We start from the raw sequence: 115,343 nt of genomic DNA, 5'->3' as shown, positions 1-115,343 counted from the left end.
CGCGCGCCACACTCCGTGCGCGCGATGCGTTCGCGATCACCATCGGAATCGTCGTCGGTGCCGGCATTTTCCGGACCCCGTCGTTGATTGCCGGTGCCTCCGGCAGCGAATTCGTGATGCTCGCGGCCTGGGTCGTCGGCGGCCTCCTGTCGATCGTCGGTGCGCTCTGCTACGCCGAACTCGCGACCACCTATCCGCAGGCCGGCGGCGACTACACCTATCTGCGCCGTGCCTACGGACCACGTCTCGCATTCCTGTTCGCCTGGGCGCGCGTGTCGGTGATCCAGACCGGCTCGATCGCGCTGCTGTGCTTCATCGTCGGCGATTACATGGGCCAGCTGTTCGATCTCGGGCCGTGGTCGTCAGCGCTCTATGCCGGTGCGGCGGTCGTGCTGCTGACCCTCGTCAACTGGATCGGCACGCGCCAGGGCGCGGCGGTGCAGACCTGGCTGACGATCGCCGAGATCATCGGCGTGCTGGTCATCGTCGTGGCCGGTCTGATGTTCGCGCCGACCGACATCGCGCCGGTTCCCGGCAGCGGCGGCGACAGCGCGATCGGTCTGATTCTGGTGTTCGTGCTGCTGACCTATGGCGGCTGGAACGAAGCCGTCTACGTGACCTCCGAAGTGCGCGACGCGAAGAAGTGGATGCCGCGCGTGCTGATCCTGAGTCTGATCGCCGTCGCGTCGCTGTACGTGCTGGTGAATCTCGCCTACCTGAAAGTGCTGGGCCTCGGCGGCATGGCCGAGCACAACGCCGTTGCCGCAGAGGTGATGGGGCGCGTGTTCGGACCGACCGGTGCGGTGCTGATGAGCGTGATCGTCGTGGCCGCGGCGCTGACGTCGGCGAACGCGACGCTGATCACCGGCGCGCGCAGCGTCTATGCGGTCGGGCGCGATTTTCCGGCGCTCGGATTCATCGGTCGCTGGGATGCGCGCAGCGGTACGCCACGCGCCGCGATCGTGACCCAGGGCGTGCTCGCACTCGCACTGGTCGGTCTCGGCGCGTTCGCGCGCGACGGCTTCGAGGTCGCGGTGGAATACACCGCGCCGGTGTTCTGGCTGTTCTTCCTGCTCGTCGGCGTTGCGCTGTTCGTGTTGCGCCGGCGCGATCCCGATCTGCCGCGTCCGTTCCGCGTGCCGCTGTATCCGGTGCTGCCGCTGCTGTTCTGCGCGACCAGCGCCTACCTGCTGTATTCCAGCCTGGCCTACACCGGACGCGGGGCGCTCGTCGGCGTCGTCGTCCTCGCGGTCGGCGGCCTGCTGCTGTTGCTGTTCAAACCGACCCCGCATCCCGAGGAGACGCCGCCATGAAGTCGAAGAAGACCCTGATCGCACTCGCCATCTGCACGCCCTTCCTGCTGGCCTGTGCCGACAAGGCGGTCAACGCCTACGAGCCGGCGAACGGTGCTGCGACCAGCGCGGTGACCGGCGAAGACCCCGCGATGCACACCACGGACGCCGTGACCGCCGAGATCGGTCCCGACTCGCCGCACGCCGAGGGCGCGCCGCCGCCGTCGCGCGAACCGGATGTCATCTACGTGCCGACGCCCGAGCCGGTGGTCGACGCGATGCTCAACCTGGCCGGCGTCAAGGCGGGCGATGTGCTCTACGACCTGGGTTCGGGTGACGGCCGCATCCCGATCGCCGCCGCGCAGCGCTTCGGCGTGCGCGGCGTCGGCATCGACATCAATCCCGTGCGCGTGCGCGAAGCGAATGCGAACGCTCAGACGGCCGGCGTGACCGATCTGGTGACGTTCAAGGAAGCCGACCTGTTCGAGGAAGACATCAGCGAGGCCAGCGTGGTCACGCTGTATCTGCTGCAGAGCCTCAACGTGAAGCTGCGGCCCAAGCTGCTGGCCGAACTCAAGCCCGGCACGCGCATCGTCAGCCATGCATTCGACATGGCCGACCAGTGGGAACCCGAGCAGACCCAGGAGGTCGACGGCACGCGCATCTATCTGTGGACCGTGCCCGAGCGCTGAGACGTGTCTCACCGCGTCGAACAGGTTTCGAGCACGCGCGCCGCCGGTCGTCCGCCGACGGCGCGATGGCATCATCGTCGCCCCGCAAGAGAACACCCCGCCATGACCCGCATCGCTCCGCTCGTCCTGTCGCTCGCCGCACTTTCGGCTGCCTCCGTGTCCGCGTCGCCGTATGGCGGTGAACTGCAGGGCTTCGACTATCCGCATCCGCGGCAGGCGTACGCGCTCGCGTCGCAGGGGCAGTCGCTGTCGATGGCCTACATGGACGTGCGCCCCGAAGGCGCGGGCAACGGTCGCACGGCGGTGCTGCTGCACGGCAAGAATTTCTGCGGGCCGACCTGGGACGACACGATCACCGTGCTGGTCGATGCCGGCTGGCGGGTGATCGCGCCGGACCAGATCGGCTTCTGCGGATCGACCAAGCCGCGCGGCTACCAGTTCTCGTTCGCGCAGCTCGCGGTGAATACGCATGGCCTGCTCGACTCACTGGGCGTCGAGCGCGCCGTGCTGATCGGGCATTCGATGGGCGGCATGCTGGCCACGCGCTACGCGCTGCAGTATCCCGACGCGGTCGAGCAGCTGGTGCTGGTCAACCCGATCGGACTCGAGGACTGGCAGGCCGAAGGCGTGCCGTACGCGAGCATCGACACGATGGCCGAGGGCGAGCGCAAGACCACCTTCGACAGCATCAAGGCGTACCAGCTGAAGTTCTATTACGACGGCCAGTGGGCGCCGCGCTACGACCGCTGGGTCGACATGCTGGCCGGCATGTACGCCGGGCCCGATCGCGAGATCGTCGCCTGGAACCAGGCCCAGACCTCGGAGATGGTGTTCACCCAGCCGGTGGTCCACGAGTTTCCGAAGCTGCGCGTGCCCACGTTGCTGATGATCGGCGGCAAGGACCGCACCGCGCCGGGCGCGAACCGCGCGCCGGCGGACGTCGCGGCGCGGCTGGGCGACTACCCGGCGCTGGGCCGTCGGGCCGCCGAAGCGATTCCCGACGCGCAACTGGTCGAGTTTCCCGCGCTCGGCCATTCGCCGCAGGTCGAGGCGCCGGACGAATTCCACGCTGCGCTGCTGCGCGGGCTGGCGCCGCGCTGACGCGCCGCGCAGGTCGACGAAGCAGGACGTGGCGGTCGCCGTGATGCGGCCCACATTCATTCCGCATTCGTCCGGCGCGGGGCGCACCCCCTAGACTGTCGGGCATCGTCGCGCCCCGCGCGTGCCCGCCCACAGGACCTGTCTTCCGATGTCGATCCGGCGCCTGCCACTGCCGCTGTTGTTGACCGCCTGCATCGCACTGGCGGCCTGTCAGCGCAGTGCGGAGGACACCGCGCCGCCGGTCGAAACGGTCGAGGTCGCGAGCCCGGAAGAAGGGGGCGCGGTCAGCAGCGCGCCGGTCGATGTCGACGCGGTGCCGGCCGTGCTGGTGGCCGAGCCCGACACCGGCGGCGTGGACTGGTCGCCGATGACGCTGCCCGCGGGCACGGCCTCGATCAGCTGCGAGCTCGACTACGCCAACGCCGGCGACGGCACGCCGTTGACCGCATTCGACCACGACGCGCTGCGCGAGGCGATGGCGGACTGCGCCGAGCGCGGCGTGTTCCGGCTGCGCTTCAAGGGCCGGGTGACCGAAGACTTCACCCGTCTGATGAAGCGGCTGGCGGTGGTGGCCGACGAACTGTCGATCAACAAGCGCGTGCTCGACATCGACTCCAGCGGCGGCATGGTCGAAGAGGCCATCCGCGCCGGCGACGTGATCGCCGAGACGCGTTGGACGATCTGGGTGCGCGAGGGCGCGGTCTGCCACAGCTCCTGCGTGTTCCTGCTCGCCGGCGGCGACACCCGCCTGATCGGCGGACGCGTCGGCATCCACCGCATCATCCGCATGAGCTCCACGGCCTCCACCCGCGCCGAGCTCAATCGCGAACTGCGCGCGGTCTACGGCCGCGTGCGCGACTACCTCGAGCGCAACGGCGCCGCGGTCGCGGTGGCCGACCTGATGATGGCCGTACCCAACCGCAGCTTGCGCATCCTCACCCCGGATGAACTCAAGCTCTACGGCCTCGACGGCGTGAACCCGGCCCAGGACGATCTCGATCGCCTGCGCCTGATGCGCAAGTGCGGTCAGGATTTCGTCGCCCGCCGTGACGCATATGCACGCGCGTTCGACACCACCTGCAACGCGCCGGATCGCGATGTCGAGCAGATGGCGAACTGCGGCCTCGAACTGCGCGGCAAGTTCGGTTTCCCGGACGAGCAGTGCCCGACCGAGAGCCCGTTGTCGGAATTCGATCTGGTCGGCGCGCTGACCGCCGCGGCCGGCAATGCCAGTCGTTTGCGCATCCTCGGCGTGCCGGTCGGCGAGCCGCGACCCGCTGCACGTCCCACGACGCCGGCGCGTGCGACACCGGCGCCTGCACCCGCGGCCGTCTCTGCCGAATCGCGCGCTGCGAGCGAGCCTGCGGACGAGGGCGATGCGGCGGCGGATGAAGAGGCGGAAGCGCCGGTTCCGTAATCGGCTCAGGGGTTTTGCGCTGAGCAGTCGTTGCTGTGGCGCCAAGCATCAGGACCGGCATCCGGCCACCAGGAATTGCTCGAAGCCTGCAAGTTCAAGGGCTGACCGCCCGCCATGAACCGAGCACCTCTCCCTTTGGGAGAGGTCGACGTGCGCAGCGCGTCGGGTGAGGGCAGGGCTCCCAAGCTATTTCTGAAAACCGGTGTTTATTCTCGAGCGCCGTAGATTTGCGACCCTTCGCCCTCACCCCAACCCCCGCTCCGCGCCCCGGCCCTCGCGTTGCCGCGATGGCATTCGTCGGCACGCGAGCCAGCGGCTCGCAAGCGTGCCATCTCACCCCAGAGGGAGAGGGGCTCTAGTTCAAGACTCGGATCCTGTACTCGGAACCGTTCGCGCTGTATGCCGACAAGCGCAGTCGCGACGCTTCACCCCTCCGCCAAGAAGCCACCCGACTGCCGCTTCCACAGCTGCGCATACACGCCATCGCCAGCGACCAGCACCTCGTGCGTGCCCTGTTCGACGATGCGGCCGCGGTCCATGACGATCAGGCGGTCCATGGCCGCGATCGTCGACAGGCGATGCGCGATCGCGATGACCGTCTTGCCCTGCATCAGGCGGTAGAGGTTTTCCTGGATCGCGGCTTCGGCCTCCGAATCCAGCGCCGATGTGGCTTCGTCGAGCACGAGGATCGGCGCGTTCTTCAGCAGCACGCGGGCGATGGCGATGCGCTGGCGCTGGCCGCCGGAGAGTTTGACGCCGCGCTCGCCTACGTGCGCGTCGTAGCCGGTGCGGCCCTTGGCGTCGCTCAGCGTCAGGATGAAGTCGTGCGCCTCGGCCCGCTTGGCGGCTTCGATCATCTCGGCTTCGCTCGCATCCGGGCGGCCGTAGAGGATGTTCTCGCGGACCGAGCGGTGCAGCAGCGAGGTGTCCTGGGTGACCATGCCGATCTGCGCGCGCAGCGAATCCTGTTCGATCGTCGCGATGTCGGTGCCGTCGATGCGGATCGTGCCGGCCTCGCGGTCGTAAAAGCGCAGCAGCAGGTTGACCAGCGTCGACTTGCCGGCGCCGGAACGGCCGACCAGGCCGATCTTCTCGCCGGGCCGCACGTGCAGGTCCAGACCTTCGATGACGCTGCGGTCGTTCTGGCCGTAGTGGAAATCCACGTGCTCGAAGCGGATGTCGCCGGCGATCTTCGCCAGCGGCTTGGCGTCGTCGGCGTCCTCGACGGTCGGCGCCAGCGAGATCGAGTTGATGCCGTCGCGCACGGTGCCGATGTTCTCGAACAGCGCCGACAGTTCCCACATGATCCACTGCGACATGCCCAGCATGCGCAGCGCCAGCGCGATGGCGACGGCGATCGCGCCGGTGCTGATCGCGCCCTGCTGCCAGAGCCACAGGCCGAGCCCGGTGACCGATCCGACCAGCAGCATGTTGAGCATGTAGTTCGCGGCGTTGACGATCGTCACCAGCCGCATCTGCCCGTGCACGGTATGCAGGAAGCCGTCCATCGCTTCGCGCGCGTACGCCTGTTCGCGCTGCGAATGCGAGAAGAGTTTGACCGTCGCGATGTTGGTGTAGCTGTCGACGATGCGACCGGTCATCACCGAGCGCGCGTCGGCCTGGCGTTCCGAGATCCGGCTCAGCCGCGGCACGAAGCGCCACATCAGCGCGGCGTAGAGCAGCAGCCAGCCGACGAAGGGCAGCATCATCCGCCAGTCGGCCGCGGCGGCGACGATGATCGCGCCGGTGAAATAGACGATCACGTAGTTTCCGACATCGAGCAGCTTGATCACCGTCTCGCGCACGGCCAGCGAGGTCTGCATCAGCTTGGTGGCGATGCGGCCGGCGAACTCTTCTTGGAAGTAGCTCATCGACTGCCGCAGCAGGTAACGGTGCACGTTCCAGCGGATCCGCATCGGGAAATTCCCGAGCAGGGTCTGGTGGATGACCATCGCGTTGAACCAGGTCAGCAGCGGCAGGCCGATCAGCACCAGCACCGCCATCAACGCCAGACGCCCGCCCTCGGCCGCCATGAACGTGGCGGGCGTGTGCGAGGTCAACCGGTCGACCAGCGAGCCGACGTAGGCATAGAGCACGACCTCGGCCACCGCGATCAGCGCGGTGAACGCCGCCATCAACAGCAGCCAGCGGCCGCTGCCGCGCACGTAGTGCATGCAGAACGCGAACAGAGTGGTCGGCGGCTGCGTCGGGATCGACGGCGGGAAGGGATCGATGCGGTTTTCGAACCAGCGGAGCATGGGCAATCCAGGGGCGGCGCGACGTGCGCGCGGGACAGGCGGTCTATTGTCGGCGATGGCGGTCGCCGATGGCGCGACGCGAGGCGAACGCTGCGTGTGGTCAGGGCACGTCGAGCACGATGCGGCCCAGATGATGACGTCCGATCGCGTGCGCGGCCGCAGCGGCATCGGCCAGCGGGAAGCGTGCGTCGATGTGCAGATGGAACGGTCCGCGCGCCGCGGCGCGGCAGGCCGCGTGCACCTGGCGCGCACCGGCGCCGGCACCGAACGTCGAGGCAGCGATGTCGTCGCGCACGGGGGGCGCCGTGACGCCGCGCGGCCAGGCGATACGCCCGCCGGAGCGAAGCGCATCGACGATCACGCCCGCATCGGGCGTCTGCGCGGTCAGCAGCGCGGCATCCAGGCCGTCCGGCGCGAAGATCCGCAGAGCCGGTGCCAGCGCGTGGCGTCGACCGTCGATGGCCATGTCGGCGCCGAGGCGTTCGGCCAGCGCCACACCGTCGGCGCCGGATGCGACCGCCAGCACGCGCGCGCCGCGCTGACGTGCGAACTGCAGTGCCATGTGACCGATGCCGCCGCTGGCGCCGAACACCAGTGCGGTATCGCCGGGGCCGAGTGCCAGCGCCACCGCGACCGCGTGCATCGCCAGGCCGCCATCCACCGGCAGCGCGGCCGCCTGCGGCAGGGTCAGCCGCGGCGGCACCGGCCACAGATGGTCCACATCGACGACGACGAACTGCGCGTGGAAGCCGTGCTTGGGACTGCGCAGCGGCAGCAGGCCGCAGACCCGGTCGCCCTCGCGCAGCCGCTGCACGCCGCCGCCGACGTCCACCACCGTGCCCGCACCCTCCGCGCCGGGCACGTACGGAAACACCGGCGCGCCGGCAGCGAACGGCGCCAGCGCGCCTTCGCGCTCCAGCACGTCCCAGGGGCCGAAGCCCGCAGACAGCACGCGCACCAGGGCCTGGCCGGGGCCGGGCAGGGGAATCGGACGTTCGACTAGCGACAGCACCTCGGGCCCGCCGAAGCGTTCGAACGCGAGGGCGAGCATGGTCTCGTCGTCGATCCCGTCTGGAATGCCGGCATCGTCGGAACCGGGCATGGGAAGCGGCATGCAATCGTCGAAGGTCATCGGGCGGCCGTGGACAGCAGGAGGAATGGCGCGCAGGCTATGACCTCAACCAATGTTGAGGTCAAGTGATGGAGACACGTGCACGGCGTGCGGATGAGGTGCTCTCGGTCGGCGAACTGGCCGCGCGCAGCGGCGTGGCGGTCTCGGCGCTGCATTTCTACGAACGGCAGGGCCTGATCCACGGCGGCCGCAACGCCGGCAACCAGCGACGCTATGGCCGCGAGGTACTGCGGCGCGTGGCGATCATCAAGGTCGCGCAGCGTGCCGGCATTCCACTCGCGTCGATCCGCGAAGCCCTGGACACCTTGCCCGACGGGCGCACGCCGACCACCGCCGACTGGACGCGGCTGTCGCGCCGCTGGCGCGCGGAACTCGATGCGCGCATCGACCAGCTCACGCGTCTGCGCGACCAGCTCGACGGCTGCATCGGCTGCGGCTGTCTGTCGTTGAAGGCCTGCCCGCTGCGCAACCCCGAGGATGTCGCCGGCGCACGCGGGCCGGGCGCGCGCTATCTGGAAGGCTGAGGCGGCTCGGCCGGCGGAGGCGCGGCTGCGGCTTTCTTCTTCTTCGGAGTGGTCACCGCCGCGATCCGCGCAGCGAGGCTGTCGCCCATCGAGCGGCTGAAGCGCGCCAGATCGGTCACCGCGAGGCCGCGATACCAGGCGATCCCGGCGACCGCTTCGATCGCCCGGTCGTCGCCGACCGTCGCGGCGAACGCTTTCGTCCACGCATCTTCGACATCGAGCGCCACCGCGTACGGCAGCAGCCGCACGTAGCGCGCGGCATCGAGCGTGGGCCCCGTGTGCGCATCGCCGTGCCGGCGTCCCGCCTTCACCGCGCCGGCCAGATGACGGCGCAGACCTTCAGCCTCCGCGAGCAGCTGCCGCCCTTCGCGCGTAGGCGCACGCACCAGCAGTGCGAACGCCAGCAGCATCGGCGCCATCAGTACAACCACCAGCACCGTCGACGGCAGCGAAGGCGCGTGCCAGGCCAGCCACAGCGCCGGTACAGCGGCTGCGAGCGCGATCGCCAGCGCACCGAGGATGCTGCCGCCGTGGGCGCGGAACAGTGCGGGCACGAAGCGTTTGCGCAGGGCGAGTTCATGCGCCTTGCAGGCCTGCGCGACCCGCGCCTGCTCGCGGCTGCGCAGGTCCACCGCGTCATCGGGCGCCGGCAGCAACGCGGTGAGCTGCGCGCGCTGTTCCATCGTCGGCAGGGTGTGCGCGCCCTCGCGCGTGCGTTCGATCCGCCAGCCGGTACGCGCGCCCTGTGGTGTGCGATGGAGGCATAGGTGCGCGTCGACCGCACTGGCCAGCAGGTCGGACGCGAAGCTGCGCGCGTCGTAGCGCATGCGGCGCAGGTAACGCAGGCCCGCGGGCGAAAAACCCGCGGGTGGTTCGAGGCGCTCGGGCACGGCGCCCAGCGCCTGCGGATGGCGGACACGGCGCCAGCGCAACACGCAGTACGCCGCAAGCACCAGCAGTCCGGCCAGCGCGACCAGCAGTCCGGCGTTGTCCTGCAGCCACCACAGGGCGCGCTGGCGCGGCGCCGGCGCCGCGATCACGTCCTTGGGGAATGACAGCCGCACGTGCAGGCCCGTGTGCGGCGGCAGCGCCTGCGTCAGCGTCCAGCGTGCGGTGCCCGCGGCAGACAGCGCCACGTGGAAATCGCGACCGGCCGTACCGGTGATGCCCTCGGCGCGCAGCGTGTCGACCGCGACTGGCCGCGGCAGAGTCACCATGACCGAGCCCTGTTCGACCGGCACGGACTGGTCACTGCCGATCGCCTCGAGCGACAGCGCATCACGCGTGTCGCCGAACAACGGTTGTCGCGTGGTGCGGTAGTGCAGCGTGTACACCGGCTGCGACGGCACTTTCAGATGCCCGGCATCGCCGGTGCGCAGGCGCAGGACGCGGCCGACCCGTTCGATCCGCCACGGCTCGGCGCGACCGTCGCGCAGCACGTCCCGCATCTCCAGATCGGTCACCACGACGTCGCCATGCGGATCGCGATCACGCACCGGGAAATCGCGGACGAGGCCGTGACGGAACGCGCGGCCTTCCGCGCGCAGTTCGATCCGTTCGGTGACGTCGAGGCGGCCGTCAGCGAGTACGCGCACGTCGACGTCGTGACGCAGGATCCGCTCCTGCGCCCACGCCGGCAGCGCGGCGAGGCAGGCGAGCAGCAGCAGCGCGCACCGCATCAGCGCGCCAGCTCCACGGGCACCGGCTGCCGGCTGCCGTCGTCGGCCTGGAAGAAACCGGCCGCGCCGATGCCCGTCAACCGCGCGACGACGGTGTCGGGTAGGCGCTGGACCGCATCGTTGAGATCGCGCACGGCGCCGTTGTAGAAGCGTCGCGCGTACTGCAGCTGCGCTTCGACGTCGACGAGGTCGGCCTGCAGCTGCGCGAAACCGTCGCTGGCGGCGAGCGCCGGATAGGCCTCCTGCAACGCGATCAGGCGCTGGATGCCGGCGCCGAGGGACTGCTCGAGATCCGACAGCGTCGCGGCATCGGACGTGTCCATCGCCCGCGTGCGCAACGCGGTCACCGCATCGAGCGTGGCGCGTTCGTGATCCGCATAGGCCTGTACCGCGCTGACGAGCTGCGGCACCAGGTCGTGACGGCGCATCAGCTGCACGTCGATGTCGGCCCACGCGGTCCGCACCTGGTTGCGCAACCGCACCAGCCGGTTGAACACCACGACCGCCCACGCCAGCAGCGCCGCGATCAGCAACGCGCCGATGACGGTGGCCGTCATCGACGATCGCCTGCGATGTCCGGAGCTCGATCCATGGATCACACGGCAGCAGAGAAGCGGCTGAGCATACCTGCTGCACGTGACCCGTCGACCCCGGGAGAACCCTGCGTGCGGGACGCTTGCCGGCCGCGATGCAATGCGTACACTCGGTCCACTTCAAGCAGTTCTGCGAGGAACGTCACGATTATGAACACCCTACGCCTGTCGCTGTCGGCTGCCCTGCTGGTCGCCTTTGCCTCCGCTGCACACGCACAACAGCCTGCCGCCCAGCCCGCAGCGCAGCCCGGCGCCGCCGCGCAGCAGCAGCTCACGCCCGAGCAGCAGGCGCAGGTCGCGCGCCAGGATGCCGAGATGGGCGCTGCCGCGGTGCAGGTCATGCAGATGATCGACGGCAACCGCGCCGGCGAAGTCTGGGACGGCGCCTCGGCGACGATGAAGCGCGCGGTGACCCGCGACGAATTCGTGCGTCAGCTCAACATCGACCGCAACCGCCTCGGCGCGCCGACCAAGCGCGACCAGCCCGTCGTCAGCCGTTCGCAGTTCCGCGCCGGCGAAGCGGTGCCGGAAGGCATCTACATCAACGTCGCGTCGCCGACCACGTTCGCCAGCCAGCCGCAGGCCGTGCGCGAACTGGTGTCGTTCCGTCTCGACGAGGACCGTACCTGGCGCGTGTCGGGCTACAGCGTCCGCTGAGCCGACAGTCGGTGATGTGTTGCCGAACGGCGCCTGCGGGCGCCGTTCGTGTATCCGCGCCTCAGTGCGCGGCGACGACGCGGATCACCTGGCCGTCGAGTTCGACGGTCTGGTCCGCGCGGATCTTGCAGGTCTTGCGCAGTTCGACCACGCCATCGACGAACACCGCGCCGCTGGCCACGATGGCCTTGCCGGCCCCGCCGCTGTCGCACAGGCCTGCAAGCTTGAGCAGCTGGTTGAGTTCGACGTGGTCGCGTTCCAGCGGAAATTCGATTGGCGCGGGCATGGTCGATCTCGTAATGCGGGCCGGCATTATCGGTGATCGCGAGATCGAAACGTCCGGTGTGCGCCGTGTCACATGGATCGCACCGTACGCGGTCACAGGCTGGGCGCAGTCAGCATGTGTGCGTTACCGTACACGCTGACCATTCAGGATCACTGCAATGGCTGCAAGCCGATCACACCTTCCAGGTGTCTGCCGTCCATGATGCGTGCACCGCTGCCGTCCGACGAAGTCGCGCGCCAGGCCACGCTGGACGCTTACCGCATCCTCGACACGCCGCGCGAGGCCGCCTATGACGATCTCGTCGCGATCGCCGCGGTGATCTGCGATGTGCCCATGGCAGTCATCACCTTGATCGACCACGACCGGCAATGGTTCAAGTCGGCGCACGGTGTCGAAGGGGACGGCACGTCGCGCGAGATCGCGTTCTGTGCGCATGCGATTCTCGATCCGTCGGAGACGATGATCGTCACCGATGCCCGCAAGGACCCGCGCTTCAGCGGCAATCCGATGGTCACCGGCGGGCCGCACGTCCGCTTCTATGCGGGTGCCCCGATGCGCGCCGCCGATGGCCAGCCGATGGGCACGTTCTGCGTCATCGACGACAAGCCGCGCGAACTCGAACCCGAACAGCGCAGCGCGCTGGAAGCCTTGTCGCGGCAGGCCTCGCGGCTCATGGAGCTGCATCGCATCAGCCAGGAGCTGCGCCTGCAGCTCGAAGAGCGCGGCTGGTACGAGCAGCAGCTGCTGCATTACCAGCAGGAGCTCGAGAACCAGAATGCGGATCTGGAGGAGCAGTCGTCGACCGATCCGCTGACAGGTCTTGCGAACCGTCGCGCGTTCTCGCGCACGCTGGACCAGGCGATCACCCAGGCGCATGCGCTCGGCACGCCGCTGTCGGTGGCGATCGTCGACATCGACCACTTCAAGTCGATCAACGATCTGCACGGCCATGCGGAAGGCGACCGCGTGCTGCAGACGCTGGGCGCGATGCTGTTGTCGACCGAGGCCGCACGCGGGCGCGTGGCGCGATTCGGCGGCGAGGAATTCGTGCGGTTGTTGCCGGATCGCGCCCTGGCCGATGCCGCGCGCGAATCGGAATATTTGCGCGAAGCGGTCTCCGCGATGCCGACCGGATTGCCGGTGACGATCAGTATCGGTGTGGCGGCGTTGCAGCCTGAAGAGGATGCGTCCTCGTTGCTCGCCCGCGCTGACCAGGCGCTGTACAAGGCGAAGCACGAAGGGCGCGACCGCGTCTGCGCTTTGGCCTGAAGCCGCGCAACCCGACCAAACCCGCCCGTGGGCTGGTGGACCGCAGCGAACCGGATTTCAGTCCGCGATCTGCTTCGCTTCGCCGGCGGCGAGATTCTCCGGATGCACGATGCGCCGTGGACGCGACAGCAGCGGATACGCCAGCACCGCGGCCAGGATGATCGCCACGCCCGCATAGAAGCGCGGCGTCAGCTCGTGCTGTTCGCCGAGCAGCACGACGGCGAGCGCGATCGCATAGACCGGTTCCAGATTGACCGCGAGCTGCGCGGCGAACGCGCTCATGTGCCGCAGCGCGACCAGCGACAGCGCGAACGGCAGCAGCGTGCAGGCGAAGGCGAGCAGCAGCAGATAGGCGCCGTCGTGCAGGCTCGGCAGGGTCAGCAGGCTGCCGGCGAAGGCCGGGAACAGCAGCGGCATCAGCGGCGCGAGCAGGGTCAGGGTCAGCGTGCCGGCGCCGAGCTCGAGCGCGGTCACCGTGAGCGGATCGGCGCGTTCGACGAGGCGCTTGTTCAAGGATCCGAAGCAGGCGACGAACAGCGCCGACAGCGCACCGACCGCGACGCCGACGCGCATGCCGTCGGGAATGCCGCCGACCACCAGCGCCACGCCCGGCAGCACCGCGATGCCCAGCGCGAGTTCGCGCCACGAGAAGCGGCTGCGCGCGACCAGCGGTTCGATCAGCGCGATGAACACCGTCGCCAGCGCCATGCAGGTCGCCGCGACCGAGGCGTTGGCGAGCTTCACCGCGCCGTAGAAGGTCAGCCAGTGCAGCGCGACCAGTGCGCCGACGCCGGCGTAGGCCAGCAGCAGTCGCGGCGGCAACGCGCGCACGCCGCGCCAGACCCGCGGCAGCAGCATCAGCGTGCCGGCGACCAGCAACATCCGCCACCACACCAGCGGCAACGCGGGCAGGGTGATCAGCTTGCCGAGGATGGCGGTAAAGCCCCACAGCAGGACGCAGAAGTGGATCTGCCAGTGGGCTTTCGTCGTGGGCTGCATCGGGAGGGCGCCGGCAAGGGCGCGCATTATCCATCGCCGATGTCCGCCGCGGGTGGGCGCCGGTCAACGCGGGGCGGCGTCCCGGTTCGAGTGCAGGGATTCCGCATCGGCCTGCCGCTGTTGCGCCCGACCCAGCCAGATGCCCAGCGCCGCCCAGACCAGCGCCAAAGGCACGACCACACTCACCAGCCCGCCGAGCGCCAGGCCCAGACGTCCTAGCACGCCCTCGGTCTGCGCACCGACCACATCGCCCACGCGGTAGACGAAGGTGTCGATGAAGGCCTTGGCCTTGTATTTGTCCTCGCGGCCGACAACGGTGAACAGCGTCTCGCGCGCGGGGCGGGTCAGGCCACGCTGGATCGCGCGGTTGGTGGCTTCAAGCAGGATCAGCACCAGGAACGAGCCGTAGATCGCCAGACCGATGAAGCCGACCGCCATCGCGATCGGCAGCAGCGCCAGCGCGAAGGCCAGTCCGAGTCGGCGGATGATGTGACCGGTCAGCGTGACCTGCAGCACCAGCACCGCGACCTGGGTCCACATGTCGATATTGCCGAGCAGCCCGGTACGCGCATCGAGATCGGTTTCGGCTGCGGCCACCATCTGCAAACGGGTGAAGTAGATGAAGGTTGCGACGATGGTCATGATCACCACGTAGCCAGCGATGCCCATCAGATAGCGTGACGCGAACACCGCGCGGATGCCGGCCAGTGCGCTGCCACCGATGCGGACCGCCTCCGGGTCCTGCATCGGCGCATCGCGTGGCCCGTCGGACCGCAGCCGCACCAGCCACCAGGCCAGCCCGATCGAGGCCGCGAGGAATCCTGCGGCGACCAGCAGCAGCGCCGGCGTGCCCAGCGGTTCGGCCAGTCGCGCGGCGAGCCAGGGGCCGAAGATCGCGCCGAGCGTGCCGCCGACCGCGATCAGCGCGAACAGCCGCTTGCCCTGATCGCTGCTGAAGCGATCGGCCAGCAGCGCCCAGAAGACCATCGTCACGAACAGGTTGAAGACACTGAACCAGACGTAGAACACCTGCCCGCTGCGCGCGCCGACGGCGCCCGGTGCGAACACGAGCAACGCCCAGAACCCGACCAGGCTCAGGGCGAAGAACGCATACGTCGCCGAGATGAAATGCAGCCGCCGCAGGCGCGCGACCAGCCAGCCGAACACCGGATTGACCAGCAGCGTCACGACCGCGGTGCCGATGAACAGCCAGCGCACGCTGTCGAGTCCGCGCTCCATGCCCAGCGCGTCGCGCGCCGGTCGCAACATCATCAATGCAGTCAGGATGCAGAAGAAGAACAGCCCCGCGACCAGCACCGGCGCGGCCTCGCCGCGTCGGAGATTGAACAGGTCGGCGATCCTGCCTTCGGACATCGCGGGCCGTGCCTCAGGCGAACTGCGCGACGAGTTCGGCCTGCTGCGCCGCGCTCAGCAAAGGCCCGGTGCCGGCGCGCAGCTGGTCGGCCTGGCGGTCGGGCCGACCCGTCGCCGGGATCACCGCGGTCACCGCCGGGTGGCTGATCGCGAATTTCAGGAACAGCTGCGACCAGGACGTCACGCCGACGTCGTCCGCCCAGCCCGGCAGCGTCAGATCCTGCACCCGCGCAAACAGCTTGCCGTCGTCGAAGGCGCGGTTGATCAGCACGGCGATACCCAGTTCCTGCGCGACCGGGAGCACGGTCTGCGCGGCCTGCGGTGCATTGACCGAGTAGTTGACCTGCACGAAATCCGGGCGGCGCGCACGCATCGCCGCGACCAGCGGGGCATGGCCGCTTTCGAGATAGTGGGTCAGGCCGATGTAGCGCGTCGCGCCGGAAGCTTTCAGCTGCTGCGCGTAGGGCCAGGCGACGTCGAGCGCGCGCAGGTTGTGGACCTGCAGCAGCTCGACGCGATCGGTCTGCAGGCGGCGCTGGCTTTCGGCCCATTGCCGTTCCATCGCGGCGCGGTCGTCGGCGGCGATCTTGGTCGCCAGGAAGCAGCGGTCACGCCAGCCACCGGCGGCCAGCAGAGCGCCAAGTACCGCGTCCGCGTTGCTGTAATTGGGTGACGTGTCGAACAGCGTGGCGCCGCCGTCGAAGAAGACGCGGACGGTGTCCTGCAGGCGCGCGAAGTCAGGTGAGTCCAGCGCGATCTCGTAGCTGCCGGACGTGCCCGCGCCGATGGCAGGCACGGTTTCGCCGGTGGATGGAATCGTGCGGCTGATCAGCGGGCCAGGGTGGGCGGCGTGCGGCGGCGCGGCGCCCGCACCTGCAGACGGCGCGGCGGACTCGCGGCTGCAGGCCGCGATCGGAGCCAGTGCCAGGCCGGCGGCGGCAAGCGAGGCTGCACTGAGGAAACGGCGACGGGACGGCATGGCGAACGCTCCTGCATCGGGTCGGCTCCCGATCATAGGCGGTTCGACACCACGAAGTCGGTCGCCCGATGTGCGTTTGACGTTTCCGGTCTGCATCGCGGAATCCGCCGGCCACCACGCGGCATCGACGGCCGCAGACTGTAGGCTGTGCATCCGGCCGGACCTGACCCGTCGCGCCGGTTCGCCGTTTCGCGCGTTGCCGCCCCAGGCGCGACCGGAAGGGTGAAGCCGAGGGGGTGGCCGGGTCGATGGCCGGGAGGGCCGACGCAATAATGACGCTGGACGAACGCAGGCTCGCGGTGCGCGAGCTGAAGGTGGGCATGTATGTCTGCCGCCTGGACCGGCCGTGGGAAGGCACGCCGTTCCTGCTGCAGGGTGTGTTGATCGAGTCTGAGGACGACATCCGGACGCTGGATGGTCTGTGCGCGCATGTCTTCGTCGATGTCGAACGCGGCCTTGCGCCGGTCGGCCCGGCGCTGCAAGTGCTGGATGCTGCACCGCCAAAGACCGCCGCGCCGCCGAAACCGCGCTGGCGCGCCTACGGCAACGACGAGATCTCGGCCCTGCAGGGCGCGGCGACCTATCCCGAACAGATCGAGTTCGAGCAGGAACTGCCGCAGGCGCGCGAAGCGCATGCGCAGGCCGCGGCATTCGCCGAACGCGTGCTCGACGACGTGCGCGAGGGCCGCGCGATCGCGGTCGAGGAGGTGCGCGGTGCGGTCGAGCCGATGGTCCGCAGCCTGGTGCGCAACGCCGACGCCTTTCTGTGGCTCGACGCGCTGCGCGCGCGCGGTGCCTACGAATACCGGCACGCGCTGTCGTGCAGCGCGCTGGCCGCGGCATTCGGTCGCCACGTCGGCCTGCCGCAGGAACTGCTGATCGACATGGCCAGCGGCGCGCTGCTGCTCGATGTCGGCAAGTTGCGGCTCGATCCCGATCTGCTCGGCAGCAACACCGCGTACGACGACGATGCGCGCCTGCGGATGCAGGCGCACGTCGAACAGGGCCTGGCGATCGTCGATGCCGGCGGCGCGGTGCCCGAACACGTTCGCGACATGATCCGCACCCACCACGAATGGATCGACGGCAGCGGGTATCCGCGCCGGCTCGAGGGCGACGCGATTCCGCTGCTGGGCCGGGTCGCCGCGGTCGTCGACGCCTACGACGCGATGACCAGCGAACGTCCGCATCAGCCGGCAGCTGCGCAGCACGTCGCGTTGCAGGCGTTGTACCGCGGCCGTGGCAGCCAGTTCGCAGCCGAGATCGTCGAGCAGTTCATGCAGTGCATGAGCGTCTATCCGATCGGCGCACTGGTGGAGCTGAGCAGCGGCGAAGTCGCGATCGTCACCGCCCAGAACGCGGCGCGACGCCTGCAGCCGCGGGTGATGGTGCTGACCGATCCGGACAAACAGGTGCTGTCGCAGTTCCACTCGCTCGATCTCATGGTGCGCGCCAACAGCGACGACCCCGTGCGGATCGCGAGCGCGCTCGCGCCGGGCGCCTACGGCCTCGATCCGGTCGATCTGTTCCTGTGACGCGGATGGGGCCCGTTCCGTGCTGAACCACACCGCAGCATTGGCCGACGTGGCCGAATGCCTGCAGACGGCCCGGGCCGATGCGCCACTGGGCGTGGTCGTGCTGCGCGCGCAGCGCGTGCGCGAGATCGAGCTCGCACTGGGCTACGCGGCGGGCGAAGCGCTGGGCCATGCGATGCAGACCGCACTGGAGGCCGCGGTGCGGCCCGGCGATCGCGTGCTGCGGATCGGCGAGCACGATTTCCTGGTGCTGTTGCCTGCGTTGCGCGGCCGCGCGCACGCTGCACTCGGCGCGGCCAAGTTCGTGCGCGCCCTGCAGCAACCGCTCGACTTCGGCGGCCAGCGGGCGCAGGCCACAGTTGTGGCGGGCATCGCGATCGCGCCGGAGGACGGCGACGACGCGGAACTGCTGTGCCGGCGCGCCGATCGTGCCTGCGACGATGCCGTGGACGGCGTGGAGCGGCACGCGTTCTGGAAGGCGCCGCCGATTCCACTCGATACCCTGCACGACGATCTGCGCGCGGCGATCGCCGACAATCAGCTGGTCGTGCATCTGCAGCCGATCGCGGGACTGCCCGATCGCCGCATCCGGAGCTACGAAGCGCTGTCGCGCTGGACGCATCCGCAGCTCGGCAATATTCCGCCCGACGTCTTCATCGACGTCGCCGAACGCGGCGGCATGATCGGCGAGCTCACGCGCTGGAACGTCAATGTCGCGCTGCGTCACCTGGCGACATTGCGCAGGGCGGGGCAGGCCACGCGGATTGCGGTGAATCTGTCGGTGGATGCCTTGCAACTGCCGGGATTCGTCGACCAGGTCCTCGATCTGTTGCGGCTGTGGGACGTGCCCGGCGAGTCGCTGGTGTTCGAGATCACCGAAAGCGCGTTGATGCGCGACATCGTGCGCTGCAGTCATCTGCTGGGCCAGCTGCGCGCGGGCGGCATCCGCATCGCGATCGACGATTTCGGCACCGGCTATTCGTCACTGGCGTATCTGCGCCGGTTGCCGATCGACGCGCTCAAGATCGATCGCAGCTTCGTCCGCGACATGGTCGAGGATGTGCGGGCACGCCGGATCGTCGGGACGATGATCGAGCTGGCGCACGATCTCGATCTGACCGTCGTGGCCGAAGGCATCGAAGACGAGGCCACGCTCGCGCTGCTGCACGACGCGCATTGCGACTTTGTGCAGGGCTATCTGATCGGGCGACCTGCGCCCGCCGATGCGGTGGTGGGCGACGCTCTGGCTCCGTCAGCGGCACCGGTCGCGTCGTTGTAGAGCGCGTCGCCTTGGACACGCAGCGTCAACGCAGACGCGCGGCCACCGCGTCCCAGTTCACCAGCTGCCAGAACGCATCGAGATACTTCTGCCGGTTGTCGCGGTAGTCCAGATACCAGGCGTGTTCCCATAGCGAGATCGCGAGCAGCGGCGTGTCCTGCCCGGTGATCGGCGTGGCCGCGTTCGCGGTCGCCGCCAGCGCGAGGCGGCCGTCGGGCCGCTGCAGCAGCCAGACCCAGCCTGCGCCGAACGTCGCCAGGGCCAGTGCGTCGAAACGCGAACGGAAGCCGGCGAAGTCGCCGAACTGGCGCGCGATCGCCTCGGCGAGACGGCTCTTGGGCTCGCCCCCGCCACCAGCGGCGGCAGGCTTGAGCGAGTGCCAGTAGAAGCTGTTGTTCCAGATCTGCGCCGCATGATCGAAGGCCGCGCCCTGTGCCTTGCGCACGATGGTCTCCAGCGGCGCATCGGCGAGTTCGTCACCTGCGAGCAGGGCGTTGAGCCGCTCGATATGCCCACGTTGCAGATGTCCGTGATGCTGGTCGAGCGTGTCGCCCGACAGATGCGGCTCCAGCGCGGTGCGGTCGTAGGGCAGGGCGGCGAGTTCGAGGGGCATGGACGGCGGTCCGTTGGTCGATGGCGGCGACGCGATAGAATGCACCAATTCCAAAACCCGATCCCCGCCGGCGCCGCGCCCGCGGTGTGGTCCACAGGGAGCGTCACCGTGTCGATCCTCGAACACATCCAGGCCGAAATCGACGGCCATGCCATCGTGTTGTTCATGAAGGGCACACCGCGTTTTCCGATGTGCGGATTTTCCAGTCGCACCGTGGCCGCGCTGCACGAAGCCGGCGCGAAGGACTACCGCACGATCAACGTCCTCGAGGCGCCCGAGATCCGCGCCAACTTGCCGCGGTTCTCGAACTGGCCGACATTCCCGCAGCTCTTCATCCACGGAGAGCTGATCGGCGGCTGCGACATCACCCTCGAACTGCACGAGTCCGGCGAGCTGTCGCGCATGGTGGCCGAGGTGCTGGCGGCGTGAGCACGGCCGCTTCCGACGTCCTGCCGGGCGCCCTGGCCGGACGCGTCGTGCTGGTCGTCGGCGCTGCCGGCGGCCTCGGTGAAGCGGCCTCGCTGGCGTGCGCCGAGGCCGGTGCGTCGCTGGTGCTGCTCGGTCGACGCGTGCCCAAGCTCAATCGTCTGCACGATCGCCTGCAAAAGGCAGGCGCGGCGCCCGCGCTGTATCCGCTCGATCTCGAAGGCGCCAGCCCGGACGATCATGCCGAACTCGCCGCGCGGATCGAAGCGGAATTCGGCCGGCTCGACGGCATCCTGCATGTCGCCGCGTCCTTCGATGGATTGACCCCGCTCGAACTGACCGATCCGGCGGCGTTCGCGCGTGCGCTGCACGTCAACCTCACCGCACGCTGGTGGCTGACCCAGGCCTGCCTGCCTGTGTTGCGCCGCGCCGGTGACGCCTCGGTCGTCTTCGCGATCGACGATCCCGCGCGTACGAGCGCTGCCTACTGGGGCGGCTACGGATTGGCACAAGCCGGGCTGTCGGCGCTGGTCGGCATGCTGCAGGCTGAACTCGGCGATGCACCCGTGCGCGTCAGTGGTCTGCTGCCGCCGCCGATGCGCACGCCGTTGCGGGCCAGGGCCCACGTCGAGGCGGAGGACCTCATCGCCCGGTCGCCGGCCGAAGTCGCGGCCCATTGCGTCGCGTTGCTGTCGCCCGCGGGCGCGTCGCATCGCGGGCAGCTTTGGTCCCCTGATTCGGCGCGCTTCGCATGACCATCGCCTCGGCCGCGCTGCTGCTGTTCCTGATCCTGGATCCGCTGGGCAACATCCCGGTGTTCCTGAGCATGCTGCGGCGGCTCACCCCGCAGCGCCAGCGCATCGTGCTGGCCCGGGAACTGCTGATCGCATTGATCGTGCTGATGGCGTTCCTGTGGGCGGGCAAGTACGCGCTGGAAGTCATGCACCTGCGGCAGGAGTCGGTGGCGATCGCCGGCGGCATCGTGCTGTTCCTGATCGGCATCCGCATGATCTTCCCGCCGCCGGAAGGATTGATGGGCGAGATTCCGGACGGCGAGCCTTTCATCGTGCCGATGGCGATCCCGCTGGTCGCCGGCCCGTCCGGCATGGCCGCCGTGATGCTGATGGGCAGCAACGAGCCCGACCGGCTCGGCGAATGGAGCCTCGCGCTGCTGATCGCGTGGGGTGCGACGGCCGCGATCCTGTTCTCGGCCACCTATCTCTACAAGCTGCTCGGTGCGCGGGCGCTGACCGCGATCGAGCGGCTGATGGGCATGCTGCTCGTCGCGATCTCGGTGCAGATGCTGCTCGACGGTCTCGTCAGCTACCTCCGGGCCGGCCTCGCGCCCATGTGAGTGCGGCGTGACCACACTGCGACAAGGACTTACGCGTCTTTGTTCCAGCTGGTCATAAAAGTCAATGCGGTCAGTGGTTTGCGCCTGTCCGCTGCTGTCATGGCACTGTCACTTCGTTTGTTTACCGTGTTAACCTGTTGTTAACCGCGGCGCTTCGCCCGCACGCCGTGGTGGGGCCCCCATTCTTGTTTCAAGACCTGACCGTCGCTCGCCATCCGGCTTGCGCCGCAATCCACGCATCGAGGCTATACAACCCATGAACCACTCGCATCGCGCCCGACTCTCCAAGCTGTCGCTCGGCCTGATCGTCGCCCTTGCAGCCGCTCCCGCGTTCGCGCAGAGCACCTCCGCCGGTGTCGGCGGCCAGGTGACCGGCGCTGGCGGCGCCCCGGTGACCGGCGCAGACGTGACCATCGTGCACACCGAGTCCGGCACCGTCAGCCGCGCCACGACCGATGCGAGCGGCCGCTACAACGCCCGCGGCCTGCGCGTCGGCGGCCCGTACACGATCACCGTGACCAAGCCGGGCGAGGGAACGCGGACCGAAGACAACGTCTATCTGACGCTGAACCAGATCAGCACCGTCAATGCCGCGCTCACCGGCGACATGACCACGCTGGCCACGGTGACCGCGACGGCAGTCGGCGGCTCCGAGGTGTTCAGCACGACCAAGATGGGTTCGGGTACCGCGGTCAACCAGCGCACGATCGAATCGCTGCCGTCGATGGGCGGCAACATCCAGGACTACATGCGCCTCGACCCGCGCGTGGCCTTCACCGATCGCGCCTCGGGCAGCATCAGCGCCGGCGGCCAGAATCCGCGCTTCAACAAGATCACCATCGACGGCGTGTCGGCCAGCGACACCTTCGGTCTGGAAGGCAACAACATGCCGACCCAGCGCCAGCCGGTTTCGATGGAAGCCATCGAAGCGCTCGACATCGACCTGTCCAGCTATGACGTGACCATCGCCGGCGCCGCCGGTGCCAACATCAACGCCGTGACCAAGTCGGGTACCAACGAAGTTCACGGCTCGGTCTACGGCTACATGCGTGACGGCGACTGGTTCGGTTCGCACCCGCTGACCCGCGCCCCGTTCTCCGAGTACGACAAGGAAGAGACCTACGGCTTCACCGTCGGCGGCCCGATCATCAAGGATCGCCTGTTCTTCTTCGCGAACTACGAGAAGTTCGAGCGTTCCAAGCCGGGTCCGGACCTGAGCAGCACGCCGCTGTTCAACTCGACGGCCGACTTCAACGCCGCCGACCTGCAGCGCGTCGTCGATCTTGCCCGCAACAATCTCGGTTTCGATCCGGGCTGGTACGAGGGTGCGACCGGCAATACCGATCTCGAGGAATACGCGGTCAAGATCGACTGGAACATCAACGACAACCACCGCGCCAACATCCGCTACAGCAAGCTCGAGCAGAACCGCCTGCGCGCGGATGGCAACAGCGCGTCCGCGCTGGTGCTGAGCTCGTCCTGGTTCAACCACGCCAAGACCGTCGAGAGCTACGTCGGTCAGGTCTTCAGCGACTGGTCGGACAACTTCTCCACCGAGTTCAAGGTCTCCTACCGCGACTATTCGGCCATCCGCCAGACCCCGACCAACGCGCCGCTGGTCACCGTCTACTTCGACGACGGCATCGCCGGCAACCAGATCACCTCGGGCGACTACATCCGCTTCGGCACCGAGCGCAGCTCGATGGGCAACGTGCTGACGACCGAGACCTGGAACTACTTCGGTTCGGCCACCTGGACCGTCGGCGACCACGACATCAAGTTCGGCTTCGAATACGCCGACAACGACATCTACAACCAGTTCCTGCAGGACGCGTGGGGCAACTACAGCTTCTACGTGCCCGGCACTGGCGCTGCGAAGGACTTCGGCAACATTGAGCGTCGCCAGTACTTCGATTACGACCTCAACACGAACGTTGCCAACCCGAACGCGATCCCGGCGATCTTCAGCAACAAGAACCTGGGCTTCTTCGTCCAGGACACCTGGTATGCCACCCCGAACCTGACGCTGACGCTCGGCGTGCGCGGCGATCGCCCGAGCACCGGCAACGATCCGCAGTTCAACGCGTGCTTCGCGGCGGCCCCGGGTGCGGCCAACGTCGCCCAGTGCGGCGCCGGCCACACCGGCGGCTTCGGTCTGGACAACAGCTTCACCTTCAACAACAAGTTCATCATCCAGCCGCGCTTCGGCTTCAACTACACCTTCGACACCGACCTGCAGACGCAGCTGCGCGGTGGCGTGGGCATGTTCCAGGGTGATGCGCCGACCGTCTGGGTGAGCAACGCCTACCAGAGCACCGGCCTGAACTACACCTCGTACCAGAACCTGACCGATTGGCAGGGCGTGCCCTACAGTGCGGACGGCTTCAACCAGAACGTGCCCAACACCCCGGGCGCCGCGGTGCGCAACGTCAACGTCATCGACAAGGACTTCGAACTCCCGTCGGTGTGGAAGGCGAACATCGCGTTCGACAAGGAGACGCCGTGGTGGGGCGTCGTCGCGTCGGCGGAACTGCTGGTCACCGAGACCCGTAACGGCCTGTTCTACAACAGCCTCAACATCGGTCCCGGCTTCGAGGGCTACGACGGCCGTCGCCTGTTCTGGAATCCGAGCGTCTACAACTTCAGCAACACCAACAACGGTCGTTTCGGTCGCAACGCCTACTTCGGTGACGTCTTCCTGCTGCGCAACACCGACAAGGGCCGCAGCCGCCAGATGACCCTGTCGCTGGCCAAGCCGTGGACGCCGGACAGCGACTGGTCCTGGAGCGTGGGCTACACCTACACCGACACCAAGGAAGTGGGCGCGCTGACCAGCTCGACCGCCGGCTCGGGCTTCGGCAGCCAGTACAACTTCACCACCAACGAAGAAGCGCTGCACCGCGCGCGTTACGAGATCCGTGACCGGTTCTCGGGTGCGATCAACTGGGAGCACGCGTTCTTTGGTGACTACAAGACCCAGGTCGGCCTGTTCTACGAAGGCCGCAGCGGCCGTCCGTACAGCTACATCTTCGCCGGCGACGCCAACGGCGACGGCCGTACCTTCAACGACCTGTTCTACGTGCCCTCGGGCCCGGGCGACGTGCTGTTCGGTACCGTCAACAACGCGGGCGTGTTCACCGCCAACCCGGCGATGGAGCGCGCGTTCTTCGACTGGCTCGCCACGCAGGAAGATCTGTCGAAGTTCAAGGGCACCTACGCGCCGGAGAACGAGTTCCGCGCCGGTTGGGTCAACACCTTCGACGTGCGTATCAGCCAGGAACTGCCGGGCTTCATGAAGGGTCACAAGTCGAAGGTCTGGATCGACATCCAGAACGTCGGCAACCTGATCAACAACGACTGGGGCCACGTCCTCGACTGGGGCTTCAACGCCAACCAGGCGGCCGCCACGCTGGTCGGTATCGACCGTGCGACCGGCAAGTACGTCTACGGCTACCGCAGCGGCACCTCGTTCGGTCAGCCGGGCAACCTCGCCGTCCCGACCGACGCCGACAGCAACACCAACGGCATCTCGCAGTGGTCGGTGCAGGTGGGTCTGCGTTACGACTTCTGATCGTGATCTGATGTCGTGAAATCGAAAACGGCCGAGGAAACCCGGCCGTTTTCTTATGTGTGGGGTCCTGCGCTACAGTGCCGCACCCCTAAGAGAAGCGAAGCACGAATGAGCAACGAGATTGGGGCGGCGACGGCGCTGCCCACGGTGAATGCCTACGTCTACCCCCGCGGCGGCCTGGACGTCTTGTCCCGCGACGAGGTGGCCCGTCTGAAGGATGCTTCAACCGGCGGCATGCACGACCTGCTGCGCCGCTGTGCGCTCGCAGTGCTGACCAGCGGCAGCGCGTCCGACGATCCGCGCGCTGCGCAGGAGCTGTATCCCGATTTCGACATCCAGGTGCTGCAGCAGGATCGCGGCATCCGCATCGAGCTGGCGAACGCACCGGCAATGGCCTTCGTCGACGGCCAAATCATCCGCGGTGTCGCGGAGCTGCTGTTCGCAGTCGTGCGCGACCTCGCCTACACCGCGATCGAGCTGGGCCCCGAATACGCCACCGACCTGGAATCCTCGGCCGGCATCACGAACGCCGTCTTCGGCCTGCTGCGCAATGCGCGCCTGCTGCAGCCGGGCGATCCGAACATGGTGGTCTGCTGGGGCGGCCACTCGATCAACCGCGTCGAATACGACTACACCAAGCTCGTCGGCTACGAGCTGGGCCTGCGCGGCATGGACATCTGCACCGGCTGCGGCCCGGGTGCGATGAAGGGGCCGATGAAAGGCGCCAACGTGGCCCATGCCAAGCAGCGCCAGTACCCGGCGCGCTACATCGGCATCACCGAGCCGGGCATCATCGCCGCCGAATCGCCGAACCCGATCGTCAACCAGCTGGTGATCATGCCGGACATCGAGAAACGTCTCGAATCGTTCGTGCGTCTCGGTCACGGCATCATCGTGTTCCCCGGCGGCGTCGGCACGGCGGAAGAGATCCTCTATCTGCTGGGTTTGCTGCTGCAGGAGGAGAACCGCGACATCCCGTTCCCCTTCATCCTGACCGGCCCGACCGCGTCGGCGCCGTACTTCGAGCAGATCGACCAGTTCATCCGCCTGACGCTCGGCGACGAGGCCGCCTCGCGCTACGAGATCATCGTCGCCGATCCCGAACAGGTCGCCCGCCGCATGTCGGCCGGCATCCGCAAGGTCAAGGAGTACCGGGTCGGCCACAAGGATTCGTTCTACTTCAACTGGTCGCTGTCGATCCCGCTGGACCTGCAGCAGCCCTTCGTGCCGACCCACGAAGCCATGGCCGCCCTCGACCTGCACCACGGCCGCCGCCCCCACGAACTCGCCGCCGACCTGCGCCGCGCGTTCTCCGGCATCGTCGCCGGCAACGTCAAGGAAGACGGCCTGCGCCGCGTCGAGGAATTCGGCCCGTTCCGGATCAACGGCGACCGCGACATCATGCAGTCGCTCGACGCCCTGCTGCGCGCGTTCGTGGAACAACGACGGATGAAGATCGCCGGGGAGTACATGCCCTGCTACGAGGTCGTCGCCTGAATTTCGCCGACGGTGCACCGCCTCTGTCGGAAACGCGTGTCGAATCAACCATGTACCCCTTCGAGGTGAAATAGTCGCGGGTCGCTGACCGCTTGTCAGATTGCCGGAGCCGCCCGTCTCTTTCGGGTTGCGTCCTGCTTTGGCGTACCTAGACTTGCTAAGCGCCAAAGTGGCTGACGCTTCAGGGGAATGGCATGCGACACACGCGTGCAAACGGTTTTTCGATGGTCGAGTTGATGGTTGTAATCGCGATCGTCGCGGTTCTTCTGACCATCGGACTGCCTGGATTTCAGGACACGCTGCAGCGCAACCGCGTGGCGACGATGACCAATGAGGTGATCGGTGCGCTGTCTCTCGCCCGCAGCGAGGCGATTCGTACGACGCGGGGCGGGGGAATGTGTGCCAGCAGCGATGGCGCGACTTGTGGAGGTACTTGGGATCAGGGCTGGGTGGTGTGGGCTAACCAGGGTGAGGTGAACACCACACTGGATGCCGGAGATTTGCTGATCCGGCGAGTCGATCCGCATCCCAATATGACGATCAGCGTCAGCGCAACCGCTGGCGGAGCTGCCGCTTCGAGAGTGGCGTTTGATGCACGCGGACGTGTGACCACGCCTTCTTCGATCACCCTCTCTCCTGCCTCCTGTCCGCGAGGGCGGGCCTTGGTGCGCACGATGCGCATCAATGCTTCTGGACAGGTGACAACTGCTCCAGGGAACTGTCCATGAACTCTAGACGACAGGACATGATCGCCGTGCGATCCGCGCTTCATTCGACAGGTTTCTCGTTGATAGAGGTCCTGATCGCGCTCGTTGTGCTTGCGGTGGGGCTGCTGGGCCTCGGGCTGCTGCAGACGATGAACTTGAAGTACACCCAGAGCGCCAATCAGCGCACGGTCGCTACGACGCTCGCGGGTGAATTGCTGGACACCATCCGAACCAATCGCTCGCTGGCATCTGCGTATGCGATGACTGCTTCGGACTTCACATCCACCCCAGAGAGAGGTACAGGCTGCGGTTCGATAACCAATCTGACAGCGGCTGCGAATGCTGAAAGATGGCGCTGTGAGCTGAGGGAGAAACTTGGTGATAGTGCGTCCGCCGTCGTTGATACGGGCGGATTGCCCAGGATCGTAGTAACCGTCAGTTGGGACGATTTGCCTGGAAACAATTCGAGCCCGGATCGGGCCTCGGTAGAACTGGTGACGACGCTATGAATAGGAGCGGTGTTCGCGGCGTCTCTTTGATCGAGCTGATGGTTGCGCTCGCAATCGGCATGCTGCTCATCATGGGGCTGGTGCAGGTCTTCGGCGCCTCGAGAACTGCGTACCAGCTTTCGAGTGGTCTCAGCCGTGTGCAGGAAAACGGGAGATTCGCACTGGATATTCTGCAGCGTGACATCCGAATGGCCGGACACATGGGATGCGTGAACGACCAAGCCCGGTTTTTGCCGGCGAACATTACCGCATCACGTCCCGCTTTAATCTCCACATTCCTGACGGCTGACCAGCAATTCGGGACAGCGGCTGCGCCTACTTCCGATTATTCTGCGGCTCCATTTCCGTTGCGTTTCAATCGTTCCATTCAAGGCTACAATGCGGCAGGCACGGCGTCCGGCGACACACTGACGCTGCCGTCGGCACCTGTCGTCGCCACCTCCAATACATGGCAGCCGCAGATTGAATCCGGATTGTTTTCGACTCTGACATCAGGTGCGGCTGCAGGACGGCTCGTGGAAGGCAGCGATGTTCTGGTGTTGCGCTACTTCGCGCCCACTGGTGCTCAGGTTTCGTCGTTCGTGCCTGGAAATCCTTCGACAATTACAGTTCCTGTCGGCCAAGTCGCACTGTTGCAGGACGGTGGAGATGGGCGATTGTTCGGCATCGCAGATTGCATGCAGGCAGGCGTGTTCGCGGCCAACGTCGCACCGTCTACCGGCACCCTGTCGGTCGCGACGACTGCGCTCAACAAAACAACATTCGATACTACGCCCCAGTTCACCATCGGGCAGGCCATGGTTTACCGCGCGGAAAGCGTCGCGTACTACGTGGGATTGAACGCCGCAGGGAATCCGGCGCTCTATCGCTTGCGCTACAACGCGAATGCAGCTTTGAACGCCGTGGTCAGCAATGCACCTGAGGAGCTCGTCGAAGGCATCGAATCCATGCAGTTCCAGTTTGGGCAGGACAGTCAGACCAATCCCGCGGCGCGTCCAACAGGAAACATCGGGCAGTCGGTGCTGCCAGCCGCGCTGCAGCCTTCCGGTAATCTCGATCATGCGTGGCGCACCGTCGGTCTGGTGCAGGTAGGGCTGTTGGCGCGAAGCCCGGAATCCGCGGCCGCCGAGCAGCGGATAACCTCGGACAACGTCACGCGATTGTCGGCATTGGGTGTCGTCATGGCCCCGGCAAATGATCGTCGCTATCGCACTGTCTACGAGGATTCCATCGCTCTGCGTAATCGGCTGTTCGGAAACTGAACATGCACAAGTACATGCCTATGTCTTCACACGGAAATTTTCGACGCGCTCAGTCTGGTGCGGTGCTTTATGTGGCACTTGTGATCCTGATTCTGATGGCGCTGCTGGGGATTGTGGCTCTGCAGGTCGCCAGCCTGCAGGAGAGGATGTCCGCAAACTACACCGCCACAAACGTCGCTTTCCAGCTAGCCGAGTCGAAGGCACGACTCATGGAGATACAGCTCAAGAGCGACGTCTTGGCGGGCGTTACGCCGGCGACGAATCTTTCTCCCAATGATTGCTCGCCGTCTGCGACGCCTGGAACTTGGACTCAGAGTGCGCAGCACGTGCGACGTCTTGATCTTTGCTTCGCGTGGGGCGCGCTTGACGTGCCCGCAGACGAAGCGGAGCGCACAGATCAGATCTACCAAATCACTGCGTATTCCAAAGACCGCCCTGTCCTGCCGACATCCGAGTCGACGGTGGACACGGTGTTCATTCCCTGATCGAGGCGGGACAGCCAGATGAAGTCAGACACGCTCCTTCGATATGGGACAGCCGGCCTGCTGCTGTTGGGCGTCGGCCTATTCAGCCTTTCGCTCAGGTCCGATCCGGCGTTTTTCGCCGGGGCGCCGCCGCCGATCGCGCAGTCGCCGCTCTACATGCGCGATGCGGTGCCGCCCCTGAACATGCTGGTGATGGGCAAGGATCACAAGATCTATTACGAGGCCTACAACGATGCATCGGACCTCGACGGCGATGGAGTCATCGATGTCGGATACAAGGGGTGGGAACGCAAGCAGCCCGCGCCGACTGAGGATGGCATTTCGCGGTTCAAAATCGACTATTACGGTTACTTCAACTCCTACGCCTGTTACACGTGGCAGTCGACCCGTTTCGTTGCCGTCGCCGCGGCGGCCGACAAAACCTGCAACGGGCAGCAGTGGAGTGGCGATTTCCTCAACTATCTTTCCACCTCCCGCATGGACGCGCTGCGCCGCGTGCTGTACGGCGGTTTCCGTCAGGTAGACGATAACGAAACCGTCTTGCAGGGCGCGTTCTTTCCGCAGGATGCGCACAGCTGGGGCAAGGAATACCAGAGCCTCGAGCGTGACGGCTACAACATCGCGAACTACGCGCCGTTGAGTGCGCCGCCGGCCGGTCGATATCATCTGTTCGCCGTCACGACCCTGACCGATAGCGCCTCGCCATTTCCGGCGTACCAGGCGCCGATGCTGCGTGTACTGAAGAACTCGCCATTCCGTGTCTGGAACTGGTTGTCGATCGAGGGTCCTGTCGCGGGCAACCGGTGTTTCACCGAGAGCAATCAGCGCGTCGACTGTGTCGGCGCCGGTGGCAGCACGGCGGGTCATCCCGGGCATCCCGCGAATCGCAGCCAGTTCGACGCCATGGAAACGTCTCGCGCGGTGCCCGCGAATCTTCTGGGCAGCGGCAGCGTCAATCAGATCGACTGCAACGGCAACAACTGCAATCCGTATGGCAGTCAGGACAACTTCCTGACCATTTTCACGGGTGTCCTGCGAACGGTCGGCGGTGGCGGAATGGCAGCCGCTTACCAGTTCAAGGTCGATGGTGACGACGCGATCGATTTCGCTCTCTACAGCCCGAACGGCAATCTGGTGCCGGGAAGCCAGATCGGTTGTTACAACGGCCGCGGGTTCGGCGCTGCATGTGCGGGCACGCAGATCAGCCCGAACATCATTCTGTCCTCGAATACGGAATACACGTTCAAGTTCCGGCACGAGGAAGCGAACGGTAGCGAGGGCTACCAGTTGCAGGTGCGCGACTGCACGCTGCTGATCGTCTGTGGCGCGTGGCGCACGATCAGCACCAGCAATGTCAGCAATATGCGCCTTCAGGATGTCACGAGAACGGTCTACAACCTGGCGCAATCCGTCGGCGGGGCCACCCGCGACGACTACTACGTTCGTGTTCTGGCGTGTCCGCCCGACCGCCCCCAGCTTCAGGATACGAGCTGCAAGGTGTATCCCGATGGCAGTGTCAAGCCGACGGGCATCCTGCATGACTACGGCGAGTCGAACAAGATGTACTTCGGGCTGATCACCGGCTCGCAACGAAACAATCTTGAAGGCGGTCTTTTACGCCGGAACATTTCCAGCTTTGCTGATGAGGTCGATCCTCGCTCTGGTCGCTTCCGGTCTGTGAACGGGCAGCCCGGCATTGCGCGAAGCATCGATCGGTTGCGCATGATCGGCGGTGGATACGACAGCAGTGTCCAGGACAATTCGGGTGGTGATTCGAACTGGAACTGGGCCAACCGGTCATGGATCGGAACCAACATCGGGCAGAACTGTCCCTCGCAAGGCGATCGCGATCTGGCAAACGGCGAATGCCGTATGTGGGGTAATCCGATCGGTGAAATGCTGTTCGAAAGCATGCGTTACTTCGCCGGCGCAAATGAAGGCACCGCGCGATTCACCGCGCGCGGCAATACGAACGGCAATGCCGAGGACGAGTTCCTGGGCTTGCCCGAACCCCAGTGGCGCGATCCTTACTCGACGTCCCAGTCGCGCGGGCTCGGGTATCCGGCGTGCTCACGTCCGTACCAGACCGTCATCAGCGACATCAACCCGAGCTACGACGGCCAGATGCCGGGCAGCGCATTCGGCACCTTCCCGGCAGATGCCGCGGTGCCCGGTTTCAGTGCATCAGCCGAGGGGCAGACGATCTGGAACGCGGAGTACGGCGGTCAGCGCGATGTCTTCATCGGGCAGGTAGGAACCGCTGTAGTTGACGGCGCGCCGACCGCAAAGTCGGTGTCGAGCATGGGGAACATCCGCGGCCTTTCGCCGGAAGAGCCGAGCAAGGGCGGCACTTACTACTCCGCCAGCGTCGCGCGCTTCGGTCGCAACAACTCGCTCAACGCAGCAGCCGATCCGGACGTGCGCTTGAGTACTTACTCGATCGCGCTGGCGTCTCCGCTGCCACGCATCGAGTTCCCGGTCGGCGGTCGGACGGTCACGCTGCTGCCTTTCGCAAAAACCGCGAGCGGCACGTTTGGTGGTGGCGCGCGTAAGCCGACCAACACGATCGTGGATTTCTACGTCGAGACGATCGAGAACTTCCCCGGTACCCCGGTCAACACCACGGTGAACGGCGGGCGGCCCTATGCCGTATTCCGTATCAACTACGAGGACGTCGAGCAGGGCAATGACCACGACATGGACGCGATCGTCCGGTACGAGGTCGCCGCGAACGCCAACAACACGATATCGGTCAATCTGACATCCGAGTACGCCGCAGGCAGCGCGGACCAGAACATGGGGTACGTGCTCTCCGGCACGACGCAGGATGGCATCTATCTGGTGGTGCGTGACTCGGACTCGACGGCCGGCTCGTTCCGGCCGTACGACCTCAACACGCCGCCCGGTGTCGCTCCTGGCGGTTGCCGGGGCGTGTCGACTGGTGCCTGTAACCAGCAGCTGCCGCTTCGTTCCGAACGCACGTTCACACCCTCTTCTTCCGGCGCGAGCGCAATCCAGCTGCGCGATCCGCTCTGGTATGCCGCAAAGTACGGCGCGCCCGATCCGGCCAACTGGGACACCAGCGCACCCGGCACACCGGGTGCGGGCAATCCGGACAATTACTTCCTGGTCACCAACCCGCTGAATCTGCGCAACCAGTTGGCCAAGGCGTTCGACGACATCGCGAGCCGAGGACTCGACGCGGGTAGCCGCACGATTGTCGGCGCGCGCATCGGTGCGGAGTCTTTCACGCTGCAGCCGACTTTCCAGCGCGACCGCAATGGCAAGGATTGGACCGGCAATCTGACTGCAATCGCGTTGCGTGCGGACGGGACGCTTGGCAGCTCGCTGTGGAACGCACGCGCACAATTGCCGGCAGCTGCTTCGCGCAATGTGCGCACGATCACCAACGTGCGTGACGGCACCAGTACGGCAAGTACTGGTGTGACGAAGGCGGAATTCCAGGCAGCGAACCTGGGCACCACGAATGCCGACCAGCTTGGCAAGCTGGGCATCACCGCTGCGCGTCTTTCCAATGGCGACTACGGCAGCGGCGCTTACACGGCAGACGATTTCGTTGCCTACCTGCGTGGTGATCAGAGTCGTGAACTGGGGCGTGGTACAGGCGCTACGCTGCGTGCCCGCAGCTCTGTGATCGGGAGCATCGTCAACTCAGAGCCGGTGGTTGCAGCCCCGCGCTCCGATCTCGGTTATGGAAACGTCTTCCGTCAGACCTCGGACGCGATGTTTGCCGGCTATGCAAGCAATACGGATGGCACCGGGTATCTGGACATAAAGCGGACTCGCCCGGCGGTTGCCTATGTCGGCGCGAATGACGGCATGCTGCATGCGTTCAATGCTGCGACGACGCCGTGCGCGCTCGACCCGACCCAGACCTGTGCGGGTGCGAATGCAGGGCGCGAGGCTTTCGCCTTCATCCCGAACGCCGTACTGGGCAATCTCGGGCAGATTCCCGTGCAGGATGCGCGTTACGAACACCGTTATTTTGTCGATGGGCAGATCAGCATCGGTGACGTCAAGAGCGGCAGCGGTGCAGCGGGTTCGGCGTGGAAAACCGTACTCGTGGGGTCGACCGGCGGCGGTGCGCGCTCGATCTTCGCGCTGGATATCTCGTCGTTCTCCACCGATCCCACGTCTGCGACACGCTTTTCGGACGCGAACGTCCTGTGGGAGCGGAACGACAGTGTCGATGGCGACCTCGGCCACATCTATGGCAAGCCACTGATCGTGCCCCTGGAAAACGGGCAGTGGGGCGTGATCTTCGGCAACGGATATGGTGGGCGTCGCAGTGATCCCTCGCTGTACGTGCTCAACGCTATGACCGGCGCCGTCATCGCCAAGCTCACCGCCGACGACGGGCAGCCGGCACGCCAAGGCGGCCTGCTGAGCGGATTGGTGTGCGGCTTGCGCGACCTGCTCAACCTGGGGACGTGCAACGCGCTCGGGACTTCGCCTTACAACGGTCTGGGCCAGGTGACCGCGATCGACAGGTCGGGCAACGGCAAGGTCGATACGATCTATGGCGGCGATCTGCAGGGCAACCTCTGGAAGTTCGACCTCAGCAGTGGTGACGCATCTGCGTGGAACGTCTCGAACAGCGGGCGTCCGCTGTTCACAGCCGAGTTGCCGAGCGGCGAGCGCCAGCCGATCACCGGCGGCATGCGCATCACTGCGGGGCCGGGCACGGGCGTGATGGTCTACTTCGGCACGGGCCGTTATCTGTTCGGTGGTCCGTCCGGCGACAACAACGTGCCTGCGAATCCGACTGTGCAGTCGCTCTACGCCGTGTTCGACAACGGAACGCGGGTTGCGAACGGACGCAGCGATCTCCAGGTGCAGACCATCACCGGAACGACCGATTCGGGGGGGAATACGACGCGCAGCATCAGCCGGACCCGTGTGATCTATAACGGTACGGGCGCAAAACGCGGCTGGTATCTCGACCTGCAGGTCAACACGGCGCAGGCCGGCCAGCCGGCCAGCTACTCCGCGGTCGGCGAGCGGTTCATCGCGACGCCGCGCATCCAGAGCGGGCGCGTCTTCTTCACGACGTTCACGCCGTCGGAAGACAGTTGTAATCCCGGTGGTGACAACTTCGTGTATGCGCTTGACCTCCTGTCGGGCTCGGGTGCGCTCTCGAATGTGCAAGTCCTGCCGTCGCAGACACCGGCGTGCACGGGTGCCGATTGCGGTGCAATCCGCATCAACCAGGGCGGCGCTCCGGTCACGAGCAACTCGGTGGCCGCGATCAATCCGGTCGTTCCGATCACAACGCCGACGCCGGGATCCTGCACGCCAGGCGTCGACTGCCCCACATTCGAGCAGTGCCAAGTCGTCGTGTATCCGGGCGCGTTCGTCCTTCCCCGTCCTTGCGGACGTCAATCCTGGCGGCAGATCCGATGAAGAATACCCATTCCTCGCCACAACCCATTGGACGGGTGACACCCCCTCCGGCCAGCGGATTCACGCTCATCGAATTGATGATCGTCGTGGCGGTGATTGCGATTCTGGCCGCAATTGCGATGCCGGCTTACCAAGATGCGATTCGCAAGGGTCATCGTGGGCAGGCGAAGGCGGACCTTCTCGATATTGCGCAGAGGGCCGAACGCTTCAGGACGATCAATGGCTCATATCAGGACTTCACATTGAGTTCTTTAGATGAGAAATCTCCAAGGCAAGGTGTGGCTAGGTATGAGATCGGGTTGGTCACAGATTCGACTTCGTTCACGTTGAAAGCGGTGCCCACGGGTGCTCAGACTAAAGACACTCGTTGCAAGACGCTGGTGCTCAACCATGCGGGCACCAAATCTATCGAAGGATCTCCCGCGCCCACTGGTACCGCGGCAGATTGCTGGTAAAGACTCGGCGAGACATCTTCATGTCTAGCGGCATCGAGTGACCGAACACGAGCGCTTGACCATCGTCGCGAACCGTTTAGAATACGGCTCCCCGCCCGAATAGCTCAGCCGGTTAGAGCACTTGACTGTTAATCAGGGGGTCGTTGGTTCGAGTCCAACTTCGGGCGCCAAACATCAGAAGGTCCGCAGAAATGCGGGCCTTTTTTGTTGCGGCTCTCATGTGGGTGTTTCGACCAGCGTGTCCGCAGCAGATCGGGCTCTGCATCATCTGATCGGGCACGGTTGCTGGCGCGCAGGCCGCGCGCTCCGCACGCGCCCGAGATTGTTGACCACCACCTGCCCGCCCAGCGCGTCACCGCGGCAGACGTTGACGGTCATGTTGGTGCCTGCGCTGCGCCCGTCGCGCTGATAGCGGACGAAGGCTCTGGTCGATGCGAGGCGGATGCTCTGCGGCGCGCCGGATGGCGCGTTGGCGACCCGGATGAGGTCGTCGTCCGTGTCGGGCTGACGGTTGCCGTCGGGATCGGTGAAGACGATCCAGCCATGGCTCCAGTCGGCGTCCGAGCGGCAGCCGAGCAGGGCATCGCCGGGGCAGGCGACGACCTGGTTCCGGCGCATGATCGCCGTGCCGCGCGCCATTGCGAGGTCCGCGCTGATCAGGTGCAGAGTGGTCTGGACCCGCTGCCGGGCCAGTGTCTCGGCAAATGCCGAGAGTCCGAACGTGCCGAGCAGCGCGAGGATGACGAGCGTGGTCATCAGCTCGATGAGGGTGAGTCCATGTTGCTGCCGCATGCGGACATCCTTGTCCTGTCGCTGGGCGGGGCCGTCGGCGTGCGGCTGCGAGCGTCCCATCATGTCCGTTCGCTGTGCCCGTCTCAGGTCCTGCACCGGGTACCTGCGATCCTGCAGGTCGTTCAGAGTCCGCCTGTTCCTGCGGCGATGCAGCCGGCCGGTGTCCCGCTTGGCGGTCGGAAACCGCCCACTGCTACGGTGAGCGATGGCATCGCGAGGATGTCCGGGCCCTGACCGCAACTGGCTGGTGGCATCGGGCCTACGTTGTCGCCATCCACTTTCGTCCCCATGTCCCGTGCTTCCCCGGATCGTCCCTCGCCATGAACGAAGTCATCCATCCCGCCGCGTTCCAGCTCGTCTCGCCCTACCAGCCGGCGGGTGATCAGCCGCAGGCGATCGAAAAGCTGGTCGAGGGGTTCGAGGCCGGGCTGGCGCACCAGACGCTGCTCGGTGTCACGGGGTCCGGCAAGACTTACACGATCGCGAACGTGATCCAGCAGGTGCAGAAGCCGACGCTGGTGATGGCGCCGAACAAGACGCTGGCGGCGCAGCTCTACGGCGAGTTCAAGTCGTTCTTTCCGCACAACGCGGTCGAGTACTTCGTCAGCTACTACGACTACTACCAGCCCGAGGCCTACGTGCCGTCGTCGGACACGTACATCGAGAAGGACAGTTCGGTGAACGAGCACATCGAGCAGATGCGGCTGTCGGCGACGAAGGCCTTGCTCGAGCGACGCGATGCGATCGTGGTGTGCTCGGTGTCGGCGATCTACGGCCTCGGCGATCCGAACGAGTATTTCCGGATGGTGCTGCACATGGTGCGCGGCGAGCGCATCGACCAGCGCGAGCTCATCCGGCGCCTGACCGAGATGCAGTACAGCCGCAACGATACCGAGCTGCGGCGCGGTACCTACAGGGTGCGCGGCGAGATCATCGACATCCATCCGGCGGAGTCCGAGATGGACGCCCTGCGCATCGAGCTGTTCGATGGCGAGATCGAGCGCATCACCCAGTTCGACCCGCTGACCGGCGAGACCAAGCGCACGCTTCCTCGCTACACGATCTACCCGAAGTCGCATTACGTCACCACGCGCCGCACGACGCTCGAAGCGGTGGAGGCGATCAAGGCCGAACTGCCGCCACGTCTGGAGCAGTTCTATGCCGAGAACAAGCTGGTCGAGGCGCAGCGGCTGCAGCAGCGCACCCAGTTCGATCTGGAAATGATGGCCGAGGTCGGCTACTGCAACGGCGTGGAGAACTATTCGCGGCACCTGACCGGGCGCATGCCCGGCGAAGCGCCGCCGTGCCTGTTCGATTACCTGCCGCCTGATGCGTTGCTGGTGATCGACGAGTCGCACGTGACCGTTCCGCAGATCGGCGCGATGTACAAGGGCGACCGCTCGCGTAAGGAAACGCTGGTGAACTTCGGCTTCCGCCTGCCGTCGGCGATGGACAACCGGCCGCTGAAGTTCGAAGAGTGGGAAGGGCGCGCGCCGCGCGCGATCTTCGTGTCGGCGACGCCCGGCAAGTACGAGCTGGATAAATCGGAAGGGCAGATCACCGAACTGGTGGTGCGACCGACCGGCCTGATCGATCCGCAGGTCGAGATCCGCCCGGTCGCCAGCCAGGTCGACGATGTGCTCGGCGAGATCCGCGAGCGGGTCGAGATGGGCGACCGCGTGCTGATCACCGTGCTGACCAAGCGCATGGCCGAGAACCTCACCGAATATCTCGGCGAGCACGACATCAAGGTGCGTTACCTGCACTCGGACATCGACACCGTCGAGCGCGTGGAGATCATCCGTGACCTGCGTCTGGGCAAGTTCGACGTGCTGGTGGGCATCAACCTGCTGCGCGAAGGTCTGGACATGCCCGAGGTGTCGCTGGTTGCGATTCTCGATGCGGACAAGGAAGGCTTCCTGCGTTCGGGTGGCTCGCTGATCCAGACCATCGGCCGCGCGGCGCGCAACCTGCGCGGCAAGGCGATCCTCTACGCCGACCGCGTCACCAACTCGATGCAGATGGCGCTCGACGAGACCGACCGTCGCCGGGCCAAGCAGGTCGAGTACAACGCCGAGCACGGCATCACGCCGACGTCGGTGGCGCGTGCGATCGACGACATCATGGAAGGCGCCCGCGCCGAGCCCGAGACGGAGAAGAAGGGGCGTGGCAAGAGCCGCAAGGTCGCCGAGCCGGCCGAGGATTACAGCGCGCTGTCGCCGGAGAAGCTGGCCGCGCGCCTGAAGACGCTGGAGCAGCAGATGTACCAGCACGCGCGCGATCTGGAGTTCGAGGCCGCCGGCCGCATCCGCGACCAGATCCGCCAGATCAAGGACGCCAGCCTGGTCCGATAAAAATTTGCGCGCGGGTATTCGACAATGCGCGAATCCGGTGTATGATTCGCACCCTTCGGGCGGTTAGCTCAGCGGTAGAGCACTACCTTGACATGGTAGGGGTCACAGGTTCGAACCCTGTACCGCCCACCACCTTGAACCCTGGATGCAACGGGTGAGGTGGAACGAAGTTCCGGCGTGGATGGAGATCGTCTCCGCGCCGATGTGACGCAGTGTTGGCCGAGCGCCCCGTCACGCCGGATCCGTTTCGAATCCAGAAGACCGATGCTTCGGTCGCATTCGCGTGTCTGGCGATCCGGCGGACCCATCGCCCGAGGTCCTTCCATTCGCGCCGCAGCGCCTGATCGTCGGCCTTCCATGCACCTGTCTTCATCACGCCGCCGCGGGCGGTCGAGGCGCAGCCTAGCGGCAAGCAGGCCGCCGGCTTGACAGGATCCTCCATGCACCCTGTTTCGAGGATGTCCCGCCGCTGGGCGCGTCTGCGCCGTCGGTTCGGACTGTTGTCGCACCCGGTCACGTCTGCTGACCTCGCATCCGAAGCGCCGATCCGCGCCCAGCTCTTCAGCGCCGAGCAGATGGAACTGCACGGCAAGGCGCTCGCGCTGACGCATCGCATCCATACCGGCCGCGTGCCGGACCGCCTGCTCGCACGACTCAGCGACAACGCCGCGCTGCTCGAAGACGCGCGCACGTTCCTGTCGCTGATGGTGCGCGACGACATCCGGATCACCCCGGCCGGCGAGTGGCTGCTCGACAACTATCACCTGATCGAAGAGCAGGTGCGTCTGGCGCGGCGCCATCTGCCCAAGGGCTACAGCCGCGAGCTGCCGGCGTTGTCGAAAGGCGCATCGGCGGGTCTGCCGCGCGTCTATGACCTCGCGATGGAAGCGGTCGCGCACGGCGACGGCCAGGTGGACGCCGTCACGCTGAGCCGCTTCGTCGCGGCCTACCAGTCGGTGACGCCACTGACGCTCGGCGAGCTGTGGGCGATTCCGATCATGCTGCGCCTCGCGGTGCTGGAGAACCTGCGGCGCATGGCGGCGGGCGTGATCCGCGACGGGCGCGACCATCGTCGCGCGCGCCGATGGGCGGAGCGTCTGAATGCCACGGCTGCCGAATCGCCGAAGGACGTCGTGCTCGTCGTCGCCGACATGGCGCGCAGCCAGCCGCCGGCCACCGGTGCGTTCGTCGCCGAACTGACGCGTGGCCTGCATGGTCGCGGCGCACTGCTGACGATGCCGCTGACGTGGATCGAGCAGTGGCTGACCGACAGCGGCCTGCGCATCGAGGCGCTGGTCCATGCCGAAAGCCAGCAGCAGGCCGCCGACCAGGTGTCGATCGGCAACAGCATCGGCAGCCTGCGCTTCCTCGCGAACATGGACTGGCGCGAATATGTCGAGACCATGAGCCTGGTCGATGCGGCGTTGCGCGAAGACCCGGGCGCGACCTACGGCCTGATGGATTTCGCCACCCGCGATCATTACCGCCATGCGGTCGAGACGCTCGCCAGGCGCTCCGGCGCCAGCGAAGTGCAGGTCGCGCAGACCACGGTGCAACTGGCGCAGGCGCATCCGGTCGACAGCATCGAAGCGCACGTCGGCTACTACCTCGTCGACGACGGCATCGACCGCACGGTCGAAACGCTCGCATCCGCGCACGGCCACCGCAAGGCGCACGTGGCACCGCGCACGGTGCCGTTGCCCGTCTATCTGACGATGATCGCGGTCGTCGTTGCCCTGGCGACGACCGGCCTCGTCGGGCAGTCGGGTGCGCATCTGGTGCCCTGGGCGCCGACGTGGGTGCTGGTCCTGCTGGGCCTGCTGGTGTTCAGCGAACTCGGGATCGCCCTGACCAACTGGCTGGCCACGGTCATCGTGGCGCCGAAGCCGCTGCCGCGACTGGATTTCTCGCTCGGCCTGCCGGCGACCGAGCGCACGCTGGTCGTCGTGCCGTGCATGTTCGGCGACATCGCCACGGTCGATGCGCTGGTCGAAGGGCTGGAGGTGCGATTCCTCGCCAATCGCGATCCGCATCTGCACTTCGCGCTGCTGAGCGACGATCTCGATGCCGATCAGCAGACATTGCCCGGCGATGCGGCGGTGCTGGCGCATGCGTCGGCGCTGATCGCCGGCCTCAACCAGCGCTATCTGGCCGACAGTCCCGCGCCCGGCGGCGACCGGTTCTTCCTGTTCCATCGACCGCGCAGCTGGAATGCGGGCGAGGGGCGCTGGATCGGCGAGGAGCGCAAGCGCGGCAAGCTGGCCGCGTTGAACGGCTTCCTGCGCGGCGCCGGCACGGGTGCATTCCAGCAGATCGTCGGCCGCACGGACGTGCTGGCCAACGTGCGCTACGTGATCACCCTCGACACCGACACGCGACTGCCGCGCGATGCCGCACGGGCCTTCGTCGGCACGCTGGCGCATCCGCTCAATCGCGCGGTGTTCGATCCCAGGCGCAATCGCGTGACCCGCGGCTACGGCATCCTGCAGCCGAGCGTCGGCAGCAGTTTCAGTGGCCGCCGCATCAGCCGCTATGCGCGCATGTACGGCAGCGAGCCGGGCATCGATCCGTACACCCGCACCGTCTCGGACGTGTACCAGGATCTGTTCGGCGAAGGCTCCTTCGTCGGCAAGGGCATCTACGACGTCGACGCGTTCGAGCGCGCGCTGCACGGACGCTTCCCCGACAACCGCATCCTCAGCCACGACCTGCTCGAAGGCTGTCATGCGCGCGCCGGTCTGGTCAGCGACGTGCGTCTGTACGAGGACTATCCAGCGCGCTACGCCGCCGACGTCAAGCGTCGTCATCGCTGGATCCGCGGCGACTGGCAGCTGCTGCCGTGGGTGATGCCCTGGGTGCCGACCGCGCGCGACGGCACCGTGCGCAATCCCCTGTCGTGGCTGTCGCGCGGCAAGCTGCTCGACAACCTGCGGCGCAGTCTGGTGCCCGCCGCGGCCCTTGTACTTCTGGTCTTCGGCTGGGCCACGCTCGCCGCGCCGCTGGCATGGACGTTCTGGCTGCTGACGGTGTTCTTCGCGCCGGTGCTGATTCCGGCCCTGCGCGATCTGCTGTCGAAGCCGGCGGACATGCGCCTGGACACGCATCTGCTGCAGGTCGGCGATGCGACCGGTCGCGGCCTCGTGCGCGCGGCGGTCAACTTCGCGTGTCTGCCGTACGAGGCGATGTTCAGCCTGTCGGCGATCGCGCTGACCCTGTGGCGCACGCTGGTGACGCGCCGACATCTGCTGCAGTGGAATCCGTCGAGCGAGGTCGAGCGTTCGCTCGGCAGCGGCATGGCCGCGGAACTGCGCGGCATGTGGGGCGCACCGGTGCTCTCGCTGCTGATCGCGCTGCTGGTCCTGCGCACGAATCCCGCAGCGCTGTGGGTCGCCGGTCCGCTGCTGGCGCTGTGGGCCGTCTCGCCGCTGCTGATGGCGTGGCTGGGTCGCGCGCCGCCGCAGCGCAGCGCGCAACTGTCGACGCTGCAGCTGGATTTCCTCGGCCGCCTGGCGCGGCGCACCTGGGCATTCTTCGAGGTCAACATCCGCGAAGAAGATCACTGGCTGCCGCCGGACAACATCCAGGAGCATCCGTCGCTGGTGGTCGCACGCCGCACGTCGCCGACCAACATCGGCCTGTCGCTGCTGGCGAATCTGGGTGCCTGGGATTTCGGTTATCTGCAGACTGCCGCCGTGGTCCAGTGCACGCAGCGCGTGTTCGCCACGCTCGATCGCATGGAGCGCCACCGCGGGCACTTCTACAACTGGTACGACACCGAGACGCTGGCACCGTTGCCGCCGCGCTACATCTCCACCGTCGACAGCGGCAATCTCGCCGGGCATCTGCTGACCCTGCGGCAGGGCCTGCTCGGCCTGATCGACGCACCGGTGCTCGCGCCGCAGACCTTTGCGGGTCTGGCGCACACGCTGGGCGTGCTGCGTGGACTGCACGACGTGCAGGACCATCCGGATCGCGCCTGGCAGGTCGCGATCGATGCCTTCGAGTCGCGGCTCGCGGTCGCGCTGGCCACGCCGCCGGACACCGTGCGCGATGCGCTGGCGACGGTAGACGCCCTGGCGGCGCTCGCATTGCCGCTGGCTGCGCTGTCGCCACCGGTCGACACTTACGATCCGCTTGAGGATGCACCGGCGCACTGGTCGGCGCGCCTGATCGAGGCCTGCGAGCATGCGCGGCAGGCGCTGGCAGCCTGTCTGCCGGCACCGACCGCGCCATCCGGCAGCCTGACCGCGGAGGACGGCGTGCCGTCCCTGCGGGCGCTGTGCGCGCCCGGCATCGCAGCGGACGTGCGCGCCCGGGCCTGCGCGCAGGTCCACGAGCTTGAACGTCTGGCGCACGTCGCAGGCCAGTTCTCGCTGATGGAGTACGGGTTCCTCTACGACCGTGCGCGGCATCTGCTGTCGATCGGTTACGACGTCGACAACCGCCGCCTCGATCAGGGCCACTACGATCTGCTCGCCTCCGAAGCCCGTCTGTGCAGCTTCGTCGCGGTCGCGCAGGGCCAGCTGCCGCAGGACACCTGGTTCGCACTCGGCCGCCTGCTGACCGAGGTCGACGGCGACGCGACACTGCTGTCGTGGAGCGGCTCGATGTTCGAGTACCTGATGCCGCAGCTGGTGATGCCCAGCTATCCGGACACGCTGCTCGACCAGACCGCGCGTCACGCGGTGCAGGCGCAGATCGCCTACGGCCGTCAGCACGATGTGCCGTGGGGCATTTCGGAATCCGGCTACAACACCGTCGACACGCGCATGAACTACCAGTACCGCGCGTTCGGCGTGCCGGGGCTCGGGCTCAAGCGTGGACTCGGCGAGGATCTGGTGATCGCGCCCTACGCGACGATGATGGCGCTGATGGTCGCGCCGGAAGCGGCGACGCAGAACCTGCAGCGGCTCGATGCGGCCGGTTTCTCCGGGCGTTTCGGCCTGTTCGAGGCGATCGATTTCACGCCCTCGCGCCTGCCGCGCGGACAGACCCATGCGGTGGTGCGCTCGTTCATGGCGCATCACCAGGGCATGGGGTTCCTCGCGCTCGATCACCTGCTGCGCGAGCAGCCGATGCAGAAGCGCTTCGTCGCCGACGCCGAGTTCCAGGCCACGTTGCTGCTGCTGCAGGAACGTGTGCCGCGTACCGGCGTGTTCCGGCCGCACGAGGTCGAATCGGTCGGCGTGCGCACCAGCAGCGCCGGCGATGAGACCCAGTTGCGCGTATTCCGCACGCCCGACACCACGCGGCCTGCCGTGCAGATGCTGTCGAACGGGCGCATGCATGCGCTGCTCACCAGTGCCGGCGGCGGCTATCTGCGCCAGCACGACATGGCCGTGGTCCGCTGGCGCGAGGACGGCACGCGCGATCACTGGGGCAGCTTCTGCTATCTGCAGGATGTCGAGAACGGCGACGTGTGGTCGGCCGCGCACCAGCCGACCTGCGTGCCGGTCGAGCATTACGAGGCGATCTTCTCCGACGCCAAGGCCGAGTTCCGCGGTCGCCGGCGCGGCATCGAGACGCATCTGGAAATCGCGATCTCGGCCGAGGACGACATCGAGCTGCGGCGTCTGCGCCTGAGCAACCGCTCGCGCCGCCCGCGCACGATCGAGATCACGACCTATGCCGAAGTGGTGCTGGCGCCGGCCATCGCCGACGAGCTGCACCCGGCCTTCAGCAACCTGTTCGTGCAGACCGAGATCGTGCGCGACAAGCAGGCGCTGCTGTGCACGCGGCGCCCGCGTGCGCACGACGAAATCCCGCCGTGGATGTTCCATCTCGTCGCCGCGCACAATGCGGACATCGAGGCGATTTCCTACGAGACCGACCGCGCGCGCTTCGTCGGCCGCGGCCGCACGCCACGCGATCCGCTGGCGATGCGCCGGAACGGGCCGCTGTCCGATACCGCGGGCTCGGTGCTCGACCCGGTGGTCGCGATCCGCGTGCGGATCACCCTGGCGCCGGAGCAGACCGCGGTTCTCGATCTCGTCACCGGCGCCGGCGGCGATCGTGATGCATGCGCGTCGCTGCTCGACAAGTATCGCGACCGGCGTCTCGCCGATCGTGTGTTCGATCTGGCCTGGACCCACAGCCAGGTCGTGCGCCGCCAGATCAATGCCACCCAGGGCGACGCGCAGCTGTACGAGCGCATCGCCGGGCTGCTGACGTTCTCGCATGCCTTCCTGCGCGCCGACAGCGCCGTGCTGCTGCAGAACCGTCGCGGACAATCGGGGCTGTGGGGCCATTCGATCTCGGGCGATCTGCCGATCGTGCTGGTGCAGATCGCCGCCGCGGAAAACATCGAGCTTGTGCGGCAGATGGTGCAGGCGCACGCGTACTGGCGCCTCAAGGGCCTGCAGGTCGATCTGGTGATCTGGAACGAGGACCAGGTCGGCTACCGGCAGGAACTGCAGGAACAGATTCTCGGCCTCGTCTCGGCGGGCCCCGAGGGCAATGTGCTCGACCGTCCCGGCGGCATTTTCGTGCGGCCGGCGCAGCAGATCTCGCAGGAAGACCGCATCCTGATCCAGTCGGTGGCGCGGGTGATCGTGGGCGACCAGTACGGCACGCTGGCCGCGCAGGTCGCGCGTCACGTGACGCCAGCGCGCAGTACGCCGTTGCTGGTCGCGAGCACGCCGCCCGTGGACGAGGGCGAGGGCGGTCCCGTCGCGCCGGTTGCCGGGTTCCATGGCCTGCCGCCGTCCCGCGACGCCGACGCGCACGACGAGGACCCGTGGCCGTTCGAAGCGGTTGCCGACGCGGTGCTGTTCGACAACGGCCTCGGCGCATTCGCCGCCGACGGCCGCGAGTACGTGATCGTGCTCGACGACGACGCGACCACGCCCGCGCCGTGGTCGAACGTCATGGCGAACGCCAAGCTCGGCAGCGTGGTCAGCGAGAGCGGGCCGGGCTACACCTGGTTCGAGAACGCGCACGAGTTCCGCCTGACGCCGTGGCACAACGATCCGGTATCCGACACCGGCGGCGAGGCGTTCTACCTGCGCGACGAGGAGAGCGGTCATGTGTGGTCGCCGATGCCGCTGCCGATGCGCGGCCGCGGTGCGTATCGCACGCGCCACGGTTTCGGCTACAGCGTCTACGAGCATGTCGAGGACGGCATCGCCAGCGAGCTGTGGATCTACGTCGGCCTGCGCGATGCGGTGAAGTTCTCGGTGCTGAAGCTGCGCAACCTGTCCGGACGTGCGCGCCGGCTGTCGGCAACCGGCTACGTGGAGTGGGTGCTCGGCGATATCCGGGTGAAATCGCAGATGCACGTGGTCACCGAGCAGGATGCCGCGACCGGCATGCTGACCGCCCGCAATCCCTACAACACCGAGTTCGGCGGACGGGTCGCGTTCTTCGATGTCGATGGCGACCGCCGCACGTTCACCGCCGACCGCGGCGAATTCCTCGGCCGCAACGGCAGCCTGCGTGATCCCGATGCGCTGCGTCGCGAGCGCCTGTCGGGCCGTCTCGGCGCGGGGCTGGACCCGTGCACCGCGATCCAGGTGCTGGTGGATCTCGCGCCCGAGCAGGCGACCGAAACCGTGTTCCGGCTCGGCATCGGCGACGACATGCACGCCGCGCTGCAACTGGCGGCTTCGCTGCGCGGCTCGATGCCGGCGCACGATGCGCTCGACGGCGTGCGTCTGCACTGGCTGCAGACGCTCGGCGCGGTGCGGGTGGAAACCCCCGAGCCGGCGACCGATTTGCTGGTCAACGGCTGGCTGCTGTACCAGACGCTGGCCTGCCGCTACGTCGCGCGCAGCGGTTACTACCAGTCCGGCGGCGCGTTCGGGTTCCGCGACCAGTTGCAGGACACGATGGCGACCGTGTATGCGATGCCGGCGCTGACCCGCGCGCATCTGCTGCTCAGCGCCGAGCACCAGTTCCCGCAGGGCGACGTGCTGCACTGGTGGCATCCGCCGGCCGATCGCGGCGTGCGCACGCGCTGCTCCGACGACTACCTGTGGCTGCCGCTCGCGGCCTGCCGCTATCTGGAAGTCACCGGCGACGCCAGCGTGCTCGACGAGCGCGTCGGTTTCATCGAGGGCCGCCTGGTCAATGCCGACGAGGAGTCGTACTACGATCTGCCGGTGACGTCGGGTCGCGTGCAGTCGTTCTACGACCACTGCGTGCTCGCGCTGGAGCGCGGCATGGCGCTGGTCGGCGAACGCGGCCTGCCGCTGATCGGCACTGGCGACTGGAACGACGGCATGAACCGGGTGGGCGAGGGCGGCCGCGGCGAAAGCGTGTGGCTGGGCTTCTTCCTCTACGACGTGCTGCAGCGCTTCATTCCGGTGGCGACGGGGCGCGGCGATGCCACGTTCGCGGCGACGTGCGTCGCGGCGGGGGAGCGCCTGCGGGCCAATCTCGAAGCCGAAGCCTGGGACGGCGGCTGGTACCGGCGCGCCTGGTTCGACGACGGCACGCCGATCGGCTCGCAGTCCAGCGACGAGTGCCGGATCGACTCGATCTCGCAGAGTTGGTCCGTGCTGTCGGGCGCTGCCGAACCGGCACGCGCGCGTCAGGCGATGACCGCGCTCGACACGCATCTGGTCAAGCGCGAGGCCGGCCTGATCCAGCTGCTCGATCCGCCGTTCGACAAGACCGCGCACGATCCGGGCTACATCCGCGGCTACGTGCCCGGTGTGCGCGAGAACGGCGGCCAGTACACGCACGCAGCGGTGTGGACGGCGATGGCGTTCGCCGCGCTCGACGATCGCGAGCGCGCCTGGGAACTGGCGCGCATGATCAATCCGGTGCACCACGCCGAAGACGCCGCCGGCACGGCGGTCTACAAGGTCGAGCCTTACGTCATGGCGGCCGATGTCTACGGCGTCGCGCCGCATGTCGGGCGTGGCGGCTGGACCTGGTACACCGGTTCGGCGGGCTGGATGTATCGGCTGCTCAGTGAATCGCTGCTGGGTCTGCAGCGTCGCGGTGACACGTTGCGGATCGAGCCGTGCGTTCCCGACGACTGGCCCGGCTACCGGATGCAGTTGCGCCACGGCGCGGCGGTGTATCGCATCGAAGTCACGCGCACGGATGCGTCGCCGAAGCTCACGCTCGACGGTCAGGCGCAGGCCGATCTGCAGATCGCGCTACACACCGACGATGCGGTGCACGAGGTCGTGCTGCACTGGCCGCGTCGACCCGCCGGCGGAGCGGACTGATGGGACTGCGCATCGAACTCGAGAGCGCACTCGATGCCCTGGCCGGCATGATCCCGGTCTGGCGCGAGAAGCTGCGCGAGCCGGACGCGTTCTGGAAGCAGTTCGACGCACTGTCGGCGAAGATCCTCGTGCGGGCTCGCGACGACGGCGAACGCGCCGCGGTGCAGGCGCGTCTGCAGGCGATGCTCGCCAACGCGGGCTGCGTACGACCCGGCGGTCGTTGAACGAAATAGGGGCGGCTTTCGGGCCGCCCCTTCTTCAATCCCGGTGTCGCGCACTCAGAACTTGTAGTTCACACCCACCAGATACGTGCGACCCCATTCGAGATTCTCGAGCGGCCGGTCGCGCGTGCCGGCGTAGGTGCGGTAGGCCTCGTTGGTCAGGTTGTTGGCCTGCAGCAGCAGGGTCAGGCCGTCGAACGACGAGCCCTCGCCGAAGCTGTAGCTGATCTGCGCATCGGTGATGTTCTCGCCGACCACGTAGCGCAGCGTCCGCGCACCGTCGAAGTTGCCGATCTCGCCGATGAAATCCGAACGCCGGCGCTGGCTCACGCGTGCCTCGAACCCGTCGCGTTCGTAATACGCCGTCAGGTTGTAGACGCGCTTGGACAGACCCGGCAGGTCGATCGGTCCGCTGCCGACGCTGTTGGCGCTTTCGGGATCGAAGATCTGGATGCTGCTGTCGTTGAAGCTCGCGCTGGCGACGATGCCGAAACCGCGCAGCGATTCGGTCCACAGATCGAACGGCAGCGAGGCCGTCAGCTCCAGGCCGCGCAACGTGCCGCCTTCGCCGTTCTGCGGCGCGGTGAAATTGCCGATGGTCTGCACCGGCGGCGAGTTCGGCGGCGGCACGTAGCTGGCGACGAACGCGGAGAAGTCGTAGTCGTCGCGCGTCTGGGTGTAGATGTAGGTGCGCAGGTCCTTGTAGAAGAACGCCGCGGCCACGTAGGCACGGTTGCCGAAGTACTTCTCCCAGGACACGTCGAACGCATAGGCGCGCCACGGATCGAGCAGCGGATTGCCGCCGCTGCCGCCGGGCCGGCCGGTCGCGGTGTCGACACCGAACTCCAGCGAGGAGCGCAGCTGGTCGACGCGCGGACGCGCCACCTGTTCCGCCAGACCCACGCGCAGCGTGTGCTCGTTCGGCAGCTGGAACGCGAGGTTCATGCTCGGCAGCACGTCGGTGTAGGTCTTGCCCGCTTCGAAGGGGCGCACGTTGCTGCCGGCCGGCTGCGTCGAATCGAAGTAGCGCGACGCCGACGACTGGTCGACGCGCTGGATCTGCACACCGACGTTGCCGGTGACCGTGGTCGCGCCCCAGTCGGTGCTGAGGTTGGCGCGGGCGAAGGCGCTGGTGATCTTCTCGCTGACCGTCCACGCCTTGGGAATCAGGTAGTTCAGGTCTTCGGTCGGCTCGAACACCATGTAGCGCGCAACCGCAGCGGGCACGTTCCAGGCCGGGATATAGCCGACACCGGCGAAGCCCAGGTCGACCAGCCCGTACTGCAGATCGCTGGCGATCGCGGTATCGCCCTGCGGCCCGAGGAGGATATTGCCCTCGGGCTGGCGCTTGGATTTCTCGCGGTCGGTGTGATTGAGGCCGAAGTCGAAATCGGCCAGCCAGGCGATCGACTCCGGCGCCGGCACGGTCAGGCCGATGCGCGCGGCCTTGAGTTCGTCCTCGACCTGCGGAGTCTTGCCGTAACCCGAGCCGTAGATCGTGTTGGTCAGGAACAGCTGCTCGGGATTCGAGTAGTCGAGGCCCGGCGCGAGCTGGGTGAAGTCGTCGCGGCGGATGTCGAGTTCGATCGTGTCGAAGGACGGATTCGGCAGACGCTGCGCGTTGTTCTCCAGGCTGATCTCCGAGCGCTTGGCCTTCGACCAGCTGACGTCGGTGAACAGGCGTGCGCGTTCGAAGTTGAACTCGTTGCTCCAGCCCACGGCCGAGATGCGGTCTTCGCGATGGTTGTACATGCCGCGCACCAGCGGATACACGCCGCTCAGCGTGCCGCCTGCGAAGCTGCCGTTCTCGCTGGTGCGCACGTTGCTGTAGACGCATGCCGGGTTGCACGGGAACGAGCCGTTGAACTGCGTGTTGACCTCGAACTGGTTCGCGGTGTCTTCCTGCTCGGCGCGCGAATGGAACATGTCCAGCGTGCTGGTCCACGCGTTCGACGGCCGGAACTGCAGCGTCGCCATCACGCCGTCGCGCTTGGTGTAGCCGGTGCGGCGCAGGGCCTTCATGCCGTCGGTGGCCCAAGTGCCGGGGGCCAGGCCGGGTCGCGCATCGGTCTTCCACGGTTCGTACAGACCGACCTGGTTCTCCTGGATCGGCGTGTCGCTGTGCGAGTAGCCGATCGAGAAGCCGAAGCGACGGTCCGCGGACTGGCCGATCCAGCTGCCGCTGATGCGGTTGCCATAGGGGTCGGTCTTCGCCGCTTCGCCCAGCGAGTTGCGCTGGTAGCGACCGTTGAGGGTGATGACCGACTCGTTGAAGTTCAGCGGCCGCACCGTCTGCATGTCCAGCGTGCCCGACAGGCCCTGCCCGAACAGGCCGGCGTCGGGCGTCTTGTACACGGTGACGCCGCTGACGAGTTCCGACGGGTACTGGTCGAACTCCACACTGCGGTTGTCGCCGGTGCTGACCATCTCGCGGCCGTTGAGCAGCGTGGTCGCGAAGTCGGGCGACAGGCCGCGCACGCTGATCACCTGCGCGCGGCCGGCGACGCGCTGCGCCGACAGGCCGGGCAGGCGCGCGATCGATTCGGCGATGCTGACGTCCGGCAGCTTGCCGATGTCTTCGGCCGATACCGCTTCGACGATCGAGGTCGCATCGCGCTTGATCGAGATCGCGCTCTCGATACCGCGGCGGATGCCGGTGACCTTGACCGCATCGAGTTCGGTGGCCTCGTCCGCGGCGGCGGTGTTCGAGGAATTCGTGGTGGTCTGTGCGTGCGCGCCAGCGGCGAGCATCAGCAGTGCCGACGACAGCGCGGCACTGAGCAGGTTGCGATCGAGCTTCGACATCTCCCCTCCCAAGGGTGTCCAGCGGACAGCAGTGTGTCTTCGTTTGTGCCGTCGACGACCGCCGTGGGGCAGGGCGTGGATCGGTTCGCAGCCATGGTAGTCGCGCGTTTGCCGGCCGGACGCGCGCTGCATACGTATTCATTGCCTCGCGCGCGCCGCACTGTCATCGCGGGTGGCGCGGGCCTGCGTCGCGTGTCGTGTCGGTGTCCATGGAAACCGTTTGCGTCGTGCGCCGCTGCCGCGCGATTGCAGCGATCGCGCATCGCCGAAGACCGGTCCGTCGCAGCGCGTCGGCTAGCATCGCGGCATGTCTTCGCCCCTGACCGCACCACTCGCCGCCGCATTGCGCCGCTGGGTGCTGGGCGTGTTTCCGCGCGGACAGAGCGGCATCGATTACGACGCGCCGGCCGGCGACCCCGGCCTGTTCGGGCCGAACAGCGCGACCTGGCGCGTGCATGCGGATTTCCCGGGCATGCTCGCCGGCGGCCTGTGCGCGCTGATGCTGCAGGCGCTGCATCCGCAGGTACTCGCGGGCGTCTGGGACCATTCGGATTTCCGCGATGATCTCGTCGGCCGGCTGCGTCGCACGACCGGCTTCGTCGCCGGCACCTCGTTCGCAGGCACCGAGCAGGCCCAGCGGCTGATCGCGCGGGTGCGCGCGATCCACATGCACGTGCGTGGGACCACCGCCGACGGCGTGCCGTACTCGGCTGACGATCCCGCGCTGCTGTCGTGGGTGCATGCCAGCGAGGCCTACGCATTCCTGCAGGGATTCCGCATGTACGCCGGCGTCGACATGCCGGCGTGGGCGCAGGACCGCTACTACGCCGAGGGTCATCGCGTGGCGGCTGCGTTGGGCGCGATCGAGATTCCGGCGAGCCGCGCGGCGATGGCGGCGTACTTCGACGCGGTGCGCCCGCAGCTGCGTTACGACGATCGCGCGCGCGAAGTGCTGCAGGTGCTGTCGCGCATCCGTCTGCCGGTGCCGGGTGCGGCGATCTCGCGCGGTCTGTTTCTCGGTGCGGGGGCGGCGCTATTGCCGCCGTGGGCGGAGCGGATGCTGGGCATCACCACGCTGCAGCGTGCGCGGCATCGCGCCTGCGCACGTGCCCTGCGCGGCCTGGCGCCGCTGTTCCACATCGCGTTGCCCGATGGTGCGGGGACGCGCGCGTGCAGGCGGGTGGGCGTGTCGCCGTCGATCCTGCGCACGTGGCCGGACAGCGCGGCGCGCGACGGTTGATGTCGCTCAGCTGGCAGCGTCCAGCGTTGCGACGCAGATGCCGTGCGCAGGCAGCTGCAGCGTGCCGTCGTGCAGTTCGCCCATCGGCAGACCATGCCCGTCCAGCGGATGCGCGGCCTGTGTCGTACGCCATTCGACAGGCGATGCAGACAGATTGAACACGACGAGCACGCGCGCCGTGTCCTGCTCGCGTACGAAGGCCAGCACCGGTTCCGGCGCGTCGAGGAACGTGATGCTGCCGGTACGCAGCGCGGGCTGCGTGCGCCGCCACTGCAGGAAGCGGCGCGCATGCGCCAGCACCGAATCGGCGTCGGCGTCCTGCGCGGCCACGTTCTGCGTGCGATGCGCGTCGGGAATCGGGAGCCACGGCGTGCCGGTCGAGAAACCGGCGTCCGCTTCGCCGGTCCACGGCATCGGCGTGCGGCAACCGTCGCGGCCCTTGAAGTTCGGCCAGAAGGTGATGCCGTAGGGGTCGCGCAGCGCCTCATAGGGCACGTCCGCTTCCGCCAGACCGAGTTCCTCGCCCTGGTAGAGGCATACCGAGCCGCGCAACGTGCACACCAGCGCGATCATCTGGATCGCGAACGCCGCGCCCGCGGTGCCGCCGCCCCAGCGCGTGACCGCGCGGACCACGTCGTGGTTGGAGATCGCCCAGCACGGCCAGCCGTCCATCGCGGCTTCGAGGCGCTGCACGGTGTCGCGGATATAGCCGGCACTGAAATCGTCGACCAGCAGCTCGAAGCTATAGCCCATGTGCAGGCGGCCGGGGCTGGTGTATTCGGCCGTCGTCGCCAGTGAATCCTCCGACGAGATCTCGCCCAGCGCAGCGACATCGGTGTAGCCGTCCATCAGCACGCGCAGGCGCTCGATGAAGCCGATGTTCTCCGGCTGCGTGTTGTTGTACCAGTGGTACTGGAACGCGTAGGGATTGTCGGGCGAGAAGCCGCGACCGATGCGCAGCGCCTCGGGCTTGGGCGGGTTGTCGCGCAGCTGCGCGTCGTGGAAACAGAAGTTGATCGAATCGAGGCGGAAGCCGTCGACGCCGCGATCGAGCCAGAAGCGCACGTAGTCGAGCGTCGCCTGCTGCACTTCGGGATTGTGGAAGTTGAGGTCCGGCTGGCTCGACAGGAAATTGTGCAGGTAGTACTGGCGGCGCCGCGGCTCCCACTTCCATGCCGGGCCGCCAAAGATCGACAGCCAGTTGTTCGGCGGCGTGCCGTCGGGATTCGCGTCGGCCCAGACGTACCAGTCGGCCTTGGGGTTGTCGCGCGATTCGCGGCTTTCTCGGAACCAGTCGTGCGCGTTCGAGGTGTGGCTGAAGACCTGGTCGATCATGACCTTCAGGCCCAGCGCGTGCGCCTTGGCCAGCAGCGCGTCGAAATCGGCCAGGGTGCCGAACATCGGATCGACGTCGCACTGGTCGGCGATGTCGTAACCGAAGTCGTCCATCGGCGAGCGGAAGAACGGCGACACCCAGATCGCATCGACGCCGAGCGAGGCCACGTGATCCAGCCGCGCGATGATGCCGGGCAGGTCGCCCACGCCATCGCCATCACTGTCCATGAAGCTGCGCGGATAGATCTGGTAGATCACCGCACCGCGCCACCAGGGACTCTCGCTCATCGCCGCTCTCGTCTCGCGCCGGCCGGGCGCGCAGCGAAAGTAGTGCATCGCACGGCGCCGGTGAAAGCACGCGAGGCGCCTGCATGCGATGAATACGTATGCAACTCGCGGCGCGTCGCGACGTGCTCGTTACCATGCAGCCATGCACGCACCGGCGTTGGTGCGATGCAGCGGTCCTTGGGAGGGGAGTCGCAGCACATGCGCAACGCGAAACCGCAGCTGTCGTTCTGGCAGATCTGGAACATGTGTTTCGGCTTTCTGGGCATCCAGTTCGGATTCGCCCTGCAGAACGCCAATGTCAGCCGCATCTTCCAGACGCTCGGCGCGGACATGGAACAGGTGCCCGGCCTGTGGATCGCGGCCCCGCTGACGGGGCTGCTGGTGCAGCCGGTGATCGGCTACTTCTCCGACCGCACCTGGACACGTCTCGGCCGTCGCCGTCCGTACTTCCTGTGGGGCGCGGTGTTCTCGACCGCCGCCCTGCTGGTGATGCCGAACTCGCCCGAACTGTGGATCGCGGCCGGCACGCTGTGGATCCTCGATGCGTCGCTCAACGTGTCGATGGAACCGTTCCGCGCCTTCGTCGGCGACCAGCTCGCGCCGAGGCAGCGTCCGACCGGTTACGCGATGCAGAGCTTCTTCATCGGCGTCGGTTCCGTGGTCGCCAGTGCGCTCCCGTTCGTGCTGGCGAAATTCGGCGTCGCCAATACCGCGGGGCCGGGCGAAGTACCCGACACCGTGCGCTACGCGTTCTACTTCGGTGGCGCGGTGTTGATCGGCGCGGTGGCGTGGACGGTGCTGCGCACGCGCGAGTATCCGCCCGAAGCGCTGGCCGCGTTCGACGACGCGCATCCGCCCGGCACGGTGGCAGGCGGTGACGTGCCGGTGCCGGCCGCGATCGGCGGAGTGCCGTGGCTACTGGCCGGTATCGCCGGCGTGGCGCTGGTCTGGGCGATGGGCTGGGACCGCATGCTCTACGTGCTCGCTGCGCTGCCGCTGGGCTACGGCCTGTTGCGGCTGCTGGCCGTGGCGCTGGGCGGCGGCATGATCGCCGCGATCGCCGGCGACCTGCATGCGATGCCGACCACGATGCGCCAGCTCGCGGTCGTGCAGTTCTTCTCGTGGTTCGGCCTGTTCGCGATGTGGATCTACACCACCGCCGCGGTCGCGCAGACCCACTACGGCACCACCGATCCGCAATCGGCCGCCTACAACGAGGGCGCGAACTGGGTCGGCGTGCTGTTCGCCGCCTACAACGGCTTCGCCGCGATTGCGGCCGTCGCGATTCCGTGGATGGCGCGCCGCCTCGGCCTGCGCATGACCCATCTGGTGAACCTGTGGCTGGGCGGCGCGGGTCTCGTGTCGATCGCCTTCATCCGCGATCCGCAATGGCTGCTGCTGTCGATGGCCGGCGTCGGCTTCGCCTGGGCCTCGATCCTGTCGCTGCCGTACGCGCTGCTGTCCGACAGCCTGCCCGCGCACAAGATGGGCGTGTACATGGGCATCTTCAATTTCTTCATCGTCATCCCGCAGCTGGTCGCGGTGAGCACGCTGGGCTTCCTGCTTGGCCACGTGTTCGGCGGCGCGCCGATGCGCGTGCTGATGCTCGGCGGCGCGAGTCTGGCGATCGCCGGGCTGTGCGCGCTGCGCGTCTCACGGCCACTGCCGGAGCAGGCGGTGCGATGACATCGAAACCGAGGAGTGACCGCATGACCCGAGCGTCGACCGTCGCCATCGCCGCGCTGTTGAGCGCCTGCAGCCATGCCGGAGACGTCCGCGCCAGCGACACCCCGGCCGGCGACGCGCTCTACGGCACGCGCGAGCCCTTCGCCGCGCATGCGGTCTACTTCGTCGTCACCGACCGCTTCGTCAACGGCGACACGTCGAACGACCAGCGCGAGCAGGGCGGTGCGCATCGCACCTTCGACATCCCGGTGCGTTGCCCGGACGGCATCGACGGCAACATCGGCTATCTCGGCGGCGACTTCCGCGGCGTGCTCGACAACGCCGGCTACATCCGCGACATGGGCTTCGGCGCGGTGTGGATTACGCCGATCGTCGACAACCCGGACGAGGCCTTCACCGGTGGCGATCCGGTCGCCTGCGGGAGCTCGCTGACCGATCGCGGCAAGACCGGTTACCACGGCTACTGGGGCACGAATTTCTATCGCGTCGACGAGCATCTGCCGAGCGCCGGTCTCGATTTCCGCGGCTTTACCGACGGCATGCGCGCGGCGGGGCTCAAGACCGTGCTCGACATCGTCGGCAATCATGGATCGCCTGCGTGGACGATGCCGACGCAGCAGCCCGGCTTCGGCCAGATCTTCGATGCGCAAGGCCGCCTGATCGCCGATCACCAGAACCTGCCGCCGCAACAGCTCGACCCCAAGGGCAATCCGCTGCACGCGTTCTACAACGCGACCGGCGTGGTCGATGCCAAGGACGGTTCGATCTTCGACGGCAACCTCGCCCAGCTGTCGGACTTCGATGCCGCCAATCCGGCGGTGTTCGAATATCTGGCCGGCGCCTACGAGCAGTGGATCGGGCAGGGCGCCGACGCGTTCCGCATCGACACCATCGCCTGGATGCCGCACGCGTTCTGGAAGCGCTTCGCCGACCGCATCCGCGGCGAGCATCCGGACTTCTTCATGTTCGGCGAGGCCTTCGACTACAACGCCGACAAGATCGCCGAGCACACCTGGGCCTCGAACGGCGGCATCAGCGTGCTCGACTTCCCGATGAAGCAGGCGATGGACGCGGTCTTCGCCGGCGACGCCGGCTTCGAGCGCCTCGCGCCGGCGCTGCATCTCGAACGCGGGCCGTATGCCAATCCCTACGATCTGGCGACCTTCTACGACAACCACGATATGCCGCGCATGGCGGCCACCGACACCGGCTTCATCGACGCGCACAACTGGCTGTTCACCGCGCGCGGCATTCCGGTCGTCTACTACGGCTCGGAAACCGGCTTCATGCGCGGCCGCGCCGAGCACGCCGGCAACCGCGCGTACTACGGACAGGATCGCGTCGATGCCGGCGCGCAGAGCCCGATCCACGCCGCGCTGACCCGCATCGCGAATCTGCGCCGCGACACGCCGGCGCTGCAGCGCGGGCTGCAGCTGGTGCTCGATCTCGAGGGCGACCACGCCGCGTTCTATCGCGTGCTTGGCGATGGCGATGCCCACCAGACCGCGCTCGTGCTGCTCAACAAGGGTGACGTGCCGTGGCAGGCGCGGCTGGAAGCGGCGCAGATCGCCGACGGCGTGTGGCGCGATGCGATGGACGCCGGGAGCGTGACGGCCGAGCGCGGCGTGTCGCTGAACGTGCCGGCGCACGGCGTAAGCGTGCTGGTGCGCGACGAAGTCGCGATGCCGGATGCGCTGCGCGCTCGCCTGCACAAGACGATGGACCGGCGCCTGGGCGGGCCCGACGCCGCCACCGACTGACCGGGCGCCCGACCCGGCAGGCGATCAACGCCGCGCCGTCGACTCCCGCACGACCAGCGACGTCGGCATCCGCAGACTCTCCGCCGGCTCGCCGATGACCAGTTTCATCAGGGTGTCGACCAGCAGCTCGCCCGCGGTCAGCGTGTCCTGCACCACGGTCGTCAGCGCCGGCGTGGTCATGCGCGCGGCGGGGATGTCGTCGAAGCCGGCGATGGCGACGTCGTCGGGCATCCGAAGTCCATGCTCGGCGAATGCGCGCATCGCGCCGATCGCGATCAGGTCGCTCGCCGCGAACACCGCGTCGAACGGCAGCCCGCGCCGCAGCAGCTCGCGCGCCGCCGCGTAGCCCGAATCCTCCGCGCTTTCGGCATCGACCTGCAGCGCACGCTCCATCGGCAGGCCGCGCGTCTGCAGCGCCGACTCGCACCCCAGCCAGCGATCCAGGAATTCCGGATAGCGACTGGACGCATCGCCGAGAAACGCGATGCGGCGATGCCCCAGGTCGGCGAGATGCGCGCCGACCTGCGCACCGCCGCCGGCGTTGTCGCAACCGATCGAGATGCCCGGCTGTCCCGGCAGCACCGCGCCCCAGCGCACGAACTGCGTGCCCTGTTCGACCAACGTGCGCAGCTTGCCCTGGTAAGCGAGATAGTCGCCGTAGCCGAGCAGGATCAGCCCGTCGGCCTTGTGGCTGTCGCCGTAATCGGCGTGCCAGTCGTCCGAGAGCTGCTGGAACGAGATCAGCAGGTCCTGCCCGTGCCGCGCGCAGGCGCGGGTGATGGAGCCGAGCATCGGCAGGAAGAACGGGTTGATGTGCGACTGGTCGCTGGTCGGATCCTCGAACAGCAGCAGCGCCAGCGTGCCCGACTGCTGCCGCCGCAGGTTGGACGCGTTCTTGTCGACCTTGTAGTTCAGCTCCCGCGCGATCCCGATGATGCGCTCACGGGTTTCGCGGTTCACCGACGGATGCCCCCGCAGCGCACGCGACACGGTCGGCTGCGACACGCCGGCGAGGTGCGCGATGTCCAGCGAGGTCGGCTTGCCCTTGATCGTCATCGCGCAGGTACGGAAAAAACCGCCCCGATGATGCCACGCGGGGCGAAGCCGGCGTCCGGAGCAGGATCTTCAGGCGGGGCTGCGGCGGCTCGCGTGCCGGCTCCACGCACCCCGAGGCCGTGCGCGCCGCCGGGCAGGCGCCAGGCCGCGGCGATCCCGCCCGAAGCGCGCCACGGCCGCATTCTGCGTTACCATCGACGTCCGTTCTCCCGCATACAGGTGGCCCGCGGCAACGCCGGCCGAGCGTGCGACATGCGCACTACCACCGCCCAGCGCTGACTGCCCCGAGGCCTCCTGCACAAGGCGCCCTCCGGCGCTTTTTTTGTGGCCGCCACGCGGCTCGCGGACCGCCACCGGCCCGCTCCCGACACCTTCAGATCCCGGTTCCCATGATCACGATCACGCTCCCCGACGGCAGCCGCCGCGAATTCGAACAGCCCGTTTCCGTCCTCGAGGTCGCCCAGTCGATCGGCCCGGGCCTGGCCAAGGCCACCGTCGCCGGCAAGGTCGATGGTCGCCAGGTCGACGCGTCCGACGTCATCGATCACGACGCGACGCTGCAGATCCTGACGCCGAAGGACGCGGAGGGCGTGGAGATCATCCGCCACTCCTGCGCGCATCTCGTCGGCCACGCGGTCAAGCAGCTGTACCCGGACGCGAAGATGGTCATCGGCCCGGTGATCGACGACGGCTTCTACTACGACATCTACAGCGAGCGGCCGTTCACCCCCGAAGACATGACGGCGATCGAGACGCGCATGGCCGAGCTGATCGACACCGAGTACGACGTCTTCAAGAAGATGACGCCGCGCGCCGAAGTCATCGAAACCTTCAAGGCCCGCGGCGAGGACTACAAGCTGCGCCTGATCGAGGACATGTCCGCCGACATCACCGAAATGGGCCTGTACCACCACCAGGAATACGTCGACATGTGCCGCGGCCCGCACGTGCCGAACACGCGGTTCCTCAAGGCGTTCAAGCTCACGCGCATCTCCGGTGCGTACTGGCGCGGCGATTCCAAGAACGAGCAGCTGCAGCGCATCTACGGCACCGCGTGGGCGGATGCCAAGCAGCTCAAGGCCTATATCCAGCGCATCGAGGAAGCCGAGAAGCGCGACCACCGCCGCATCGGCAAGCAGCAGGAACTCTTCCATCTGCAGGAAGAGGCGCCGGGCCTGGTGTTCTGGCATCCGAAGGGCTGGGCGCTGTGGCAGGTCGTCGAGCAGCACATGCGCGGCGTCTACCGCGACAGCGGCTATGGCGAAGTGCGCTGCCCGCAGATCCTCGACGTGTCGCTGTGGCAGAAGTCCGGCCACTGGGACAACTACAAGGACAACATGTTCTTCACCGAGTCGGAGAAGCGCACCTACGCCGTCAAGCCGATGAACTGCCCGGGCCACGTGCAGATCTTCAACCAAGGCCTGCACAGCTACCGCGATCTGCCGATCCGCTACGGCGAGTTCGGCAGCTGCCATCGCAACGAGCCCTCGGGCGCGCTGCATGGCATCCTGCGCGTGCGCGGTTTCACCCAGGATGACGGCCACGTGTTCTGCACCGAATCGCAGATCGAATCGGAAGTCACCGCGTTCCACCAGCAGGCGCTGGCGGTCTATACGCACTTCGGCTTCGACGACATCCAGATCAAGATCGCGCTGCGTCCCGAATCGCGTCTCGGCGATGATGCCACCTGGGACAAGGCCGAAGCCGCGCTGCGCAATGCGCTGTCGGCCTGTGGCGTGGCGTGGGAAGAACTGCCGGGCGAGGGCGCGTTCTACGGCCCGAAGATCGAGTACCACCTCAAGGATGCGATCGGCCGCACCTGGCAGCTTGGCACGATGCAGGTCGATTTCATGATGCCCGGCCGCCTCGGCGCCGAGTACGTCGACGAGCACAGCCAGAAGCAGGTGCCGGTGATGCTGCACCGGGCGATCGTCGGCTCGATGGAGCGTTTCATCGGCATCCTGATCGAGCACCACGCCGGCGCATTCCCGGCCTGGCTGTCGCCTGTGCAGGCGGTTGTGATGAACATCACCGACGCCCAGGCGGATTTCGTGGAGACGGTTCGGAAATCCCTTGCAAATCAAGGGGTCCGCATCGAGGCCGATTTGCGGAACGAAAAGATCGGCTATAAGATTCGCGAGCACACGCTGCAACGGGTACCGTATCTGCTCGTGATCGGGGATCGCGAGAAGGAAACCGGTACCATCGCCGTTCGGACGCGTTCCGGTGAAGATCTGGGCTCGATGCCGATCGACGACTTCGTTGCCCGCCTTCGCGCGGCGCCCGTTCCAGCATGAGTCCTTCACCGGCGCCGGTCCAACATGGACGCGCCGGTCGCCCCGTTGGTTGACGAGCCGGCGGTATGTTCCATTTCGGAGATCGCAGTATTAGCACCCCTGACAACAAGCAGAATCGGCGCAATCAGGACATCCGCGTACCGCGGGTGCGCGTGATTGGTTCCGACGGAGAGATGATCGGCGTCCTGTCGCGCGACGATGCGCTCAAGGCTGCCGAGGAGGAGGGGCTCGACCTCGTCGAGATCCAGCCCAACGCGGATCCGCCGGTCTGCAAGATCATGGACTTCGGCAAGTTCAAGTTCGACCTCCAGAAGAAGGCGAATGAGGCCAAGAAGAAGACCAAACAGCAGGAAATCAAGGAACTCAAGTTCCGGCCGGTCACCGACGAAGGCGACTACCAGATCAAGCTGCGCAAAATGCGCGGGTTCCTTGAGGACGGCGACAAGATCAAGGTCAACATCCGCTTCCGTGGCCGCGAGATGAGCCACCAGGAGCTGGGCCGCGAGATGGCGTCGCGCATCGAGGCCGACCTGGGCGAGGACATCGTCATCGAATCGCGTCCGCGCCTCGAAGGCCGGCAGATGGTGATGATGATCGCGCCGAAGAAGAAGTAATCCGCGCTTCGTGCGGATTCCCTCGGCCGCTTCCCCGGAAGTCCGCCGAAGGTGGAGGAGGCGCCGCGAGGCGCCTCTTTCCGTTCCAGATCGGGCGGGAGAGGATTCGGCGTCCCCGTTGCCGGATCACGCCAAGGGCGCGATCACAGCCGGGCAACTGGTAGTACCGGCGCCTTCCGCCAAGCCGATGATTTGCAAGCCGAATCCCCGCACGGCATAATGCGCGGCTCCCCGGTCCGCCGGGGTGGCAGATTCATCCAGGACCCGCCTGGATTCCCTCGTGGGATCAAAGGCTTAACACCGGCATGGGCAGGACGGAAAGCGTGGCATCGGCCACCGCCCAGTCAGTACTCGTATCCCACAAGGACTCTCGCAATGCCCAAGATCAAGACGCACCGGGGCGCCGCCAAGCGGTTCCGGAAGACGGCGTCCGGCAAGTTCAAGGCCGGTCACGCAAACCGCAGCCACATCCTCACGAAGAAGACGACCAAGCGGAAGCGCGGTCTTCGTCAGACGAACATCATTCCGGCATGCGACAGCGCTCGCGTCGCCCGCATGCTGCCGTATCTCTGAGGAGGACTGAACCATGGCTCGAGTCAAGCGGGGCGTCCAGGCACGCCGTCGTCACAAGAAGGTTCTCGGCCGCGCGAAGGGCTATTACAACGCCCGTCGCAAGGTCTTCCGCGTCGCCAAGCAGGCCGTCATCAAGGCCGGCCAGTACGCGTATATCGGTCGCAAGCTCAAGAAGCGCGATTTCCGTTCGCTGTGGATCACGCGTATCAACGCGGCCGCACGTCTGAACGGCATCAGCTACAGCCGCTTCATGAACGGTCTGCTGAAAGCCGGCATCACCCTGGATCGCAAGATCCTGGCCGACCTCGCGGTCAACGATGCCACCGGCTTTGCCGCGCTCGCCGAGAAGGCGAAGGGCGCGCTGGCGGCCTGAGGCCGTCGTCTCCACCGTAAAGCGGTATTGCCGCCGGATCCGTCCGGCGGTCACGTGGGGAAGGGCGCAAGTCCTTCCCCATTGTTGTTTGTGGCGCCGGATATTCGCGGCGCCACATTCCCCCATCAGCGACGGGCCAGCAGTGCGATGAGCGAAATCGACTCCCTTTCGAACCAGGCGCTTGCCGATATCGAGGCGGCCGCGACGCCCGAGGCGCTCGAAGCGCTGCGCGTCGGACTGCTCGGCAAGAGCGGCAGCATCACGTCGCAGCTCAAGGCGCTTGGCGCATTGCCGGGCGACCAGCGGAAAGCGGCAGGCGAGGCGATCAATCGCGCGCGCGACGTGATCGGCACCGCGCTGTCGACGCGCAAGATCGCGCTCGACGATATCGCCCTCGACGCGAAGCTGTCGTCGCAGACCATCGACGTCACCTTGCCGGGCCGCAACGGCGCCCGCGGCGGCGTGCATCCGATCAGCCGTACGCTCGAGCGCATCGCCGACATCTTCGGGCGTCTGGGCTACGAGCTGGCCGACGGTCCAGAGATCGAGGACGACTGGCACAACTTCGAGGCCTTGAACTTCCCGCCGCACCATCCTGCGCGCGCGATGCACGACACGTTCTATTTCGGCGATGGCCGTCTGCTGCGCACGCACACCTCGGGCGTGCAGGTGCGCTACATGGGCGAGCACGCGCCGCCGCTGCGCATGATCGCGGCCGGCAAGGTCTACCGCTCCGACAGCGACCAGACGCATTCGCCGATGTTCCACCAGGTCGAAGGCCTGTTGGTCGATGAGCACGCGACGTTCGCCGATCTCAAGGGCACGCTGAGCGAATTCGTGCGCGCGTTCTTCGAACGCGATTTCGAGATGCGTTTCCGCCCGAGCTACTTCCCGTTCGTCGAACCCGGCGCCGAAGTCGACATCGCCTGGCAGCAGGCCGATGGCAGCACGCGCTGGCTCGAAGTGCTGGGCTGCGGCATGGTCCATCCGAACGTGCTGAAAGCCGTCGGCATCGATCCCGAGCGCTATACCGGCTTCGCCTTCGGCCTCGGCGTCGAGCGCTTCGCGATGCTGCGCTATGGCGTCGACGATCTGCGCGCGTTCTTCGACAACGACGTGCGCTTCCTGCGCCAGTTCGCGTAAGTCCAGCCGCAGCGCGTCTGCATCTTCTCCGCGTCATCCGTCGCGACAGGTCCCGCAGTGCCGGGACGACGATTCCAAGAGATCGCCATGAAATTTTCCGAGAACTGGCTACGCCAGCACGTCAAGACCGATGCCACCCGTGATCAGCTGGCGGCGACGCTGACCGCGATCGGCCTGGAAGTCGAAGAGATCACGCCGCTGGGCGAGGCGCTCGATGGCGTTGTCGTCGCGCGCATCGTCTCGGCCGAGAAGCATCCCGAAGCCGACCGTCTGCAGGTCTGCCAGGTCGATGCCGGTGGTCAGATGCTGCAGATCGTCTGCGGTGCGCCGAACGCGCGTCCCGGCCTGGTCGCGCCGCTGGCACTGATCGGGACGACCGTCGGCACGTTGACGATCAAGGCTGCGCAGCTGCGCGGCGTCGATTCCAACGGCATGTTGTGCTCGGCCAAGGAGCTCGGCATCGACGCCGATGCATCCGGTCTGCTCGAACTGCCCGACGATGCGCCGATCGGCGCGCCGCTGGCCGAGTATCTCGGACTGCCCGACGCGAGCATCGAGCTCAAGCTCACGCCGAATCGCGCCGACTGCTTCGGCATCCGCGGCATCGCGTTCGACGTGGCCGCCGCCTGCGGCAGTGAAGTCACGCCACTCGATGCACCGGCCGTGCCGGTTGCCTCGGATGCATCGCTGCAGGTCGCGCTCGACGCGGGCGCCGATGCGCCGCGCTATCTCGGCCGGGTGATCGAAGGCATCGACGCGACGCGTCCGACGCCGTCGTGGATGGCCGAGCGCCTGCGTCGCAGCGGTGTGCGTCCGGTCAGCTTCCTCGTCGACGTCACCCAGTACGTGATGCTCGAACTCGGTCAGCCGATGCACGCTTTCGACCGCGACCTGCTCAAAGGCCCGGTCGGCGTGCGCCGCGCGCACACGGGCGAAACGCTCAAACTGCTCGACGGTCGCGACGTGACGCTGGATGACCAGTTCCTCGCGGTCACCGACGCCGACCGCGTCGTCGCGCTGGCCGGTGTCATGGGCGGTTTCGATACGCGCGTGACCGACGGCACCCGCAACGTGTTCCTCGAATCCGCGCACTTCGCGCCGGACGCGATCATCGGCCGCAGCCGCCGTCTGGGCCTGCACACCGATGCCGCGCACCGCTTCGAGCGTGGCGTGGATCCCGAGCTGCCGCGAACCGCGATCGAGTATGCGACGCGCCTGATTCTCGATGTCGCCGGCGGCAGCGCCGGTCCGGTGACCACCGCCGAACTCGACGCGCACCTCGCTCAGCCGCGCACGATCGCGCTGCGTCGCGCGCGCCTGACGCGCGTGCTCGGCCTGACCGTCGACGATGCCGAGATCGAACGCATCCTGCGCGCGCTGGGACTCACCGTCGTCGCGAACAGCGAAGGCTGGCAGGTCACCGCGCCGACGCGTCGCTTCGATCTGGCGATCGAGGAAGATCTGATCGAAGAGGTCGTGCGCATTCACGGCTACGACCGCGTGCCGACCACGCTGCCCGGCGGCGCGACGCGCATTGCTGCGCCCAGCGAAACCCGTGTCGCCGAGGCCGAGCTGCGTCGGCAGATGGTCGCGCGTGATTGCCTGGAAACGGTCAACTTCGCGTTCGTCGATGCATCGCTGCTCGCGACCTGGCAGGCGGATGCAGGCAGCGTGCCGCTGGCCAATCCGCTGAGCGCCGAACTCGGCGTCATGCGCACCGCGTTGCTGCCGGGCCTGGTGTCCACGCTCGGCCGCAACCTCGCCCGCCAGCAGGACCGCGTGCGCCTGTTCGAACTCGGCAAGGTGTTCGCGCAGGCGAACGCTGCCGGTGCTGCACCGGTCGAGACCTTGCGCGTCGCTGCCGCGGTCGCCGGCGATGCCGGCACCGAACAGTGGGGCGACGCGACGCGTCCGGTCGACTACTTCGACCTCAAGGGCGATCTCGAAGCGCTGGCCGCAGTCGCGGGCGCGACGCTCACCTTCGCGCGTTCGACCACGGCGCACGGCCATCCCGGCCGCTCGGCCGACGTGCTGCGCGATGGCGCGCGCGTGGGCTGGATCGGCGAGCTGCACCCGCGCCTGCTGCGCGCACTCGACATCGACGTGCCGGTGGTGGCGTTCGAACTCGACGCGTCCGCGCTGCAGGCACGTCCGCTGCCGCGCGTGACCGGGCTGTCGAAGTTCCCGTCCGTGCGTCGCGATCTGGCGATCGTCGCGCCGGACTCGGTCGACTGGGCGGCGCTGGAAAACACCGCGCGCGCATCCGCCGGGCCACTGCTGGCCGACGTGCGCCTGTTCGACCGTTATGCCGGGCAGGGGGTCGAAACGGGGTTCAGGAGTCTCGCCATGGGCTTGATTCTGCAGGAAAGTTCACGCACTCTGACCGATCGCGATGTCGATGCTGTCGTTGCGGACGTGGTGGCCGCGCTCGCGCGCGAACACGACGCGAAGATCCGGGGCTGAGGCCTCACAGGGGGATTGCTGCGTGGCACTGACGAAGGCGGACATGGCCGAGAAACTCTACGAGGAAGTCGGCTTGAACAAGCGCGAGGCGAAGGAATTCGTCGACGCCTTCTTCGACGTGCTGCGCGATGCGCTGCAGCAGGGCCGTCAGGTCAAGCTGTCGGGCTTCGGCAATTTCGACCTGCGCCGCAAGAACGAGCGCCCGGGCCGTAATCCCAAGACCGGCGAGGAGATTCCGATCTCCGCGCGCACGGTCGTGACCTTCCGTCCGGGCCAGAAGCTCAAGGAACGCGTCGAGGCCTATACCGGCTCGGTAGGCGCCGCACATGCTTGACCCGGGCAGCAACCGCGAACTGCCGCCGATTCCGGCGAAGCGCTACTTCACCATCGGTGAGGTCAGCGAGTTGTGCGACGTCAAGCCGCATGTGCTGCGTTACTGGGAGACGGAGTTTCCGAGCCTGAGTCCGGTCAAGCGTCGCGGCAACCGTCGTTATTACCAGCGACACGACGTGCTGATGGTCCGCCAGATCCGCGGCCTGCTGTACGAACAGGGCTACACGATCGGCGGTGCGCGTCTGCGTCTGGAAGGCGAGGGCGCCAAGCAGGAGTCCGCGCTGAGCAGCCAGATCGTGCGTCAGGTGCGCATGGAACTCGAGGACGTGCTGCAGTTGCTGAAGCGCTGAGCGCACCGCGTCACATGGATGGGCGAAACGTCCGCCAGACGGTATAATTTCCAGATTCCGGGGTATAGCGCAGCCTGGTAGCGCACTTGTCTGGGGGACAAGTGGTCGTCGGTTCAAATCCGGCTACCCCGACCAACACATGCGACATCCGAACGGCCCGTGCGCAAGCGCGGGCCGTTCTTTTTTTGGCGGATCATTGGTGTACGTCAGCTCGCATCGAGCAGCGCGCGACCTTCGCTCGTGAGATCGATATCGCCGTCTTCGGCGAGCACGGCATACCCCGCATTGACGGCCCAGCCGGTCTCGGATTCGGTAATGGGCGTCGTCGTCTCGATATCGCGCAGGATGCGGCGTTGGTCACTGGTGATCGTCATGGCGGTCTTCCGGTACGGGACATCACCACGGTAGCGATGCGGGTGTCGGTAGGGCGTGCGCGCTTTGCGAACGCGCCAGTCGTCTGCACTCGCGAACATGCTGAATGGAAAGCCAGAGATGCGTCTGACTTCGTGCGCATTCACGACGCCGGCTTCGTATGCTCAGTCTTCATTTTCTTGAACGGATCAGGCTTATGGACAAGCGGTTCGGTGGTGTGGTCCTCGCGTTCGCGATGGCATCGATCCCGGCGGTCCCCAACGTGCACGCGCAGGACGCGGCGGCGCGCCTGTCTACACCCGTTGCACAGTCCGATCCCTCAGATGTCCGCGACATGGAGACCGTTGTGGTCACCGGTGTGCAGCCCGGCCCTGGCCTGTGGCGGGTGCGGCGCGGCGAACACACGCTCTACATTCTCGGCACCCAATCGCCCTTGCCCAAGTCCATGACCTGGCGTTCGGACGAGGTCCGTGAGGTGCTTGCCGAGGCAGGCGTGGTGCTCGGACCGCCGGGCGTACGAGTGGGCTCGGACATCGGTATCTTCCGGGGCCTGACGATGCTGCCGGCAGCGATGCGCGCAGCGAGAAATCCCGACGGTGCCACGCTGGACGAACTGTTGCCGGCGGATGTCTACCAGCGCTGGTCGGCGCTCAAGCAGCGCTACATCGGGCGCGATCGGGGAATCGAACGCAAGCGGCCGCAGATCGCGGTGTACGAGCTGTATCGCGCCGCGCTCGATGCCAACGGACTGCGCGAGGGCGGCGTCATCACGCCGGTGCTCGACGATGTCCTCAAGGCGCGCGGCATGAAGCTGACGCCCACGACGCTCGAGGTCAAGATCGACGATCCGCGCGCGGCGCTCGCCGAGTTCCGCAAGGAAGGCTTGAAGCCCGAGGACGTGTCCTGCTTGCGCGAGACACTCGACGTCATCGAGCGGGGGTTGCCGCAGGTCGCCGCGCGTGCGAACGCATGGGCCGTCGGCGATCTCCACGTACTGCGGGCGACGGCCGGACAGGGCAGCCAGCTGCAGGCCTGCATGTCGTCCTTTCTACAGACCGACACCGCACGCAAGCGCGGTCTCGATGATCTCGAAGCGCGGGTCCGGGCGCACTGGCTGGCCGCGGCCGATCAGGCGCTCGACGCGCATCCCGTGTCGTTTGCAACGCTGTCGGTCAACGATCTGCTGGGGACTGCGGGCTATCTCGCCGCATTGCGGCCCCGCGTGGATGCGGTGCTCGCGCCGGACGAGGCGGACGCGATCGAGGACGTCGATGCAGAGGGCATCGACGCCGCTACGCCCTGATCCGCGTGCGCCGGACAGCTTCGAAGCTGTCCAGCGCTTCGCTTCGGTACCTCAGCCTGCCACGGCCTGCACACCGGCGGCGGGACGCGCTGCCAGATCCGGCCAACGTGCGAGCACGGCGGCGCGGATGCCTGCGGGATCGAGCCCTGCTTCGGCGAGCAGATCCTCGCGACTGGCGTGATGCTGGAACGCATCCGGCAGGCCGAGGTGCAGGATCGGCATCGTGACGCCTTCGGCATTGAGCAGTTCGGCCACGCCCGAACCGGCGCCGCCGGCGACCACGTTGTCCTCCAGGGTCACGAAGCCCTCGTGGGTCTTCGCCAGCTCGAGCAGCAACGTGCGGTCGAGCGGACGCACGAAACGCATGTTGACGACGGTTAGATCGAGCGCCTCGCCGACCTGTCCGGCGGCCGGCACGATCGCGCCGAACGCCAGCAGGGCGATGCGCGCACCGCGGCGTCGCAGATCGGCCTTGCCGATCGGAAGCGTGTCGAGCGGCGTGTCGATCGCGACGCCGGGACCGGTGCCGCGCGGGTACCTTACGGCGGCCGGGCCTTCGTGGCGGAAGCCCGTCGTCAGCATCGCGCGGCATTCGTTCTCGTCGGCAGGCGCCATGATCACCATGTGCGGCACGCAGCGCAGGAAACTCAGATCGAGGTTGCCGGCATGCGTGGCGCCGTCCGGACCGACGACGCCGCCGCGGTCGATCGCGAACAGCACGTCGAGCTTCTGCACCGCGACGTCGTGGACCAGCTGGTCGTAGGCGCGCTGCAGGAAGGTCGAATAGATTGCGACGACCGGTTTGGCGCCTTCGCAGGCCATGCCCGCCGCCAGCGTGACCGCATGCTGTTCAGCGATGGCGGTATCGAAGTAGCGCGCCGGGTACTCCTTGCTGAAGCGCACCAGGCCCGAGCCTTCCCGCATCGCCGGCGTGATGCCGAGCAACAACGGATCGGCCGCGGCCATGTCGCAGATCCAGTCGCCGAACACGTCGGTGTAGGTCGGCTTCTTGACGCCGGACTTGGCGACGAGACCCTTGTCGGGATCGAAGGGCGAGACGGCGTGGTAGCCGATCTGGTCGCCTTCGGCCAGCTCGTAACCCTTGCCCTTGGTCGTGATCACGTGCAGCAACTGCGGACCCTTGAGACCCTTGAGCGTCTTGAGCGTCTCGACCAGCGCCTTGACGTCGTGGCCGTCGATCGGGCCGGAGTAGTGGAAGCCCATTTCCTCGAACAGCGTGGACGGCACGAACATGCCCTTCCAGTGTTCTTCCCAGCGACGCACGAACTTCGCCGTCGGGTTGTTCTTGTCGCCGAGCAGCTTCTTGCCGCCTTCGCGCAGCGCGTTGAGCGTGCGGTTGCCGGTCGCCCGGCCGAGCATCTTGGTCAGCCCGCCGACGGCTTCGCTGATCGACATGCGGTTGTCATTGAGCACCACCAGCACGTCGGGCTCGGGCTCCATGCCGCCGGCGTGATTGAGCGCCTCGTAGACCATGCCGGCGGTCATCGCGCCGTCGCCGATCACCGCGACCACGCGGCGGTCGTTGCCGGCCTGCGCGTTGGCGATCGCCATGCCCAGTGCGGCCGAGATCGAGGTCGACGAATGACCGACGCCGAAGGTGTCGTACTCCGACTCCTCGCGCTTGGGGAACGGCGCCACGCCGCCCTTCTGCTTGACCGTGTGGATGCGGTCGCGGCGGCCGGTCAGGATCTTGTGCGGGTACGTCTGGTGACCCACGTCCCAGACGACGCGGTCGTGCGGCGTGTCGTACAGGTAATGCAGGACCGTCGTCAGTTCGATCACGCCGAGGCCGGCGCCGAAATGGCCGCCGCTCTTGCCGACGGATTCAATGAGATAGGCGCGCAGTTCGTCGGCGATCGCGGGCAGTTCGGCTTCGTCGAACTGGCGGAGGTCGGACGGCGCGTCGATGCGCGCGAGGCGCGGATAGCGCGTGGAGTCGATCATCCTCCAATTGTACGCCGCGGCCTCCCGCCTGGCGTCACCGGCCTGTCATGGAAACCCGGCGTTCAGGGCCTTCAGCGACGCCGCAGGCGGGAGAAGAAACCGCCCGGGCGCGCGGGTTCGTCGACCGCCTCGGTCGCTTCGACCAGCGGTTCGGCATAGCCCGTGGCGAGGTTGGCATTCACGAACCGGACTACTTCGTCCGCCGGCAGGCCGCTGGCCTTGATGATCTCGTCGAGCGTGGCCGGGCCTTTCATCATCGCGGTCGCGATGCGGAAATGACGCGGATACTCGCGCTCGGTCTGCGGCCACTTGTTCAGCTGGTAGCGCGCATCCGGGTCGTGTTCCGGCGCGAGCGTGCCGCTGCCGGCCAGCAGGCCGCCCAGCCAGACCAGACGCAGCAGCGGCTGCGGCGCCCCTGATGCCTGCGCCTCGCGCGACCAGGTCGCGTCGTCGACGGGCTCGATCGCATCGCGCTCGATCGGGCCGTCGAAGTACTGGCTCAGCGGTTTGAGCGTCGTGGGGCCGTGGTACTGCTGCGCGTCGAAATCGAGCCACAGCGTGGGACCGGTCTCCCGGCGATAGCGACGGCGGCCGCGCAGCACGCCTGCGTCGATCCACGTCGCAAAGGGCAGGGCGCGTTCGGGTTCCGGTTCGGGTACCGGTACCGGCTCGGGCTCGGGCTCCGGCTCCGTGGCGGCAGATGCCACGTGTTCGGGCGCGACCGGTACTTCCGGCACCGCGGCGGGTGCCGTTTCCACGACGTCGCCTGGCTCGGGAATCGTGACCTCGGGCTCGACGAGCGCGACCGCCGGCAATGTCCCGGTCGCGGGGTCTGCTTCGCGGGCATCGGGCGCGGGCGCCGCAGCCGCTGCCGGCACGGGCGTCGCAGACGCCTGTGCGCCCAGCACGATGTCCTGCATCGCCGCGATCTCGCGGAGCAGTGCGGCCATCGCGTTGTCGTCGAACGGACGCCCGAGCCGGAAATGGGTCTGCACGCGCGGTGCCGAGGTCAGGCCGACGATCTGTTTGCCCGCCGCGTGCAGGCGCAGCCAGCTCATCGGGCCGTACATGCTGTCCATGTCGACGATGACGTGTTCGGCATCGGATTCGGCGACCAGCAGGAACGGTTCGCCGAGCTGGGCATTGGCACCGGCGAAGGCCGCGCGCAACGCGGTTTCGGTGGCGGTGTCCATTCCGCTCAGGGCGATGGTCAGGGTCATGCAGGAAATACCGGGCGACGCGGCGCGAGGCGCGCTATCCATGAAGTGTAGCCAGTGCCACGCATGCTGTGCAGCGCACGCGACACGTGGCGCGCGGTCATCCGCCGCGATCGCGTTTTGGCAGATGGGTGCTGAGGAACGCCATCTGGTCGGCGAGGATGTTGCGGTTGCTGAGGATCAGATGCTCGATCCAGCTCGGCCGGAACGGTACCGCCAGCAGCGGCATCGACGCCTCCTGCGGCGTGCGCGCGCCCTTGCGGGAATTGCATTGGAAGCAAGCGGTGACCACGTTCTCCCAGATGTCGAGACCGCCGCGCGACAGCGGTTCGACGTGATCGCGGGTCAGCGTCTGCCGGCCGGCACGCCGGCCGCAGTACAGACACAACTGGTAGTCGCGGGCGAACAGGGCGGTGTTGGTCAGCGCGGGCGTCGGGTCGATCGCACTCGGGCGCACGTGGCTGCGGCCGGCGATGATCGGATGGAGATCCATGCGGCTCTGCTGGCCGGTCGCGCGGCACATGCCGCCGTGCACGGTCATGCAGGGATCGCCGAGCGTCCAGGCGACCGCGCCGCGCGCGTACAGACATGCCGCGTCCTGCCAGCTGATCCAGTTGAGCGCACGACCATGCGCGTCGAGGGCGAGCAGGCGGACTGCATCGCGACGCGGGGCGTGATCAGAAAGTGCGGGGGAGACTCCGGAATCCAGCGCGTTTGCAGCGCCGGTGGGGATCAGGCGTGTGATCGCGCTGTCTGCCTCCATTGCGTCCGAGCATATACCCGATCGATGACACTTTGTGCAATCGATCGCACACACGTCGCGACGCCTGGTGGCGGTCGCGACGTGTGCGCAGGACTTCAGCTGTCGAAGGCCTCGTCGGCGATCGACAGCAGCGAGGCCGGGCCACTCGCGATCGCCGCGGCGTGACTCAGCGTGCGCGGCAGGATGCGGGTGAAGTAGAAGCGTGCGGTCTCGCGCTTGCCGGCCTTGAAGCTCTCCGGGCGCGACGAGGCATCGGCCACCGCCACGCTGCGTGCCCACCAGTAGGCCAGCGCCACGTAGCCGGAGAAGAACAGATAGTCGTACGCGGCCGCGCCGATTTCCTCGGGATCGGCCGCAGCGCGCCCGGCGATCGCACGCGTCAGCGCCTGCCACTCGCCGGCCTTCGCCCGCAACGGTTCGATGAACTCGGCCAGCGCCGCGTCGTTCGCGTGCTCGGCGCAGAAGCGCTCGATCATGCCGAGGAACACGCGCAGACCCGCGCCCTGCAACTGCAGGGTCTTGCGGCCCATCAGGTCCAGCGCCTGGATGCCGGTCGTGCCCTCATAGAGCGTCGTGATGCGGGCATCGCGCGCCAGCTGCTCGATGCCGTGCTCGGCGATGTAGCCGTGGCCGCCGAAGCATTGCAGGGCGTGGTAGGTGCACTCGTTGCCCCATTCGGTCAGACAGCCCTTGACGATCGGCGTCAGGAAGCCGAGCAGATCGTCGGCCTCCTTGCGCGCGGCATCGTCGGTTGCGAGCTCGGCGCTGTCGACCAGCGAACCGGCGTGGTACGCCAGCAGTCGGCCGCCTTCAGTCAGCGACTTGCAGGTCAGCAGCATGCGGCGCACGTCGGGTTGGACGAGAATCGGATCAGCCGGCTTCGATGGCAGCTTCGGGCCCGACAGCGCACGCGACTGCAGACGCTCGCGCGCGTAGCGCAGCGCGTTCTCGTAGGCGCGCGTGGCGAGGCCCAGACCCTGCACACCGACGCCGAGGCGCGCGGTGTTCATCATCGTAAACATCGCCATCAGGCCCTTGTGCGGCTGGCCGATGAGATAGCCCTGCGCGCCATCGAAATTCATCACGCAGGTCGCCGAGCCGTGGATGCCCATCTTGTGTTCGACCGCGCCGCAGCGCACGGCGTTGCGCTCGCCCACGCTCCCGTCGCGTGCAACTTGGACCTTCGGCACGATGAACAGCGAGATGCCCTTGCTGCCTGCGGGGGCGTCGGGCAGGCGCGCGAGCACCAGGTGGATGATGTTGTCGGTGAGGTCGTGCTCGCCTGCGGTGATGAAGATCTTGGTGCCGGTAATCGCGTAGCTGCCGTCGGCGACCGGCTCGGCGCGCGTCTTCAGCAGGCCGAGGTCGGTGCCGCACTGCGGCTCGGTCAGGCACATGGTGCCGGTCCAGGTGCCGGTGATCAGCGGCTTGAGGAAGACTTCCTTCTGCCAGTCCTCGCCGTGGTGGCGCAGCGCGTTGACCGCGCCGTGCGAGAGCAGCGGGAAGTTGCTCCACGCGAGGTTGGCGGCATCGATCATTTCCTCGAGGCAGATGCCGATCGCATGCGGCATGTTCATGCCGCCGAATTCGGTCGGCGCGCTCATGCCGGTCCAGCCGCCCTCGGCGAACTGGTCGTAGGCGGCCTTGAACCCGTCGGGTGTGGTGACTGCGCCGGTGGCCTTGTCGAACCGCACGCCCTGTTCGTCGCCGATGCGGTTCAGCGGCGCGAGCACGGTCTCGCACATGCGCGCGCACTCATCGAGCACGGCGTCGACGGTTTCGCGGTTCGCATCGTCGAAGCCGAGGGTGGAGAACAGGGACTCGACCTGCAGCACGTCGTGCAGCGCGAAACGGATGTCGGTCAACGGGGCGTGGTAGGTGCTCATACGTCTGTCTAGCTCGCTTGCGTGTTCGTATCGGTGAAAGGAGGTGGCGGCGTCAGCGCATCACGCCGGGCAGGCCCGGCACGGGATTGAGGGTGCTGTCGCGGCGCACGGTGTAATCCCTGGCGCTGTTGCGGTCATCGGGCGCGGCGCGGATGCTGCCGTCGATCCGGTAGTTCAGCGAGCGCCCCGCGGCCAGCGCATCGGCAGCGTGCAACCGGCCTTCGGCAGACGGCGCCAAGCGCAAGCTCAGGATGTCGGCCGATTCGGGACCGATCGTCAGCGTGGTGGCGTCTTCGAGCGTGCCCGCGGACACGCCGTCGACCGACACTGCGAAGCGGATGGATTCGAAGCGCATCGGAATGCTGCTGTAGTTCTGCAGGCGCAGATCGACCGACCAGTTGCCGTCGGCCCCGACGCTCAGCTGCTGGATGCTCGCGGTGGGTTCCGACACGCGACGCTGCCCGGTTACGCAGGCGGCGAGGGCGCCGGCCAGCAGCACGATCGTCAACAGTTTCCACGGTTTCATGCGCGGCACTCCGGTTGCGGGTGGAGGCCGATGTTAACGCGTCGCCGGTCGCGAGCCGCTGCGCGGAATGGCCTCGAATGCGGCGCTCGACACGAGTTTTCGAAAAACGGTTGCCGTTCGCGAGCCTGCCCCGTATCATGCGCCTCCCGCAGTGGCCGGGTAGCTCAGTTGGTAGAGCAGGGGATTGAAAATCCCCGTGTCGGGGGTTCGATTCCCTCCCCGGCCACCATTGCAGGATCGTCGAAAGCCCGCCATGTGCGGGCTTTTTGCGTTCCGGGCTGCGGAAATCCGTTTACCCGCGCGTCGCAGCAGCGCATCATCGCCGCGCGCCGCCACGGCGCTGGAGCTCTTTCGATGCCGACCGCCCAGTTGTCCGTTTTCTTCTTCCTGCAGGCCGCGGTGATTCTGCTGGTCTGTCGTCTGGTCGGCCGCCTGGCCCAGCGCCTCGGGCAGCCGCAGGTGGTGGGCGAGATGATCGCCGGCGTCACCCTCGGTCCGTCGCTGCTGGGCTGGATGCTGCCCGATCTGCAGGCAGCGCTGTTTCCCGCGCAGACGCTCGACACGCTGTACGTGTTCGCGCAGTTCGGCGTGGGTCTCTACATGTTCCTGGTCGGCACCGAATTCCGCGGCGACCATTTCCGGTCGCGCTTCCGCGGCGCGTTCGCGGTCTCCATCGCCGGCATCGTGGTGCCGTTCGCGCTGGCGTTCCTGATCGCCCCCTGGCTGCTCGGCATTCCGAATCTGTTCGCCGAGAACGTGCGCGTGTCGGACGCTTCGCTGTTCCTCGGCGCGGCGATCGCGATCACCGCCTTCCCGATGCTGGCGCGGATCATCCACGAACGCGGCCTGGCCGGCAGTCCGTTGGGCACGCTGGCGCTGACCGCAGGCGCGGTCGATGACGCAGCGGCCTGGTGCATTCTCGCGATCGTGCTCGCCAGCTTCGGTGGCAGTTGGGACAGCGCGTGGTGGGCGATCGGTGGCGGCATCGCCTATGCGGTCTTCATGCTGCTGATCGGGCGCAAGCTGCTGCGCAGGCTCGCCGATGCGGTGCGTCCCGATGCGCCGCTCAGCGCGACGATGCTCGCGGTCATGCTGATCCTGTTCTGCCTCAGCGCGTGGCTGATGGACGCGATCGGCATCCACGCGGTGTTCGGCGGCTTCCTGCTCGGCGCGTGCATGCCCAAGGGCGCGTTGGTGGAAAAGGTCCGTGACACGCTGCAACCTTTCGTCGTCGTGTTCTTCCTGCCGATGTTCTTCACCTTTTCGGGGCTGAAGACGGATCTGGGCATGGTGCTGGAGCCGCAGCTGCTGCTCGCCGCAGGCGCGATCCTGCTCGTCTCGTTCGCCGGCAAGGGACTGGCCTGCTGGGCGGCCGCGCGCATGGCCGGCGAGAGCCCGCGCGATGCGCAGGCGATCGGCGCGCTGATGAACGCGCGCGGCCTGATGGAACTGATCCTGATCAACATCGGCCTGCAGGCCGGGGTGATCAAACAGGGGCTGTTCTCGATCCTGGTGCTGATGGCCATCGTCACCACGTTGATGGCGACGCCGCTGTTCAACTGGATCATGCGTCGCCGCGGTGGCGAACTGCCGGCCACCCCGGCGCAGGACGCGCCCTGACGTTCAGCGCGTCGGCGCGGCGCGGATGCGGTCGTACAGGCCGCCATCGGCGAAGTGCGTGGCCTGCGCTTTTGACCAGCCGCCGAACGCCTCGTCGACGGTGACCATGGGCAGCGATCGGAAACGCGCGAGCTGCGAAGGCGGCACGCCGTCGCGCAGGATCGGGCGGAAATGGTGCTGCGCGACCAGGCGCTGCGCCGCCGGTGTGTACAGCGTCTCGACATATGCCTCCGCGACCGCTCGCACGCCGTGGGTGTCGGCGTTGCGATCGACCACCGCGACCACCGGTTCGGCGCGGATGCTGATGCTCGGATAGACGATCTCGAAGGCCTGGCTGGTCTGCGGATCGGCCAGCACGCGCAGCGCTTCGTTCTCCCATGCCAGCAGCACATCGCCGATGCCGCGGTCGACGAAAGTGTCGCGGGCCCCGCGCGCGCCGCGGTCGAGCACCGGCACCTTGCCGTAGAGCCCGCGCATGTAGTCCAGCACACGCCCGCCATCGCGATACGTCCGCGCGGCCCAGCTCCACGCCGCCAGATAGCTCCAGCGCGCGACGCCGGACGTCTTCGGGTCAGCGGTCACCACTTCGACATCGCTGACGAGATCGCCCCAGTCGGCGATGTGTTTCGGATTGCCCTTGCGGACGAGAAAGACGATGGTCGAGGTGTAGGGCACGCTGCCGTGCGGCATCTGCCTGCGCCAGTCCGCATCCAGCAGTCCCGCAGACGCGATCCGGTCCACATCCGCCGAAAGCGCCAGCGTCACGACATCCGCAGGCTCGCCCGCGATCACCGCATCGGCCTGCGCGCCCGAGCCGCCATGCGTCTGCAGCACCTCGACATCGCCGCCGCCATTCTGCCGCCAGCTGGCAGCGAACATGCGGTTGTAATCGACATAGAACTCGCGCGTCGGGTCATAGGACGCGTTGCGGAGGACGAGGTCCTCGGCCGACACGAGTGTCGGCAGCGCAAGGCACAGTAGCAGGGCAACAAGACGCATCGTCATCGCCAGACTCCGTGGGGGCGGCGTCGGCGCCACATTACCCGGTCGTCGGGGAAAGGCATGAGCACACTGGGCCGGCGCTGCCGCCGGCCCTCCCGAACCTCAGCAGCAGCCGTGATCGCCGTGCCGCGTGCCGCTGTCGGCGACCACGGCGGCCCCTGTCGTCTCGCCACGCTGGCCGGCGTGGTGGTGCTCGACGATTACGCGTGCGACGCAGCTGGTCACACGCTTGCCCATCTCGATGTGCAGGAACTCGTTGGGACCATGTGCGTTGGAATGCGGGCCGAGCACGCCGGTGATCATGAACTGCGCGCCGGGGAATTTCTCGCCCAGCATGCCCATGAACGGGATCGAGCCGCCTTCGCCCATGTACATCGCCGGCTTGTCGAAGAACGCCTGGCTGGCGTCGTCGATCGCCTTCGTGAGCCACGGCGACATCGCCGGCGCATTCCACCCGGTGGCGGCCTTTTCGAGAACCAGCGTCACGGTCGCGCCGTTCGGCGGATCGGCCAGCAGGACCTCCTGCAACAGTTCGCCGGCGCGCTTGCCGTCCACGGTCGGCGGCAGGCGCAGCGACAGCTTCACCGCGGTGTGCGGGCGCAGCACGTTGCCGGCCGACTGCAACGATGGAATGCCGTCGACGCCGGTCACCGACAGCGCCGGGCGCCAGGTGCGGTTGAGCACCAGCTCCGACAGGTCTTCCGACACCTGACCCTGCGCGTCTTTCGGGAACATCGGCTGGAGCGCGCCGGTCAGCGGGAACTTGTCGTAGATCGCAGTGTCGAGCACTTCGGCCGCGCGGCGTGCCTGTTCCAGGCGTTCGGCCGGAATGTCGGCGTGCAGGCCCTCGACCAGAATGCGGCCCGTCACTTCGTCCTCGATACGCGACAGCAGCTGGCGCAGCAGACGGAAGCTCGACGGCACGACTCCGGACGCATCGCCCGAATGCACACCCTCGTCGAGCACCTTGACGGTCAGATTGCCACCGGCGAGGCCGCGGAGCGACGTCGTGCACCAGAGCTGGTCGTAGTTGCCGCAACCCGAGTCCAGGCAGACCACCAGCGACGGCTTGCCGATGCGCCCGGCGAGATGGTCGACGTAGGCGGGCAGGTCGTAGCTGCCCGACTCCTCGCAGGCTTCGATCAGCACCACGCAACGCGCATGCGGCAGGCCCTGCTCGTGCAGCGCCAGGATCGCGGTCAGCGAGCCGTAGATCGCGTAGCCGTCATCGGCACCGCCGCGGCCGTAGAGCTTGCCGTCGCGCAGCACCGGCTTCCACGGGCCGAGATCGTCGTCCCAGCCGGTCATTTCCGGCTGCTTGTCGAGATGACCGTAGAGCAGCACGCAGTCGTCGTCGCTGCCGCCGTTCGCCGCCGGAATCTCGATGAAGATCAGTGGCGTGCGGCCTTCGAGGCGGACCACGTCCAGCACCATGCCGGGAATCGACTGGGCCTTGGCCCAGCCCGACATCAGTTCGACTGCGCGTTCCATATGGCCGTTGGCGACCCAGTCGGCGTCGAACATTGGCGACTTGTTGGGGATCCGGATGTATTCGACGAGCTGGGGGACGATTTCGTCGTCCCACTTGGCGCCGACAAAACGGTCGGTCTGGCTGCTGTCCATTCGGGTTTCCAGTGTGCGTAAAACCCCGATTCTATCGCGGACCCGCGTGTAGGAATTTTCCTACAACTGCTCGGGCGTTCGGCTGGCTACGGCCCAGCAGTGCCGCGGATATTCTGGCTGCCTGGTGTTGGGAAGACTGGCTGTACCGGCAAGGACGAATGAATCGCCAGTCGGGAATGGAATCCCCCCAATACCAAGGAGTTCAGGACATGAAGTCGATCCGAGCCGTGCTTGCGTCGCTGTGCCTCTCACTGCTGTTGGCAGGCACCGCTTTCGCAAACGAAAGCGTGGAAAAGGTCAACATCAACACCGCGGATGCAGCCACGCTGGCACGCGTGCTGCACAACGTGGGGCAGGCCAAGGCGGAAGCCATCGTGGCCTTCAGGGATGAAAACGGGCCGTTCCGAAGCGCCGAGCAACTGGCGCAGGTGAAAGGCATCGGGTTGCGGACCGTCGAGCACAACGTCGATCGCATCGAGATCGGTGCAGCCGGATCGCAGGCTGGCGCGACGCGGGCACCGAGCCCGCCCGCTGCAGCCGGGACCAAGGGGGCAGCGCAACTGCGCTGACTTTGACCCATCGCTGACGTCGGCACAGGGAGTGCCGGCGTCAGGCGAGGAGCAGGACGCTCCACGGGACCGGCAGGATGCCGCTACAGGGACGTAACCGTCGCCCGCCTCGCATTGGATGCGAAGCGGGCGACCCTGTTTTGGGCGACGGTATCCGGAGTGCGCTCTGAGACGGCCCCGTCTTCCGCCATTCGGTGTGTACCGATTGGATCGGAAGCGCGTGGCTGGCCAAGCGGTTTCTATCCAAGTTCGATGGGTAGCCTGAACAGTCCTAGTCGCAGTCGCAGTCACGGCGGCGCGCGGGCATGTCTGTCCGCGCCACCATTCGGCCTCAGCCTTTAAATCGTGCGTTTTGCGGCTCAGGGCTTGCGCTTTACGCCTTTGGCTTGAATCTGGCTCCCGAGGCCTGCCGCCTTGGGCACCGGCGGGCGAGGTGCGCTGGCGGGACGCGAAGTGCTCGTCTCAAGAAGTCTGCGCGGCCCCGCACTTCGCCAGCCCTTGCGTGTGGCATCGAGCGCGGGGGCATATCGGAAGCGCGCGGATTTCGCGGTTCCGGGGTTCTAGACTGGTGTCATGCACGAAACGACTTCAGGCGAGCTGTCTTGTGTCCAGCGGATCGATGCGCACGAGGCGCAGCGCGCGCGCTGGCGCAATGGTCTGGGATGGACCAGGGAGATCCATGCCGAGCCCGGCGCGGGTGCGGAGGCTTGGATCTGGCGGTTGTCGATCGCGGAGATCGAACAGACCGCGGCGTTCTCCCGGTTCGAGGGTGTCGAGCGGGAGCTGATGTTGCTGACCGGCGATGGACTGACGCTGCACTTCGAGGATGGGCAGGTCTCGGATCTGCAACCGCCGCATGCGCGGCTGCGTTTTTCCGGCGAGCGGGTGCTTCGGGGCGAGCCGGCAGGGCCCGGCGTCAGTGCCCTGAATCTGATGTGGCGTCCGGACCGGATCGAGGCATCGACCTGGCATCGGCCGCTGGTGGGAACGATGGTGGTGTTCGTCGATCCCGGCGCCTGCTGGCTGTTGCACGTGCTGGCGGGTCATGCGCGACTCGCTGCGGGCGATACGCGAGTGCTCGAACGTGGCGACACGCTTGTGCTGCGCGCGCCGGACAGACGGTGCCGCTACGTGCTGGACGGGGGTGGGGAAGTGGTGTTGACCCGGTTCCAGCCTGTACCGCTTTCGCCGATTCGATCTCCGGATCTGCAGGTATAGACGCGTTGCCCAGCTGCGCGTCGAGGGCGGGCGGCCGTTGTGGCTATGAAGATGCATCCGAGCTGCAGCCCTTATCGAGCTCATGGCTGCGGCAGATCTGCGATCTTCGGCCCTCACCCAACCCCTCTCCCGGAGGGAGAGGGGCTCTGAATTATTGTATCGACTGCTGCCGCGACGAAAGCCCCGGACGTTCCAGGGAAGGTCCGCTAGCTGCGGAAAGTCAGGCAACTGCGTCTTGAGTCCTTTGAGCTGTAATCAGATATCCGCGGGAGTCACAGCGTAGCCGTCGCGAAGAAGACGCTTGTCGGTAACGCGATCGCTCGCAGTGCCGAAGCGAAGAAGATTCACATCGGCGACGCAGGCGCTGAAATGGCGCGAAGCGAAGAAGACGCATACCGGCAACGCGCGCGCTCGCAGTGGTTCTCCACGACGCGATCGCTGCTCGGCTTGCGGGATGCGTTTTGCTCGGAACCAATTCGAGCGACGTTGTGCAGGGGAACGACTGTTGCGGTCCAAGAGGGCGGGCGTCTGCTCCGCTTATTGAACCGAACTGCCCATAGTCGCCACGACTTCCCGTAGTAGCTCCACGGCGTGCGAGACGAAAACGCCCGCTCCGGATCGACGGAGCGGGCGCGTGTTGTTCGATACAACAAACCCGGCGGTGCAACAAACTCGGCGCCCGTGCAGAGCGCCGTGACTTGGGATCACTCAAAAGCGGACGTTGACGCTCAGCCAGAGGCCGCGCGCTTTGTCCTTGTTGTTGTAGTGGTCGAAGTACAGGATCTCGTTGGTGCCGTCGAAGCCCGGCGCATCGTCGAGATCGCGGAACTCGGTGTCATAGGTCGTGAAGTCGCGATCGAGCAGGTTGTTGATGCGCCCGTTGAAGGTGACCGACTCGTTGAGTTTGAACGAGGCACCAAGGTGCAGCACTTCGTAATCCTTGTAGTACAGCGGTTCGCGCGTGATCACGTGCAGGTCGCGGTAGCGCTTGGATCGCGCTTCGGCGGTCAGGAACAGGTTGAAGCGTTCGCTGGCCTGCCAGTCGAGCGTGGCGTTGGCCATGTGGCGCGCGCTGTTGCCGAGCGGGAGGCCCGCAGCACTGCCGCTCTTCTGCTCGCTGTCGGTGAAGGTGTAGTTCGCGCGGAAGCCGAATGCCTCGCTGATCTGCCAGCGACCTGCCACTTCGGCGCCCTGAATCACCACCTTGTCGATGTTGACCGTCTTGCTGCTCGATGCGTAGCCGATGTCGGCGTACTCGCCTGCGGCGGTGCATGTGAGTGTGGTACCGGGGCCGCAGGGCTGGGACGCGATCTTGTCCTCGAACGCGTTGTGGAACAGCGTCAGGTTGGCGTTGTGGCCGTCCGGGCTCTGCCAGTAGACCGCCAGTTCGGTGCTGGTGCTGGTCTCGGGCTGCAGATCCGGGTTGCCGAACATCGGCGAGGTGCCCTGCGCGCCGAAACCGGTGACGCCGTCGTAGAGCTGGGTGGTCTTGGGCGTCTTGAAGCCGGTGCTGACGCCACCCTTGACCGTCCACTGCGGGCTGACGGTGTAGACGCCGTACAGACGCGGGCTGAGGTGGTTGCCGAAGACCTCGTGGTCATCCCAGCGCAGGCCGGCGGTCAGCGCGAACGGTTCGGTGATGGTCCAGGTGTCCTCGGCGAACAGCGAGTACATGTTGTGTTCCTGCTTCAGGCCCGGCGTGCCGCTTTCGATGCCGAAGATGCCATCGGTCAATTCACCCTGGATCACCTGTGCACCGAGCACGGCGATGTGCTCGCCAGCCAACTGGAACGGCACGTCGAGCTTGGCATCGAGCGTGTATTGCGCGCTCTCGAGCGTGCGCTTGGGACGCGGCAGGAACGTCGATTCGGCGAGCGCGCGACGCTCGGCCAGCGACAGGCCGGCGTACGGACCGGTCCCGTCGATCATCCGCAGCAGCTCGGCGCGCTCGTCGACGGTGAACGGCATCGTGCGGCCGTCGTTGTTGGTCGCCACGTGCGACAGCGAGACGAAGCTGTTGCCGAAGTTCCAGCGGCCTTCGTGCGTCAGCGACCACGCATCGCGGGTGAATTCCTGCACCGCGCCGTAGCCGACGCGCGGATTGGCCCGGCGTGCCCAGGTGCCGCCATTCGCGCGGCAGGCATTCGCGTTCGCGCCGGCAGCGCCCAGGCAGTAATTGCCGGCGGTGAAGATGCTGTTGATGTTGTCGACCGTGCCGACGGGATATTCCTCGACGCCCTGATCGTTGATCTTGATCGCGTTGTCGTATTCCTGGCGCGAGGTGTCGTAGTCCAGCGTCAGGCTCTGATGCTCGGTCGGCATCCAGGCCAGCGTGATGCCGCCGGCCTTGTTGGTGTTGTCGACGGTCTTGCCGCCGCCGCCGAAGCCCAGCGGACGCGTGCGTTCGACACCCGCGGGATCGGTGATCGGCGCGTAGACCGGGTTGGATGCATCGCGGTCGTACCAGCTGGCGCGTGCACTGAGGTTCAGCACGCCGGGCACCAGCGGGCCGGTGACGAAGGCGTCCACCGTGGTGTCGTCGCCGAACTCGCTGTCCTCGAACGAGCGGCTCACCGTCGCCGAGCCGTGCCACGCGTCGAGCACCTTCTTGGTGATGATGTTGATGACGCCGCCCATCGCATCGGCGCCGTAGAGCGTCGACGCGGGGCCACGGATGACTTCGATGCGCTCGATCGCATCCAGCGGCGGGATGTGGTTGAACTGGTTGCCGCCGAAGTTGTTCGGATAGATGTCGCCGTGGTTGTTCTGGCGCTTGCCGTCCACGAGGATCAGCGTGTAGTCCGAGCCCATGCCGCGCATCGAGATCGAGCCCTGGCCGGTCTTGTCGCGCGTCTCGCCGACGTCGATGCCTTCGATGTCGCGCACTGCATCGAGCAGCGTCATGTACGGACGCTTGGTCAGGTCTTCCTGGGTGATGACGCTGATGCTCGCGGGCGCATCGGTGAGCTTCTGCTCGAAGCCGGCGGCGGTGACGACGACGGTGTCGAAGTCGGTGGCCGGGTTGGCCGTCGCGCTGTCGGCGAAGGCGGGCGCGGACAGCAGGCCCAGCAGGGCGATGGCGAGCGGACGACGGATCGGGAAACGGGTCATGAAGGTCTCGTTGGACGGGATCGATACGCGGCGTGGCGTCGGCTGGCCGGAGTGGGGTGCGCATGCGGACATGCGACAGGCCGCAGCGCGTCACGCCCGGTGGCGGGCATGCGCGATGCGGGGCGCCGGCACGGGCCGGCGGTATCCGGAATCAGCGGGGCGGCGCGCGGCCGCGGTGCTGGCGGCGTGGCGGGCCGTGGCGGGGCGGGGAAACCGCTGGATGCAGACGACGCGCGATACGTCGGCGTCGCGATGCAGACGGCACCGGCATCGCTGCGGCAGCGAACGCAACGTCGGCCGCGAGCAGCAGACGCGGCGTCGACCGGCTGGACGACAGCGACGGCGTGGTGTCCGGCGCGGGCGGCGTCTCGCCCCCGTGTTCGATGTGGGCGCTTTGTGCGGACGCGCCGTCGGGCAGGGTCACCGCCATCGCGGCCGGCCCCAGCGTGGCCGCCCACAGCAGCAGGAACAGCAGGCCGAGCGCCAGGGCGCGCACGCCATCGACACCCGGGCGCACACGTGCGCCGAACTGTTCCGTCAGTGACCGGATGCCCTGCGGCACGCCTGCGCTCCCCTGCGGGCACACTCGCCCAATCACGGGATCTTAACCGAGAATGATTCTCGACATCAAAGGTCAACGATTCCGGTTAGCAGCGAATGAAGCCGCCAAGACGCTCGATCCTGTGTCCGCTTGCCTCAATCGCGGTCGTCGCGGGTCCAGACACCGCCATGCTCGACCTTGGTCGGAAACTTCGCTACCGGCTCGTACGCAGGGGCGCACAGGGCGCGTCCGTCGCGCACGTCGAACTTCGCGCCGTGCAGTACGCATTCGATCGTGCCCACGGCCGCATCGAACTCGCCGCCGCTCGACAGGCCGAAATCCTCGTGGCTGCACTGGTCTTCGAGCGCGTAGAGATCGCCGTCGAGGTTGAAGACGATGATCGGCACGCTGGTGATCTCGTCGAAGGTGGTGCGCATCTCGCCGGGCAGCAGTTCGCCGGTCGCGCAGACGAAGGTCCAGGTGTCGCTCATGGGGTGACTCCGAAGGTCTTCTCCAGCACTTCGAAGCGCAGGTCGTCGCGGCGCGGACTGCCGAAGCGGGTGTCGCCGTACGGAAACGGCTTGTGCACGCCGGTGCGGCGATAGCCGCGGCGCACGTAGAACGCGATCAGCGCATCGCGCACGTCGATGACGGTCATGCGCATGCCGGGCAGGCGCCATTCGTCGCGGGCGATGCGTTCGCACTCGCGCAGCAGCGCGTCGCCGGTGCCGCGGCCCTGCAGCGTCGGATCGACCGCGAACATGCCGAAGTAGCCGACGCCGTCCTCGATCGCGACGTGCGCGCAGGCCAGCGGCCGACCGTCGTCGCCATCGATCACGACGACGCGGCTGTCGGCGCGGACGATGTCGTGCGCCAGCACGTCGGGATCGATGCGCGCGCCATCGAGCAGGTCGGCTTCTGTGGTCCAGCCGCTGCGGCTGGATTCGCCGCGATAGGCAGACGTCACCAAGGTGACGAGGGCGGGGACATCGACGGGTGTGGCGGTGCGGAACACGGGAGCGGACATGGCGGCGGCTGAAGTCGTGACGCCGCCATTATCCCGCGATGGCCCGGTGCCTGCGCGCGGATGCGCGGCGATGCAGCCGCAGCCTCAACCGAGCAGCGTGCGCACCTTGCGCAGGGCAGCGACGAAGGCGTCGACTTCCTCGTGCGTGTTGTAGAACGCGGGCGACGCGCGGCAGGTGGCAGCGACGCCGTAGAACTGCAGCAGCGGATGCGCGCAGTGCTGGCCGGAGCGGATCGCCACGCCTTCGAGATCCAGCAGCGTGGCGAGATCGTGCGCGTGCGCGCCTTCGATCAGGAACGCCACGACCGCGGCCTTGTCCGGCGCTGTACCGAAAATGCGAAGGCCATCGATCTCCTGCAGCGATTCGGTGAGATGCGCCAGCAGTTCGGCTTCGCGGCGTTCGACGTGATCCATGCCGAGCCGATCGAGATAGTCGACCGCGGCGCCGAGCCCGACGAAGCCGGCGATGTTCGGTGTGCCGGCTTCGAAGCGGTGCGGCGGGTCGTTGTAGACCGTCTTTTCGAAGCTGACTTCCTTGATCATCTCGCCGCCGCCGAGGAACGGCGGCATCGCCTGCAGATGTTCGCGGCGTGCCCACAGCGCGCCGGTGCCGGTCGGGCCGCACATCTTGTGGCCGGTGAACGCGTAGAAGTCGCAGCCGAGCGCAGCGATGTCGACGCGGCGATGCGGCACGGCCTGCGAGCCGTCGATGACGGTGACGATGCCGCGCTTGCGCGCCTCGCGGCAGATCTCGCGCACCGGGTTCACCGTGCCCAGCACGTTGGAAACCTGGGTCAGCGCGAGCAGTTTGACGTCGGATGTCATCGCGCGGCGCAGCGCGTCGAGATCGAGTGTGCCGTCCTCAAGGATTTCGGCCACACGCACGGTCGCACCCGTGCGCTCGGCGACGAGCTGCCACGGCACAATATTGGCGTGATGCTCCATGCGCGAGACGAGAATCGTGTCGCCGGCTTTCAGCCGCGGCAGCGCCCACGACCAGGCCACCAGATTGATCGCGAACGTCGTGCCGCTGCACAGCACGAGTTCGTCGCTGCGCACATTGAGGAACCGGGCGAGCTTGGTGCGCGTGCCCTCGTAGGCGTCGGTCGCCTCGGTGCCGAGCTGGTGCACCGCGCGGCTGACGTTGGCGTTCTGCCGCCGGTAGAAACCGTCTACCGCATCGATCACCGACGCCGGCTTCTGGCCGGTATTCGCGTTGTCGAAGTAGATCAGCGGCTTGCCGTGGACTTCGCGCAGCAGCAGCGGAAAGTCCGCACGCACTGCGGCCCAGTCGACGCTGCCGTCATGCGCGACCGTCGCGCTGGGCGCATCGAACGGCGGCGTCAGCGGCGGCAGGGTGGTGCTCATACGAGGGCGAGTCCCGACAGGACGCGATCGAGACCGGCCTCGGCGTGCGCACGCAGCTCTGGATCGGTGATCGTCGACAGCGGCTCGCGCACGAATGCGGCGGTCAGCAGACGCTGGGCATCCGACGCCGGCAGGCCGCGCGAACGCAGATAGAACAGCGCGCCCGGATCGAGCTGGCCGACCGTCGCGCCGTGCGCGGCCTGCACTTCGTCGGCGTGGATCACCAGCACCGGCTGGGTGTCGATCTCGGCCGTGGGCGACAGCAGCAGGTTCTTGTTCGACAAGCGCGCGTCGGTGCCGTCGGCGCCGGCATCGATGGTGATGCCGCCATGGAACACGACACGACCGCGCTGGTCGCCGATGCCGCGCCACTTGAGCTCGCAGGCGGTGTCCTTCGCGATGTGGCGGATGCCCAGGCGCGTGTCGACATGCGCGCGGCCACCGGCCAGCAGCACGCCGTTCGCGGTCAGACGTGCGTCGTCGCCGAGCAGGCGCACGTCGAGTTCGTGACGCGACAGCGCACCGCCGGCTTCGACATCGACGCGGGTGTAGACCGAGGCGGCCTGCAACTCTGCGTCGGTGCGCAGAAAGCTGGTCGCGCCGATGCCCCGGTGCTGCAGACGCACGTGGTGCAGTTCGCCGCGATCGGCGACGCGCAGTGAGATGATGGTGTTGTCGAGATGGCGGTGCGCGCCAATGTCGAGATGATGCTCGACCAGCGTCAGCGCCGCGCCTTCGCCGAGCACGACGTGATGGCGTAGATGCCAGGCGAGATCACCTTCCGCAGGCGCGCCGACGAACACCAGATGCACGGGCGAGTCGATACGGGCACCGCCCTCGACGGAGACCGATGCGCCGTCACGGGCAAGTGCGTCGTTGAGTCGGGCGAACACGGCGTCGTCGCGTGTGTCGATCTCGGGCAGCGTGCCGGCATCGGCGAGCGTGCCGATCGACAGGCCGGCGACGGCAGCGCCCGTATCGGACAGCGCTGCGGACAAGCGGCCGTTGACGAAGACCAGACGCGGCGCGGGAATCGCGGCCAGCAGGTCCGGGTCGACAGCGGCATCGGTCTGCGGCGCAACGAAGCTGCGACGTTCCAGTGCGCGCAGAGAGGTGTACTTCCAGGCTTCGCTGCGCGGGCCGGGCAGGCCGGTCGCAAGCGTCGCGTCGAGGGCCGCGCGACGTGCGGCGTCGCCGTCGAAACCAGCGGCGAGAGAGTCGAGCAGGGCACTCATCAGACGGCGGTCTCCGGCGCGACGCGGTCCTTGATCCAGGCGTAGCCCTTCTCTTCGAGCTGCAGCGCGAGTTCCGGACCCCCGGTCTGCACGATGCGGCCGTCGGCCAGCACGTGCACGACGTCGGGCTTGATGTAGTCGAGCAGGCGCTGGTAGTGGGTGATCACGATGAAAGCGCGGTCGGGCGAACGCAGGGCGTTGACGCCGTCGGCGACGTTCTTCAGCGCGTCGATGTCGAGACCCGAGTCGGTCTCGTCGAGGATCGCCAGCTTCGGTTCGAGCACGGCCAGCTGGAAGATCTCGTTGCGCTTCTTCTCGCCGCCCGAAAAGCCTTCGTTGACGCCGCGATGCAGCAGGCGGTCGTCGAGATGCAGCACGGCGAGCTTCTCGCGCACCAGCTTGAGGAACTGCATCGAATCGAGCTCTTCCTCACCACGCGCCTTGCGCTGCGCATTGAGTGCGCTGCGCAGGAAGTAGGTGTTGTTCACGCCCGGAATCTCGACCGGGTACTGGAACGCGAGAAACACGCCGGCCGCGGCACGCTCTTCGGGTTCGAGCGCCAGCAGATCCTGGCCCTGGAACGCGACGCTGCCGTCGGTGACCTCGTAACCGTCGCGGCCGGCGAGCAGGTTGCCCAGCGTCGACTTGCCGGCGCCGTTGGGCCCCATGATCGCGTGGACTTCGCCCGGCTTCACGTGCAGCGAAAGGCCCTTGAGGATTTCGCGCTCGTTGATGGAGGCGTGCAGGTTGTCGATATTGAGCATGGGTGTCGGAATTCGAAAAAGAGAAAGAGAACAGGCGCGATGACGCTGCGTCGAAGAACGGGTGCATCGCCGGCCCCGCGGGCCGGCCGCGGTGTCAGCCGACCGAACCTTCCAGCGACACGTCGAGCAGCTTCTTGGCCTCGACGGCGAACTCCATCGGCAGTTCGCGGAACACTTGCTTGCAGAAGCCGTCGACAATCAGGCTGACCGCGTCTTCCTCGCTGATGCCGCGCGTGCGGCAGTAGAACAGCTGGTCGTCGCTGATCTTGGACGTCGTCGCTTCGTGCTCGACGGTCGCACCGGGGTGCTTGACCTCGATGTACGGGAAGGTGTGCGCGCCGCATTGCTTGCCGATCAGCAGCGAATCGCACTGGGTGTAGTTGCGCGCACCCTCGGCGCCCGCGCCGATCTTGACCAGGCCGCGATAGGTGTTCTGCCCGCGGCCGGCGCTGATGCCCTTGCTGACGATCTTCGACTTGGTGCGCTTGCCGACGTGGATCATCTTGGTGCCGGTATCGGCCTGCTGGCGATGATGCGTCAGCGCGACCGAATGGAACTCGCCGCTCGAGTCGTCACCGAGCAGCACGCAGGACGGGTACTTCCAGGTGATCGCCGACCCGGTTTCAACCTGCGCCCAGACCACGCGGCTGCGATCGCCGCGACATTCCGCGCGCTTGGTCACGAAGTTGTAGATGCCGCCCTTGCCGTTCTCGTCGCCGGGGTACCAGTTCTGCACCGTCGAGTACTTGATCTCGGCGTCTTCCAGCGCGACCAGCTCAACAACCGCCGCATGCAGCTGGTTCTCGTCGCGCATCGGCGCGGTGCAGCCTTCGAGGTAGGACACGTAAGCATTGTCCTCGCAGATGATCAACGTGCGCTCGAACTGGCCGGTGTGGCCGGCGTTGATGCGGAAGTAGGTGCTCAGTTCCATCGGGCAACGCACGCCCTTGGGGATGAACACGAAGCTGCCGTCGGAGAACACGGCCGAGTTCAGGGCGGCGAAGTAGTTGTCGCTCACCGGCACCACGCTGCCGAGGTACTGCTTCACCAGCTCGGGATGGTCCTGGATCGCTTCGGACATCGAGCAGAAGATCACGCCCTTCTCGGCGAGTTCCTTCTTGAACGTCGTGCCGACCGACACCGAATCGAACACAGCGTCCACGGCGACGCCGGCCAGACGCGCACGCTCATGCAGCGGCACGCCGAGCTTGTCGTAGGTGTCGAGCAGTTCCTTGGGCACGTCGTCGAGCGAGGCGTACTTGGCCTTGGGCGCCGAGTAGTAGCTGACGGCCTGGAAATCGATCGGCGCGATCGACAGCTTCGCCCAGTGCGGCACCGGCATCGTCAGCCAATGGCGATAGGCGGCGAGACGCCAGTCGGTCATCCACTGCGGCTCTTCCTTCTTCGCCGACAACGCGCGGACGACGTCCTCGTCGAGGCCGGGCGGAAAGCTGTCGGACTCGATGTCGGTGACGAAGCCGGCGTCGTAGCGACGGCCGAGCTGCTCGTGGATTTCTGCGTTCGCAATTGGTTCTGCGATGTCGGTGGCCATGGGGGCTGCCTACTGTCTAAGCGCGGGCGAGGCGGGCGTCGATGCGCTTCGCCCCACCGGCGGTGGAAATGGGTTGAGGACGCGGCGCGTCGTCGAGCATCTGCGCCAGGCTCACGGCGCGCAGCGCATCGGCCACCACGTCGTTGATCCGGCGCCAGTTGCCGCGCACGCCGCACTGCTCGGAAATGCCGCACTGACCGTCGTGCAGGCTGCATTCGGTCATCGCGAGCGGCCCTTCCATGGCCTCGACGATCTCCACCAGGCTGATCGCCGCGGCCTCGCGTGCAAGGCGATAGCCGCCGTTGGCGCCGCGGAAGCCTTCGACCAGACCGGCCTGCGCCAGCGGCTTGAGCAGCTTGCTGACCGTCGGCGCTTCGAGGCCAGACTGTTCCGCCAGATCGGCCGCACTCATCACCACCTGCGGCCGTGCGGCGAGCACGGTCAGGACGACGGTGGCGTAGTCAGTGAGCTTGGTGACACGGAGCATTGCAGGCGGGGGGGACCGGAGACGCGTCGGATGAAAGCGGACCAAAATTGTACGCTTTTGCGTCCGGCAGCTCAATGTGGCGGGCGGCGGGCGTTCATCGCAGGGCGCTGCGGCGAGGCGCCTGCGCTGGCGGCTCGACGGGTTGTTGGCCACAATGCGGACTCACTCCGCCGTGGAATCCGCAATGCCCAAGACGCCGAAGAAGCCCAAGACGACGAAGAAGATCGAGGCGCGTCTGTCGAGCATCCACGGCAACGGTGTGTTCGCGACCGAGGCCATCGCCAAGGGCGAGCGGATCGTCCGCTACAAGGGTCTGCTGCGCACGCACGACGATGTCGATGCCCAGTACGGCGACATCGACGAGGACGGCCACACGTTCCTGTTCACGCTCAACGACGACTACGTCATCGACGCGAACGAGGACGGCAACATCGCGCGCTGGATCAACCACAGCTGCGCGCCGAACTGCGAAGCCGTCGTGCAGGAAGATCCGAAGGAGCGCCGGCACAAGGACAAGGTCTTCATCGAAGCGACGCGCGACATCGCCGCCGGTGAAGAGCTGGCCTACAACTACGGCATCACCCTCGCCGAGCGGCACACCCCGAAGCTCAAGAAACTGTGGGGTTGTCGCTGTGGTTCGAAAAAGTGCACCGGCACGATGCTGCAGCCCAAGAAGTAAAGCTGTCTTCCGCTGCGGGCGGAAGACACCTATGTCCCGCCCCCTCAGGGGGAGGGAAGGACCATCGGCGGATGCCGGTGGTGGGGTGAAGGGGCTCTACCGAGAGCCCCGTGCTCAGGGTCACAGTCAAAAGCAACCCTCACCCCAACCCCTCTCCCGGAGGGAGAGGGGCTCGAGCGTCACGGCGTCGGAGACACTTCCCGCAGATCCGCCGACGCGATCCGCCATGTGCGTTGCGCGTCGCTGGCGCCGTCGACTATCGCGCGGCGCAGGACGTAGCGGCCTTCGAAACGGCGGCTGCTGCCGTCGGTCTGTTGGGCGCGCAGCGACACCGGCACTTCGATGAAACGCGAACCCGCGGCGGCTTCGACCGCGCCCGGTGCGCCGATGTCGACCATCACCACCGAGGTATCGCCGAAGCCGGCTGCGAACTGCTCGGGCGACTGTCCGCTGGCGCGGCCGCCGTCGGACCACAGGGCATAAGCGCGCGCGTAGTCGACCGCATTGATCGCGGCGTAATAGGTGCGGATCACCGCCGAGGCTTCTTCGGGCGTCGGCTCGGGACCGGCCACGGCGGCGTCGCCCGGTACACCGGTGAGGCCGGTTTCCGGATTGTCTTCCAGCGGCAGCAGCGCGCTTTCCTCGATGCCGGCTTCGGGCAGCGGCTGTTCGCCGCCGAGCGGAATGTTGCCGGGCCCCGGCTCTCCGCTCAGGCCGGTGACGCCGCCCGCGTTCTGTTGCGGCTGGGGCAGCGGGCCGTCGGCCGCATGGCCGGATGCCTCGGCGTCGGCGCGTGCCGCGTCGCGGTCGCAGGCGCCGAGGGCGCACACCAGCGCGAATGCGACCGCAACTGCAGCGGCGCCGCGATGCACGATGCCGCGATCAGCGCGCAAGGTGCACCACCACGCGGCCATCGGTGATGTCGACGTTGCCGATGCGCTTGCCCGAGGGCAGCTTCGACAGCAGGTCGTCGTCGAGGCGATAGACCGGCTCGCTGCGCGCGTACTCGGACAGCAGGCTGTTGACGATGCCGCGCGCACCGCTCTTCAGCAGGGCATTGGACCCGGGCAGGTCGAACTGCAGCAGCTCGGGATCTTCGAGATGCAGGCCACGGGTCGCGGGGTCGTAGCGCAAACCGCTCACCAGTGCGAGACGGCCCGGGCGATCGTCCGCGGCGACACCGCCGACGCCGAGATCGAAGTCCAGCCGCAGCCGGCGATCGCCCTGCGGAATCGTCAGGCGCGGATTGTCGAGCGTGACCGACACCAGTCCGCCGAGCTTGTCGAAGGTACGCGGGAACCGCGTATCGAGCTGGCGCTGCAGCTGCGGCGTGGTGAACGCGACCTGGTCGTTGAGCCAGGCCGAGACCACACCCAGCGAGGTACAGGCAGTGACGACGAGCAGCAGCAGGGCTGCGGCAGACAGGTGCAGGGGACGGCGCATGGCACGCTCCGGAACGACGATGGAGGCACCCTACGCAGGCGCCGTGAATACGGGATTAGCGGCGCGTCACTCCGGCGCAGGCGCCAGCGGCCGGCGGTGCGGCTGCAGCCAGGCGAGCAGCAGGCCGAGCAGCAGCATCGCGATCACGTCGAAGACGATCTGCTTCAGCGACAGGGTCAGCGGAAACGGCTGGCCTGCATGCGCGAGCAGATGCCAGGGCACGAACGACACCAGCGCGATCGCCAGGCCGAAGCGTGCGCCGTGCCAGCGCTTGCTGCGATGCGGCGGCGGCAGCCAGCGGTAGAGCCAGGTCATCGCCAGTCCCAGCGACAGATAGGCGAGCAGGATCCAGGCGACCTGCGCGTTCGCATCCGCCTGCGGGCGGAACAGGTGGGCGAGGGCGAGATAGTCGTCGCGCAGCAGCAGGCCGTGCACGAAGAAGCCCAGCGCCAGCGCGGTGGCGGAGATGGTGAGGCCGCAGATCCAGAACCGTTTGTCCATTGCAGGGTGTCCGAAGAGGCGCGTCGCTCGGCCCAGATTAGCGCTGCGCGGGTGACGGATCGATGGACGCCGCGGTGATGCGCCAGGTCTCGCCGTCGCGGCGCAGATCGTAATGCCCGCTGTAGCGGCGCAGCGGCCCCTGTCCACCGATGCGCAGATGCACCGGAATGCGCAGCGCGGCGGGCACCGGCGTCGCATCGAGTGGCTGCGGCCGTGCGTTGTCGACGCGCAGCCCGGTCACGTCTTCGAGCGTGCGCAGGTCCGCTTCGCCCTGTGATGCGGGACGGCCGTGGATCCACATGGCATCGGCTTCGCTGCGCTCGTCCTTGAACAATGCGGCGAGATAGGCGTGCACGGCGGAGACGGCGTCGCGCATCGCGGCATCGTGCGCCGCCTGCAGTCCGGCACTGGCGGCCGCTCCCGCGGCATCGGGCGACGGGGCGGATGCAGTCGACGCGGCGGCGGCGGGCGAATCCGGCGATGGCAGGTCTTCCGCATCGCGGCGCAGGCCTTCCTGCACCGCGACGGCGATGCCGAGCAACACGATGGTCGCGATGACCAGCCACCAGGCGCGATGCGACATCCGGATGTTCCCCTGCACCGCATGCGCGGCAACGACCGGATGCTAGCGCGCTGCGTCGCCGTTGTCGGCACCGTGTGCACGCAGCAGCGGCAGCGGGTCGAACGCGCCGTCGCTGGCGTAGACGCCGTAATGCAGATGCGGCGGCGTGCCGCGCGCATTGCCGGTGTCGCCGACGACGCCGAGCGCATCGCCCGGCCGCACCAGATCGCCGACTTCGAGCAGATCCGCGAAGCCGTCGAGATGCGCATAGTAATGACGCTGCCGGCCCGGGCCCATGACCCACACCTGCTTGCCGCCGAGGCCGCTTTCGCGCACGCCGACGACGAGGCCGTCGGTCGTACTGCGCACCGGCGTGCCGCGGGGCGCGAAGATGTCGACGCCCTCGTGCTGGCGGTCGCGTCCGCGTGGCGCACCGTAGGTGTCGGCGACGCGCGAGGCGCGCACGCCGTCGACCGGCATCGGCAGCGATTCCGGCGCTGGCGCCGCGGACAGCGCCGCAATCGCGCGCGGTTTCGCCATGAACGGCTGATGCCAGGCCCAGTAGCCTGCAGCGGAGAACAGGCCCGCCCAGAACACGAAGCCCAGCGTGGCCCGAAGCTGCGGCGTGTAATCGCGGCGCGGCTTGCGCACGGGTTTCGGTGCGGCCGGTGGGGTGGAACCGGGTGTGGGATCGGGCTCTGACATGACGTCAGCGTCGCAGACCGTGCGCGAAGACGGAGTCAGTGCAGCGGGTCGCGCAATGCAGAACGGCCTGCACGAGGCAGGCCGTTCGGGACAAACGAGACGGACTCAGCGCGCGTCGGCGTTCGCTTTCACTTCCTGTTCGAGCCGCGTCTTGAGTTCGGGCGCGAGCTTGAGCTGGCGCGCGAGTTCGTCGAGATAGCTGCGTTCCATGAAGCTGGTCTCGTCGGCGACCAGCACGCTGGCGAGATACATCTCCGAGGCGATCTCGGGCGTGCTCGCGGCGCTGGCCACTTCCGCCGGATCCAGCGGCTTTTCCAGTTCCGCATGTAGCCAGCGCTGCACGTCGGCGCCCTCGTCGATGCGCTTGAATTCGCCTTCGATGACTTCGCGCTCGCGCGCGTCGATGTGGCCGTCGGCTTTCGCGGCGGCGACCAGCGCCTTGAGGATCGCCTGGCTGTGGATGTCGACTTGCGGCGCGGGCAGACGGTCGACGGTCTGCGGCGCGACGGTCGCCGCTCCGGCCTGCTGCTTCTGGTAATCGCCGTAGGCCTTATACGCCATGACGCCGATCGCGGCGAGGCCGCCATAGGTTGCGACCTTGCGGGTCTTCTTGTTCTTGCCGAGCAGCAGGCCCAGCGCGCCGCCGGTGGCCGCGCCCTTGCCGAAATCCGCATTGAGTAGGCTGCTGCCGGGCTTGCCGCCGGCCTGCGAAGTGAGCAGATGATTGAGGAAGGCCTGGAAGCTCATCGTTCGATATCCATCGGTAGGGAGAAAACGGCGCCGAGCATGCGGCGGTCAACGTTCACCGGATGTGCACGGTTCGCTTCGCCGGACGAATCGTTCAGAACCGGGTGAGCGTCATGTTCGAAGCAGGCGGGCGAAGACATCGCATCGCGCCGTCCCCAAACGAAATCGGGACGGCCAAGCCGTCGAGGGAGCGCTGAAACGAAGTCGGGACGGCCAAGCCGTCGAGGAACCCTGAAACGAAATCGGGACGGCCAAGGCCGTCCCGATCGAAAGACACGTGGCGCCTGGAATCAGGCAGCGGCGTCCTTGAGCTTCTTGAGCGGGCGCACCTTGACCTTGACCGAGGCGGGCTTGGCAGCGAACCACTGCTCTTCCTTGGTGAAGGGGTTGATGCCCTTGCGCTTCGGCTTGGCCGGCACGCTGACCGACGTGATCTTCAGCAGGCCGGGCAGGGTGAACGAACCCGCGCCCTTCTTGCTGATCGAGCCGTGCACGGCGCCTTCGAGCGCAGCGAACACCGCGCGCACGTCCTTCGCCACGACGCCGGTGGATTCGGCGATGTGTGCGACCAGGCCCGACTTGCTCAGGGCTTCCTTGATCGGCTTCGGTGCTGCCGGCTTCGCGGCGGCGGCCTTCTTCGGCGCAGCAGCCTTCTTGGCCGGGGCTTTCTTGGTGGGGGCCTTCTTCGTTGCCATGAGCGTGTGGTTCCCTCGTCGAGTGATGATTGAGTTGTCCGGGCCGAGCGAGCCGGCAAGCGGAATGTAGGGCATCGTGGCACGTGCGCCAATAGGAAACCGCAAAAAAACAGGGCTTTTGCGTTTAGCGGTCCTGGCGCGAAGCGCGGGGACGGGGCGGCCACAGGATCCAGGCACCGGCGACCACCAGTGCGAGCACGCTGTAGGCGGCGACGAAACTCCACCACGGCGCCTCGAAAAACAGCACCGTCGACAACCAGTGCCCGACGAAGGATTCGTTGTAGGTCTGCTGTCCGGCGCGCGCACGCAGCCACTGTTCCCAGATCGTCAGCGGGCACAGGCGCCCGAGCCAGGCCTGCACGGCGATCACCACGACCAGCGCGACGTGCAGCCAGCGCAGCCACCTGCGGCGCACCCAGCGCCAGCCGAGCGGGCCGCCGACCAGCAGTGCGAGCGTCATGCCGACGACGAATGCCGCGATGCCGACATGGACTGCGAGCACGGCGTCGGCGAGCACGGCGGCGAGCGAGGGTGAGAGTGTCATGGCCGGATCATCGTGCATCCGCCGTCGGCCTGCAGGTGCTGCGTCGCATCACCGGGACGCGCGCGTAACGGATGGGGGGCCACCATGCACGCCCCAACTCTCGAGGAGCACACACATGGGTATCGCCCGTCACGCCATCGCCCACTGGACCGGTGATCTGAAGTCCGGCAAGGGCACGCTGTCGACGCCGCAGAGCGGCCTGCTGTCGGAGACGCGCTACGCGTTCGGCACCCGCTTCGGCGACGAGACAGGCACCAATCCCGAAGAACTGATCGCCGCCGCGCACGCGGGCTGCTTCACGATGGCGCTGTCGGCCAAGCTCACCGAGGCGGGCTTTCCGCCCGAATCGCTGGACACGCGCGCCGACGTCGACCTGTCGATGGACGGCGGTCCGCAGATCAGTTCGATCCGTCTGAAGACCCGCGCCAAAGTGCCGGGCATCGACGCGGCGAAGTTCCGCGAGCTCGCCGATGACGCCAAGCAGAACTGCCCGGTGTCGAAGGCGCTGTCGGCAGTGCCGCTGTCGCTGGACGCCGAACTCGAAAGCTGAGTGGTGAACGCAGAACGCCGCGTCGGGCAACCGGCGCGGCGTTGTCGTGTCTGCGGTGTGCTACCGGACCGCGGCCCGGCGGCGCGGGGGCTCAGCGCCAGTCGATCGTCCCGCGTACCACGGTCTGCACGCGACCGCCGGACCAGACATCGCCGTTGCCGTCGACGTGCAGTTCGATGATCGCATCGTGGCCGACCTCGCGGCCCTGGCTGATGCGGTAGCGGCCCTTGCTGCCGGGCAGGGCGTCGCGATCGGCCAGCCAAGCGGCCAGCGTCGCGTTCGCGGCGCCGGACGCGGCATCCTCGAAATGGCCGGTGGAACCGACGAAGGCGCGCACTGCGAGGTGATGCACCGGGTCACTGGAGCGCGCGAATGCGCACAGCCCCATGCTGCCCGTGGCCTCGGCGAGTGCGCCGATCGCATTCCAGTCCGGCGTCGCGGCGCGCAGGTCGGCCTCGCTCGCGAGCTCGGCCAGCCACCAGCGGCGACCGCCGTCCATCAGGACGGGTGGCAGCGCGCCGAGCGGCATCGCCGCGAGCACATCGCGCAAGCGCGGATCGTCCGCCGATGCGGTCTCAATGACCGACGCCCGCGGTGTGCGCACGGCGATCGTGCGCGTCGCACCGTCGCCGACGACTTCCAGCGGCAGCTTGCCGGCGATGCCGTCCTGCACCAGCAGACCATCGCGCGGCGTGGCGAGCCCGGCTTCGAGCACGACGTGCGCGGTGCCGACGCTCGGGTGCCCGGCGAAGGGCACTTCGCGGCGTGGCGAAAACATGCGGATGCCGTAGCTGGCGTCGTCGGACGTGGCCGGAAACACGAACGTGGTCTCGGGCAGACGCGTCCAGCGGGCGATGGCCTGCATCGTGGCGTCGTCGAGCCCGTCGGCATCGAGCACCACGGCGAGCGGATTGCCGGCACCGGGCCGGTCGGCGAATACGTCCACCTGGACGAAACGGCGGGAAGTCATGGCGGGAGCGTCACGCGGCGCGACAGTGTAGCGGTCCGCTCACCAGTCGAATGTCCCGCGGATGACCGCCTGCACCGCGCCGCCGATCCAGACCTCGCCGGCCGGATCGATCTCGACCTCGACGCGACCATCGCGGCCCAGCTCGCGGCCCTGGCTGGCGACGTAGCGGATCACGCGGCCGTCCTCGGCCCGGTCCATGTGCAGCCACGCGGCGATCGCGGCATTCGCGCTGCCGGTCACCGGATCTTCCGGCACGCCGTCGGCGGGGCAGAACGCGCGCACCACGAGCGCATGATCGACCGCCTCGCTGCGCCCGCAGACCGCCACGCCCACCGCGTCGCTGGCCAGACACAGCGCGGCGATCTCCGCCAACGGCGGCGCGAGTGCGCGCACGGCGGCGGACGTGCTGAGATCCACGCACCACCAGCGCGGCCCGTTGTCGAGCAGCGCATGCGGCGCATCGATGGCGCCGAGCGCCTGCAGCACCGCATCGAGCTGGGCCTCGATGCCGTCCGGCGAGACGCGGTGCACGGCGCGTGGGGCCCGCACGCTCGGCCGCGTGTGGCCGTCGCGACTGTCGATGCGCACCGGCAGCAGACCGGCCGCGCACTGCTGCACCAGCGCACCGGACCGCGGCGTCGCGAGCCCCTGGTCCAGCGCCGCCCAGGCGGCGCCGACGCTGGGATGGCCCGCGAACGGCAGCTCCTGGCGTGGGGTGAAGATGCGCACGCGGTAATCGGCGTCGGGATCGGGTGGCAGTAGGAAGATGGTTTCCGAGAGGTTCGTCCAGTTCGCGATGGCCTGCATCGCCGCGCCATCGAGCCCGTCGGCATCGACCACCACGCCGAGCGGATTGCCGGCACCGGGCCGGTCGGAGAACACATCCAGCTGCAGATAACGGCGATGCATCGGGGTCTCTCGGGGGCGGGGGTTGCTTTAGAATCGCCTGTCATCGCGCGCGTTGTCACCGCATGCCGGTCGTCGCGCCTGTTTTTCGCCCCCCATCCGAGACCCCACCTCGATGTCCTCACCCCCTGACGATCGCTGGATCGTGCTCAAGTTCGGCGGCACCTCGGTGTCGCGTCGCCACCGCTGGGACACCATCGGCCGACTGGCGAAACGCCGGGCACTGGAGCAGGACGCGCGCGTGCTGGTGGTGGTCTCCGCACTGTCGGGCGTCACCAACGAATTGACCGCGATCGCCGATGGCGCCGCGGATTCGTCCGCGCGCGTCGCCGCGCTGGTCGAGCGCCACCGCGCGTTCGTCGCCGAACTCGAGCTGGATGTCGATGCGGTGCTCGGCGCGCGTCTCGCTGCGTTGCAGGCGCTCGTCACCGATGCCCGCGCGGCGACGCGCACGCTCGACTGGCAGGCCGAGGTGCTGGGGCAGGGTGAACTCCTGTCCTCAACGATTGGCGCGGCCTACCTCGCGGCGCAGGGTCTGGATTTCGGCTGGTGCGATGCGCGCGACTGGCTGGACGCGGTCGCGCTGCCGAACCAGAGCGACTGGGCGCTGCGCCTGTCGGTGAACTGCAAGCGCGAACCCGACGGCGACTGGCGCGCTAGGTTCGCCGCGCAGGCGCCGCGGATGCTGCTGACCCAGGGCTTCATCGCGCGTCATGGCGACGGTGGCACCGCGATTCTCGGCCGGGGTGGCTCGGATACGTCGGCGGCGTATTTCGGTGCGTTGCTTGGCGCGCGCCGCGTCGAGATCTGGACCGACGTGCCCGGCATGTTCAGCGCGAATCCGCGCGACGTGCCCGACGCACGTCTGCTCGCACGGCTGGATTACGCCGAAGCGCAGGAAATCGCGACCACCGGCGCCAAAGTGCTGCATCCGCGTTCGATCAAGCCCTGCCGCGACGGCGGCGTGCCGATGGCGATCCTCGACACCGAACGTCCCGATCTGCCGGGCACCGCGATCGATGCGAGCGCCGAGCCGGTGCCGGGCGTCAAGGCGATCAGCCGCCGCAACGGCATCGTGCTGGTGTCGATGGAAGGTATCGGCATGTGGCAGCAGGTCGGCTTCCTCGCCGACGTGTTCGAGCGCTTCAAGCGGCATGGCCTGTCGGTCGATCTGATCGGCTCGTCGGAGACCAACGTCACCGTCTCGCTGGATCCCAGCGAGAACCTCGTCAGCACCGACGTGCTGGCGCGGTTGAGCGACGATCTGGCCGAAGTCTGCCGGGTCAAGGTCATCGCGCCCTGCGCGGCGATCACCCTCGTCGGCCGCGGCATGCGTTCGCTGCTGCACAAGCTCTCGGATGTCTGGGCCACGTTCGGCAAGGAACGCGTGCACCTGATCTCGCAGTCGTCGAACGATCTCAACCTGACCTTCGTCATCGACGAGGCCGACGCCGACGGTCTGCTGCCGGTGCTGCATGCCGAGCTGATCGACAGTGGCGCGATGCCGGTACACGACGAGACCGTGTTCGGACCGAGCTGGCGCGAGATCGCCCACGGCCGCCGCGAACGTGCGCCGCAGTGGTGGCAGGGCGCGCGCGAGTCGCTGCTGACACTCGCCGAGCCGGGCCGGCCGCATTACGTCTATCACCTGCCGACGGTGCGCGAACGCGCGGCTGCGCTGTCGACGGCTGACGCGATCGACCGCCGCTTCTTCGCGATCAAGGCCAATCCGCATCCGGCCATCCTGCGCACGCTGGTCGACGCCGGCTTCGGTCTGGAATGCGTGTCGCAGGGCGAGCTCGCGCACGTGTTCGAGGTGCTGCCGGATCTCGATCCCGCGCGCGTGCTGTTCACGCCGAGCTTCGCCCCGCGCAGCGAGTACGCGGCCGCTTACGCGCGCGGCGTCACCGTGACGGTCGACAACGTCGAAGCGCTGCGCAACTGGCCGGACGTCTTCCGCGGCCGCGACCTGTGGCTGCGTCTCGATCTGGGCCGCGGCGACGGCCACCACGCCAAGGTCGTCACCGGTGGCGCGGCATCGAAGTTCGGCCTGCCGCTGGGTGCGTTCGATCAATTCCTGATCGCGGCCGAAGAAGTCGACGCGCGCATCACCGGCATCCACGCGCATCTGGGCAGCGGCATCGAGACCGTGGCGCACTGGCGCGAGGTCTACGCGGAACTCGCCGGGTTCGCCGATGCGGTCGGCACCGTCGACACGATCGACATCGGCGGCGGCCTGCCGATTCCGTATCGCCCCGACGACGTGCCCTTCGACATTCCGGCCTGGGCCGCGGGTCTGGCGGCGATCAAGGCCGAATACCCGCGCTATCGTCTGGCGATCGAGCCGGGCCGCTACCTCGTCGCCGAGGCCGGCGTGCTGCTGACCACTGTGACCCAGGTCGTGGACAAGCTGGACACGCGCCGCGTCGGTGTCGACGCCGGCATGCACAGCCTGATGCGGCCGGCGCTGTACGACGCCTGGCACGGCATCCACAACCTGACGCGTCTCGACGACGCGGTCGAGGCCACGGTCGAGATCGTCGGCCCGATCTGCGAATCGAGCGACGTGTTCGGTACGCGCCGTCGCCTGCCCGCCGCGACCCGCGAAGGCGACACCGTGCTGATCGCCGACGCCGGCGCCTACGGCTTCGTCATGGCCAATACCTACAACCTGCGGCAGCTGCCGCAGCAGGATGTTCTGGAATGAGTGTTGTCTTCGACCGCCATGCGGTCCGCAGTTTCCGCTTCATCGATTGCGACCTCGACGCCGCGACCGGCGTCGCGCGTCTGCGCTACGCCTTCGACGACGGTCCCGAGCTGATCGAAACCGTGACCGTGCCGGGTGCGCCGTTCGCGCTCGATGCGGCGCGCGCCGAGGCCGCGACACAGGCGCTGCGTCTGCTCCACCTGATCGCCGGTGTCAGTTACTACAAGGCCGCGGTGCCGACCGACATCCGCATCGAGGGTTATGCGATCGATGCGGCGACCGCGGCGCTGCTCGAGGACGTGTACGTGCACGGGCTCGGCGAGTTCGCGTATCGCAATGGCCTGGACCTGCACGGCAAGATCCGCTTCCCACATGACGCAGCTGCGACTGCCGGAGCACCTGCGCTCGGCCTGCGCACGCATGCACTGGTCGCGATCGGCGGCGGCAAGGATTCGCTGGTCTCGATCGAAGCGCTGCGCGCGTTGGGCATCGAACAGACCGTCAGCTGGATCGGCGGCTCGCAGCTGATCCGCGTCTGTGCCGAGCGCACCGGTCTGCCGACGCTCAACATCGGCCGTCAGATCGCGCCGGAACTGTTCGAGTACAACCGCCAGGGCGCGTGGAACGGGCACATCCCGGTCACCGCGATCAACTCGGCGATCCTCGTGCTGGCCGCCGTGCTGCACGGCGTCGATCAAGTGGTGTTCTCCAACGAGCGTTCGGCCAGCTATGGCAGCCTGATCAAGGATGCGTCCGGCGGTGAAACGCGCGAAGTGAATCACCAGTGGTCGAAGGGCTGGGCATTCGAGCGCGCGTTCGGCGACCACGTGCAGGCGCGCGTGGCCGCGGACCTGCACTACTACTCGCTGCTGCGGCCGCTGTCGGAACTCGCGGTCGCGCGCCAGTTCGCGAAGACCGATCGCTACGACGCGCATTTCTCCAGCTGCAACCGCAACTTCCATCTGCTCGGCGAGCGGCCGGTGAACCGCTGGTGCGGCATCTGCCCGAAGTGCCACTTCGTCTTCCTGGCACTCGCGCCGTTCATGCCCAAGCCGCGCCTGGTGTCGATTTTCGGCCGCAATCTGCTCGACGATCCGTCGCAGGTGCCGGGCTACGACGCCCTGCTCGAGTACCAGGACCACAAGCCCTTCGAATGCGTCGGCGAAGGTCGTGAATCGCGCGCGGCGATGGCAGCGCTGGCGAAGCGTCCGGAGTGGCGCGAGGACGCGATCGTCGCGCGCTTCGCCCGTGAGATCGCGCCGCAACTTGAAGCGGGTGAGCTGGATGTCACGGGCCTGCTGGCGGTCAAAAACGACGCGCACCGTATTCCCGACGTGCTGTGGGATCGCCTGCGTGCGCATCTCGCAGCTTGAGGCGATCGCCGCCAACGGCGGCCGCATTGCCCTGTGGGGCTGGGGTCGCGAAGGCCGCGCCGCCTGGCGCGCTATCCGCAGCGGTGCGCCGACGCTGCCGCTGACGCTGTTCTGCAACGCCGACGAAGCCAGTGATGCAGCGACGCTCGGCGATGCGCTGCTGAGCTGCGATACCGGCATCGACGCCGCACGCCTGTCGGCCTGCGCGGTCGTCGTGAAGTCGCCCGGCATCAGCCCCTACGCGCGCGATGCGATGGCCGCCGCCGCGCAGGGCACGCAGTTCGTCGGCGGTACCGCGCTGTGGTTCGCCACACGCGCCGCGCCGGGTGACGTTGCGGCCGGCACGGTCTGCGTCACCGGTACCAAGGGCAAGAGCACGACGACCGCGTTGCTCGCGCATCTGTTGCGCGCGCACGGCCTGCGTACGGCACTGGCCGGCAACATCGGCCTGCCGCTGCTGGAACTGCTCGATGCCGACGCCGATGCCTGGGCGATCGAACTGTCGAGCTACCAGACCGGCGATGTCTCCACCGGCGGCGTGCGGCCCGACATCGCGGTCGTCACCAACATCTTCCCCGAACATCTCGACTGGCACGGCAGCGAGACGCAGTACATCGACGACAAGCTGGCGCTGGTCACGCGGGCGCGGCCGCGCATCGCCGTGCTCAATGCCAACGATGCGCGGCTCGCCGCGCTGGTGTTGCCGGACAGCAGGATCCACTGGTTCGGCACGCCGGATGGCTGGCATCTGCGCGGCGACGTCCTGTATCGCCGCGACATCGCGGTGATGGACACCGTGGGCCTGCCGCTTCCGGGCCGGCACAACCGCGGCAATCTGTGCGCCGTGCTGACCGCGATCGAAGCTCTGGGCATCGACGCCGCACCGCTGGCCGCGGCCGCCGCGGACTTCGTGCCGTTGCCGCATCGCCTGCAGCCGCTGGGCACGCGCGATGGCGTGCTGTGGGTCAACGATTCGATCAGCACGACGCCGCACGCGAGTCTTGCGGCACTCGAGGTCTATCGCGACCGGCGCGTCGCCTTGCTGGTCGGCGGGCACGACCGCGGCCTCGACTGGCAGGCGTTCGCCGACGCGATGCGCACCGGCGCGCCGCACGCGATCGTGACCATGGGCCAGAACGGCCCACGCATCTTCGATCTGCTGGCACCGGTCGCGCGCGACGCCGGGTTCCAATTGTCGGCAGCCGACGATCTCGAATCGGCGATCGCACAGGCGCGCACGGTACTGGACGGCGAGGGCGTGCTGCTGCTGTCGCCGGGCGCGCCCAGCTTCGGCGCCTACCGCGACTACACCGCGCGCGGGCGCCATTTCGCCGCGCTGGGCGGTTTCGATCCGGATGCGATCACGGCGATTCCGGGGATCGGGATCGCGTAGGTAACAGCGGGCTGGTCGACCTCACGCTTCGTGAGATACGCGCTGGAGTCTTTCGTCCAGGTCTTCGATCGTCCACGCCTCAACGTTGAGCGCTGCAATCTGCGACGCGAGCTCCGACGATGATGCAAGGAGATCGCGTCGCTTTTTCACATCGAGATGCGGATCAGGGAAGGGGAACGCATCAACGGCTTCGCGAAAACGGCCCGCGAACTCCACGAGTCCAACACGCTCGAATGCGTCTGAAAATTCGGCGTAATGCGGTTGGCCGGGAAAATCGGACCCGAAGAATCTTTCGAATCCGCCGTTCTGTACCAAACCGAATGCGGTATCGACGAGCACACACGCGCGATCGAAAAGGCCGATATCAAGTGGATCGCCGCCTGCGTCTGCAAGAGCGGCATACGCCGCGGCGAGTCGCAGGGCGGGCATAGCAGAAGACTAATGCCCGCGTTCGACCGCGTAGCGCGCCAGGCCGCGCAGTGCGGCGACGGCATCGTTGTCGCCGAGTCCCGCGAGAGCATGTTCGGCGGCCTCTGCATAGGCGAGCGCGCGGGCGCGGCTGTAGTCGAGGCTGCCGGCGGCGTCGATCGCGGCCAGCACTTCGGGCAGCGCATCGGTATCGCCGGTCTCGACGATGGTCCGCAGGCGCGCACGCACATCCGGCGCGGCCTGCGCCATGGCGTGGATCATCGGCAGCGTGGCCTTGCCTTCGGCGAGATCGTCGCCGAGGTTCTTGCCCAGCGCGTCGGCGTCGCCCGAATAGTCGAGCACGTCGTCCGCGATCTGGAACGCATAGCCCAGTTGCATGCCGTAGTCGTACAGCGCCTGCTGCGTCGCTTCATCCGCGCCGGAGGCCAGTGCGCCGAGCTGCGTGCCGGCGGCGAACAGCACCGCGGTCTTGCGCTCGATGACGTTGAGGTAGGCGGTCTCGTCGGTGTCCGGGTTGCGCACGTGCAGCAGCTGCAGCACCTCGCCTTCGGCGATGCGGTTGGTGGTGTCGGCGAGGATGCGCATGACCGGCATGCGGTCGAGTTCGACCATCAGCTGGAAGCTGCGCGAATACAGGAAGTCGCCGACCAGCACGCTGGCGGCGTTGCCCCAGATCGCGTTCGCGGTGCTGCGGCCACGGCGCAGGTCGGATTCGTCGACCACGTCGTCGTGCAGCAGGGTCGAGGTGTGGATGAACTCCACGATCGCCGCCAGCTGGTGGTGCTCGGCGCCGACGGCGCCGGTCGCGCGGCCGGCCAGCATCACCAGCATCGGTCGCAGGCGCTTGCCGCCCGCCGAGACGATGTGTTCGGCGACCTGGTTGATCAGCACCACGTCGGAGGCCAGACGGTCGCGGATCAGCGCGTCGATGGCGGCCATGTCGCCCGCGGCGAGGGCCTGGATCGCCGGCAGATCGAGGCGGGCGGCCGGGTGGTCGACGTTGTTCATGCAGGATCCGGGACAGGCAGGCCCGGAATTATAGGAGACGCCCGACAACGGCGTGCGGGCGAGGGTGGGGGGCGGACGCCGACCGGCTGGCGGCTATACTGTCGCGGTCCATCACGCCGGTTTCCATGCCGGCGCAATCCAAGGAATTCCCATGGCCCGCGGCGTCAACAAAGTCATCCTGGTCGGCAATCTCGGCAACGACCCCGACACCAAGTACACCCAGGGCGGCATGGCCGTGACCCGCATCAGCCTGGCCACGACCAGCGTGCGCAACGACAAGGACGGCAACAAGCAGGAGCGCACCGAATGGCACCGCGTGGTGTTCTTCGGCAAGCTCGGCGAGATCGCCGGCGAGTACCTGCGCAAGGGCAGCCAGTGCTACGTCGAGGGCGAGATCCGCTACGACAAGTACACCGGCCAGGACGGCGTGGAGAAGTACACGACCGACATCGTCGCCAACGAGATGCAGATGCTCGGCGGCCGTGGTGACGGCGGCGGTGGTGCTGGCGGTGGTGGCAATTACGAGCGCGGCAACCGTCCGCAGCGTTCGGCCGGTGGCGGCGGTGACGCCCCCCAGCGCAGCGCGCCGCCGCAGCGTCAGGCGCCGCCGCAGCAGCGCCCCGCGCCGATGGACGACTTCTCGGACGACGACATCCCGTTCTGATCGGACGCACGTCGCCTGGTGTACCGCACGAACCCCCGAGCGATCGGGGGTTCTGCGTTTCAGGGATCGACGGTCCGGAAGACCGGTGCTGCGCGCCTCAGCGCACCCCGTGCATCCAGCGCCGCACCAGTGGCGACAGCACGAAATAGGCGATGCCCGAGCCGACGCCGATCCACAGCATCAGCTGGAACAGATCGGCGTAGCGCGTGGCCGCGACCGCCATGTCGAAGGTCTCGCCCTCGAGCACCTCCATCGAGGTCAGCTTGCCGAACTGCGCGGCCAGCACTTCCGAGTACGCGGTCGCCAGCCAGAACGCGCCCATCATCAGGCCGACCACGCGTGCGACCGACAGCTGGGTCACCGCCGACAGGCCGATCGGCGAGAGGCACATTTCGCCCAGTTCCAGCAGGAAATACGCCAGCACGAGCCACCACACGCTGGCGAGCACGCCGCTGCCGGCCGAATGCGCCGCCAGCATCAGCGGCACGAAGGCGAGGCCCGCGAACACCAGGCCGATCGCCATCTTCGCCGGCTTGCTCGGGTTGAGCCCGCGGCGGTCCAGCCATGGCCACAGCCACGAGAAGATCGGCGCCAGCACGACGATGAAGAACGCGCCGAGGAAGGTCAGCGAACCCGCGGTCTGCGGCACCAGCACCACGTCGTGGACCAGCGCGATCGCGAGCGCGACGACCATCGCGATGACCGCCGCCTTCGCCAGCCCGCCATGGCCGCGATCGCTGGCGCGCAGCGCAGTGACCATCAGGATCGGGCTGATGGCGAGCGCGAAGATCGCCCATGGAATGCCGGGCGTGTAGTTGCCTGGTGTCAGGCCGAACAGGTCCTTGGTCAGCATGCGATCGGTGAACGTGACCCAGGAGCCGTAGGTCTGCTCGTAGAGGGTGAAGAAGATCAGCACGCCGATGATCAGCAGCACCAGCGCCAGCATCTGCTGGCGCTCGACTTTCGTGCAGTGGCGCACGAGGAACCAGACGAACCACACCGCGAGCGCGACGGCGATCAGGTGCATCGCGCCATGCACGGTCCAGGTGCGCTGGATCAGCTGCCAGACCAGCAGCGCACCGGCGACGCTGCCGACGTAGATCCACCACTCGCGCGACAGCGGACCGACGCGTTCGCGCAGCTTCGCCGGGTCGTTCGGTTCCGCGAGCCCGTAGAGATACTTCTGGCCCCAGATGAAGACGATCAGCCCGGCGATCATGCCGATGCCGGCCGCGCCGAAGCCGTACTTCCAGCCGTAGGTCTCGCCCAGGAACGCGCACACTAGGCTCGCGGACAGCGCGCCGACGTTGATGCCCGCATAGAACAGCGTGAACCCGGAATCGCGCCGCGGATCCTCGGGCGCGTAGAGCTTGCCGACGATCGTCGAGATGTTCGGCTTCAGAAACCCGACGCCCATGATGATCAGCGCCAGCGACAGATAGAACACCTGCAGCGCGGCCTCGTCGCGGATGACGACGCCATCGACGATCCGCGCCTGCTCGCCCTCGTAGGCCATGCCCAGATGGCCGAGCACCAGCAGCACGCCGCCGAGTACCACGGCCTTGCGCATGCCCAGATAGCGATCGGCCAGCAGGCCGCCGATCACCGGCACCGCGTACACCAGACCGCCGTATGCGCCGAGCAGATCGAAGCCGGCGTCGTCGCCGAACAGGTGGTACTTGAGGATGTAGAGCAGCAGCAGCGCCTTCATCCCGTAGAACGAGAAGCGCTCCCACATTTCGGTGAAGAAGCAGACGAAGACGCCCTTGGGGTGGCCCAGAAAGTCCGCGTGCGACGCGGCGGAGGAAGCGGTGACAGCGCGCAATGCCGTGGTCCGGGCGGGCGAAGGCGCGAGTATAGGCCCGGCGCTTCGCGCTGCGGATGCCGTGCATCGGGGGGGCTTGCCGGCTGATCGCGCATCGCTACGATGAGGGCCGCCGTGCCCGGGGAGACCGTCTTCGACGATCGGGGCGCGGCGCAAGAGATCAGGAGTTTCGTATGGTCCGCAAAGGACTGCTTTCGATGTGCATCGCGCTGTCGTGCCTGGCTGCGCCCCATCTCCATGCGCAGGTGGACCTTGCGCCCTTCGTCGAGGACGAAGGCGTCCAGGACGCCAAGATCTCCCCCGACGGCCGGTACTTCGCGGTCACGATGCCCAATGGCGACCGGTCCGTGATCGCGGTGCTGAACCGTGCCGATCGGCGCGTCGCGGGCAGCTTCCAGTTGCCGGCGAACACGCACATCGCGGATTTCTGGTGGGCGAAGGACGATCGGCTGATGTTCGGTCTCGCCCAGCAGTTCGGCACGCGCGATTTCCCGATGGCGACGGGCGAGCTCTACGCCATGAACGCAGATGGCGGGCGCGCCCAGTTGCTGGTGGGATACCGGGTCCAGAACTCGGGCCTGGGCACCAACATCCGCAGCGGCCCGAAGGAAGAACGGGTCTTCGCATGGCCGATCGACCTGTTGCCTGCCGATCCAAAGCACGTGCTCGTCGCGATCTCGCCGTTCACGGGCGATCCGTACACACGCGTGGACCGGATGGACGTCTACACCGGACGTCGGCATACGGTGGCCACCGTGCCCGTGCGCCGTGCGTCGTTCGTGACCGACCACACGGGCGAGGTGCGTTTCGCCACGGGTTCGCAGTCGGACAATCACAGCCAGCTGTTCTATCGCGCCTCGCGAGGTGCCGACTGGGAACTGCTCAACCACCAGGGCCAATCGGGTCGGGTGGAAGAGCCCGTCGGATTCTCTGCGGACAATTCCATCGCCTACCTGCGCGTGAGCCAGCCCAGTGGCCCGGATGCGATCGTCGCGATGGACGTCGCCACGCGCGCGCGGACCGAACTGATGCGGGACGACACGGTCGACCCGGAAATCCTGTTCCGACCCGGCACCGAAGTCGCCATCGGCGTCCGCTACGCCGGCGCGACGCCGCGGATGGCGTTCTTCGACGACGCATCGGACGACGCGAAGCTGTTCCGCATGTTCGAGCAGGCCTTTCCCGGCAGCTCGATCTCGGTGGCATCGTCCACGCGCAATGCCGACACCAAGCTTCTGCTCGCCGAAAGCGATCGGGATCCCGGCAGCTTCTTCAGCTACGACGCCGTCGCCAAGAAGGCGGATTTCGTGCTGGCCCGCCGGGCGAAGATCGATCCCGAGCGCATGGCCGCAATGGCGCCGGTGTCGATCCGGGCGCGCGATGGTCTGATGCTGCACGGCTACCTGACCCGCCCGGCAGGCCTGCAGGCGGGCGCAGCGGCGCCATTGATCGTGCTGCCGCATGGTGGGCCGTTCGGTATCGCCGACGAATGGGTTTTCGATCCGGAGACGCAGATGCTCGCGCAGGCCGGTTACGCCGTCCTGCAGGTCAACTACCGGGGATCGGGTGGCTACGGCCGCAGCTTCCAGCAGGCCGGTGCACGCGAGTGGGGCGGGAAGATGCAGGATGACCTCACCGATGCGACGCGTTGGGCGGTCGAGCAGGGCCACGCGGACGCCGGGCGGATCTGCATCTACGGTGGCAGCTACGGCGCGTATGCGGCGCTGATGGGCGCGGCGCGCGAGCCCGATCTGTACCGCTGCGCGGCAGGCTATGTCGGCGTCTACGACCTGCCACTCATGCGCAACCAGGACAATCGCACCAGCAACTGGATGAAGTCGTGGTTCGACGAATGGGTCGGCAACGATCCGCAGGCGCTGCTGGCGGCCTCTCCGACCCAGCGGGCCGCGCAGATCAAGGCGCCGGTCCTGCTGGTGGCGGGGGGCAAGGACGAGATCGCGCCCGTGGACCACACGCGGCGCATGGAGCGCGCCCTGCGGGCGGCAGGCGTCCCGGTGGACACCCTCTACGTCGACAGCGAAGGCCACGGCTTCTACAAGCCCGAAAACCGTCGCGCCTACTACACCAGGCTGCTCGACTTCTTCGCCACGCATCTGGGCGGGCAACGCGCCGCCCAGTGACGCCCTGCCGGCGCCGCTTTGCCAGCATCGCGGCGCCGGCCTACCATTCGGGCTCTTTGTACGGAGCCCTGCCATGTCCCTGCGCCTCGCGCTGTTGCCGTTGTGCCTGCTCGCCGCATTGCCGGCCGTCGCCCAGGACCGTGAGGCCGCGCGCGGGCTCGACGTTCGCGATCTGGTCAAGCTGGACCGCGTGTCCTCACCGCTGCTGACCGCAGATAGTCGCCAGCTGGTGTTCGCCCAGCGCACGCTGGATTTCGATTCGGGCAAGGCCACGACCGCGCTGTACGCGCGCAATCTGCTGACCCGCGACATGGCGCCGCCGAAGCGGATCACACCCGACGGCTGGAACGTGAACTCGCCCGCACTGTCGGCCGACGGCCAGACGGTCTACTTCCTCAGCAGCAAGAACGGCAGTGCGCAGGTGTTCTCGATGCCGCTCGCCGGTGGCACGCCACGCCAGCTGACCGACGTCGCGGTCGACATCGGCACGTTCCAGGTCTCGCCGGACGGCACGCGCGTCGCCTTCAGCGCCGATACCTTCGGAGATTGCGCGGCGGACCTCGCCTGCACCAAGCGCAAGCTCGGCGAGCAGAAGGACGCCAAGGCCAGCGGCGTGGTCTACGACCAGCTGTTCGTGCGCCACTGGGACACCTGGAAGGACGGCACGATGAGCCGCCTGTTCGTCGCCGATCTGCCGGCCGCGCGCGCACGCGCGGTCACGACGGTGCGTGCGCTGGGCCGTGCGCTCGAGGGCGACATCCCGTCCAAGCCGTTCGGCGGCGCCGAGGACTACACATGGGCGCCGGATGGCCGCTCGGTCGTCGCCAGCGTCAAGGTCGCCGGGCGCGAGGCGCCGTGGTCGACGAATTTCGATCTCTACCGCATCGACGCGGTGGGCGAGGCGGCGCCGGTGAACCTCACCAGCGCCAATCCCGCCTGGGATACCGGCCCGGTCTTCAGCGAAGACGGCGCGACGCTGTTCTACCGCGCGATGCAGCGCCCCGGCTTCGAGGCCGACCGCTACGCGCTGATGGCGATGGATGTGTCCAGCGGCGAGGCCCGCGAGATCGCGCCGCAGTGGGACCGCTCGCCGAGCAGCGTCATCCCATCCGCCGACGGCCGCACGCTCTACGTCGCTGCGCAGGACACGGGTGAGTACCCGCTGTTCCGCGTCGACGTCGCCAGCGGCGAAGTCACCAAGCTCATCGCCGACGGCTCCATCTCATCGTTCGCGATTGCAGGCGACACCGTTGCACTGAGCCGCAATTCGATCCAGAGCGGCGACACGCTCTACACCGGGTCGCTGCAGTCGCTGGGCACCGATGCGCAGCTGCGCCAGATCACGCCGACCGCGGCCGAGCGTCTGCCGGGCGTCGCCTTCGGCGACTTCGAGCAGTTCTCGTTCAAGGGCGCCGGCAACGAGACGGTGTACGGCTATGTGGTCAAGCCGTGGAACTACCAGGAAGGCCAGACGTATCCGGTCGCGTTCCTGATCCACGGTGGCCCGCAGGGCAGCTTCGGCAACGGCTGGAGCTACCGATGGAACCCGCAGACGTATGCCGGGCAGGGCTACGCGGTCGTCATGATCGATTTCCACGGCTCGACCGGCTACGGCCAGGCGTTCACCGATGCGATCAGCGGCGACTGGGGCGGCAAGCCGCTCGAGGATCTGCAGAAGGGCTGGGCCGCCGCGCAGGAGAAGTACGCGTTCCTCGATGGCGACAAGGCCTGTGCGCTCGGCGCGAGCTACGGCGGCTACATGATCAACTGGATCGCAGGCAACTGGTTCGACCGTCGCGGCAACGCGCCGTTCAAGTGCCTGGTCAACCACGATGGCGTCTTCGACACGCGCTCGATGGGGTACGTCACCGAAGAGCTCTGGTTCACCGAGTGGGAGAACAAGGGCACGCCGTTCGACCAGCCGAAGAACTACGAGCGCTGGAACCCGGTCAACCACGTCGCCAACTGGAAGGTGCCGATGCTGGTCGTGCAGGGCGAGAAGGACTACCGCGTGCCGGTGGACCAGGGCCTGTCGACGTTCACCGCGCTGCAGCGCAAGGGCATCGAATCGAAGCTGCTGTACTTCCCCGACGAGAACCACTGGGTCCTGCAGCCGCACAACAGCGTGCTGTGGCACGACACGGTCAACGCCTGGCTCAAGCAACACATCGGCGAGTAAGCGGCTCTGAGCGAGCGGCCGGCATACGCCGGCCGTTCGCGTCTGTGCGTCACCGCAACACCAGGAATGGAGGTCCGCCAAGATGGCGATCGAAACCGCTGTACCGTCCACCGCGCTGATCACCAGCGACATCGTGCTCTTCGGCCTGATTGCGGCCACCCTCGGTCTCATCTTCTGGCTTGCCAGCGGGCCCACACCGTTCTGGAAGAAGTTCTTCGCCTGGGTGCCGGCGCTGCTGCTGTGCTACTTCGTGCCGGCGTTCTACAACACCGTCGGTCTGATCGACGGCGAGAGCAACAGCCTCTACAACCCGATCGCCAGCCGCGTGCTGCTGCCCGCCGCGCTGGTGCTGCTGACACTGTCGATCGATCTCAAGGGCATCCTCAAGCTCGGGCCGAAGCTGCTGTTCGTGTTCGTCGCCGGCACCGTGGGCATCGTGCTCGGCGCGATCGTGTCGTTCCAGATCATGGACTGGGTGCATCCGCCCGCGGTCGCGGGTGATACCTGGAAAGGCATGGCGGCGCTCGCCGGCAGCTGGATCGGCGGCGGCGCCAACATGGTCGCGATGCGCGAGGTCTACGAGGTCGATGCCACGCTGTTCGGGCAGTTCGCGGTCGTCGATGTCGCGATGGCCAGCCTGCTGATGGCGACGCTGCTGTTCATCGCCAACCGCTCGGCTCAGATCGATGCGCGCAGCGGCGCGGACACCGCGGCGATCGACGAGATGAAATCGCGCATCGCCGCGCACGAAGCCGCGAACGCGCGGATTCCGACGCTGAACGATCTGATGATCATTGTCGCGGTCGCCTTCGGCTTCGTCGGATTGGCGCACGCGATCGCCACTCCGCTGTCAGCGTGGTTCGGCCGCTTCGAATGGGCGTCGCGTTTCAGTCTCGACTCCTCGTTCGTCTGGGTCGTGCTGATCTCCACGCTGGCCGGTCTGGTGCTGAGCTTCACCCGTGCGCGCCGGCTCGAAGACGCGGGCGCGTCGAAGATCGGCACCGTGTTCCTGTATTTCCTGATCGCATGCATCGGCATGCAGATGGATTTCATGCGGCTGTTCGATCGTCTGGAGCTGATCGCCATCGGCGCGATCTGGATGCTGGTGCACGTGCTGGTGATCTGGGGTGCGGCGCGGCTGGTCAAGGCGCCGATGTTCTACATCGGCGTCGGCTCGATGGGCAACGTCGGCGCCGCGGCTTCGGCACCGGTCGTGGCGGCCGCGTTCCATCCGACGCTGGCACCGGTCGGCGTGCTGCTCGGCACGGTGGGCTACGCGACAGGCACGCTGATCGCCTATCTGGTCGGGCAGATCCTGCGGGTGATGGCAGGGCAGTAGCGGCGCGACAGCCGACGGAATCTTGTCCGCCGGCGGGCGACCGCCGGACGGACTTTGCAGGATCGATGCATGTCGCGCGAAGGCGCTTGCGCAGCGGTTCCGCTGTGGCACGATGCCGCCACGCCGTCGCCGATGACGGCGTCCTTGCCGCGGCCGCCGCCGTCGCGGCCTGCGCGCAGCGGGCGGGCGATAGAAGGCGCCGCGCATGGCCGCAGATCCCGCAACGCCGTCGACGGCGCTGATCACCAACGACATCGTGCTGTTCGGCCTGATCGCCGCGACACTCGCCGCCGTCTTCTGGACCGCGTCGCGTCCGAGCGGCCCGTGGAAGCGCTTCTACACCTACGTGCCGGCGCTGCTGCTGTGCTACTTCATCCCCGGCATCTACAACACGGTCGGCCTGATCGACGGCAGCGCGAGTGCGCTCTACAACCCGGTCGCCAGCCGCGTGCTGCTGCCGGCCGCCCTGGTGCTGTTGACGCTGACCATCGATCTGCGCGGCGTTCTGCGGCTGGGGCCCAAGCTGCTGCTGATGTACATCGGCGCATCGATCACGGTGATGATCGGCGCCTTCGCCGCGTTCTGGATCATGGGACTGCTGCATCCCGAAACCGTCGCCGGTGACACCTGGGCCGGCATGGCCACACTGGCCGGCAGCTGGATCGGCGGCGGCGCGAACATGGTCGCGATGAAGGAAGTCTTCGCCGTCGACGAAACCACGTTCGGCCAGTTCGTGGTCGTCGATGTCGGCGTCGGGTACGTGTGGATGGCGGTGCTGATCTTCCTCGCCGGCCGCGCCGCGAAGATCGATGCGCGCAGCGGCGCCGATACGCGCGCGATCGAAGACCTCAAGACACGCCTCGCCAGCTACCAGGCCGAGCACGAGCGGGTGACGTCGCTGACGGACCTGATGCTGATCGTCGGCATCGCCTTCGGCGCGGTCGGCCTGTCGCATGCGATCGCCGGGCCGGCATCGGCATGGTTCGGCGCCAATGTCAGCTGGGCGCGACAGGTCAGCCTGCACGAGCCCTTCGTCTGGGTCGTCGTGCTGTCGACGCTGATCGGCCTGGGCCTGAGCTTCACCCGCGTGCGCACGCTGGACGGCGCAGGCGCCTCGAAGATCGGCACGCTGCTGCTGTACATCCTGATCGCCTGCATCGGCATGCAGATGGACATCTTCGCGCTCGCTGATCGCCCCTGGCTGTTCCTGCTCGGCCTGATCTGGATCAGCATCCACATCGCGCTGCTGTGGGCGCTCGGCAAGGCGCTGCGCGTGCCGTTTTTCTATTTCGCGATGGGCTCGCAGAGCAACATCGGCGGGCCCGCGTCGGCGCCGGTCGTGGCGTCGGTGTTCCATCCGTCGCTGGCGCCGGTCGGCGCGCTGCTCGGTGCGCTGGGGTATGCGACCGGGACGGTGCTGGCGTATCTGGTGGGCATCGGCTTGCGGGCGATGGCGGGGCAGTGATCTAGCTTCGAATGTTGCTTTCGCTTTGCTCGGCTTCGGCTCTGGCTTTGCGCCTTTGATCTGAATCGAGCCGTAAAGCGAGCCGAGCATCGCAGGGCGGCGGGGTCGAAGAGCAGCCCATGTCTGAGCGCAGCGAGT

The 115,343-nt window shown here is 67.3% G+C and carries 91 protein-coding genes and 4 tRNA genes (1 of these 95 running past the window's edge); 52 read left to right on the top strand and 43 right to left on the bottom strand.

The genetic code is table 11. From position 1 onward, the window contains the following. The 4 genes from AC3A5T_RS13805 to AC3A5T_RS13790 all read left to right on the top strand — a co-directional run. Positions 1-1,313 carry the 3' portion of an APC family permease gene (locus AC3A5T_RS13805; protein ID WP_487629061.1) on the top strand. The gene continues 46 nt to the left of window position 1, outside the view, so the window shows 1,313 of its 1,359 coding nt (coding positions 47-1,359); the start codon falls outside the window, past its left edge; its stop codon occupies positions 1,311-1,313. Continuing rightward, the gene (locus AC3A5T_RS13800) at positions 1,310-1,984 is read left to right on the top strand and encodes an SAM-dependent methyltransferase (RefSeq protein ID WP_487629060.1); all 675 of its coding nucleotides are present in this window, start codon (positions 1,310-1,312) and stop codon (positions 1,982-1,984) included. The genes AC3A5T_RS13805 and AC3A5T_RS13800 overlap by 4 nt, the downstream gene beginning before the upstream one ends. Before the next feature lie 102 nt (positions 1,985-2,086). After that, entirely contained in the window at positions 2,087-3,085 is a 999-nt protein-coding gene (locus tag AC3A5T_RS13795; protein ID WP_487629059.1) for an alpha/beta fold hydrolase, read from the top strand. A 148-nt stretch (positions 3,086-3,233) separates the two neighbouring features. Then, a complete protein-coding gene (locus tag AC3A5T_RS13790) occupies positions 3,234-4,502 on the top strand; it encodes a COG3904 family protein (protein ID WP_487629058.1) in 1,269 nt (422 codons plus the stop codon). Positions 4,503-4,927: 425 nt separating this feature from the next. On the opposite strand, the gene AC3A5T_RS13785 is transcribed toward AC3A5T_RS13790, so the two are convergent. Continuing rightward, the gene (locus AC3A5T_RS13785; protein ID WP_332076489.1) at positions 4,928-6,760 is read right to left on the bottom strand and encodes an ABC transporter ATP-binding protein; all 1,833 of its coding nucleotides are present in this window, start codon (positions 6,758-6,760) and stop codon (positions 4,928-4,930) included. Positions 6,761-6,860: 100 nt separating this feature from the next. Then, a complete protein-coding gene (locus tag AC3A5T_RS13780) occupies positions 6,861-7,892 on the bottom strand; it encodes a quinone oxidoreductase family protein (RefSeq protein WP_487629057.1) in 1,032 nt (343 codons plus the stop codon). Between the two features lie 68 nt (positions 7,893-7,960). Here AC3A5T_RS13780 and soxR point away from each other — a divergent pair, with 68 nt between their 5' ends. Beyond that, complete coding sequence (gene soxR, locus AC3A5T_RS13775) at positions 7,961-8,416, top strand: redox-sensitive transcriptional activator SoxR (protein WP_487629056.1); 456 nt, start codon at positions 7,961-7,963, stop codon at positions 8,414-8,416. On the opposite strand, the gene AC3A5T_RS13770 is transcribed toward soxR, so the two are convergent. Together AC3A5T_RS13770 and AC3A5T_RS13765 are read right to left on the bottom strand one after the other, a co-directional pair. After that, positions 8,401-10,095, bottom strand: a complete 1,695-nt coding sequence (locus tag AC3A5T_RS13770; RefSeq protein WP_487629055.1) for a DUF2207 family protein — start codon at positions 10,093-10,095, stop codon at positions 8,401-8,403. The two genes, soxR and AC3A5T_RS13770, sit on opposite strands and share 16 nt — an antisense overlap. After that, positions 10,095-10,652 (bottom strand): LemA family protein, encoded by a 558-nt coding sequence (locus AC3A5T_RS13765; RefSeq protein WP_487629054.1) that lies wholly within the window; start codon positions 10,650-10,652, stop codon positions 10,095-10,097. The genes AC3A5T_RS13770 and AC3A5T_RS13765 overlap by 1 nt, the downstream gene beginning before the upstream one ends. Before the next feature lie 186 nt (positions 10,653-10,838). Here AC3A5T_RS13765 and AC3A5T_RS13760 point away from each other — a divergent pair, with 186 nt between their 5' ends. Further along, positions 10,839-11,345 carry a DUF4019 domain-containing protein gene (locus AC3A5T_RS13760; protein WP_332076495.1) on the top strand — a complete coding sequence of 169 codons (507 nt, stop codon included), beginning with the start codon at positions 10,839-10,841 and terminating at the stop codon, positions 11,343-11,345. Between the two features lie 61 nt (positions 11,346-11,406). On the opposite strand, the gene AC3A5T_RS13755 is transcribed toward AC3A5T_RS13760, so the two are convergent. Then, the gene (locus AC3A5T_RS13755; protein ID WP_332076496.1) at positions 11,407-11,631 is read right to left on the bottom strand and encodes an RNA-binding S4 domain-containing protein; all 225 of its coding nucleotides are present in this window, start codon (positions 11,629-11,631) and stop codon (positions 11,407-11,409) included. Positions 11,632-11,703: 72 nt separating this feature from the next. Here AC3A5T_RS13755 and AC3A5T_RS13750 point away from each other — a divergent pair, with 72 nt between their 5' ends. Next, positions 11,704-12,900 (top strand): sensor domain-containing diguanylate cyclase, encoded by a 1,197-nt coding sequence (locus tag AC3A5T_RS13750; RefSeq protein WP_487629053.1) that lies wholly within the window; start codon positions 11,704-11,706, stop codon positions 12,898-12,900. Positions 12,901-12,957: 57 nt separating this feature from the next. Here the strand turns inward: AC3A5T_RS13750 and AC3A5T_RS13745 are convergent, their stop codons facing one another. The 3 genes from AC3A5T_RS13745 to AC3A5T_RS13735 form a co-directional block, all read right to left on the bottom strand. Next, positions 12,958-13,899: a DMT family transporter gene (locus tag AC3A5T_RS13745; protein WP_487629052.1), complete on the bottom strand. Its 942-nt coding sequence runs from the start codon at positions 13,897-13,899 to the stop codon at positions 12,958-12,960. A gap of 63 nt (positions 13,900-13,962) precedes the next feature. Then, positions 13,963-15,273, bottom strand: coding sequence for an NTP/NDP exchange transporter (locus tag AC3A5T_RS13740; protein ID WP_487629051.1), 1,311 nt, complete (start codon positions 15,271-15,273; stop codon positions 13,963-13,965). A 13-nt stretch (positions 15,274-15,286) separates the two neighbouring features. Next, positions 15,287-16,252, bottom strand: coding sequence for an aldo/keto reductase (locus tag AC3A5T_RS13735; protein WP_487629050.1), 966 nt, complete (start codon positions 16,250-16,252; stop codon positions 15,287-15,289). Positions 16,253-16,524: 272 nt separating this feature from the next. On the opposite strand from AC3A5T_RS13735, the gene AC3A5T_RS13730 reads away from it, so the two are divergent. Further along, positions 16,525-17,787, top strand: a complete 1,263-nt coding sequence (locus tag AC3A5T_RS13730; RefSeq protein WP_487629049.1) for an HD-GYP domain-containing protein — start codon at positions 16,525-16,527, stop codon at positions 17,785-17,787. Between the two features lie 19 nt (positions 17,788-17,806). Continuing rightward, complete coding sequence (locus AC3A5T_RS13725) at positions 17,807-19,066, top strand: putative bifunctional diguanylate cyclase/phosphodiesterase (protein ID WP_487629048.1); 1,260 nt, start codon at positions 17,807-17,809, stop codon at positions 19,064-19,066. 25 nt (positions 19,067-19,091) lie between these two features. Here AC3A5T_RS13725 and AC3A5T_RS13720 read toward each other — a convergent pair whose 3' ends face one another. After that, positions 19,092-19,679 (bottom strand): superoxide dismutase, encoded by a 588-nt coding sequence (locus AC3A5T_RS13720; protein ID WP_487629047.1) that lies wholly within the window; start codon positions 19,677-19,679, stop codon positions 19,092-19,094. 108 nt (positions 19,680-19,787) lie between these two features. Between AC3A5T_RS13720 and grxD the strand changes: the two genes are divergently transcribed. From grxD to AC3A5T_RS13660, 12 genes are all read left to right on the top strand, one after another. Next, positions 19,788-20,108, top strand: coding sequence for a Grx4 family monothiol glutaredoxin (gene grxD / locus AC3A5T_RS13715; RefSeq protein WP_332076506.1), 321 nt, complete (start codon positions 19,788-19,790; stop codon positions 20,106-20,108). Then, positions 20,105-20,860, top strand: coding sequence for an SDR family NAD(P)-dependent oxidoreductase (locus AC3A5T_RS13710; RefSeq protein WP_487629046.1), 756 nt, complete (start codon positions 20,105-20,107; stop codon positions 20,858-20,860). The genes grxD and AC3A5T_RS13710 overlap by 4 nt, the downstream gene beginning before the upstream one ends. After that, entirely contained in the window at positions 20,857-21,459 is a 603-nt protein-coding gene (locus AC3A5T_RS13705) for a YhgN family NAAT transporter (protein WP_332076509.1), read from the top strand. Before AC3A5T_RS13710 ends, AC3A5T_RS13705 begins: the two co-directional genes overlap by 4 nt. Before the next feature lie 256 nt (positions 21,460-21,715). Beyond that, positions 21,716-25,030 carry a TonB-dependent receptor gene (locus AC3A5T_RS13700; RefSeq protein WP_487629045.1) on the top strand — a complete coding sequence of 1,105 codons (3,315 nt, stop codon included), beginning with the start codon at positions 21,716-21,718 and terminating at the stop codon, positions 25,028-25,030. 108 nt (positions 25,031-25,138) lie between these two features. Beyond that, complete coding sequence (gene ppnN, locus AC3A5T_RS13695) at positions 25,139-26,527, top strand: nucleotide 5'-monophosphate nucleosidase PpnN (protein ID WP_487629044.1); 1,389 nt, start codon at positions 25,139-25,141, stop codon at positions 26,525-26,527. 194 nt (positions 26,528-26,721) lie between these two features. Continuing rightward, positions 26,722-27,255 (top strand): GspH/FimT family pseudopilin, encoded by a 534-nt coding sequence (locus tag AC3A5T_RS13690; protein ID WP_487629043.1) that lies wholly within the window; start codon positions 26,722-26,724, stop codon positions 27,253-27,255. Positions 27,256-27,272: 17 nt separating this feature from the next. Continuing rightward, positions 27,273-27,743, top strand: coding sequence for a type IV pilus modification protein PilV (pilV, locus tag AC3A5T_RS13685; RefSeq protein ID WP_487629042.1), 471 nt, complete (start codon positions 27,273-27,275; stop codon positions 27,741-27,743). A gap of 26 nt (positions 27,744-27,769) precedes the next feature. Further along, a complete protein-coding gene (locus AC3A5T_RS13680) occupies positions 27,770-29,005 on the top strand; it encodes a PilW family protein (protein WP_487629041.1) in 1,236 nt (411 codons plus the stop codon). Between the two features lie 2 nt (positions 29,006-29,007). Then, positions 29,008-29,490: a pilus assembly PilX family protein gene (locus tag AC3A5T_RS13675; RefSeq protein WP_487629040.1), complete on the top strand. Its 483-nt coding sequence runs from the start codon at positions 29,008-29,010 to the stop codon at positions 29,488-29,490. Between the two features lie 18 nt (positions 29,491-29,508). Beyond that, positions 29,509-34,914: a pilus assembly protein gene (locus AC3A5T_RS13670; protein ID WP_487629039.1), complete on the top strand. Its 5,406-nt coding sequence runs from the start codon at positions 29,509-29,511 to the stop codon at positions 34,912-34,914. Continuing rightward, positions 34,911-35,369 carry a type IV pilin protein gene (locus AC3A5T_RS13665; RefSeq protein ID WP_487629038.1) on the top strand — a complete coding sequence of 153 codons (459 nt, stop codon included), beginning with the start codon at positions 34,911-34,913 and terminating at the stop codon, positions 35,367-35,369. Before AC3A5T_RS13670 ends, AC3A5T_RS13665 begins: the two co-directional genes overlap by 4 nt. A 93-nt stretch (positions 35,370-35,462) precedes the next feature. Then, positions 35,463-35,539, top strand: a tRNA-Asn gene (locus AC3A5T_RS13660). A gap of 94 nt (positions 35,540-35,633) precedes the next feature. Here AC3A5T_RS13660 and AC3A5T_RS13655 read toward each other — a convergent pair. Beyond that, the gene (locus tag AC3A5T_RS13655) at positions 35,634-36,161 is read right to left on the bottom strand and encodes a GspH/FimT family pseudopilin (RefSeq protein ID WP_487629037.1); all 528 of its coding nucleotides are present in this window, start codon (positions 36,159-36,161) and stop codon (positions 35,634-35,636) included. Between the two features lie 320 nt (positions 36,162-36,481). On the opposite strand from AC3A5T_RS13655, the gene uvrB reads away from it, so the two are divergent. From uvrB to AC3A5T_RS13635, 4 genes are all read left to right on the top strand, one after another. After that, positions 36,482-38,515 carry an excinuclease ABC subunit UvrB gene (gene uvrB, locus AC3A5T_RS13650; RefSeq protein WP_487629036.1) on the top strand — a complete coding sequence of 678 codons (2,034 nt, stop codon included), beginning with the start codon at positions 36,482-36,484 and terminating at the stop codon, positions 38,513-38,515. A 57-nt stretch (positions 38,516-38,572) separates the two neighbouring features. Next, positions 38,573-38,647, top strand: a tRNA-Val gene (locus tag AC3A5T_RS13645). 326 nt (positions 38,648-38,973) lie between these two features. Beyond that, positions 38,974-47,694 carry a glycoside hydrolase family 94 protein gene (locus tag AC3A5T_RS13640; protein ID WP_487629035.1) on the top strand — a complete coding sequence of 2,907 codons (8,721 nt, stop codon included), beginning with the start codon at positions 38,974-38,976 and terminating at the stop codon, positions 47,692-47,694. Then, complete coding sequence (locus AC3A5T_RS13635) at positions 47,694-47,918, top strand: hypothetical protein (protein WP_487629034.1); 225 nt, start codon at positions 47,694-47,696, stop codon at positions 47,916-47,918. Before AC3A5T_RS13640 ends, AC3A5T_RS13635 begins: the two co-directional genes overlap by 1 nt. A 54-nt stretch (positions 47,919-47,972) precedes the next feature. On the opposite strand, the gene AC3A5T_RS13630 is transcribed toward AC3A5T_RS13635, so the two are convergent. After that, positions 47,973-50,720, bottom strand: coding sequence for a TonB-dependent receptor (locus tag AC3A5T_RS13630; protein WP_487629033.1), 2,748 nt, complete (start codon positions 50,718-50,720; stop codon positions 47,973-47,975). A 307-nt stretch (positions 50,721-51,027) separates the two neighbouring features. Between AC3A5T_RS13630 and AC3A5T_RS13625 the strand changes: the two genes are divergently transcribed. Beyond that, the gene (locus tag AC3A5T_RS13625; RefSeq protein ID WP_487629032.1) at positions 51,028-51,960 is read left to right on the top strand and encodes an oxygenase MpaB family protein; all 933 of its coding nucleotides are present in this window, start codon (positions 51,028-51,030) and stop codon (positions 51,958-51,960) included. A gap of 6 nt (positions 51,961-51,966) precedes the next feature. On the opposite strand, the gene AC3A5T_RS13620 is transcribed toward AC3A5T_RS13625, so the two are convergent. Next, complete coding sequence (locus AC3A5T_RS13620) at positions 51,967-53,583, bottom strand: alpha-glucosidase family protein (RefSeq protein WP_487629031.1); 1,617 nt, start codon at positions 53,581-53,583, stop codon at positions 51,967-51,969. Positions 53,584-53,781: 198 nt separating this feature from the next. Here AC3A5T_RS13620 and AC3A5T_RS13615 point away from each other — a divergent pair, with 198 nt between their 5' ends. Continuing rightward, positions 53,782-55,269 (top strand): MFS transporter, encoded by a 1,488-nt coding sequence (locus AC3A5T_RS13615; RefSeq protein ID WP_487629030.1) that lies wholly within the window; start codon positions 53,782-53,784, stop codon positions 55,267-55,269. 23 nt (positions 55,270-55,292) lie between these two features. Then, on the top strand, positions 55,293-57,029 hold the full coding sequence (locus tag AC3A5T_RS13610) for an alpha-amylase family glycosyl hydrolase (RefSeq protein WP_487629029.1): 1,737 nt from the start codon (positions 55,293-55,295) through the stop codon (positions 57,027-57,029). Positions 57,030-57,053: 24 nt separating this feature from the next. Here AC3A5T_RS13610 and AC3A5T_RS13605 read toward each other — a convergent pair whose 3' ends face one another. Then, a complete protein-coding gene (locus tag AC3A5T_RS13605; RefSeq protein ID WP_487629028.1) occupies positions 57,054-58,085 on the bottom strand; it encodes a LacI family DNA-binding transcriptional regulator in 1,032 nt (343 codons plus the stop codon). Positions 58,086-58,474: 389 nt separating this feature from the next. On the opposite strand from AC3A5T_RS13605, the gene thrS reads away from it, so the two are divergent. The 9 genes from thrS to AC3A5T_RS13560 all read left to right on the top strand — a co-directional run bounded on the left by thrS (position 58,475) and on the right by AC3A5T_RS13560 (position 66,366). Beyond that, complete coding sequence (thrS, locus tag AC3A5T_RS13600) at positions 58,475-60,382, top strand: threonine--tRNA ligase (protein WP_487629027.1); 1,908 nt, start codon at positions 58,475-58,477, stop codon at positions 60,380-60,382. Between the two features lie 65 nt (positions 60,383-60,447). Beyond that, the gene (infC, locus tag AC3A5T_RS13595) at positions 60,448-60,996 is read left to right on the top strand and encodes a translation initiation factor IF-3 (protein ID WP_159678260.1); all 549 of its coding nucleotides are present in this window, start codon (positions 60,448-60,450) and stop codon (positions 60,994-60,996) included. 375 nt (positions 60,997-61,371) lie between these two features. Next, positions 61,372-61,569 carry a 50S ribosomal protein L35 gene (rpmI, locus tag AC3A5T_RS13590; protein WP_232114664.1) on the top strand — a complete coding sequence of 66 codons (198 nt, stop codon included), beginning with the start codon at positions 61,372-61,374 and terminating at the stop codon, positions 61,567-61,569. A 13-nt stretch (positions 61,570-61,582) separates the two neighbouring features. After that, entirely contained in the window at positions 61,583-61,942 is a 360-nt protein-coding gene (gene rplT, locus AC3A5T_RS13585) for a 50S ribosomal protein L20 (RefSeq protein ID WP_159678264.1), read from the top strand. 147 nt (positions 61,943-62,089) lie between these two features. Further along, the gene (pheS, locus tag AC3A5T_RS13580; protein ID WP_487629026.1) at positions 62,090-63,085 is read left to right on the top strand and encodes a phenylalanine--tRNA ligase subunit alpha; all 996 of its coding nucleotides are present in this window, start codon (positions 62,090-62,092) and stop codon (positions 63,083-63,085) included. An 87-nt stretch (positions 63,086-63,172) separates the two neighbouring features. Then, positions 63,173-65,548, top strand: a complete 2,376-nt coding sequence (gene pheT / locus AC3A5T_RS13575; protein ID WP_487629025.1) for a phenylalanine--tRNA ligase subunit beta — start codon at positions 63,173-63,175, stop codon at positions 65,546-65,548. A gap of 22 nt (positions 65,549-65,570) precedes the next feature. Beyond that, complete coding sequence (locus AC3A5T_RS13570; protein ID WP_232114670.1) at positions 65,571-65,882, top strand: integration host factor subunit alpha; 312 nt, start codon at positions 65,571-65,573, stop codon at positions 65,880-65,882. After that, on the top strand, positions 65,875-66,231 hold the full coding sequence (locus AC3A5T_RS13565) for a MerR family transcriptional regulator (RefSeq protein WP_047136502.1): 357 nt from the start codon (positions 65,875-65,877) through the stop codon (positions 66,229-66,231). The genes AC3A5T_RS13570 and AC3A5T_RS13565 overlap by 8 nt, the downstream gene beginning before the upstream one ends. 58 nt (positions 66,232-66,289) lie before the next feature. Continuing rightward, positions 66,290-66,366: transfer RNA gene (locus tag AC3A5T_RS13560), tRNA-Pro, on the top strand. Between the two features lie 71 nt (positions 66,367-66,437). On the opposite strand, the gene AC3A5T_RS13555 is transcribed toward AC3A5T_RS13560, so the two are convergent. After that, complete coding sequence (locus tag AC3A5T_RS13555) at positions 66,438-66,605, bottom strand: hypothetical protein (protein ID WP_487629024.1); 168 nt, start codon at positions 66,603-66,605, stop codon at positions 66,438-66,440. 194 nt (positions 66,606-66,799) lie between these two features. Here AC3A5T_RS13555 and AC3A5T_RS13550 point away from each other — a divergent pair, with 194 nt between their 5' ends. Further along, the gene (locus AC3A5T_RS13550) at positions 66,800-67,906 is read left to right on the top strand and encodes a TraB/GumN family protein (RefSeq protein ID WP_487629023.1); all 1,107 of its coding nucleotides are present in this window, start codon (positions 66,800-66,802) and stop codon (positions 67,904-67,906) included. A 51-nt stretch (positions 67,907-67,957) separates the two neighbouring features. Here AC3A5T_RS13550 and dxs read toward each other — a convergent pair whose 3' ends face one another. From dxs to AC3A5T_RS13525, 5 genes are all read right to left on the bottom strand, one after another. Continuing rightward, on the bottom strand, positions 67,958-69,871 hold the full coding sequence (gene dxs / locus AC3A5T_RS13545; RefSeq protein ID WP_487629022.1) for a 1-deoxy-D-xylulose-5-phosphate synthase: 1,914 nt from the start codon (positions 69,869-69,871) through the stop codon (positions 67,958-67,960). 71 nt (positions 69,872-69,942) lie between these two features. Further along, the gene (locus AC3A5T_RS13540; protein WP_487629021.1) at positions 69,943-71,091 is read right to left on the bottom strand and encodes a hypothetical protein; all 1,149 of its coding nucleotides are present in this window, start codon (positions 71,089-71,091) and stop codon (positions 69,943-69,945) included. Between the two features lie 97 nt (positions 71,092-71,188). Then, on the bottom strand, positions 71,189-71,851 hold the full coding sequence (locus tag AC3A5T_RS13535; RefSeq protein WP_332076536.1) for an HNH endonuclease: 663 nt from the start codon (positions 71,849-71,851) through the stop codon (positions 71,189-71,191). A 95-nt stretch (positions 71,852-71,946) separates the two neighbouring features. After that, positions 71,947-73,737 carry an acyl-CoA dehydrogenase C-terminal domain-containing protein gene (locus tag AC3A5T_RS13530; protein WP_487629020.1) on the bottom strand — a complete coding sequence of 597 codons (1,791 nt, stop codon included), beginning with the start codon at positions 73,735-73,737 and terminating at the stop codon, positions 71,947-71,949. Between the two features lie 52 nt (positions 73,738-73,789). Then, on the bottom strand, positions 73,790-74,263 hold the full coding sequence (locus AC3A5T_RS13525) for an LEA type 2 family protein (protein WP_332076538.1): 474 nt from the start codon (positions 74,261-74,263) through the stop codon (positions 73,790-73,792). Positions 74,264-74,416: 153 nt separating this feature from the next. On the opposite strand from AC3A5T_RS13525, the gene AC3A5T_RS13520 reads away from it, so the two are divergent. After that, positions 74,417-74,492, top strand: a tRNA-Phe gene (locus tag AC3A5T_RS13520). Positions 74,493-74,617: 125 nt separating this feature from the next. Continuing rightward, positions 74,618-75,883, top strand: coding sequence for a cation:proton antiporter (locus tag AC3A5T_RS13515; protein WP_487629019.1), 1,266 nt, complete (start codon positions 74,618-74,620; stop codon positions 75,881-75,883). A 3-nt stretch (positions 75,884-75,886) separates the two neighbouring features. On the opposite strand, the gene AC3A5T_RS13510 is transcribed toward AC3A5T_RS13515, so the two are convergent. Together AC3A5T_RS13510 and AC3A5T_RS13505 are read right to left on the bottom strand one after the other, a co-directional pair. Further along, complete coding sequence (locus AC3A5T_RS13510; RefSeq protein ID WP_487629018.1) at positions 75,887-76,888, bottom strand: sulfate ABC transporter substrate-binding protein; 1,002 nt, start codon at positions 76,886-76,888, stop codon at positions 75,887-75,889. A 99-nt stretch (positions 76,889-76,987) separates the two neighbouring features. Beyond that, complete coding sequence (locus AC3A5T_RS13505) at positions 76,988-78,508, bottom strand: M20 family metallopeptidase (RefSeq protein ID WP_487629017.1); 1,521 nt, start codon at positions 78,506-78,508, stop codon at positions 76,988-76,990. 209 nt (positions 78,509-78,717) lie between these two features. On the opposite strand from AC3A5T_RS13505, the gene AC3A5T_RS13500 reads away from it, so the two are divergent. Then, positions 78,718-79,077, top strand: coding sequence for a ComEA family DNA-binding protein (locus AC3A5T_RS13500; protein ID WP_332076558.1), 360 nt, complete (start codon positions 78,718-78,720; stop codon positions 79,075-79,077). 573 nt (positions 79,078-79,650) lie between these two features. Beyond that, a complete protein-coding gene (locus AC3A5T_RS13495) occupies positions 79,651-80,295 on the top strand; it encodes a HutD/Ves family protein (protein ID WP_487629016.1) in 645 nt (214 codons plus the stop codon). A 708-nt stretch (positions 80,296-81,003) separates the two neighbouring features. Here the strand turns inward: AC3A5T_RS13495 and AC3A5T_RS13490 are convergent. The 9 genes from AC3A5T_RS13490 to AC3A5T_RS13450 form a co-directional block, all read right to left on the bottom strand. Beyond that, positions 81,004-83,406, bottom strand: a complete 2,403-nt coding sequence (locus AC3A5T_RS13490; RefSeq protein ID WP_487629015.1) for a TonB-dependent receptor domain-containing protein — start codon at positions 83,404-83,406, stop codon at positions 81,004-81,006. Positions 83,407-83,557: 151 nt separating this feature from the next. Further along, positions 83,558-83,968: a hypothetical protein gene (locus AC3A5T_RS13485; RefSeq protein ID WP_487629014.1), complete on the bottom strand. Its 411-nt coding sequence runs from the start codon at positions 83,966-83,968 to the stop codon at positions 83,558-83,560. Between the two features lie 134 nt (positions 83,969-84,102). Next, on the bottom strand, positions 84,103-84,438 hold the full coding sequence (locus AC3A5T_RS13480; protein WP_487629013.1) for a non-heme iron oxygenase ferredoxin subunit: 336 nt from the start codon (positions 84,436-84,438) through the stop codon (positions 84,103-84,105). Then, positions 84,435-84,974, bottom strand: a complete 540-nt coding sequence (locus AC3A5T_RS13475; RefSeq protein ID WP_487629012.1) for a GNAT family N-acetyltransferase — start codon at positions 84,972-84,974, stop codon at positions 84,435-84,437. The genes AC3A5T_RS13480 and AC3A5T_RS13475 overlap by 4 nt, the downstream gene beginning before the upstream one ends. An 84-nt stretch (positions 84,975-85,058) precedes the next feature. After that, positions 85,059-86,342 (bottom strand): cysteine desulfurase, encoded by a 1,284-nt coding sequence (locus AC3A5T_RS13470; protein WP_487629011.1) that lies wholly within the window; start codon positions 86,340-86,342, stop codon positions 85,059-85,061. Next, positions 86,339-87,577 carry a Fe-S cluster assembly protein SufD gene (gene sufD, locus AC3A5T_RS13465; RefSeq protein ID WP_487629010.1) on the bottom strand — a complete coding sequence of 413 codons (1,239 nt, stop codon included), beginning with the start codon at positions 87,575-87,577 and terminating at the stop codon, positions 86,339-86,341. Before sufD ends, AC3A5T_RS13470 begins: the two co-directional genes overlap by 4 nt. Next, positions 87,577-88,341 carry a Fe-S cluster assembly ATPase SufC gene (gene sufC, locus AC3A5T_RS13460; protein ID WP_332076568.1) on the bottom strand — a complete coding sequence of 255 codons (765 nt, stop codon included), beginning with the start codon at positions 88,339-88,341 and terminating at the stop codon, positions 87,577-87,579. Before sufC ends, sufD begins: the two co-directional genes overlap by 1 nt. 94 nt (positions 88,342-88,435) lie before the next feature. Continuing rightward, positions 88,436-89,893: a Fe-S cluster assembly protein SufB gene (sufB, locus tag AC3A5T_RS13455; RefSeq protein ID WP_487629009.1), complete on the bottom strand. Its 1,458-nt coding sequence runs from the start codon at positions 89,891-89,893 to the stop codon at positions 88,436-88,438. A gap of 16 nt (positions 89,894-89,909) precedes the next feature. Beyond that, the gene (locus tag AC3A5T_RS13450) at positions 89,910-90,380 is read right to left on the bottom strand and encodes an SUF system Fe-S cluster assembly regulator (protein ID WP_487629008.1); all 471 of its coding nucleotides are present in this window, start codon (positions 90,378-90,380) and stop codon (positions 89,910-89,912) included. Positions 90,381-90,564: 184 nt separating this feature from the next. Here AC3A5T_RS13450 and AC3A5T_RS13445 point away from each other — a divergent pair, with 184 nt between their 5' ends. Continuing rightward, complete coding sequence (locus tag AC3A5T_RS13445) at positions 90,565-91,059, top strand: SET domain-containing protein (protein WP_487629007.1); 495 nt, start codon at positions 90,565-90,567, stop codon at positions 91,057-91,059. 179 nt (positions 91,060-91,238) lie between these two features. Here the strand turns inward: AC3A5T_RS13445 and AC3A5T_RS13440 are convergent, their stop codons facing one another. From AC3A5T_RS13440 to AC3A5T_RS13405, 8 genes are all read right to left on the bottom strand, one after another. Continuing rightward, positions 91,239-91,952 (bottom strand): hypothetical protein, encoded by a 714-nt coding sequence (locus AC3A5T_RS13440; RefSeq protein WP_487629006.1) that lies wholly within the window; start codon positions 91,950-91,952, stop codon positions 91,239-91,241. Continuing rightward, positions 91,942-92,502 carry a DUF1439 domain-containing protein gene (locus tag AC3A5T_RS13435; protein WP_487629005.1) on the bottom strand — a complete coding sequence of 187 codons (561 nt, stop codon included), beginning with the start codon at positions 92,500-92,502 and terminating at the stop codon, positions 91,942-91,944. The genes AC3A5T_RS13440 and AC3A5T_RS13435 overlap by 11 nt, the downstream gene beginning before the upstream one ends. Before the next feature lie 66 nt (positions 92,503-92,568). Then, positions 92,569-93,003, bottom strand: a complete 435-nt coding sequence (locus AC3A5T_RS13430) for a hypothetical protein (RefSeq protein ID WP_487629004.1) — start codon at positions 93,001-93,003, stop codon at positions 92,569-92,571. A 37-nt stretch (positions 93,004-93,040) separates the two neighbouring features. Beyond that, positions 93,041-93,586, bottom strand: a complete 546-nt coding sequence (locus AC3A5T_RS13425) for a hypothetical protein (RefSeq protein WP_487629003.1) — start codon at positions 93,584-93,586, stop codon at positions 93,041-93,043. A gap of 42 nt (positions 93,587-93,628) precedes the next feature. Continuing rightward, positions 93,629-94,270: a M23 family metallopeptidase gene (locus AC3A5T_RS13420; protein ID WP_487629002.1), complete on the bottom strand. Its 642-nt coding sequence runs from the start codon at positions 94,268-94,270 to the stop codon at positions 93,629-93,631. A 105-nt stretch (positions 94,271-94,375) separates the two neighbouring features. Next, the gene (locus AC3A5T_RS13415) at positions 94,376-95,017 is read right to left on the bottom strand and encodes a tellurite resistance TerB family protein (RefSeq protein WP_487629001.1); all 642 of its coding nucleotides are present in this window, start codon (positions 95,015-95,017) and stop codon (positions 94,376-94,378) included. 290 nt (positions 95,018-95,307) lie between these two features. Beyond that, complete coding sequence (locus AC3A5T_RS13410; RefSeq protein ID WP_159678313.1) at positions 95,308-95,712, bottom strand: HU family DNA-binding protein; 405 nt, start codon at positions 95,710-95,712, stop codon at positions 95,308-95,310. 124 nt (positions 95,713-95,836) lie between these two features. Beyond that, a complete protein-coding gene (locus tag AC3A5T_RS13405; RefSeq protein WP_487629000.1) occupies positions 95,837-96,256 on the bottom strand; it encodes a DUF2784 domain-containing protein in 420 nt (139 codons plus the stop codon). 115 nt (positions 96,257-96,371) lie between these two features. Between AC3A5T_RS13405 and AC3A5T_RS13400 the strand changes: the two genes are divergently transcribed. After that, complete coding sequence (locus AC3A5T_RS13400; protein ID WP_487628999.1) at positions 96,372-96,806, top strand: OsmC family protein; 435 nt, start codon at positions 96,372-96,374, stop codon at positions 96,804-96,806. A 91-nt stretch (positions 96,807-96,897) separates the two neighbouring features. Here AC3A5T_RS13400 and AC3A5T_RS13395 read toward each other — a convergent pair whose 3' ends face one another. Then, positions 96,898-97,776, bottom strand: coding sequence for a PhzF family phenazine biosynthesis protein (locus AC3A5T_RS13395; protein WP_487628998.1), 879 nt, complete (start codon positions 97,774-97,776; stop codon positions 96,898-96,900). A gap of 39 nt (positions 97,777-97,815) precedes the next feature. Then, complete coding sequence (locus AC3A5T_RS13390) at positions 97,816-98,685, bottom strand: PhzF family phenazine biosynthesis protein (protein ID WP_487628997.1); 870 nt, start codon at positions 98,683-98,685, stop codon at positions 97,816-97,818. 112 nt (positions 98,686-98,797) lie between these two features. Here AC3A5T_RS13390 and AC3A5T_RS13385 point away from each other — a divergent pair, with 112 nt between their 5' ends. The 3 genes from AC3A5T_RS13385 to murD are packed head-to-tail and all read left to right on the top strand — an operon-like array spanning position 98,798 to position 104,155. After that, positions 98,798-101,389: a bifunctional aspartate kinase/diaminopimelate decarboxylase gene (locus AC3A5T_RS13385; protein WP_487628996.1), complete on the top strand. Its 2,592-nt coding sequence runs from the start codon at positions 98,798-98,800 to the stop codon at positions 101,387-101,389. Beyond that, a complete protein-coding gene (gene murL, locus AC3A5T_RS13380) occupies positions 101,386-102,762 on the top strand; it encodes a UDP-N-acetyl-alpha-D-muramoyl-L-alanyl-L-glutamate epimerase (protein ID WP_487628995.1) in 1,377 nt (458 codons plus the stop codon). Before AC3A5T_RS13385 ends, murL begins: the two co-directional genes overlap by 4 nt. Next, the gene (murD, locus tag AC3A5T_RS13375; RefSeq protein ID WP_487628994.1) at positions 102,743-104,155 is read left to right on the top strand and encodes a UDP-N-acetylmuramoyl-L-alanine--D-glutamate ligase; all 1,413 of its coding nucleotides are present in this window, start codon (positions 102,743-102,745) and stop codon (positions 104,153-104,155) included. The genes murL and murD overlap by 20 nt, the downstream gene beginning before the upstream one ends. A gap of 21 nt (positions 104,156-104,176) precedes the next feature. On the opposite strand, the gene AC3A5T_RS13370 is transcribed toward murD, so the two are convergent. Then, on the bottom strand, positions 104,177-104,584 hold the full coding sequence (locus tag AC3A5T_RS13370; protein ID WP_487628993.1) for a DMP19 family protein: 408 nt from the start codon (positions 104,582-104,584) through the stop codon (positions 104,177-104,179). Positions 104,585-104,593: 9 nt separating this feature from the next. Then, positions 104,594-105,592 carry a polyprenyl synthetase family protein gene (locus AC3A5T_RS13365; protein ID WP_487628992.1) on the bottom strand — a complete coding sequence of 333 codons (999 nt, stop codon included), beginning with the start codon at positions 105,590-105,592 and terminating at the stop codon, positions 104,594-104,596. 151 nt (positions 105,593-105,743) lie between these two features. Between AC3A5T_RS13365 and ssb the strand changes: the two genes are divergently transcribed. Then, positions 105,744-106,256: a single-stranded DNA-binding protein gene (gene ssb, locus AC3A5T_RS13360; RefSeq protein WP_487628991.1), complete on the top strand. Its 513-nt coding sequence runs from the start codon at positions 105,744-105,746 to the stop codon at positions 106,254-106,256. A 97-nt stretch (positions 106,257-106,353) separates the two neighbouring features. Here the strand turns inward: ssb and AC3A5T_RS13355 are convergent, their stop codons facing one another. After that, complete coding sequence (locus AC3A5T_RS13355; RefSeq protein WP_487628990.1) at positions 106,354-108,081, bottom strand: peptide MFS transporter; 1,728 nt, start codon at positions 108,079-108,081, stop codon at positions 106,354-106,356. Positions 108,082-108,254: 173 nt separating this feature from the next. Between AC3A5T_RS13355 and AC3A5T_RS13350 the strand changes: the two genes are divergently transcribed. From AC3A5T_RS13350 to AC3A5T_RS13335, 4 genes are all read left to right on the top strand, one after another. Next, positions 108,255-110,222, top strand: coding sequence for a S9 family peptidase (locus AC3A5T_RS13350; protein WP_487628989.1), 1,968 nt, complete (start codon positions 108,255-108,257; stop codon positions 110,220-110,222). A gap of 73 nt (positions 110,223-110,295) precedes the next feature. Then, positions 110,296-112,401 carry a dipeptidyl-peptidase 5 gene (locus AC3A5T_RS13345; protein WP_487628988.1) on the top strand — a complete coding sequence of 702 codons (2,106 nt, stop codon included), beginning with the start codon at positions 110,296-110,298 and terminating at the stop codon, positions 112,399-112,401. An 82-nt stretch (positions 112,402-112,483) separates the two neighbouring features. Then, a complete protein-coding gene (locus AC3A5T_RS13340; RefSeq protein ID WP_487628987.1) occupies positions 112,484-113,740 on the top strand; it encodes a DUF819 family protein in 1,257 nt (418 codons plus the stop codon). A gap of 205 nt (positions 113,741-113,945) precedes the next feature. Continuing rightward, entirely contained in the window at positions 113,946-115,205 is a 1,260-nt protein-coding gene (locus AC3A5T_RS13335) for a DUF819 family protein (protein WP_487628986.1), read from the top strand. The last annotated feature ends 138 nt before the right edge of the window (positions 115,206-115,343 follow it).

The sequence above is a fragment of the Luteimonas sp. Soil_C_16 genome (assembly GCF_057657295.1).
This window is presented reverse-complemented; position numbering and strand designations above follow the sequence as displayed.

Bases quoted from the DNA above. Each gene is read 5' to 3' on its own strand.
- AC3A5T_RS13765 (WP_487629054.1), bottom strand. From the start codon at position 10,652: ATGACGGCCACCGTCATCGGCGCGTTGCTGATCGCGGCGCTGCTGGCG.
- AC3A5T_RS13505 (WP_487629017.1), bottom strand. From the start codon at position 78,508: ATGGACAGCAGCCAGACCGACCGTTTTGTCGGCGCCAAGTGGGACGAC.
- AC3A5T_RS13340 (WP_487628987.1), top strand. From the start codon at position 112,484: ATGGCGATCGAAACCGCTGTACCGTCCACCGCGCTGATCACCAGCGAC.
- AC3A5T_RS13420 (WP_487629002.1), bottom strand. From the start codon at position 94,270: ATGTCAGAGCCCGATCCCACACCCGGTTCCACCCCACCGGCCGCACCG.
- AC3A5T_RS13395 (WP_487628998.1), bottom strand. From the start codon at position 97,776: ATGACTTCCCGCCGTTTCGTCCAGGTGGACGTATTCGCCGACCGGCCC.
- AC3A5T_RS13415 (WP_487629001.1), bottom strand. From the start codon at position 95,017: ATGAGCTTCCAGGCCTTCCTCAATCATCTGCTCACTTCGCAGGCCGGC.
- soxR (WP_487629056.1), top strand. From the start codon at position 7,961: ATGGAGACACGTGCACGGCGTGCGGATGAGGTGCTCTCGGTCGGCGAA.
- AC3A5T_RS13675 (WP_487629040.1), top strand. From the start codon at position 29,008: ATGCACAAGTACATGCCTATGTCTTCACACGGAAATTTTCGACGCGCT.
- AC3A5T_RS13400 (WP_487628999.1), top strand. From the start codon at position 96,372: ATGGGTATCGCCCGTCACGCCATCGCCCACTGGACCGGTGATCTGAAG.
- AC3A5T_RS13350 (WP_487628989.1), top strand. From the start codon at position 108,255: ATGGTCCGCAAAGGACTGCTTTCGATGTGCATCGCGCTGTCGTGCCTG.
- AC3A5T_RS13690 (WP_487629043.1), top strand. From the start codon at position 26,722: ATGCGACACACGCGTGCAAACGGTTTTTCGATGGTCGAGTTGATGGTT.
- AC3A5T_RS13535 (WP_332076536.1), bottom strand. From the start codon at position 71,851: ATGGAGGCAGACAGCGCGATCACACGCCTGATCCCCACCGGCGCTGCA.
- AC3A5T_RS13770 (WP_487629055.1), bottom strand. From the start codon at position 10,095: ATGCGGTGCGCGCTGCTGCTGCTCGCCTGCCTCGCCGCGCTGCCGGCG.
- AC3A5T_RS13390 (WP_487628997.1), bottom strand. From the start codon at position 98,685: ATGCATCGCCGTTATCTGCAGCTGGATGTGTTCTCCGACCGGCCCGGT.
- sufD (WP_487629010.1), bottom strand. From the start codon at position 87,577: ATGAGTGCCCTGCTCGACTCTCTCGCCGCTGGTTTCGACGGCGACGCC.
- AC3A5T_RS13525 (WP_332076538.1), bottom strand. From the start codon at position 74,263: ATGAAACCGTGGAAACTGTTGACGATCGTGCTGCTGGCCGGCGCCCTC.
- AC3A5T_RS13605 (WP_487629028.1), bottom strand. From the start codon at position 58,085: ATGACGATCAAGGGCAAGCCGACCTCGCTGGACATCGCGCACCTCGCC.
- uvrB (WP_487629036.1), top strand. From the start codon at position 36,482: ATGAACGAAGTCATCCATCCCGCCGCGTTCCAGCTCGTCTCGCCCTAC.
- AC3A5T_RS13750 (WP_487629053.1), top strand. From the start codon at position 11,704: ATGGATCGCACCGTACGCGGTCACAGGCTGGGCGCAGTCAGCATGTGT.
- AC3A5T_RS13625 (WP_487629032.1), top strand. From the start codon at position 51,028: ATGTCTTCGCCCCTGACCGCACCACTCGCCGCCGCATTGCGCCGCTGG.
- AC3A5T_RS13495 (WP_487629016.1), top strand. From the start codon at position 79,651: ATGCACGAAACGACTTCAGGCGAGCTGTCTTGTGTCCAGCGGATCGAT.
- AC3A5T_RS13795 (WP_487629059.1), top strand. From the start codon at position 2,087: ATGACCCGCATCGCTCCGCTCGTCCTGTCGCTCGCCGCACTTTCGGCT.
- AC3A5T_RS13425 (WP_487629003.1), bottom strand. From the start codon at position 93,586: ATGTCGCATCGCGCCTGGTGGCTGGTCATCGCGACCATCGTGTTGCTC.
- AC3A5T_RS13655 (WP_487629037.1), bottom strand. From the start codon at position 36,161: ATGCGGCAGCAACATGGACTCACCCTCATCGAGCTGATGACCACGCTC.
- AC3A5T_RS13620 (WP_487629031.1), bottom strand. From the start codon at position 53,583: ATGAGCGAGAGTCCCTGGTGGCGCGGTGCGGTGATCTACCAGATCTAT.
- AC3A5T_RS13365 (WP_487628992.1), bottom strand. From the start codon at position 105,592: ATGAACAACGTCGACCACCCGGCCGCCCGCCTCGATCTGCCGGCGATC.
- pheT (WP_487629025.1), top strand. From the start codon at position 63,173: ATGAAATTTTCCGAGAACTGGCTACGCCAGCACGTCAAGACCGATGCC.
- AC3A5T_RS13735 (WP_487629050.1), bottom strand. From the start codon at position 16,252: ATGCCGTCCCGTCGCCGTTTCCTCAGTGCAGCCTCGCTTGCCGCCGCC.
- AC3A5T_RS13565 (WP_047136502.1), top strand. From the start codon at position 65,875: ATGCTTGACCCGGGCAGCAACCGCGAACTGCCGCCGATTCCGGCGAAG.
- AC3A5T_RS13540 (WP_487629021.1), bottom strand. From the start codon at position 71,091: ATGACCCTGACCATCGCCCTGAGCGGAATGGACACCGCCACCGAAACC.
- rpmI (WP_232114664.1), top strand. From the start codon at position 61,372: ATGCCCAAGATCAAGACGCACCGGGGCGCCGCCAAGCGGTTCCGGAAG.
- infC (WP_159678260.1), top strand. From the start codon at position 60,448: ATGTTCCATTTCGGAGATCGCAGTATTAGCACCCCTGACAACAAGCAG.
- AC3A5T_RS13480 (WP_487629013.1), bottom strand. From the start codon at position 84,438: ATGAGCGACACCTGGACCTTCGTCTGCGCGACCGGCGAACTGCTGCCC.
- AC3A5T_RS13470 (WP_487629011.1), bottom strand. From the start codon at position 86,342: ATGAGCACCACCCTGCCGCCGCTGACGCCGCCGTTCGATGCGCCCAGC.
- AC3A5T_RS13665 (WP_487629038.1), top strand. From the start codon at position 34,911: ATGAAGAATACCCATTCCTCGCCACAACCCATTGGACGGGTGACACCC.
- murL (WP_487628995.1), top strand. From the start codon at position 101,386: ATGAGTGTTGTCTTCGACCGCCATGCGGTCCGCAGTTTCCGCTTCATC.
- AC3A5T_RS13370 (WP_487628993.1), bottom strand. From the start codon at position 104,584: ATGCCCGCCCTGCGACTCGCCGCGGCGTATGCCGCTCTTGCAGACGCA.
- AC3A5T_RS13445 (WP_487629007.1), top strand. From the start codon at position 90,565: ATGCCCAAGACGCCGAAGAAGCCCAAGACGACGAAGAAGATCGAGGCG.
- ppnN (WP_487629044.1), top strand. From the start codon at position 25,139: ATGAGCAACGAGATTGGGGCGGCGACGGCGCTGCCCACGGTGAATGCC.
- AC3A5T_RS13635 (WP_487629034.1), top strand. From the start codon at position 47,694: ATGGGACTGCGCATCGAACTCGAGAGCGCACTCGATGCCCTGGCCGGC.
- AC3A5T_RS13755 (WP_332076496.1), bottom strand. From the start codon at position 11,631: ATGCCCGCGCCAATCGAATTTCCGCTGGAACGCGACCACGTCGAACTC.
- ssb (WP_487628991.1), top strand. From the start codon at position 105,744: ATGGCCCGCGGCGTCAACAAAGTCATCCTGGTCGGCAATCTCGGCAAC.
- AC3A5T_RS13800 (WP_487629060.1), top strand. From the start codon at position 1,310: ATGAAGTCGAAGAAGACCCTGATCGCACTCGCCATCTGCACGCCCTTC.
- AC3A5T_RS13670 (WP_487629039.1), top strand. From the start codon at position 29,509: ATGAAGTCAGACACGCTCCTTCGATATGGGACAGCCGGCCTGCTGCTG.
- AC3A5T_RS13490 (WP_487629015.1), bottom strand. From the start codon at position 83,406: ATGACCCGTTTCCCGATCCGTCGTCCGCTCGCCATCGCCCTGCTGGGC.
- AC3A5T_RS13335 (WP_487628986.1), top strand. From the start codon at position 113,946: ATGGCCGCAGATCCCGCAACGCCGTCGACGGCGCTGATCACCAACGAC.
- AC3A5T_RS13760 (WP_332076495.1), top strand. From the start codon at position 10,839: ATGAACACCCTACGCCTGTCGCTGTCGGCTGCCCTGCTGGTCGCCTTT.
- AC3A5T_RS13410 (WP_159678313.1), bottom strand. From the start codon at position 95,712: ATGGCAACGAAGAAGGCCCCCACCAAGAAAGCCCCGGCCAAGAAGGCT.
- AC3A5T_RS13475 (WP_487629012.1), bottom strand. From the start codon at position 84,974: ATGTCCGCTCCCGTGTTCCGCACCGCCACACCCGTCGATGTCCCCGCC.
- AC3A5T_RS13550 (WP_487629023.1), top strand. From the start codon at position 66,800: ATGGACAAGCGGTTCGGTGGTGTGGTCCTCGCGTTCGCGATGGCATCG.
- AC3A5T_RS13405 (WP_487629000.1), bottom strand. From the start codon at position 96,256: ATGACACTCTCACCCTCGCTCGCCGCCGTGCTCGCCGACGCCGTGCTC.
- AC3A5T_RS13435 (WP_487629005.1), bottom strand. From the start codon at position 92,502: ATGCGCCGTCCCCTGCACCTGTCTGCCGCAGCCCTGCTGCTGCTCGTC.
- AC3A5T_RS13345 (WP_487628988.1), top strand. From the start codon at position 110,296: ATGTCCCTGCGCCTCGCGCTGTTGCCGTTGTGCCTGCTCGCCGCATTG.
- AC3A5T_RS13780 (WP_487629057.1), bottom strand. From the start codon at position 7,892: ATGACCTTCGACGATTGCATGCCGCTTCCCATGCCCGGTTCCGACGAT.
- AC3A5T_RS13385 (WP_487628996.1), top strand. From the start codon at position 98,798: ATGTCCTCACCCCCTGACGATCGCTGGATCGTGCTCAAGTTCGGCGGC.
- AC3A5T_RS13740 (WP_487629051.1), bottom strand. From the start codon at position 15,273: ATGTCCGAAGGCAGGATCGCCGACCTGTTCAATCTCCGACGCGGCGAG.
- AC3A5T_RS13730 (WP_487629049.1), top strand. From the start codon at position 16,525: ATGACGCTGGACGAACGCAGGCTCGCGGTGCGCGAGCTGAAGGTGGGC.
- AC3A5T_RS13615 (WP_487629030.1), top strand. From the start codon at position 53,782: ATGCGCAACGCGAAACCGCAGCTGTCGTTCTGGCAGATCTGGAACATG.
- rplT (WP_159678264.1), top strand. From the start codon at position 61,583: ATGGCTCGAGTCAAGCGGGGCGTCCAGGCACGCCGTCGTCACAAGAAG.
- AC3A5T_RS13610 (WP_487629029.1), top strand. From the start codon at position 55,293: ATGACCCGAGCGTCGACCGTCGCCATCGCCGCGCTGTTGAGCGCCTGC.
- AC3A5T_RS13530 (WP_487629020.1), bottom strand. From the start codon at position 73,737: ATGAGCACCTACCACGCCCCGTTGACCGACATCCGTTTCGCGCTGCAC.
- AC3A5T_RS13785 (WP_332076489.1), bottom strand. From the start codon at position 6,760: ATGCTCCGCTGGTTCGAAAACCGCATCGATCCCTTCCCGCCGTCGATC.
- dxs (WP_487629022.1), bottom strand. From the start codon at position 69,871: ATGATCGACTCCACGCGCTATCCGCGCCTCGCGCGCATCGACGCGCCG.
- sufB (WP_487629009.1), bottom strand. From the start codon at position 89,893: ATGGCCACCGACATCGCAGAACCAATTGCGAACGCAGAAATCCACGAG.
- thrS (WP_487629027.1), top strand. From the start codon at position 58,475: ATGATCACGATCACGCTCCCCGACGGCAGCCGCCGCGAATTCGAACAG.
- AC3A5T_RS13500 (WP_332076558.1), top strand. From the start codon at position 78,718: ATGAAGTCGATCCGAGCCGTGCTTGCGTCGCTGTGCCTCTCACTGCTG.
- AC3A5T_RS13720 (WP_487629047.1), bottom strand. From the start codon at position 19,679: ATGCCCCTCGAACTCGCCGCCCTGCCCTACGACCGCACCGCGCTGGAG.
- AC3A5T_RS13700 (WP_487629045.1), top strand. From the start codon at position 21,716: ATGAACCACTCGCATCGCGCCCGACTCTCCAAGCTGTCGCTCGGCCTG.
- pilV (WP_487629042.1), top strand. From the start codon at position 27,273: ATGATCGCCGTGCGATCCGCGCTTCATTCGACAGGTTTCTCGTTGATA.
- AC3A5T_RS13630 (WP_487629033.1), bottom strand. From the start codon at position 50,720: ATGTCGAAGCTCGATCGCAACCTGCTCAGTGCCGCGCTGTCGTCGGCA.
- AC3A5T_RS13705 (WP_332076509.1), top strand. From the start codon at position 20,857: ATGACCATCGCCTCGGCCGCGCTGCTGCTGTTCCTGATCCTGGATCCG.
- AC3A5T_RS13515 (WP_487629019.1), top strand. From the start codon at position 74,618: ATGCCGACCGCCCAGTTGTCCGTTTTCTTCTTCCTGCAGGCCGCGGTG.
- AC3A5T_RS13745 (WP_487629052.1), bottom strand. From the start codon at position 13,899: ATGCAGCCCACGACGAAAGCCCACTGGCAGATCCACTTCTGCGTCCTG.
- AC3A5T_RS13640 (WP_487629035.1), top strand. From the start codon at position 38,974: ATGTCCCGCCGCTGGGCGCGTCTGCGCCGTCGGTTCGGACTGTTGTCG.
- AC3A5T_RS13430 (WP_487629004.1), bottom strand. From the start codon at position 93,003: ATGGACAAACGGTTCTGGATCTGCGGCCTCACCATCTCCGCCACCGCG.
- pheS (WP_487629026.1), top strand. From the start codon at position 62,090: ATGAGCGAAATCGACTCCCTTTCGAACCAGGCGCTTGCCGATATCGAG.
- AC3A5T_RS13790 (WP_487629058.1), top strand. From the start codon at position 3,234: ATGTCGATCCGGCGCCTGCCACTGCCGCTGTTGTTGACCGCCTGCATC.
- AC3A5T_RS13510 (WP_487629018.1), bottom strand. From the start codon at position 76,888: ATGACGATGCGTCTTGTTGCCCTGCTACTGTGCCTTGCGCTGCCGACA.
- AC3A5T_RS13555 (WP_487629024.1), bottom strand. From the start codon at position 66,605: ATGACGATCACCAGTGACCAACGCCGCATCCTGCGCGATATCGAGACG.
- sufC (WP_332076568.1), bottom strand. From the start codon at position 88,341: ATGCTCAATATCGACAACCTGCACGCCTCCATCAACGAGCGCGAAATC.
- AC3A5T_RS13450 (WP_487629008.1), bottom strand. From the start codon at position 90,380: ATGCTCCGTGTCACCAAGCTCACTGACTACGCCACCGTCGTCCTGACC.